This window comes from Glutamicibacter sp. FBE19, assembly GCF_015524875.1.
Classification (GTDB): domain Bacteria; phylum Actinomycetota; class Actinomycetes; order Actinomycetales; family Micrococcaceae; genus Glutamicibacter; species Glutamicibacter halophytocola.
Window position 1 is genome coordinate 226152 of the sequence record NZ_JACKQN010000003.1, and the last position, 114171, is coordinate 340322.

The window sequence follows — 114171 nt, forward strand, 5'->3', positions numbered from 1 at the left end:
GCAATCAAACGATACAAAGGCGAATCCCAATTCGCGCCAGGGCAAACCAACACGGCAGGGCGACTGATCTGCGGGGCAAAGAAACGCGGACAACGTCACGGCCAAGGCGAACCCTGCCAAGCACCACCCGTCCACGGCGGAACCCGCTGCGGCAAACACGGCGGCAAATCACCCAAAGCACAAGACGCAGCAACCGGACGAGCAATGGAAGCAGAAGCCGTGGAAATCCTAGGACGCATCGACCCCGACGGCATCAACCGCCACCCCGTCGAACACCTCCTCAACCTCATCAACCAAAAAGCCGCAGAAGTCGCATGGCTCCGGTCCTTGGTGAGAGACCTCGACGAAGAGGACTTGTTCTTCGGTGAAACGAAACACGAGTACGGCGAGGAAAAAGGCGAACCAACCGACCTCAAAACCTATGAGGCCGGTATCAACATCAAATGGCAAGCCTTACGCCAAGCCGAAGAACAACTGGCGAAATGGGCAGCAATGGCGGCCAGGGCAGGTGTGGAAGAACGGCGTGTGCGCCTTGAACAGGAAAAGGGTCAGCTCGTCGTCACCGCCATCCAACAAATCCTCGACGGCCTCAACCTCACCCCAGCACAAGCCAAACTCGTACCCCAAATCGTTCCCACCGCACTACGCCAACTCACCCAGGAACAACAATGACCACCCAAACCCACCAACACACCGACGTGTTCACCCAACTCACAGAACACATGGACATCCCACTCCCATGCGAAGGAGAAGGCCACCCACAAGGCCACTACGGACACCAAGCAGGCGCACCAGCCGCCTACTCAATGCACTGGGAATGCCCCAAATGCCACCACACCGAGTCCTACCTCATGTGCGAAGGCCGGTACAGGACATTGCGCGCCTTCCTCGAATACGGGGAAACCCTCCTCAACTGCGATCACCAAGTGAAAGCCTCCGAAGCACTCGTCAGGGTCGTGAAGCTATGAGCACCCCACAGATCATCGCATTCACCGCCGGAGTAGCAGTCCTCATATTCATGGCTTACTGGACCGCCACCGCACGCTGCAGGTGGTTCGGGCACGCCTGGTACAGGACAAGCGCATGGTCACGCACGTACAAATGCCAGCACTGCGGAACCACGCGGAAGGCACAGCAATGACCGCCACCACCACCCACCTAGACCCGAGTGCTATGGACAGCAGCAGTGACGAAAATCGACTAGACCACACCGTCTGCGGATGCAACCCAAACCGGGCACTCTGCGGAACCGACGTCACCAACGAACCATGGATCGAATACGCCGGCCCCACACCAGACGACTGCATCGTCTGCACACACCTCGAATTCAAACCCTGCCAAAACTGCGGAGAGTAAACACCATGAGCGAACCAACCATCAACAACATCAACATCTACGGTCTGGAAGTGCCCATGATCATCCCAGAAGGGCACATGGTCACCGGGGCAGTCGTACTCCTCACCACCGCGGGCATGGACGAACACGGCACCCGTGACGGGTTCTTGTGCGGCAACAGCGAAATGCCTCACGTTCAACTGGTAGGAATGCTCCGCACCGCCAGCCTAGAGGCAGAAGAAGAAGCACTGGGGTACGGGGCATCATGCGCATGCGAGGACTGCAACGATGACTAGCCTAATCGTCCTCGCGCTCGGGGTCTTCGGCGCTGGGTTCATCGTCGGAGCGTTGCTCGTGCACTGGGCATGCAAGCCCGTCCAGTACGAACACGCAACGTTCGAACGCGAACGAACATGGGAACTCCCGCCAGATCCAACCCCACTGAACCCGCCCGAAAACTTCGACTTCACAATAGTAGAAGTTGGTAAACCCGATTACAAAGGCAGTGAGAATGACTGCCGTTGACACCCTCACTCACCCGGAACACACCACTACCAGCGAAGACAACCTCTCCCATCGGTTCTGCCGTGGACAAGCGCAAGCCTGGCTAGAAGGCGAACCAGCCACCGCCCGCTGCGGCAAAACCAAACACGACTGGGAACCAGCAACCGGCGACGACATGCTCTGCATCATCTGCTGGCACTACTGGAAAACCCAACAATGCGCACACTGCCAAAAGGACAACACGTGAACATCACCGCCAAAGAACTCAAACCCGGAGATCGCCTCATCGTCAGAGGAATACCAAGCATCGTCCAGCAATCAGGACCTGCCATCTCCGATCCCGGCCTGATCATCATCAGCTGGCGAGACGCAAAAGGGGAACTTCACCACGGGTGCGCAGGATCCGACGCACCAATCACCATACAGGAGGGGCAGTGATGATTGCGCTAATCGTATGGGCCGGCATCCTCACCTACCTCGCCATTGGCTGGATGGCAGTCACCCCAAAATTAGCTGTAGTGCGGCTAATGGCAATGAGTGAGCACGAAGCCGACCGAGACCGCTCATGGGTACTAGGCACCAGCGTCGTTCTCGGAATCATATGGCCAGCCTGCTTCGCGTACATCCTTGCATCAAACACCTACGACAAGAGCATCGAAGAAGAACAAATGCTCAAACAGGTGCGCCGTGAAGTCGAAGAACAGAAGCGAGAAGCAAGACGACGCACAGAGCTAGAACTCGAAGCGTTCGACCGAGCAATGAAGGAACCAAAATGAAGCGACTTATTCCAGCACTGGCAATCATCGGATTAGCTCTCACCGGGTGTGCTAGCGGAAACACCGACGCCGATACTGGCGAGCAATCATCGCTATATGAACGGAACATCGTCCTGGAAGATGGGCGCGAGGTTACTTGCATCGTATACGCCATAGGCTACAAAGGCGGCCTGTCCTGCGACTGGGACAAGGCGCGGTAACCATGCCTATCAAAGTTGAAGCGCGCCGCCTATCCGGCATCGACCAAGGCAAAACCATAAGCATGTTCTGCCGAGAAACCCGACGATCCATCACCACCGAAATACTCGCTATAGAACAATGGCCCGACGTAACCCGCATCTGGGTACCAACAGACCTCGACCAAGACCCCTACGACCTTGACCCCACCCAACTAGTCCTAATCACCGGACGAAACAAATAGAATCAGAGAATGATACCGGCGGAACCATTCACATGTACTGTGCCTACAAATAACGCAGTAAAGCACACAGAAATAAACTGCATCGGCAGAGCTCCGGACAACTACGAATATTTAGGAACTGTGGCCGACTGGTTCATCGTGATATTGACGGTCATCCTGGCCCTTGTGGCCGGTTACGCTGCATTCAAAGCTCATCAGACGCTAAAGCAAATGCGCGATGAAGCCGACGAAGCCCGTGAATCGGACAGAAACATGCGGACAATCGATGCCTTTGATAAGTACACCCAAGCGCTAATTAGCCTCTGTGACAAGTTCCCAAATGAAAGCAACGCCGACTTCTCAGCATGGCATCGCAGCAAGGCCCAGTATTTTCCGTACCTAAGAATTTCTGATCAAGAACTAGCTGGAGTAGTGAAACAGATCGATGATTTGATCGGAGGCCTTTTCGAGGCTCACACTATGGCAAATTCGATCAAAAAGCCGAAGATCTTTGAGTATAAGCATCTTGGCAAAGAGGCTCAGGTGGTCATGGATCACTTACCTGACTGTGCGCTGGAGATTACCAGTGTTCTGGCAGCTTGGCACCTCGGGGACGCGTCCGACGAATTCACTGCCATAGAGATGGAACAATTATCGCTTCGTCTAGATGAACTGCTGAGCGACCCAATTGGATATAGCGAGGAAATCGATTGACCTGCATTATTTGTGAGTATCAAACCCCGGCGGGCATTTACTTGTGTGGGAAGCATGTTCGGATGCTTCGTGAGCTTCTTCTGCGAGTGCCGGATACGTTGAAAACGGCTGGGCAGACGTTGGCAAACTTGGGTGTACGTCCTAGTAACGGTTCATCGGGCACCGGGGAGCCGCCGGCGCCGATAAACCTGAACATGGAAGAGCGCCTGGGCGAGTACGTGAAGCGCCTGGTGGAGCTCGGGCACTGGGCCAACGAAGAGCTGGAACCCAATAAGCTGCGCATCTTCACAACCCCAACCAAGGCGGCCGAGTACCTGCACGCTGTCACCACCCAGTTGATCAAACGTGAAGACGCAGGCGACTTGTACTGGGAACTGACCAGTTTGGAACGCGCGGTCATATCCGCGGCCGACATTCCACGCTCAAAGCGACCTTTGGGGGAGTGCGGGGCGCTGGACTTCACCGAAGACGGCGCAGTAACCCGATGCGACGGCATTATTGAGGGTCACGAGACATCGACGGTCGGACGGTGCAAGACCTGCAAACGGGAACACGACACCGCGGACCGGATCCGCAACCGCATCACCGAAGCCTGGCACGTGCGGGCACCACTACGGCAAATCGTCAACGCACTCAAAGAGGCCGGCTACCCCGTCAGCTACAACACCGCCAAATCATGGGCAAGACGCGGAAAACTCGCACCAACATGCGACATCGCCACACGACAGGAGGGGCACACGCCAGCCGAAGTCCTCAAAGTCATACAAGAAACAACCAGCCTGACAGGACATATAGCCAGTTAGACTAGACAAAACCGGGTTTTGCACCTATCGTAGATATCAAGATGGGTTTTCTCCACGTAGACACCCATCCCGCGCGTGAGAGTGGGACCCATTCCTACTGCGTGGAACAGCTGAGAGCGAGTCGCATCCTGACCTGTGCGAGCTAGAGGCGAAGACCGGCTAAAGTCCCACAACCACCGCACAATTTCATAGCCCCCAGGAACACGAGCCTGGGGGAGCGCTTTAGTGTAGAGGCCGAGCACACCGTGATTATCGGGGACGCATGTTCGAATCATGCAAGCGCACGCAATCCCGACAAGGATGCAGAATGAATGATCCCTAGGAGGTCAATCATCTCTGACCCAGCAGAACTGGGCCCGGTCACGCATATAGCGGCGAGACGGTGACCACCGCCGAGAGGCGCAGGACAACACATTGCATCAAACCGGTTCGCTCGACACGACGGCCTCTGTTGCAACGGCTACCCGGTGCCGAACTGAAACCGGGAACAACTGGATGTAGGCCAATTGGCAGGCCGCCTGATTTGGGATCAGGAGAATGTAGGTTCGAGTCCTATCATCCGGACGACTTGCAAGTGATGGATTGCCGGATGCGTGCACGTATCACCCGTCGCAAAGAACGGGAAAAGCAACCACGTTGCAAGCTATCGAGTCCTAAACAAAAACGCATGGACTGGTTCGAGGGTGTCACCGTATGGCTGGCTAACTCGGCGTGCAGGTATCCGAAAGGGTAGCCGCCTTGCGTGTGCTCGTGCCTGAGAGTCTGACTCAACAGCACGGGCACACTGCGGCACTGTAGCTCAAAGGTAGAGCGCCCGTCTCATAAGCGGGAGACTGAGTTTCGAGTACTCACGTTGCCACGGATTGCGGGTAGGAAGTAGGCCTCTGGGGCAGCCTACTCGCATCCCTTACCCTCGACCCGGGGAGTTCCCGTAAAGGCGCGTCCCGGGCGGGGTTTGCAAGGATATTTGACCGAACGGCAAGGTGCTGGCCTGCAAAGCCATGCTTACCGGGTTCGACTCCCGGAATAACCTCTTAGTCTCTGTTGGTGTAATGGCAGCACCCCAGATTTTGGATCTGGTAGCCGAGGTTCGACCCCTCGACGGAGAGCTCAGCGACGATACAGACTGGACACCCGTACCGTCGCTACGGGGTGGCTGAACAAGGTAGGTTGCACGCCCATCCAACAGCCACCCCATCACAAGCCCGGTGGCGGTAGATCTGACAACGCACAAGGATCCACGGAACAAGGAACCGCTTTGTATGGGAAACACTCCCACACGGTCACAGCATCCGGAAAACCACCAACTGACACCGCCACCAACAAACCTACGCAGGCATAGAAGAATCTTCGTCTTCCAGATCTTCGAAGTTCCACGACTGAATAACCTGCTCAGGATGAATCCTAAACTCAGGCTCCCAGTCGCGGCTCATACGGACAGTGGGATCCTTTGTAGCGGTGGTCAATACATTAAAAGCGGGTTCAGAAGTAATTGTCGCAACAGGAATAATCGTCACAACAATCGTTGAATCCAGCTCTGCCCAAACTCGACGATTAGGCCTAGCCACGTTCTCTTTCAGAGTTTTGACCCGCTGCCCAACCTGAAGAATGAACTCACCGCCGTCCTCGTCTCGCATATGAACTCGGGCAGGTCGTTTTCCGGGCGCGAGCGCACTGTATTGGCCGGCGGTCGACGTGTAGACATTTTCAGAATGCTCACTGTCGAGGTTATAAACATAGAAATCCATTCGGTAATTCTATGTCAGGCATCGTCTGAGTAGATGTTCTTCTTAGCAGTAACTAGATCTCCCATGGTTTCGGAACAACGCCATCTTCCATCTTTTGCATGCGAGCGAGAGTCTTTTCCCAATTCTCCTTGCCCCCGTAGTGAGGTACTGGGATCCAGACGATACGAAGTTCGGTAGCCATCTCTAGCGCGAGTTCTTCAGCTGCACGGGTGCCTAAGAGCTTTTCTCTTTGTCCTGGCAACGTCACCCAGTACTCAGCCTTGCTGTCTCGGTACGCCCAACGCCAAGAGAGCTGTCCGCGCCGTGCCAATTCGTCCAACATTTCACCAACATGCATTTGTCGGTGAATCACATACGGCTTTTTCAAAGTTCGCACGAACGTCAAGAATTCACTCCTAACTACGCCCCAATAAAGTTATTGCCCCGACGCTGCGCTAACAGCTCGGGGCATTCGTATTCGTCGGGAAGGACGAACACATGACTAATCGTATCGCATACAAAACACCGACAGAATCCTTCAACGCACGCACCGTCCGCCAGGGCGAATGCCTACTATGGGCCGGCGCCGTCAAAGAAACCGGGTACGGGGCAATGTGGGACGGCGAACGAGTCGTTCGGCCACACCGGTGGATCTACGAACAAGCTAACGGACCTATCCCAGAAGGCGCGGACATCGACCATGTCTGCGGAAATCGAGTCTGTTGCGAAATCAGCCACCTGCGCGTAACAACACGCAAGCAGAACATGGAAAACCTGACCCACGTCAATGCGAACAGCTCAACCGGAGTGCGAGGCGTGCACAAGAACACCAAGGGCGGAAAGCCCTGGCGTGTACGCGTGAAACACAACTACGTGGAATACAACGGCGGATACTACGACAGCCTCGAAGAAGCCGAAACCGCAGCCATCGAGTTGCGCAACAAGCTATTCACGCACAACGACGCTGATCGAAAGGCGGCATAGAACGGAGGGCCATTGGATGCATTCGAATTCGCGGCCCGACACTTCGACCCGCCAAAAGCCAAATGGGATACCCCAGGGGAGCTGGCAAAGGCGCTAGACCCCCGCACCCAGCAGACCAAAGCCATGGACGTTATCGACGAAGCGCTGGTCTGGGCGTGGAACACTCCTGACGCGCGACTCATGATCGCTATGAGTCCCCAGATGGGCAAGTCTCAGCGTGCCGTACGCCGGTACGCAACGTGGGCGCTCATGCAAAAGCCAGACACGCGCATCACGATCTGTTCCTACAACAGTGACACCGCGCGACGCTGGGGCCGCACCATCCGTGACGACATCCAAGAACACGGTGACGAACTCGGGTTGAAGATCCGCAACGACGTTGCATCCCAATCCGAGTGGATCCTCGAAGGCCACGAGGGTGGAGTGTTTACTGCCGGTGTTGGCGCGTCTCTTACTGGCCGCCCGTCCGAACTGATGATCGTAGATGATCCGGTCAAAGGCCGTGAAGATGCTGACTCGGAACGCTACCAGGAACGTAACTGGGACTGGTGGCGTGAAGTCGCAATGACCCGCCTCGCCCCAGGCGCACCAGTGATCTTGATTCAGACACGCTGGTCAGTAGATGACCTCGCCGGTAAAGCCCTGAAAAAGGAGAACGGCGGTGAGGACTGGCGAGTAGTCAGCATCCCCGCACAAGCCGACCACCGCCCCGAACTTGGTGAAACCGACCCTCTAGGCCGTGAGCCTGGCGAGTGGATGGAAACCACCCGAGGCATGACCGAAGCCCAGTGGGAACGCCGTAAACGCGACACCGGGCCACGCTCATGGGCCGCCCTGTATCAGCAGAAGCCAACCCCAGACGAAGGCGGAATCTTCCCCAGAGAATGGGCAACCTACGAAGAGCCACTGTGGATCACGAAAGACGACGGATCATGCTGGGTGCCCGGCATGGAACGTACTGACCACGAGCTCATCATTTCTGGTGATCTTACGTTCTCAGATTCCAAGAACTCCGACTACGTGGCGTTGCAGGTCTGGTTGCGAGTTAATCACCAAGCGTTCTTGCTTGATCAGGTTCGCCGGCGCATGAACTTCAATGACACATGCGCAGCGATCCTTGCTTTGCGCGCGAAGTGGCCTCAAGCTTTAGCGACGCTCATTGAGAACAAGGCGAACGGGCCGGCTGTTATCAACGCGCTGCAGCAACAGATCAACGGGTTGATCCCGGTAGAACCTCAAGGTTCTAAGTCTGCGCGTGCTTCGGCTGTGTCGCCGTTGGCGTTCTCGAAGGACATTATCCTCCCAACCGCGGAACTACTCCCGAACGTGGAGGAACTGCGCGAGGAACTGGTGAACTTCCCGTCAAAGCACGACGACACGGTTGATGCACTGTCCCAGGCGATCAACTACCTGCTGTTGCACAAGCTGGAAGATGCGCCGCATGTGGTTCAACCCGATATCTACGACGACTACGAAAACCAAGGATGGGCGATCAGCCCGTACTAACTAGGAGGCGGTATGGCGAATATTTTGGACCGCATCCTAGGCCGTGAAACCGCAGAGATGCGTGCGGCCCGCGCTGACATCCAGTACAAGGCCGAACGGCTGAAAGAGTCGTTCGGGCAGCTGCAGTTAGCGTTGGAAGATCGTGGCTGGGAAAAGCTGGCCATGGATGCCCACGCCCAGTTCTCCCGGGAGGGCTTGCGCAAAGCTGCTGAGTTGTCGCGCATCATGTTCATCGCCAACCCGCTGATCAAGCGTGGCTTGAACGTCCGGGCCGCTTATGTGCATGGTCAGGATGTGGGCATTACTGCCCGTGCTGACGGCAAGGAAAGCACGCAGGACGTGAACGCGGTTGTACAGGCGTTCTTGGATGACGATTCGAACCGTTCCAACCTGACTGGCTCGCAGGCGCGGATCCGGTTGGAGAACGCGCTCGGCACTGACGGCAACGTGTTCATCACCTTGTTCACTGATCCGATGAATGGCCGTGTGCAAGCACGCACGCTCCCGTTTGATGAGATCGCGGACAAGATCAGCAAGGCAGGCGACCGAGGCACCACGCATTACTACTTGCGTAAGTGGACTGAAGACACCGTCGAAAAGGCTGAGCTGTACCCGGATATTCGTTACCGGCCGCAGATCCGTTCCCGGTCCGTGAAGATCGACGAAGAGACCCTGCCGGTCAACTGGGATTCCCCGGTCTACCATCTGCACGACAACGGCCTGGACGGCTGGAAGTTCGGCATCGGCGACGCGTACGCATCCTTGCCGTGGGCGCGGGCTTACAAAGAATTCTTGGAAGACTGGGCGTTGCTGATCAAGGCCTTGTCGAAGATCGCTTTCGTTGCTTCAAAGGATACGAAGACTCCAGCGTCTCAGCAGTCGCGCAACAGCCTAGCGAACTTGGCGAATGCGCCTGCAGGGTCGACCGCTGAGATGAATGGTAGCCAGAAGCTTGAAGCGATGCCGAAGAGTGGCGCCACCATCGACTCAGAGTCAGGCCGACCGCTGCTCTCCATCCTCGCAGCAGGCATGGGCCTGCCAGTCACCACCCTATCCGCGGATCCCGGGCAGACTGGTGCACGTGCTGTCGCTGAAACTCTGAACCAGCCAACCCGGTTGGAGTTCGAGCTACGGCAGAAGCTGTGGTCGGAAATGTACCGGGCAGTGCTCGGCTACGTCATCGACCAAGCTGTCATTGCACCCCGCGGCCCGTTGAAGGGCACCGTGGCGCGTGAGGATGACCGGATGGTTGTCACGTTACGTGGTGGCGATGATCGGACACTGGATATTGTTTGGCCTGATCTGAACGAGATCCCGATTGAGACGCTCATGGAAGCGATCAGCAAGGCGAACGAGCTCGGTGTTATCCCACCACTGGTCCTCCTGGAACAGGCCTTGCGGGCTCTCGGCATTCGTGATGTGGACGAGATCATCGACTCAGTCAAGGACGATGAAGGGAACTTCATTGATCCGGAACGTGAGTTCGGGCAGCGCGCAGTGAACCTGTACCGGAACGGTCAACTCAGTGGCGACCCGCTGAACAGTGAAGACGATGCCTAAAGGCGAGCGCGGCGGGTGGGCTAAACAGTCTGCCCGTCGTGGATTGCGCAGGAAATCCAAACAGTTGGCCCTCGATGAAAGTTACGCTCAACGGCTCGGGGAAACTCTCCGTGGGATCTACGCGTCAGGACAGCGTAGATCAGCCACGGCATCATCGGAGGCCATCAACAAGCTGGAATCCAACTACGGAACTTCAGAGTAGGCGGTGTTGATCGGTGGCAGTCACGAAGGAAACGCTCCGGCTCGCCGCCGACGTACGCAAACAACTGCGCCAGCTCACCGACAAGCATGCCGTCGCACTCGTGCAGGCCTGGGTGGAAGCATGGGACACCATCTCCCCGCTGTTCGCCGAAGCCATCGCCGAACTCGTCGCAGCGGGGGACAACGTGCCCCGCGCAGTCGTCGCCCGTAACGCGAAGCTCATCGCAGCAATGCAACAAGTAGAAGCAACCCTGGACGAACTGATCCCGTTCGTGGACGGCACGATCACCAACGACCTGCTCACCGCAGTCATGGACGCTGCCACAGCACACCAAGCCATCGTCAACTCTCAACTCCCGGCCCCGCAAACAGGTGTCGCGATCAACTTGAATGCGCCGGCGCCGGAAGCACTCACCGCTATTGTCACCCGTTCTACTGAGCGGATTCATTCGGCAACGAAGCCGCTCGCGCCGTGGGTTGTGCGGCAGATGAAGAACGAGCTCATCCGTGGCATTGTCGTTGGGGATAATCCGCGGACTGTGGGGCGGAAGATTCTGAAGAGCGTCGAGGGGAACTTCAACGGTGGGCTTGCCCGGGCGATGACGATAGCTCGCACGGAGATGCTGGACGCGCATCGGCGTGGGTCTCAGGCCGCTGCAGGGGCGAATACTGATCTGCTGACTGGGTGGCTGTGGCAATGCACGCTTGATCGGCGCACATGCCCATCTTGCCTTGCCAAGCACGGCACGCTTCACCCCGTGGATGAGTTCGGCCCCATTGACCACCAGAACGGACGATGCGCCCGCGTAGACAAAACGAAGTCATGGAAAGAGCTCGGCTTCGACATCGAGGAACCAAAGGACGATTTCCCTGACGCGCGTAAATGGTTCGACAGCCTCACCGACGATTCACAACTCGCCGTCATGGGCCCAACTCGGCTGCAACTGCTGAATGACGGCAAGATCCAGTGGGACGACCTGTCAACACTGCGCAAGAGCGACGGATGGCGGGACTCCCAAGTTGTCACCCCAGTCAAAACGCTACTCACCATCGCCGACTAGGTCCCGTCGCTCTCCGACGGTTTGTAATCCAACGCGCCGCACCAACGGCAGACCAACAAGAGCGAAGCCCCGGTCAGCCGAAGGTACGCCTGCCTGGGCATCCACGAATGCTCAGGGCACGCTCCTGGTTCGCCCGGTAAGTCGTTCGAATCATCCTGGCTCATTGATTCTCGCCATCAACTGAACCGTAAAGGTCTGCAGCGACGAAGCGAGACCCAACGCGTCTTCGAGCAATTCGTCGATTCTGGCTGGGGTGATAAGTGGCCATATATCAAATTCGGCACGACCAATTTGCTTGTCTAACTTTCGATGTCGACGTAGTGACAAAGCGGCGGTCCCATCTGTGCGGAACACCCAATCGCCATGGATGAACAGATTACGCCAGGTCCAAAGCTCATGGATCTCGTCGCATAGGCGCTGGAAGGCGTCGGAGTCATCACATGGTCTCAGGGCCTCATCGAGTTGTTGACCGCTCCGCGACCAGCCACCGTTGGGAAGCAACTGGTGGCGGGAGTGAACGAGTATGTGTTCCGCTGCGAGGTTTTCTAGCTCGCCGAATGCTAAGACGAGCCTGCCAAGGGGCAGTGCGAAATTGTCGGGAAACCGATTGAAGGAACTATCCATTTTTCAATTGTAGGAGGCCGCTGTGCCAACACAGATTACGGAGGCGGCTAAGGTCGCGTCCCGTGGGCCGGGGAAAATCCTGCTCACTCTCATTACTCCCGGGCAGGGTTCTTCCGGCTACTACAGCGAGGAAGTCCTCGCTAAAGCAGCCGAGGAGAAAGCATTCCCCCGCGGAACCATGGGCATGGTCAACCATGACACCGAAATGGAACGCGCCGACCGCCCTGAAGGTGATTTGCGCAACCTGATCTGGGTGACCTTGGAAGATGCGTACGTTGACGCCAATGGTGATCTGGTAGCTGAGACCCGGGTCTTGTCCGCTTGGCGCGATTTCGTGGAGGAAACCCACGAGTTCATCGGCGCATCAATCAGCGCTTCCGCTGCAGTGCGCGACACCAAGGAAGGTCGCATCGTTGAGCGTCTTATCCCCAGCCCTTTCAACAGGGTTGACGCGGTAACCGTAGCAGGTCGTGGCGGTCAGGTATCCGAAATCTTGGAAGCCGCACGGGTCATCGAATCACGATCCATCATCGCCAACGAGGTCACCGCGGATGACATCGAGGTCTACATCAGCCACGCAGTGCAGCAGGCGCACGCTGACCGTGAAAACGACGTGTGGGCGTGGCTTGAAAACTACGACGACACCTACGCCTACTTCCGCAAGGAGCGTACAAGTTTCCGGCAGTCGTACACCCGCGACGGTGTGAACGTCACCCTCAACGGTGAACCAGAAGCCGTACTGCGCCGAACCGAATACGACCCCGTCGGCACAACCACCACGGCAGAGTCGATCCAACTCACCGCACCAACCACAACGAACAAGCTTCCCGCACCTGCGGGGCAAGAATCCTCGCCAAAACTGGCCGAGGCCAACCAAATCCCTAACAAGGAGACCACCATGGCAGAAATTGCCGAAGAGCGACTGCAGTTGCTCGAAGAGTCCCACGGCCAGTTGCAGGCAATCAAAGCCCGCGAAGCCGACAAGGACAACACCATCGCCGAACTGAACGAGAACCTGGCGAAGGCCCGCGCGTTCAACCGTGCACAGGAGTTCGCCAAGACCATCGTCACCGGCGCCAACTCGGAACTTTCCGAGAGCGTTGTGGCTCGCATCGTCACCGCATCGGTGCACGAATCCGACCTGCCACTGACCGAGGCACTGCAGCTCGACACCGATGCACTCACCGAAACCGTGAACAAGGCCCGCGAAGCCGAGGAAACCTACCTCGCCCAGCTCGCCAAGGAAAACGGCCTCGGCCAAGTCCGCGGCGTAGGCGAAACCAAGTCCACCGATGTTACCGAGTCCTCGGACGCTGACATCGCCAACGAACTGAAGGGACTGTAACCGTGGCTAAGAACCAGCGTTACGAGAACGCACTTCAAATCACCGTCACTGCACCCTACGCAGTGACTTCCGGCTCCCCGGTACGCGTCGGCTCCATCTGCGGTGTAGCACTCATCGACGCAGCCGCCGGCGAACGCGTCACCATCTGGCTGGACGGCTCCTGGGACCTGCAGGTTACCGGCGCCACCACCGAAGGCGCACCCGTCTACATCACCAGTGCAGGTGCGTTGAACGTGACCGCCACTGGCAACTACCTTTTCGGCATCGCACTCGGTGCCAAGGCCGCCGCCGCAGGCCCCGTAGAAGTAGCCCCAATCGGCTACACCACTCAGACCGCCGTCGGCGCGTAAGGAGACACCGTGAACATCAACATCCAAGAGATGCTGGCGCAGGAAGCATTCCGCACCGCGCCACACCTGAAGAACCGCATCCTCGAAGCGGTACGACTCTTCAAGGCAGGCGTAGACGGCACTGACCCGTTTGCCTTCGCCCGCATGAAGGAAGCAATGTCCACCTCGGACTTCCCACAGTTGCTGGGCGCAGGCTTCCAGATCAGCGCACGCGACACCTACGAGGCAACTGTCCCAGAGTGGCAGGCCATCGCACCGGTACGCCGCGTGAACGACTTCCGTCCTGCCAAGGACATCGACCTGTTCGGCGGCCGTGAAGCCTTCGACCAGGTGAAGGAAGGCGAGGAGTACAAGGGCCGCTCCATCGGCGAAGACGCTTTCGAGTTCTCCGTGCTCAAGTACGGCAACACCTTCGGTCTGACCTGGGAGATGCGGAAGAACAACCAGTTCCACCAGCTGCTCGACTTCCCGGGCCGTCTCGGCTCGGCTGCACGCCAGACCGAAGACGAACAGGTATTCAAGCAGTTCATCGCTGACGGTGGCCCAGTAGCATCGTTCTTCGCTGCTCAGGGCACCATCCCATCGACCGCGCTGTCCCACGACGCACTGGTCGCCGCCTACAAGCAGGTAGTCGCCCGCAAGACCAAGGACAAGAAGCTGATCCGCCTCGGCGGAAAGCCTCTGAACCTGATCGTGCCAACCGCGCTGGCAATGGAAGCGGAGGAGTTCGTCAACGAAGACAAGATCGTCGTCGGCTCCGTCGCCCAGAAGAACCCGCTCAAGGGCAAGTTCAACGTCATCGCGTCGGAAACCGCTGCAGAGCTGAACGGCACCAACGGCGACACCGCCTGGTACATCCTTCCTGCAAAGGAATCGAAGTACGCGTCGGTCGCAAAGGTCACCATGGCTGGCGAGGAAACCCTCGACATCCGTGTCCGCCGTGATCAGGGCGAGCGTGTCGGCGGCGGCGCAATCGGTCTGGAAGACGGTTCGTACAAGGACGACACCATCGACTACCGCGGCCGACTGGTCACCGGTGGCGCGACCCTGAACGGCCTGGGCGTTTACGCGTCCAAGGGCGCTTAGCTTCACTCGCAGCTTTGAGGGGCATCACCACGGTGGTGCCCCTCAGCTGTACCCAAACACTTTTTTGAGGGGGCAACATGGAACCTGCCGATCAGCAAAAACAGGTGGGCCAAGTCCGCGCCCTCATCGCAGACCTTGACACCGAAAACCCGATCTTCACAGACGACCAGATCACAACGTATCTGGAACTGAACGACTGGGACACCGGGTACAAGCAAGGCGTATACAGGGCTGCCGCTGACGCACTCGACGCTATCGCAACCAGCGAAGTTCTCGTGTCAAAGAAGATCCGCACCCAAGACCTCAGCACCGACGGCCCAGCAGTTGCCGCCGAACTCCGCAAACAAGCCGCAGCATTGCGCGACAAAGCTGACGACGAAGACGCGAAAGCTGACTCGTTCTTCCAGATCATCCCTTTCGGCGGATCCTGCGGCGCCGAGGGCGAAGAGTACCGGTGGTAACCAATGCCACTACCTAACGCAAAAATCATCCCGCCTGGCTGGTCGGAACATCACCGACCCGTCGCAGCAGGAGGCATGACCGCTGACTGCATCATCGACCGCGTGGCCGATGGGCCCGCACCATTCCCACTCCCGGAAGACTGGACCGGCCGCGAACGAATCTGGGCGGGCAAGACTCGCATCCAGGAACTGAAACGGGAATCTACGGCGCTACCTACCGAGCAGCCCACAGAGTCACGCCAGTACCTAATCCAGCTTCCGTACCTTGCCGAAAACCCGCTACCCCAGCTTCACGTGGGGGAGCGAGGCGACATCGTCACCAGCAACGGCACCGAATACACGCTCAAGCAACGCATGACCGGATCCGAACTTTGGACCCACGACTACATCGCATGGGAAAACCAAACCCAACAAAATCCGTAGGCGGTACACATGAGTTTTGACGCATCAGAACTGCGGTCTCTAGCGGCGGATCTCGGAACCGTGCCTAAGATCGCGGGCCAACTCGCGAAAGTCGCGGTGAAGAAAACCGCGAAGGATATCGAAGCTACCGCGAAAACCCTTTCACCTGTGGATACCGGGAACCTTCGATCCAGCGTCAAGGCAAGCGACCTGCGGGGTGTCTCCCAGGACTCTCCATCCGCTGAAGTACGCGCATCAGCAAACTACGCCACCTACGTCGAACTCGGCACGTCACGCATGGCAGCCCAACCATTCATGGGGCCGGCAGCGGACAAACACATGCCGGCCTTCGAGCAGGCCATGGCGCAACTCGCAGCAAAAGCCATAGGTGGGTAAATGGACGCGACACAACTGAATGCTGAGCTCATGGCCACCCTGAAAGCGATACCGGCTTTGGGTGGCCGTATTTACGACGGGTACGTGCCCGAGAAGCTCCCAACTGACGGCGCAGGGTACATCCTCCCTTACGTGCTTCTTCTCTCCGGAATTACAGCGGACTTACCCCAAGAACGTGACCTCACCGGACTGGCAGACACCACCGTGCACGACTGGGCACCACAAACCAACTGCGTCGGTCCCACACCCGCACACTCGCGAACGTGTGCCCAATACGTCGCACAGGCACTCACCAATACCCGAATAGGGAACCACTGGCTCAAACCCGACGCTGACGCGTTCCGGGTCGCAACGCCACTCATAGACAACCAGGTCACCCCAGCCCGGTTTTACCTGCCGCTTTCTTGGCGGCTCAACACCAACTAAAGGAGGCCCACCGTGGCAACCCCCAAACAGGTCACTGAGCCAGCCACCGCGCCGGCCAACACCGTAACTGAACCAAAAAGATTAGACCCCCGAAAAAAGGTCTACGTCTTCGACAGCCGAACCGGCCGAAAGTACGACGCGCCGGTACCAGAAACACACCTGAAAATCTTCCCGCACCTGCGAGAAGTTCCATCCAAGCAAGAAGGGAAGTAATCGAACATGGCCGTAAAGATGCTCACTGACGCAAACCGCCACAGCGTATTCGTCACAGACCTCGCCGACTATCACGCGCCAAAGGTCAGCGAATTGACAGGCGTGGGCGCGATCGTGCTGTCATGCAACGTCACCGCAGCCAACTACCAGCTCGGCTCCACCGGCGATGACGCAATCAACGATCCAGCCTTGTGCGCGTCGTCCAACTCGACTGTACCCGGGCGCACCAACTACGAAGCGTCCATGGACTTCTACCGTTGGAAGGAAACCGTGGACGACATTCCATGGGCAACCTTTAGCGATAAGGGCATCCATGGCTACATCGTGTCCCGGATCGGTCAGCATCCGGATGGCACCAAGGCTCATGAGCACCCTTTCACCGCAGGCGATGAGGTGCAGGTATACGAGGTCATCACTGGAACACCGCAGATCATGTCTCCTGCTGATGCCGGTTACGAGAAGTTCAAGATGAACTTCTCCGTGCAGGACAACGTCGACGAACGTGCCGTAGTCTCCGCAACCGTCTAACCAATTAGCCAGTCCGGGCTGGAGTGCTTGACTCCCACACCAGCCCGGACTCTAAACCCATCGCGGAGTCACCCCCATCCTTTAGGAGTCAACCGTGTCTGAAAACATTGAACCAACCGCTGAGCTAGACCTCGACTCGTGGCTCGCCACCGGCGAACGCAACACCCATAATGTCAACCTCTACGCACGCATGGATCTCATTGCTGAAGTTGAAGCACTCGAATCGCAACGCGTTGCCACCCCAGAAGTGTCCGACATGGACAAGCCGCTTGGCGGGGAAGAAAACCCCAACGCAGAACTCGACGCGCAGATCAACGACTTATGGGCCCGCATCGACGAGTCCAAGCGAGTCTTCCGTGTCACTGCCCTTACCAAGCAGGAAACCGACGCGATCCGCGAGACTGTCCTGAAGGAATCCTCCGACAAGATCGACGAAGCCGCTGCACTGGGACGCGCAGAAGCGAAGAAGACCTGCAAGCGCATGGAAATCACCGTCCCTGCAGACATCAACGCCTACGTTCGCATCGGCGTCAAAGAGTTCAGCGACAAGGTCATCAACCACGAGACCACGCTCCGCATGATTGCCGACGCAACCAAGATCAAGGTCGGCGACGGATGGAAGCAACTCACCCTGGATCAGACTCGCACCCTGTACGAGAAGCTTGGCGAATCCCAGATAGGTCTGCTCGCTGATGCCGCGTACAAGGCGAACAACGAGACCCCGGAGGTCACCGTCCCAAAATCGTAGCGGCCATGGCAACACGGCGATGGGGGCACCTCGTAACCTGGGCTAAAACAGCCCGGTCGTGGAGGATCCCTGTCACCGTGTTGCTTGGCTTCCGTGAAGATACTGGCCGATGGCTAGAGCAAGATCGTGTGCTGGCGTTGGCCCTGCAGCAGTACGAAGACAGCATCCACTCCTGCGGTGTCCCATCATCGGTAGGTTTCGGTGATGACAATGACGGTCGCGTCGAGTGGAAAGAAACGATCTGCCACGCGTGCGAAGCCAGAGAAGCCGCGCTCAACGACAACAAAAACAACCAATACCCGGGACAACTTTTCTACCCGGTGTGGGATGCGGAATAGTCACGGTTTAATAAAGCCGATCAATAATTTTTGTGCTGGGTGTTATGGTTTTTTCATGTCACTCAAAATTCACAAAACACCTTCCATTCAGTATGTACAAAATGAGGGTTCCGCATTCCAGGTCACCGGCATGGTTCTTGCCGGAATCGGGCTGATAGGCGGACTTGTAATCTTGATTGCGTCCGGCTCAGCCGTGTTACTCGGCCTGGTCCCAATCGGATTATTAGTTGCAATGACCGGCTATCTGAAGCAAATATCCGCAGCGACGACCGCCTCGTACATTCTGGCTTCGAATCATCAAGTCGTGGATGAGGAAACTCCCACGCAATAAAGTAACGGCCCACAAGTTAGCCCGTTAGCACCCTAAACAGAGGGGTGCTAGCGGGTTTTCTTATGCCCGAAAACTCTAATTGAATAGGCGGTCCCATTGTGGCTGAGCGTGATGTCGTAGTCCGGATCCGGGCTGAAATTGGCGCTTTCAAACGCGACATGGCCGCCGCCGCCAATGCCGCCAAGAAAACCGCCGAACAGACCGAAGCCGCCGGTAAGCAGTCGGAATCAGCAATCGGACGTCTCGCGCAAACCGCCCAAACTCACGATAAAGCGTGGAACCAAGTCTCTACGGGCATGGTTGCCAGTGGAGCAGCCATAGTCGGTGCATTAGCTCTATCGACTAAAGCTGCGATGGATTGGGAGTCAGCTTGGGCTGGCGTAACCAAAACCGTCGACGGATCCCCACAGCAAATGGCACAGCTTGAGGGTGAGCTCCGCAATCTCGCACGCACCCTCCCGTCCACGCACACCGAAATCGCAGCCGTCGCTGAAGCTGCCGGCCAGCTCGGCGTAGCACGCAAGGACGTCTCCGGCTTCACAAAAACCATGATCGACCTGGGGGAGTCCACCAACCTCACAGCAGAAGACGCGGCAACCAACATTGCCCAGATCAGTAACGTCATGGGCACCATGGAACGCGAAGGATCCAAAGGCGTCGAACGATTCGGTTCAGCTCTGGTCGCGTTGGGCAACGACGGTGCAAGCACCGAATCCGACATCCTGTCGATGGCCCAGCGTATTGCTGGTGCCGGAGCAACTCTGGGCGCATCCGAGGCAGACGTGCTCGCACTCTCCAACACGCTCGCTTCCATGGGCGTTCGGGCCGAACTTGGCGGCGGTGTCACCACACGTGTCCTGCTGAAGATGCGATCGGCAGTTGACGAAGGCGGAGACAGCCTCGCTTCGTTCGCTGAAATCGCTGGTGTCTCAGCAGACGAGTTCGCAACGAAGTTCCGTGAAGCCCCAGTCGAAGCCTTGGACATGGTTTCCAAGGGCATCTACGGTGTGAACGAAGCCGGCGGAAACGTCACCCAGACCCTGAAAGACCTGGGCATCAAGGGCACCGAGGAAACTCAGGTCATGCTCGCCCTCGCCAACTCCGGCGACCTGCTCACAGATTCGTTGAACTTGGGTGCAGAAGCCTGGGCTAACAACACGGCCCTCGTTGAAGAAGCCAACAAGCGGTACGAGACCGCGGAGTCCAAGGTCAAGATCGCATGGAATAACATCAAGGACGCAGCCATCGACGCTGGCGCCGTGATCCTCCCAGCAGTGTCCGGTATCGCCGGAGTTGTTGCTGATCTTGCTGGTGGTTTCGCTGATCTGCCTGACCCGGTGAAGACTGCACTCACGGTACTTGGCGGGGTAGGCGGAGTCGGATTGCTGGCAACCGGCGGAATGATGAAGCTTGTCAGCGCCCTGGGCGACACCATCCCGAAGATGCAAGCACTCGGCATCGACACACCAAGAGCCACAAAGGCCGTTGGGCTGCTAGGCAAATCATTGGGTGCGGTTACGGCCGTGGGTGCTGGGTTCCTCATCGGCAAGACGGTCATCGAGGGCATAAACGATGCTGTGCGCTCCGGCAAGCCAGATGTTGAAGCATACTTCAACTTGATCGCCACCGGCGGTAACGTCAAGGACGTACTGAACCTCGGCGAAAGCGACGGATGGTCAGGATCCATCTTCAAGGACTCAGGCGAAGCCGCTAAAGAGTACTACGACACTCTCACCGTTGAGTCTGGGAATGCCAAGCGAGCGATTGAGCAACTGGCAAATACAGACGGCCTGACAGGACTAACGGGCTGGTTCTCGAAGAACCTTTCGTTTGGTGACGTGCGTGGCGCCACCGAAGATGCCCTGCAGCTCCAAGAGGCCATGCGTGGCATTGCCCGTGCGTTCGACATGGGCGAATCAGAACTCGGTATTGATGCGCTCAAGGGCCTGCAATCGGAACTTGAGCTCACCGATTCCAACGTCGCGACTTTGATCAACAGCACTCCTGAATTGAAGTCAGCTCTCACGAATCTGGCTACCGAGAACGGTATCCAGATTGACCCGAACAATGAGCTCGGGTTGGTTGACCTCGCACTGGGCCGCATCCAAACCGCGGCACCAGGTGCTGCTGAAGGTTTGTCTGGTGTCGACGGTGCACTCGGTGACACTGCAGTCTCTGCAGAGGATGCCGCCAAGGCTGTTGACGACTTCTATCAGGCAATGGTCAATGCCGGAATGGTCGTGCTCAACGAGCGCGAAGCACTCCGGGGAATGCAGGAATCATTTGATGCCGCTACTGCTTCGATAGAAGAGAACGGCCGGACTCTCGACATCACCACCGAAAAGGGCCGCGCCAATCAGGCGGCGCTTGACGGTATCGCTTCGTCAACCCTGGCCGCCATGGAAGCGCAAAGGGAAGCAGGAGCCACCGCAGGAGAACTAGGGGAAACCATCTCCACCGGCCGCGAAGCGTTCATAACCAACGCAGAAGCAATGGGCATGAGCAGTGAAAAGGCCGCGGCTTTGGCTGATTCGCTGAACCTGATTCCTGGTGCCGTGTACATCAATTTTGATTCGAACACGGATGATATCGGGGCCAAGCTCATTGAGATTCACGAGCTCGTCCAGGCAACCCCTGACGGCAGAATCCAGATCGATGAGAACAGCCCGCAAGTTATCGCTGCTCTTGAAGAGATGGGCTACAAGGTCACCACCTTGCCTGACGGTCGGATCGAAGTCACCGACAACGGGACTGCCGCGGTAACTGGCAAGAAGGCTGATGCGGTAGCGAACAAGTACCGCGAAGCCCTGATCAAGGCCCAGGCTACTAACACTGGTGCGACTGAGAGCGCTTTGGATGCAGCCGCAGCTGCACGAGTTGCGACGATTACCGCGAACCCTATCGTTGGCGGCGCAATTGCTGCTTTGGATGCAGCTGCTCGTGACCGGTACTCGACCATTCATACACGTGTGGTGGTTAGCGGTTCTCAGACTTCGACCGGCCGTGGTGGCCGTGGAGGCCTGACTACTGGCGGTTACACCGGTGGCCTCGTTGGTCGTTTGATCAATGGTGCGGCTGGTGGCGGTCTTGTGCCGGGGCAGATCCCGTTGAATTCACAGGGCGACAACGTTCTTGCAATGGTCAATGGTAAGCCGTTTGGTTTGCGTTCCGGCGAGATGGTTGTCAATGAGAAGGCCACACGCGAGAACCTTCCGTTGTTGCAAGCGATCAACGGTGGCGCGACTATCCAGCTTCCAGGATTTGCTTCTGGCGGACGTGTAGGCGCTGCACAGTCGAAGGTCGACCGGTTGCAACGTCAGTATTCGCGCATGTCAAGCTCGAAGGCTAACCGGAATCGCAAGCTGGATCTGAAGGATGATCTGGATGCTGCGAAGAAGGAGTTGGCCGCGGCGAAGGCTTCCGCGAAAGCTGCGGAGAAGTCGGCTAAGGAAGCCCAGAAAAAAGCAGCTGAGGCCCGCAAGGAAGAACGCGAACGTCAGGGTCGCCTGTCCGAGGCTCGTTTCGATTTGCGTCGTGATTTGAAGCGTGGCGAGATCACAGACAGCCTCACTTCAGGCTCTGGCATGAGTGTTGTTGACCGGTTGTTTGAGCAGTCAAATAACAAGGACTTGTCCCGTGGCAAGCGATCCAGCCTGCGCGCAACTGCGTACGGCGTGGAGTCGCAACTGCTGTCGTTGGAGAAGCGTTCTGAGTCGCTGAAAACCAAGCTGGAAAAAGCAACCGAGGCCCGTGACCGACTGCTAGAAGTCAGCAAGTCGGTAGCTTCCGGCCTTCGTGGCGAATACTCGCTAGGTGGTGTTCTTTCCAATCTGCTTTCGGGCGAGCAGAAGGGGCCACTGGCCGCTAGTTCGTTCGTGAAGTCAGCTCAGGGCAAGGCCGCTCAGATCAAGCGCTTCGGTGTGATGCTCGGGAAGCTCCGCAAAAAGGGCTACAACGACGCGATCATTCAGGAAATCGCTGACCTTGGCACTACTGAGGGAACGCAGGTTGGCAACGCGTTGCTTGGGGCTACTGGCAAGGAACGCGACCAGCTCAACAATGCATACAAGTCCATGGATTACTGGTCCGGACAAGCTGGTGTTGAAGTCACCCGATCCATGGAGCGGGGTGGAATTGACGCTGCGGAGGGTCTGGTTCGTGGCTTGGAAGGCAAGACCGAGGATGTTGAGGATGCTTTCTACAAGCTCGGCAAGAGCGCAGAGAAAGCATTCCGTAAGTCCTTGGACATGCACTCGCCATCCAAGACCATGGCAATCGGCGGCGTTGATTCCGTTGACGGCGTGATTGTCGGCGCTGAGAGCAAACGTCAGCAACTGATCAACACGTACGCCTCACTGGGCGACGACGTCGCGTCAGCCTACCAGCCAGCGCTAGCGTACACTGTTCCATCCTCGGTCGAGGTGTCACGGTATGCGCAAGCACAGGCTGCGCCTGCCAGCGTTTCACCGGAGGCTATTGCCTTAGCCGTCCAGGCTGGCATGGCTGGCTGGCAACCAATCGTGAACATCGACGGTCGCCAGTTCTACGGAACGATGCAGCAAGTCAATCAGCAATACGGTAATCGCCGATAAACATGGAAGTGGTCCACTCTACGGGGTGGGCCACTTCTGTTTCTAAGGAGTCCCATGAGCAACGCACTATCTGCCCCTGTCAATAGCACCCGCATGATTGTCCGAATTGAGGGGACTGGTGGTGGTACGAAGCAGACCCACTACATCTACGTTCCTCAGGTGGGGTACGTGGAATACAACCGCTACCTCGAATATCAAAAAGGTGTCGATCTTCGTGTTGGAAAAGTCAATTTTCCAGAATCGAATAAGAACTAGGCGGTCCAATGATTTATCTAGGAACCCTAGGGCGCATGGTCGGGATCAAATGCCCTGCATCCCAGCAGGTCAGCTTTGAAGAACGGTACTCCACCGAAACAACGTTGGAGGGGCGGGTCAAAGCGCAAGCGCGTCCCGTTGGTCGTCGCGTCTGGCAAGGCTCGCTGTCTGAAGCGAGCACACCAGCAGACCATGCAAAACTGCTTGCGTTCATTCAGGGTGCATGGGGTGCCGGGCCGTTCGTTTTCGTTTCCGCTGACGCGCCGCTAGTCAACATGCTCACCCCAGCAGATTCCCTGTGCCAAGACCCATTTCCGGGCGCTACGAATATCTATCCAGGCGGGCCCGTGCAGTTGGATGACGGTTCGTGGGCTTCAGCATCTTGGGCTTCAGACGGCACGGGTTCGGTGAACTTCAATTACCAGATGTCCCCGGTAACACCCGGGCAGGTCATTACAGGTTCGGCGTGGGTGAAGGGTTTGGGCGCATCGGCGCGCATCTACTTCTATGACGCTAACGGGAACTTCCTGACCGTCACTGGCCCGGTATCTACTGGCACGGCCTTGTCATACACCCGAGCGGTGATTACTGCGACCGTGCCCACAGGGGCCGTTGGCGCTCGCGTGGGTGTCACCTCGTCGGTTGGAGCGACACGTCCAGCATTGACGTGGACTAGCACTGTCCAGCCTTGGGGTGTAGGTGAAGGGTGCGTAAGCGCTGTGGTTCACGCGGCATCCAAGGATCTGACTCTCGCAACTCTGGGTTCCGTGTATTCGAGCTTGAGTTTTACCGTTACGGAGGTGGGCTAATTGCAGGCTGGCGTTCTAAATCAAGGCGCAGTTGACGCGACGAACCTTTGCCTAAATCCTAGTTTTGAAATCGACACTTCAGGGTGGGCTCCAAACGGGGCTACTTTGATCCGTTCATCGGAATGGTCGAAGCATGGCGGGTCATCAGCAAAGCTATCCACAACCAGTGGCGGCGGTTTGGGTGATATCCGGCTTGTAAGCAGCGCCTCAGTTCACCCTTCCGGGATTGTTGCTGGGAAGACTTACACTGTCACCGCGTACATACGGATTCCGTCAGCTCACACTACAGCCAGCGATGCGAGTAATTCGCGACAGCGTCGAATACTGTTTTTTTACTCGCTGAATGGTTCGTCGTTCACTATGGACTTTGGGCCTCAAGCTCCCAACGTTGCGGGTGAGCATCGCCTATCGCATACGTTTACGGTTCCTTCCGGGGCGACTGGTTCTGTTATCGCTGTAGGCTGCGCAGGCAGTTCTACAGACCCTAATTTCGTAACCTATGTCGATTCGGTCCTGATTCAAGAGGGATCTGTATCCGCACCATATTTTGACGGGTCAACTGCTGGCACGCCACTATATAACTTCGAATGGTCTGGAACGTCTCATAGTTCTTCGTCCATTCGCCGGCTAGTGTCAAACACGGATGTACTCGCTCTAAAGTCACGCGTCCTTGTGAATGGCGTTCAGCGCGACGTTTTGTCCTGGTCTGTTGACCGGGACGTAACCAACGATCTACCTGAGCAAGTTGTTGGTGGTGCCGGTATCTCTCAAGCCACGGGCACGATTCGATGGGCATCAAAGGACGTTGAATCAGGCGCGCTCAACCCTTGGAACCCATCGACAGGGTGGATACCCATGGATGGCGACAAGGTCGAGATCTATGCAGGCGACCGCTCCACCGAGTGGAAGCAGTTCACTGGGGTCATCGACACTACTAGCGGCGACATCGGTGGCGGGATTGAATCTCGAATTATCGACAACATCGACAAGCTCTCCGCAGTTGTTGATATCCCCGCGTTGATGACTGGAATGCCCCCGCTAACTGAAGGTGGAGCATGGCGACGCTGCGGCATGTCATCGAGGTTCACGCAGAACACCGCGCTACGTACGGCGGGTTTCCATTCCACACCGGCACCCGAGTGGGATTGCGTTCTAGATGTTCCGATGCAGGGCTCTACGTGGCCACTGCGCGGGACACTGGTCTCGGGCACTAAGCGTTCTGACACGGCTTCTGCACCACCTGCTTATGGTTCGATCTGGGGTTCGGCAATTGGCGACTGGACGGCAAACTACACGCCATCTGTAGCGCGGCCATCTACCACTCCTGTGCAGATCACGTTGATGCGCACTGATGCCCACGCGGATTTCGGGATTGTCCGGGTTGAATACGGTTCATCCGCTAAATCCGTTGCGTTGCAACTATCGTCCGTGAACTCAGCACAAGCACTGGTCAACGGGACAGTCGTTGCGACCGTGGCCTGCACTGGAAACGCCATCGCAACCGTTCTCTACAAGAACGGTACGGTCACGATCAAGACCTCTGCAGGTGCAACTCAGACCGTGAGCGCACCAACCGGGGCCACCGGAAACGTCACACAGATCGTCACCGCTGGCGGCGTGAATGCCCGATGCGCGGGCATGCAGGTATCCCACCCTACGGACACCGGCAAGGAATTCACATCACTGAGCTTTGTGCCATCGGCGTACATTGCGACCGGGCAAATGCACACAGGCAACCTTGTGCTGCCCGCAGTGCCCGGCGTGCCAGCCCGAGAAATCCTCGAAGATATCGGTGCGGCGACTCTGCGCCCGCTGTGGATTGACGAGTATGGGAAAGCTGTTATCACAGGATCAGACACCTTGTACACGAAGTTCTCTGTCCAGACCGTGACGACCCTCGATGATATTCGAGAACTGTCATGGGAGCGGAACCTCCTGTCTGTCAGGTCGGAGATCCGAACCAAGTATCTGAAACCTACCGTGAACTCGCGCACCACACCCTCAGTTGAGGCATGGTCGCAAAATGAATCGGTAGTGCTTCAATCAGGCGAATCGCAAGAGGTCGTCATCGAGCCAGGGGCAGACGAAGACTGGATCATGCCAGATGCAGGGTTCGAAGTCCTGGGCACGGGCGGAATCACGAACATCAACAAGGGTGCAACATCCGTGACCGCTGGCGTACTCACCGATGGGGCAACGGAATCTTGGGCTACCCAAACAGTCCCACCAGCACTAACAGTCACGGTCACCCAAGAAGCAGCAAACCGTTTCGTCGTAAAGCACGTGGCCGGAACACTGCCAGCAGGAAACCAAGTAGAGCTTCGCACCGTCTCCGAGAACTTCGTTGGCACGACAGCACTATGGCCGTACTGGTGGGGCAAGCAAATGCCACGACTCACCGCCTACGCCGTAGTGCGCTGGGACGAAGCACTGCGAACACCAACTGTGGCTGGAACTCGCGGGCCAGTCCTCGAACTGGACTGCGGGCCTTGGCTGAGCAGCGGCGGAACGGATACGACCGCTATTGATGCGCTGTCGTCGTTCGTTGCTACGCAGGTCACTAACCCGCAACCAACAATCAAGGAAATGCGTGTTGGGTATGATCCGCGCCGCCAATTGGGAGACGTAATCACTGTTTCATCGCCGAACTTCATGGGTGTTGAACTTCGGTGCTTGATCGTCGGCATCAGCAACAGCGGAGGCAGTAGCGGTTATGAGCAGTCGCTGACGGTTCGCGTTATCAGCGCAACCACCACTTACACCACCTATCAACAGTTCGTGAACGCATGGGGCAACTCAGCGACTTACTCGAACTTCCTAGCGGCATGGGACTCCATTTCAACCTATGCCGACTTCAACCAGAATCCACTAAGGGGTACAGCTTGACCTATCTTTTCACCAGCCCCGACAATATCCCATTTCCGAAGCTGGATAGCAAGATCGCTGATCTGTCTAACTCTGAGACCCTTCAGAAATTGCTTGAACAGGTAGCGGGAAGCGTTCAAACTGCTCTCACTGGCCGGGATAACGCGACTCCACGTATTCGGGGAAGCGTTGACGGGATGAACCTCGACAACCTCGTAGGGCTTGCCTGGTTCGGGTGGCACAACATCACATCAACCGGTGGCGCAACGCCTCTGCCGGCGAACTTCAATAATCGTGGAAGCTTCTACGTCTCGGGCAACGATCAGTTCAATACGGTCCAGTTTCTTACCGGTCGAGAAGCGAACACAACTTGGCAGCGAACATGTATTGACCCGAATACGACACCTAAGGTGTGGAGCGCATGGCGTTCCAACTTGGGAGCAAACGGGTCAGCTAACGGGCGCGATCTCAATGCAATGTTCAAGCCGATTGATTTTGGGGTTTGGGATGTTGACGCGACTGGCGGGGCAATCGGGCTACCTTCCACGTTCCCTTCTGGTAAAGCTACGTTAGAAATTGTCGGTAACACTCCCTATACTGTGGTTCAACGCCTTACCTGGCGCGAACAAAACATCACATGGCAGCGAACCGGCAAAAACACCGGTGCCGCCATCCCTGAATGGAGTGAGTGGACCATCTCTGCTGCACCAGCTGTCTCCCTGCGAACCAATCTCGGCATGATTGGCGACTCGCTTGTGGCATCACATAATCTCGTGCCGTCACTCACCGCCGCGCTGCCCGGTGTTTATTGCTACTCCCGGGGTTGGAACGGCGAGACCACTGACGGTCTGGCGTTGCGTCTTGGGGCCAATGAGATAATGTGGACTGTCGCAGGTGGAGTCATTCCAGCATCGGGAGCGGTGACCGTGACGACAGCGCAAACACTTGAAGTCATGACTTCCGATACCTACTACACTGGCAGGCTTGCCGGGATTCCTGGTCGTATCAACAAGACCTCCGCAGGGTTCTCGTTCGTTCGAGATGACGCAGGCACCGCAGTAACCGTGAGCACGAAACTGAAGTTGGACCCGACGTGGACAGCCACCACACTGCTGCACATGGTCGGCATCCTTGCCGGACGCAACGACGTGACACTCGGCGCTGAAGGCATTGAAGGTTCCATCCCAGCTCACGTAGTAGCCAACACCCGTCGAATTGTAGAAAGCCTGCTTCCCCTGAAGAAGCTATTCTTCTTGCTGGGGACCATCAACAGGACTACCGAACCACGCGGTTCGGCTGGCTACGAAGCTGTCGTGGAAATCAACCGCCTCTTGGCAGAGCTTTACCCTGGCCAGTTCATCGACTTGCGCGGGTACCTTGTGCATCAGGCGATCTACGATCTGGGCATCACCCCAACATCAGCAGACTTGGCGAACATGGCTAACGACTGCCCGCCACCGTCAGTGATGGTAGACGACACCCACTACACGGACGCAGCAGCAACAGCAATCGTTAACAACTTGATTGCCCCATGGCTGATTGGCAGCGGTTACTACGATCAAGCTGCATAGCAAAGAACCCCAGACTGTTTTCAGTCTGGGGTTCTGACCTAGCCCCAGAGCCGGTCGGTTGCCACATTCAAGAGTTCACGCCAGTGCAGGTCGCGGACTTCCAAAGAATCAATGATGTGATGGTCAAACCCGGTTGGCACGAAGCGCGGCGAAATCATCCCATCGTCATCACCTGACAGATGGCTATTGATATCGAAGTACCCGTACCCGAGTTCATCGCACGCCAACCGCAGGGTGTCATTGAACTTACCTGCCAATTGAGTACGGAAGATGTCCGATGCGTAAGTGTTCTTCAGCTTCGCCACCACATCGTCGCGTTTCAGAGCATCTTCGGTGCTGTCTGTAAATCGTTCTGTAACGATCCGGGTGATGTACTTGATCGCTTTATCGCGGTCATAGCAAAGAGTTGGGAGATTTATACCCTTGATGATGATCCGCGACGCTGGCATTTCAAGGGTTTCAATGTAGCTGAGGTAGGAAGCTACGAAGTAATCAATGAGCTCTCCAACAGGGCGGGTGTCGCCTTGGACGTACTGGCGAAACGGCACACCAAGTTCGATATCCACCTGGCCAAGATTGAGCACCAAGAAATCGGGCTTTGCGTTGCCTATCCACTTCGGGATATCCGACCCAACATTCAATGTGGAAGTCAGTTTCCCCACTCCCGTTACGGTCGCTCCATGAATCACTTTGTTGTAGCACGTAACGCCTCGAAGGGATTTGTTGATTGTCCGGAGTTGGTTAGTGATACCGAAATACTCCGTATGAGAATCACCGACGACGAGGAACTTCATGTGCGACCTGCTCTAACTGGGTTGAGAGTGAGATGCATGAGTGCATCCTCAAAAGTTTATCAAAACGGTGCAACTTTAGTGTTCTACCGCCGTGACCAGATCCAATTCTAGGAGGTGGGCCCATTGCCCACACACGTTTACCAGCCGTTGAGGAACCCACCCACGTGGTGGGACAGACTCCTCGTGCATCCGCTCGACACTATAGTGGCCTCGATTGCTTTCGGATTCGGATTGCTCGTCGCCATATCAGTGGCCTCAACAACGTTCTCACCGTCCAAAAGCATGGACCAGATGCCCCTTGTGGTGGTCGTTCTAGTTGCAGTATTCCTGACGGCCGGCGGAGCGATATCACTCGTCGGACTGAACTGGTCTGGCGACGAGGTATCAAAGGGTTGGGCCTTGGAGCGTTTCGGCTGGCTACTGAGCCTCGGCGGATTCGCCGTCTTCGCAATCAGCGTTTCTTGGCACTATCCAGGGAGCGTGTTCTCCTGGGGGATGCCACTGGCACTGTCTATCGGATGCCTTCTCCGCTTCGTTTCCCTTGTGCTGATCGAACGATCCACACGGAAGATCATCACTGAAACGGAGAACGACACACAATGAGCCCAGAAGCGATCATCACTGGCATCGTCACAATCCTCGTTGCCGTTCTCGGCGGTGGTTTCTGGCAGTACCGACAGTCCCGCAAAGAAGCGCCAGTGAAGAAGAAAGACGCGGATCTCGCCGCCGCTAAAACTGCCCAGCAAATGGCGTTGGACATCGCAGATGATCTCCGTGAAGACGTAGCCAGGTTTCGCGAAGAACTCAACACTGAACGAGAAGAGCGGAACAAGCTCTCCGGACGTGTCGACTCATTGGAGACCCATATTCGCGAACAGGACAAAACAATCCGCCGACTGCGCGACGCAATCCGACTCTTCACCGCAGCGTGGGACGACCTGACTCATCGATGGGACTTCTACCGCAAGTCCGACCATCCGCCTGCACGGCCAAACATCAACATCGACTAAGCCACCAGCGACCTGGTGGCTTTTTTCATACCCAAAATCAGCAAGGAGTCACCAGTGAAAGAACAACTGGTCACGCACAGCGACAAAATCTATGACGGGGTCAACCGGTGCACCTCAATCACGGTCCACGAGACAGCGAACAAGGCGGCCGGCGCTGACGCACAAGCACACGCAGACCTGCAGTCCAGCGGGGGAGCACGCCAAGCATCCTGGCACGTCCAAGTCGATGACACCGAAGCGATCCGATCCTACCCAGACACGGCCCAGTGCTGGCACGCCGGCGCCGATGAGGGCAACCGTAATTCGCTGGCCGTCGAAATTTGCGTCAACGCAGACGGCGACTACGACGAAGCGTTCATACGCGCAGCCGGTGTCGTTCGTGACTGGCGGATCCAACACAAGCTCGCGCGCTCTCAGGTGAAGCAACACCACGCCTGGACCGGCAAAGACTGCCCAGCGCAAATGCGTCTCGCCGACCGGTGGGAAGAATTCCTTGACCTGACCGAACCGAACCAGAAAGAAGAAAAACCAGTGGCACAAATGGTGTCCCCATTCGAGGGGCGACTCACCCAGAACCACGCAGACCGCGGCGGGTATCCCGGGCACAAGGGAATGGACATTGCCCCGCCAAAGCCGGGACAGGTTGGTAGGCCGATCTATGCGGCATTCGATGGAACGATCCGCAGGATCTCAAGGGGCATCCGACCAGGCAACCGAATGGCTACATGGGCTAGCGGACGCACCGGAGGCGGGTTGCTGATCTCCAACCCTGATGGTGAGGGTAACGGATACAACCACATGCGCGTGCTTGACCACTGGAAGGTGGGGGACAAGGTCAAGCGTGGCGATCTGCTCGGCCACAACAACCGCTCCGGACATCAGACCGCACCGCACCTTCACTTTGAACTGTGGGCGGACTGGCGCAACTCTAATTCGGATTACGATCCGCAGCTCGCGTTCAAGAAATTCGGTGTGGAGCCTGGTTCGGCGCCACGGATTGAAGTCCTGCCGGTTGGCAACGTCACCCCGGCGAAGCCGAAACCATCTGCCAAGCCGAAACCCAAGCCTGCAAAGTCCGGCAACAGCAAAGCTGACAACGAGGCCATCCAACGCGCGCTCACAAAGATGGGCCTCTACAAGGGTGACATCGACGGAGTGAACGGCAGCATGCAGAAAGCCGCGGTCAAGGCCTACCAGAAGGCGCACGGGCTCAAACCGGACGGTCACTGGGGCCCGGTCACCCAAGCCAAGTTCGAACAGGTCAAAGCAGTCCAGCGAGCCCTGCGCAATGAGGGATACACCAAGCAGACCGTAGACGGCTACGACGGCGACCAAACCACCGCAAACACCCGCGACTACCAACGCCGAGTAGGGCTCGTCCCAGACGGCGTCGCAGGACCCAAAACCCGCAAGAAACTAGGAGTATAACCGTGTCTAACTGGACCCAACTCATCCCCGCCCGAATCCGAACCACCCTATACGTCGGCTTCGGCGTACTGTCCCTCGCGCAGTCATCCGTTCTCGCCTACAGCGCGGCCGTGCAGACGCCAGCACCCATCTGGGCGGTCGGCGCCGGCGCCGTGCTCGGCGTCATCGGTGCAGCGTTCGGATTCGTGGCTGCAGGCAACACCGACGTGACGGCAAACAAGACTGTCGCAGTGAAGCTTGATGCGTCAGCAGTCAACGCACGAATCGATGACGTGGCGGCCGAATACGAAGGCAAGCACGTAGCCGAATAGCATCCGCCGATCATTTTCGTCAAGAGGTGAAAATGATCAACCCCAAAGTTTCCGGGTAGCTCCCGGGAGTAGCGCAACGGCTACTGGACCGTTGCAAAGCTGGGCACCCGGGACGCGTACGTTAGCCGGGTGCCTGGCATCTAACACTTCAACTTCTAGCCGCTAGGAGAACCGTGCACTGCACCTACGCTGCGGCCCTCAACACCACGGGCTTACAAGACCAACCCACGATCACATCCCGCGCAATGGCCGCGCAACTCGCAGACTACGGACACCTAGTCAGCAAAAGCACCATCAACAACCACCGAAACCAAACATGCCGATGCGGCAACAAAACTCCGACCACGCCCGAACAAGATGAAAAACAGGCCACAAATTCAGCAATAGGCAATAACGTACCGACTTCTGAACATAAACCAGCCGCAGCGCCTAACGTTCAAGAAGTTGTGCAACAGTCCGGGACAAGCGAAAGCGCTGACGCTTACACCATCACCTCAGAAAAAGCCTGGGGCTACAACGACTTCTGCGAGTTCATCCGCGCCAAAGGCCAAGACCCAGAAAAAGTCACCTTCAACTGGGGCGTGACAACCAACCCTTCCGGTGGATTCTGGAACAAAATCAACAACGTCCGATTCAAAAGCGCCGCGGAAGCCGGGGACCCAGCTTGGCCCGTAATCCAGCAAGCACAACCGGTCACAGTCAAAATCCCGCAGCCCGCGCCAGCACCGTACCGCCCGCATAAACTAGCGCTCAAATCCGCTGACCACCAAATCGGATACAGGCGACTAGCCGACGGCACACTAGACCCATTCCACGACCAACGAGCCATGGACATCTTCGTCATGGTCTGCGCCGAATACCAACCGGACAAGATCCAGATCCTAGGCGACTTCCTCGATATGCCATCCCAATCACGCTGGGCACAAGAGGCTGGATTCGCACTAACCACACAAAAAGCTTTCGACACCGCCCACGCATGGCTAGCTCAACTCCGAGCAGTCGCACCTAACGCGGACATCATCATCGTCGAGGGGAACCACGACAAACGCATGCAAAACTTCGTTGAAACCAACGCACTCGCAGCGTTTGGACTACGACGCGCCAACATGCCCGAATCATGGCCGACAATGTCCGTCCCGTACCTGCTGCGCCTCGACGAGCTCGACATCACCTATGTTGACGCATACCCTGCAGCGACCGACTGGGACAACGACACCACACGAAACATCCACGGAACCCGAGCCAACAGCAAGGGCTCCACCACATCTCAGTACATCCACGAACTGCCGCACCTCAACACCTGGGCAGGACACACTCATAGGGCAGAGATCACCCACCATCAGGTCATGGGCCCACGCGGAGAACCAATCCGCTCATACTCCGCCAACCCAGGGTGCATGTGCCGAGTAGACGGGGCGGTCCCATCCGTGAATGGTGCCATCGGCGCCAACGGATCGCCGGCGAAAGTAGTCGAGCAGTGGCAGCAGGGGATCGGATTCGCGTACTACGACGAAACTGAGTCATGGCCATTCGTGTACCGGATCATCGACGGGCGAACCATAATCGATGGCAAGCAATACGCAGCGTAAGTGATAGTAATGATTCGTATTACTATCACTTACTGAGAACCGCCCCACCTTCAGACGAGGGTGGGGCGGCTTTTTTGCTTTAGATCGTAGATTCTATTGGAACCACTTCGCCGCGGTTTGAACCATGCAGGATATCGTGAGGATCGAGCAACCTGTCGCAAGTGTTTATTGCGTGGGCTATGGCGCTGTACTTCCACCCCCGCACTCGGAAGGTCCGTGCGAATGTCCCGTTGACTGTGCGGTAGAAGTCGAGAATGGTCTGTCGCGGAGGTTCTGTCGGCACTACTTCAAGATTCTTGTTGGGTAGCGAGATGTAGATGAAAAGCAGTTCATCGTTTGTGGGATCAACCAACGCCACCAGCGCGGTGTCGTTCTGGGTCGCGACGAGTCCCATGGCTTCAGTGAGTAGTTCTTGTGGTTGTGAGACAACGATCGGCATTCCTTCTTCCCACGAATGTTCGCGTAGAAAGCTTCGCCCGCTTCTGGTTCCGATGAACTCTGAGACTCGGGTTGCTGTGGTCGATCGTGCATAGCGTCCTGGCATTGTGTCCTACATTTCTTGCTCGATAATTGGGCAATTTTGCGAGTAGGTTGAGGTCAAAGTTCTATTGGTTGTTTTTTCCTCATACGCGGGTGGCCAATGCTGCCCCTAATGCCGCGAACTTCAACCATATGCGTACCTTCCCTAGAAGTCGATAGGCCAGCCTTCTTTGTTCCAAGAGAATGAAAATTCATCGTGCTCGGTGGCCGATAGAATCGATCCGTGCAATTTACTCCTGACCCTCAGCTGCTGCGGTCATATGATCCCTATGCGCGGCCTTTCCTGGAGATCCAGGTCGAAGGCGGCGCCGTGGCTGGCACGGCGGTCGCGTGGTGCGGGGATATGGTCCAGGTGACGTACCCGCTGATCGCGTACAGGAGCGGACCGGCTCAGCACTGGTTTACTTCGTGGGTGCCCAAGTGGCGGTGCCGAAAAATCAGAAGCACTGACGCGCCCTACCATTTGGAATTCGTTTCGCCGCAGTGGCTACATGAGCAAGACGAGACAATCGAATATAGGCCGATGGATCCGGAATGGACGCTGCAAACAACTAGCGTTCTCTATGACCGAGTGCGCTTGATGAAGAAACCTAAACGTTTCGAGGACCGGGACGGTCTCGGCTAGAATTCGCCTTATGGATCAATATGGAAACCTCGGCCCCTACCAAGACCCGCGAGTGCGCCAATGGTGGGACGAACTGGAAGTGGAAAACCCCAGCGGCGAAAGCGCTGAATAGCAGGGCCAATAAAACGTAAGCTTACGTTTTCTCTGAGCCAATCCCAGAAAAATCCTGAACACGTAAGAAACACGTAAGCACCCCAATCTATCCGCTAGATCTAGTGGGAAACACGCACGTTTACACCGTGAATGTCATCGGTTCGATCCCGGTAGGGCCCACCAAGCAAAAAAATCCTCGATCCATCCGGATCGAGGATTTTTTCGTGCATGCCCGGCTTATCCGACACGCTGCAAGCTCGATAGTGGACGCCCAGCGCTCAATTCGACTGTTTGCGCAGCCGTACTGTTGTTGTGGTGCCCATGATTCCTGCTTCGTAGGAAATCTCGCCATCTTTGAACGTGAATTTCTTGGTGTCGTCACCCGAGGCCAAGATCGCGCTGTCTGTGGCTTTGCGATCGCGTTTCGAGGTCCACGAGTAGGAACCTGTTGATGTCCCCAATGTTTTGAAAGTTCCAACCCAATAAAGCGACGAGGTATCCCCATTATTCGTGACCCAATTAATGGTGATGGAATCTTCGTCGATCGTCGCGGCCTGGTACGCGTTGGGGTCCAGTGAATTCGTCTGCTTCCAATTTCCAGCCAAATCTGCAGTTTCGGTAGCGCGGCTCTGTGCGGCAGTGGGCAATGCCGCTGATTCCAGAGGAGTCTGGGACCGAGCCTGCGCACCGCAAGCGGGTAGCGCAATGCATAGCGCCAGTGATATGAATGCGAGTGATTTCTTCATGGGCCCAGCTTGGCTCACGGGTCGGAAAATTTAGCGATCGCTGAAGCGTTGCGTCTTTCAGCCCCCAGCCTTGATCGCAGCACGGCGAATATTCACATGCTGCGATAGTGACGCTCGGCACTCTTTTGTGGAATTACCTTGTTCAATTTGCCAAGTCAGTCCCGGGTGTACTAAATTATTTTTTGTTGCAGAAGACGGATGAAGGAGCGAAAATTCCTTGTTTGAAACTGCAGGAGGGCCTTTAGCTCAGCTGGTAGAGCGTCACGTTTACACCGTGAATGTCATCGGTTCGATCCCGGTAGGGCCCACCAACAAGATAACCGCTTCAAAACTCCTGACCGGAGTGCTTGAAGCGGTTTTTCTGTATCCAAGGTTCGTCGAATCGGCATCGGCGAGTGCCAGCAAACGAACAAAAATGTTGTCTAGGCTTTGCATGCCGCTCGGGCCAGGCATCAACTAAATATGCGATACTTGCCGCTTGCGTTTTCACCTCTTCCAATCCGCCAGAGAGAACGCCGCTTCAAGGGCGTCAGGGTTGCAGCTGGCGTTGATTGTACAACGGCCCGATAAACGCGGTATTTCATTGCCGCGGCAAATCTCGGCTCTCCTTTCGGCAAGTGATCGTTTTCCCCTTCTCCAAATACGCTGACTTTCACGAGCACAAGCCCGCATTTTTGTTACGCTGGGCCCACTTGCTGCAGGAGGCGCCATGGAAGGTTCAGCATCAGCCATCGACCTTGGACTGTCGTTGCGCACGCAAACCGATGCGAATCGCAGGGAGTCCCTGAAGATCATCTATCTAGCCGAGCAACCCATGCTCTCCACTGCCGAGCCCGGAGAACTTTCACGGCAAACGACTTCTCATCAGTTAGAGGCGCTGGGGAAAACAGGACTCTTCATCAATACCCCAGAAGGCCCTCAGCAGGTTTTTGCAGTGAACACCGAGGGGTTTGCGGCCGTTCGTTCGTATTTGGACGGTGTTTGGCCGGAGCAGTTCTCTGACCTCAAGCCGTTGACCGAATCCGGAAAGTGGAAAGCCATGGCAGGGACAGGCGGCGAATTAGGTGCAGTCCTTGACACCCCTTGCCAAAATAGAAAGGACACAAGCAGCTTGCGCAGAAGGAAGAACGGGAGAATCCGATGAATCGGGGCACCGCGCACGGGATCGTGAAGAAATATCACCAAGCATGGACCACCGGAGACATCGATACGGCCATGAGCTGCGTTTCCAAGGACATCATCTGCCGTGCCCCCGGAATGGATCTGAAAGGGATCAACGCCTACCGGGACTTCATCGGCGGCTTCGCGCCAATGCTGACCGGCATCGGTGAGATCGCGGAATTCGCCGAGGGCGATCGGGTGGCGCTGTTCTACTACCCGCAGACCGCCGTCACTGCCACGACCCCGGCCGCGGAGTATTTCACCGTCGAAGACGGTTTGATCGTGCACAGCGTGCTGATTTTTGACCGCATGTCCTACCGGCCGACCGGGCAGGCCTGAACAAGTGAATGCCATGACTCCCCAGCAATCTCAGGTCGTTGCGCGCCTGAGGTCGATGCTTGCAGCCGAGCCCGCGGCGCGGGAGGTCTCGATGTTCGGCGGCAGGTCCCTGATGGTCAACGAGAAAATGCTCGTCAGCGTCCACAAAGACGGGGGACTGCTCGTGCGAGTCGAATGCGGGCAGCATGAGGAGGTGCTGGGCTGGCCAGGGGCCTCCCAAGCAGAAATGGGGCGCGGCCGCATCATGGGCCAGGGCTGGATCCAGGTTGCCGCTGAAGCCATCGTCACTGATGACCAGCTCGCTATTTGGATTCGTGCCGCCATGGACCACAACTGCAAGGCCACCGGTGCAGACCAATAAGTGGAAGGCGGCGCGCTCCTGCAGAGCCCTGGCTCAACGCCTGCGGCGGACCATCCGCAACAGGGCGAAATCCTGGAAGAAGGCCGAAGCGAAGCGCCAGCCAACGGCAGGTTTACGGGTGTGCCGTGGGAAAATGGAAGCATGAGTGCACCTGACGAAAACCTCTGGCTCGCCAATCTGCGGGCCAACCCCGACCATTCCCAGAACTTTGCGCAGCGCTGGCGGAATCTGGCCGCCGAAGGCAAGGACATCTTCGGTGAAGCGCGCACCATCGATGCGATGGCCGAACGCGGCAGCAGGATCCTGGATGCCGGCTGCGGCACCGGACGCATCGGCGGATGGCTCTCCGAGCAGGGGCACCAGGTGGTCGGGATCGACCTCGACGCGCACTTGATCGACGTCGCCCGCGAAGACTATCCGCTGGCGCAGTGGCAGGTCGGGAATCTCGCCTCATTCACCGTGGACGACGGTGCAGGGCATCTTCGTGAATTCGACCTGATCGTCTCGGCCGGCAATGTCGTGACGTTCTTGTCCGAGGCTGAACGCCTGCCGGCCCTGCAGAAAATGCGGGAGCATCTGGCTGCCGATGGCCGCCTGGTCATCGGATTCGGTGCCGGGCGCGGCTACGCATTCGAGGAATTCACCGCCGATGCGGTACGCGCAGGGCTGGCGGTTCAGCAGCGCTACTCGACCTGGACACTGCGCGAACCAGGCGAGGACTTCCTGGTGGCAGTCCTGGGCCGGGCCTAGGGGCGCAGGACCCAACGGACCGGCGAGCGCATGGCCTATCCGCCGGCCGAGGCCGGCGCCGGTTCGGCGAATAGATTCCAGCCAATGCGCAGGCGCTGGCCAGCTGGCTCGAGTACTCAACCGGTAGTGTCGAGATTGTACGACGTTGGACCAACCGCGTGAGGAGTACATCTGATGGGTTTGCTAGACAAGTTCAAGAACAAGTCCCAGGAAGCTGCGGGCAAGGCCAAGGAAGCCGCGGGCGATGCCGCCGGCAACGAGGAGCTGCAAGCCGAGGGTATCAAGGACCAAGCGGCAGCGGAGGCCAAGCAGGCTGGTGAAGCAGTCAAGGACGCCGCCAAGGATGCCCGCGATAACTTGGGCAGGTAGAAGCAGTGACCTGATGGCACCCGCGAGAGCGGGTGCCATTGGCGTCTTTGGCGGCGATCCGCGAGCCGCAGGGGTAGTCGGCAAAGAGCCCAAAGCCATTGTTGGACATCTACTATGCGCTAGTGACTAGGTGTGACAGCATGAAAACTGTGTAACGAAGCCGAGTACCCAGGAGTTGTAATGGCTGCACCCACCGAAGCAAGCATGAAAGAAATCCGCGAGCTGATCGCGGTGGACACCACGAGCCGCGACAGCAATTTGCCGCTGATCGAAAGTGTTGCCGGAAAACTTCGAGCGCACGGTGTGGAGTCCACGCTGATTCACAATGAAGAGCGCACCAAGGCCAACCTGCTGGCGACCATTCCTGCGAGCGATGGCGGCCGCACTGGCGGCATTGTGCTCTCGGGGCACACCGACGTGGTCCCGGTCGACGGGCAGGACTGGAGCAGCGAGCCATTTGATGCCCAGGTACGAGGCGACAAGCTGTACGGCCGTGGAACCTGCGATATGAAGGGCTATCTGGGCGTGATCCTGGCCAAGCTCGATCAGCTGACCAGCGCCCAGCTCTTCGAACCAATCCACCTGGCGCTGTCCTACGACGAGGAGGTCGGTTGTGTCGGTGCGGTGAGTTTGGTGGACAAGATCGTGGACGACGGATTGGCACCCCGCGGATGCTTTGTCGGGGAGCCGTCGAGCATGCGGGCGATTCGCGGACACAAGTCGATGAATGTGTTCCGCGTGCAGTTCAACGGAGTCGCCGCGCACTCGTCGCTGCCCTCCGAGGGCGTGAACGCGATTTCCTATGCGCTGCGCTTTGCCGGCTTTGTCGAGGAAGTGTCCCAGGAGCTGCGTACCAGCGGGCCGCAGGATGCAGCATTCATCGAGCCGCCCACCACCATGAACGTGAACAAGTTTGATGCCGGCATCGCAGTGAACACCATTCCTTCGCAAGCGGTGGTGTTCTTCGAGTACCGTTCATTGGCTGTGGTGGATCGCGAGCAGCTCACGGCCCGCTTCCGCGATGAGGCAGCCAAGCTCGAAGCCCAGATGCGCGTCAAGAATCCGTCGTGCTCGGTCAGCTTCGAGCAGCAGGCTGGTGCTCCCGGCCTGGATACCGAGCCGGGCGAGGAAATTGTCGCGCTAGCGGCAGCCTGCGGGGCGATCGCCACCGATGAGAAGGTAACCTATGGTACCGAAGCGGGCTTGTTCTCGGCCGCGGGCATTCCGACCGTCGTATGCGGCCCTGGGGACATCGCCCAGGCACACGCGCCGGATGAATACATCTTGCTCGACCAGATCGCCGAGTGCGAGAACTTCATTGACTCGCTGATCGCGCAGCTGAGCCGATGAGTGCGGCTAGTCCAGCCACCGCGCGACAGATCGCGATGGCCCGCAAGGCGGTCATTTCCAGCTCCATTGGCGCTGCCCTGGAATGGTTCGACATCATTGTTTATGCCACCTTTGCCACCACCATTGCCAAGGTTTTCTATCCCGAGTCGGATCCGACCTTCGCACTGATCCTCACCTTCGCAACCTTTGCAATTTCCTACGTGATCCGCCCGCTGGGCGGGATGGTGCTGGGAAGCTATGCGGATCGCAAGGGACGGAAGAAGGCGCTCACCCTCACCCTCGGGCTGATGATGGTGGGCACCTTGATCATGGCCGTGGCTCCTCCCTACGCGTCGGTCGGCGTGGCAGGCGCGTTGATCATCCTGCTTTCCCGCCTGATTCAGGGATTCTCTGCCGGTGGCGAATTCGGAACCTCGACCGCATTCCTGATCGAAACGGCTCCGCATAAAAAGGCCTACTACTCTTCGTGGCAGGTGGCCAGCCAAGGCGCTTCGATGATGCTCGCCTCCGGGTTCGGATATTTCCTCACTACTGGCCTGAGTCCACAGGACCTGGAAGCGTGGGGCTGGCGTGTGCCATTTTTCGTGGGCCTGCTGATTGGTCCGGTGGGGCTGTACATCAGGGCCCGGCTGGAAGAGACCGAGGAATTCACATCCGTGGTGAAAGAAAAGTTCCCGCTGGGGACCCTCTTCAAAGTGCACTACGGGCGGCTGCTGGCCGGATCTGCGGTCATTGGTGTCGCCACGATCTCTGTCTATTTGATCCTGTTCATGCCAACCTTCGCCGTGAATAACCTGGGCATTCCGGGTGACGCGGCTTTCTTGGGCGGCATCGCAGCTGGCGTCATCACGCTGTGCGGGGTGCCGCTTGTCGGGCATCTGGCAGACCGCGTTGGGCCTGCAAAGGTGATGACCTATGCGGCAGCAGCTGCATTCGTGCTTGCCTATCCTTTGTTCAAGCTGATGACCTCCACACCCACAGTCGGGGTCATGGTGGTGGTGATTGCGCTGCTTGGCGTCATCATGTCCTTCTACTTCGGACCGCTTCCTGCGCTGCTCTCGGGACTGTTTCCAGCGGCTATCCGTGGTTCCGGATTGTCAGTTGCCTACAACGTGGGCGTGACCTTGCTCGGGGGCATTGCTCCGCTGGTGCTGACCTGGTTGCTCAAGGTGACGGGTTCGCTGGATGCGCCAAGTATCTACTACATGGCCATCGCCGTGATTTCGCTGGTCGGCTTGTTCTTCGTCCGTCGGCGCTACGCTCAGCGCTAGCGTCCGTTGAACGCGCACGTGGCCGCCAGCTCTTGTGAGTTGGCGGCCACGAGTCTATGCAATGTGCTGGTCTAAAGCGCGACGAGCAGTACTGCAGTCCAATGGCAGAGGAACGCGATGATTGTGCAGGCATGGAATAGTTCGTGGAATCCGAAGACTGTCGGCAAGGGGTTGGGCCGTTTGGTGGCATAAAAAACGGCTCCAATCGTATATGCGAGCCCGCCGGCAAGGATCAGGATCATGGTTGCCGGATTTGCCGCCCAAAATGCTGGCAGCTGCATGAGCGCGCCCCACCCGAGCAGGATGTAGAGACCCACGCCGACCCAGCGCGGTGCCGTGGGCCAGATAGTTTTGATGGCAATCCCGGCTATTGCTCCAGCCCAGATGATGGATAGGACGATTATTGCCTGTTTGCCCGGGAGTGTCAGCGCAGCAACCGGTGTGTAGGTGCCGGCGATGAGCAGGAAAATGTTGGCGTGATCCGCTCGGCGGAAAAGACCCATGACCTTGTCGGTCCAATTTCCGCGGTGGTAGAGCGCGGAGGTGCCAAAGAGCAGGATGGAGCATATCGCGAAGATTGCGCTGGTCCATTCGGCAAGGCGCCCATCGGCCAGGACGATGAGCACCAGATTCATGATGATGATTCCCGGAGTTGACCATGCATGAATCAATCCGCGCCAGCGCGTTCGTTCGGTGCCGATGGACAAGAATTTTTTCGGAGCTCGAATGTCTGCGGTGGGGATCATGGGATCAATGGCCACGGGAGTCCTTAACGTAGTGCTCGGGGAGTGATCCCCAGTCTTCGAAGTCTACGGCAGAATGCTAGGTTCCCACTGTGCCTGACGCAGGATGCCAAGCAAGAAGAAACCCGTCCAGTTCACTGGGCGGGTTTCTTGAATGGCGAAAGGGACAAGTGTAAAAATGGCCGACTAGGCGCGCTTCTTGGTGATGAATCCCCAAACGACCAAGACAATCAATGCGCCGCCGATGGCCAGGATCCAGCTCCAAAGTGAGAAGAACCCGCTCATTCCCTTGTCAAAGATGAGGCTGCCAATCCAGCCGCCGAGCAATGCGCCGACGACCCCTAGCAGCAAGGTTGCGATCCATCCGCCACCTTGCTTGCCTGGCAGGATTGCTTTTGCGATAGCGCCAGCAATCAGGCCCAAAACTATCCATCCAATGAATCCCATGATTCGCTCCAATGGTCAGAATCTCTAGTGATCGGGTTTGACCACTTAATCCAGACATTACATTGCTTTGAGCTGGGGTTCTATAGAGGGCCTGTTGATTCTCGGGCTTTTCTCAACATAGATTCAAGTTTAACTTGAAGGTTCGTGATGTTTCCGCTTGCAAATGATGTTTGATCTGTGGTTTTCAAGAAGCCGAGGTTCGAGTCTTGTGAAATGGTTGACATGGGTCACCGTCGCTCATACGCTTGTTAAATCAGATTTTATCCAATCAAACAATCCTTAAGTCTGATATTAGGTTTGCGCACGACGGAGTGAATACATGAGTGAACTGGTCCCAGCCATCATCGTTATGGGTGTTTCGGGCAGCGGCAAGACGACTATCGGCCAGATGCTGGCAGATGAGCTGAATCGTCAGTTCGTCGACGGCGATAGCCTGCACCCCGAATCCAATAAGCAGAAAATGGCCGCAGGCGAAGCATTGGACGATCAGGACCGCGAACCATGGTTGCGTGTCATTGGCCAGAAGCTTGCTGAAGGAACCAACCAGGGAGAACCGTTGGTGATTGCGTGCTCCGCCCTGAAGCGCAGCTACCGCGATCTGATTCGCTCCTTGGAACCGTCAACCATTTTTGTGCACCTGGCAGGTGTGCCCACTGTTATTCGCGATCGAATGAACGCACGCTCCCACGAGTACATGCCTTCCTCGCTGCTGGACAGCCAATTGGCAACCCTGGAGCTGCCCACCGCTGATGAAGCGGTACTCACCGCTGACATTTCCAATTCCCCTGAGGACATCGTGCGTCAACTTGTAATTGACCTCGGAGTAGCGCACCTCGCATAAGCCACCTGCCAGCAACTGGCATGAACAACCATTGATCAAGGACGACAATGACAACTGAGCTCGAAATGAACTGGACGCTGGGTACGCCCGGTCTCCTCGGACTCGCGGTAGCGGCGGTCGCCGTGCTGCTGGTCCTAATTATCCGCTTCCGGGTCCACGCTTTTGTGGCTCTGGTTCTCACCAGCTTGCTGACGGCAATTGCCGCAGGCATTCCTGCGGCATCGGTGATCACCACTTTGACCAGCGGCTTCGGCTCAACGCTTGCGAGCGTCGCCTTGCTCGTGGGTCTTGGTGCGATGCTCGGCCGAATGCTGGAAACCAGCGGTGGCGCCGAGGTGATGACCAACTGGCTGATCTCCAAGTTCGGTGAAAAGCGTGCTCCGCTGGCGCTGTCCGTGGCATCGCTGCTCTTCGGTTTCCCGATCTTCTTCGACGCTGGCCTCGTGGTCATGCTTCCAATCATCTTCACCGTGGCACGCCGCCTGGGTGGATCTGTTCTGTACTACGCAATTCCAGCGGCAACTGCATTCTCTGTGATGCACATCTTCGTTCCACCACATCCAGGCCCAGTGGCGGCTTCGGGTCTGCTTGAAGCGAATGTTGGCCTGGTCCTCGTTCTTGGCCTCGTTGTCGCCATCCCGACGTGGTTCTTCTCCGGCCACCTGTTTGGCAAGTTCGTTGGCAAGAAATTCAACATCCCAGTACCAGACATCCTGGATGCAGCACTGGGCAACGGCACTGGCAAGGATGACTTCAAGTCCTCTCCATCGGTAGGAACTGTCTTCAGCCTGCTGCTTCTGCCGCTGATCTTGATCTTCATGAACACCGGGCTGAACATGCTCGGCAGCGCCGGCATCGTTGATGCAGAAGCATCATGGGTTACCTGGCTTCGCCTGTTTGGCGAGACCCCGGTGGCGCTGCTGATTACTGTGTTGCTCGGAATGTTCCTGCTCGGCTTCCGCAAGGGCAAGGACAAGACCTTGGTTGAGACCGTCGTTGACTCGGCTCTCGGCCCGGTATGCTCGATCATCTTGATCACCGGAGCCGGCGGCATGTTCGGTGGAGTGCTTCGTGCCAGCGGCATCGGCAATGCTATCGCGGATTCGCTGCAGTCGGTGGGTATGCCGCTGATCATCGCGGGCTTCCTGATCGCAGCCATCGTGCGTTTGGCACAGGGCTCGGCCACCGTGGCATTGACCACCGCGGCTGCCATCGTTCAGCCGGCAATTTTGGCTGATAGCTCCTTGACTGCTTTCCAGGTGGCCACCATGGTTCTGGCGTTGGCCGCCGGTTCGGTGTTCGCTGGCCATGTGAATGACTCCGGCTTCTGGCTGGTGTCCCGCTTCCTGCAGATGGACGTATCGACGACTTTGCGGGTGTGGACCGTCGGGCAGGCTTTGGTTTCGGTTATCGGCTTCGCCTTCGTGATGGTGCTCTACGGCATTGCGACTGCGCTTGCCTAGCAAGCTGCCTCTCTAGCGAAAAAATCCGCCGGCCCAACGAATATTCGTTGGGCCGGCGGATTTTTCAGTTGTCCTGAAAGCGAGAATCAGTGCGCTGATCTAGCGAGCATCCTTGGCTGGGTCGACAAACAGGCGCGGCTGGCCTTCCCAGAGGCTGCAAATCTCGTTGTGGGTGCGGCGCATGATGCTTTCCATGTTCTTGCGGGCACCGGCCGAATCGGAGTTGGAGATGGCATCGGCTACCGATTGGTGCCAGAGCAGCGCCTCTTCGTGCGGGCGCTCCGGCATCAGGCCAAGTTCGGTTCGACCGCGCAGGATCGCGCCAATGGGCGTGGAGAGATTCGCGAACATCTCGTTGCCTGAAGCGGCAAGCACCAGGGCATGGAAGCGAATGTCCAGTTCCAGGAATCGGCGAAGGTCGCCTTGGCGTCCATAGTGATTCATTTGAGCGGAGATCATCATCAGCTCCTTGCGCATGGCTTCCGGTGCGACCTCGGCGGCCAGTTCAGCGGCCATGGGCTCGACGGAAATGCGAAGCTCGGTCAGGGAGCGCAGCTGCGTCCCTTTTTGATCGCCGGCCAGGCGCCAGCGAATGACGTGATCGTCGTAGGGGTTCCAGCTTTCCGCCCCCAGAACCCGAATGCCCACGCGCTTGGTGCTGGTCACCAGGCCGCACTGCGCGAGCACGCGAACCGCTTCGCGAATCACCGAACGGGAGACCTGGAGCTTCTGCTCAAGATCCGCGGCAAGAATAATCGAGCCGCGCGGGATTTGTCCGCTGACGATGCGGGAGCCGAGATGCTCAACCACATGAGCGTGCAGACTAGTTGCCATAGGGATAGTTTAGCTAACGGCTAGGGACAAATAGGGTTGCGCCCACCGAATACCCAGAATAAATATGTTTTAACTTTGGTAGTCCTCTGGGAAACAGGGTGCTGTGCCTAGTAGGATGGGAAGGTCACGTGGTCGTGATTCAGGGGCCATGGTTTATGGTCTCTGTTAACGGCACACCTCCCCGTAATTGATGGAGACTTATTTTTATGCCTGCACAGATTGGTGTCACAGGTCTGGCCGTGATGGGCGCAAACCTCGCCCGCAACTTCGCCCGCAACGGATACACTGTCGCCCTGCACAACCGCTCGGTCGGAAAGACCGACGCACTGCTTGAGGCGCATGGCGATGAAGGCGACTTCATCCGCACCGAAAGCCTCGAAGAGCTGGTCGCGAATCTTGAAACCCCGCGCCGCGTTCTGATTATGGTCAAGGCTGGCGGTCCGGTGGATTCCGTCATCGACCAGCTGGTTCCGCTGCTTGATGAAGGTGACATCGTCATTGACGCAGGCAACTCGCACTACACCGACACCCGTCGCCGTGAAGCAGCCCTGAACGAAAAGGGCCTCCACTTCGTTGGCGTTGGCGTTTCCGGTGGCGAAGAGGGCGCACTGCTGGGCCCATCGATCATGCCAGGTGGCTCGGCCGAGTCCTACAAGGCGCTGGGCCCGATGCTGGAAAAGATTTCCGCCAAGGCCGACGACGGTGCCCCTTGCTGCGCATGGATTTCCACCGACGGTGCGGGCCACTTCGTGAAGATGGTCCACAACGGCATTGAATACGCCGACATGCAGGTTATCGGCGAGGCCTACGACCTGCTGCGCAGCGCTGCAGGCATCGAGCCAGCCGCACAGGCCGAAATCTTCAGCGAGTGGAACAAGGGGGAGCTTTCCAGCTTCCTGATTGAAATCACCGCTGAGGTTCTGGGCCACACCGACGCTGCCACCGGCAAGCCGCTGATCGACGTAATCCAGGACTCCGCGGGCCAGAAGGGCACCGGACGCTGGACCGTGCAGTCCGGCCTGGACATGGGCTCGCCGGTTTCGGCCATCGCCGAATCGGTATTCGCTCGCTCGCTGTCCTCCCAGCGTGACATCCGCGCTGTGGGCCAGAAGGTGCTCGCCGCGGACACCACCGAGGTCACCCTGCCAGAGAACTTCGTCGAAGACGTGCGCCAGGCACTGTTCGCATCGAAGCTGGTTTCCTACGCACAGGGCCTCGACATGCTCACCTCAGCTGCCGGTGAATACAACTGGGAGCTGAAGCTGGACGAGATCGCTGGCTTGTGGCGTGAAGGCTGCATCATCCGCGCGGCCCTGCTCAAGGACATCACTGCTGCTTACTCGGCGGACGAAAAGCCAGTCAACCTTCTGTTCGCTCCTGCCTTTGCAGAGGCAATCGCCAAGGCAGTTCCTGCATGGCGCCGTGTAGTCTCCGTGGCAGTTCAGCTTGGCATTCCGGCGCCAGTCTTCTCCTCGTCGCTGGCTTACTACGATGGCCTGCGTCGCGACCGCCTGCCAGCAGCATTGACCCAGGGTCTGCGTGACTTCTTCGGTGCGCACACCTACCGCCGCACTGACAAGGAAGGCACCTTCCACACTCTGTGGAGCGGTGACCGTTCCGAGATTGCTGCAGAGGATACTCACTAGAGTTTTCACAGCCTAAACCGGCCTTCTTTCTAAGGAATTACTTAGAAAGGGGGCCGGTTTTTCTTAATAGGATCAGCGTCACAAAGGAAAGTTTTCCCCCGGAAACATCCAACAAAATCTTGCTTGAATTCCCGTTCATGGAAAACACCTATGTATATCGATAACTGCTGACAGGTAGCGTCTATATAAATTTTTCCATGACGAATTCTCCTCAATCACAAAATACGCGAACCCAGCAATTAGCCCACGAAAAAGCGGCCAAGAGTAAAAAGCCATCACGCCGAACGGTACTCATCGGGTCGCTGGCGGTACTCGCCTCAGCAGGTGGCGGTGCAGGATGGGCGCTGGATCGATTTGTTATCGAGCATGTTGAGCAAACCGGTGTCACCAGTGCAGCCGCAACATCTGCGACGACCGCTTCCGAGACTGCGGCAAGTGTCACTGATACCAGCTACACCTCGAATCTTGCCAAGATCAATATCACCAAAACCGTCAAGGGCAGTGGCAGTAATCAAGTGACCTACTTTGCAGCCGACCTCAAGCTTCAACAAGGAACCGTGCTGGCTTCTGCCTTTGCCAAGGACAGCTTTGGCGAGAACATCACTGAGACCACCAGCGCCATCGCAGAGAACAACTCAGCAGTATTTGCCATCAACGGCGACTACTACGGATTCCGGGACACGGGCATTGTCATTCGCAACGGCGTGGCCTACAGAGATAAAGGCGCCCGTGAAGGACTGGCGTTCTACAAGGATGGCAGCGCCAAGGTTTACGACGAAACCACTACCAACGCAGACACGCTGGTCTCCGAGGGCGTCTGGCAAACTCTGTCTTTCGGCCCTGCTGTCGTCAAGAACTCGAAACAAGTTGACGGCATTGACCAGGTCGAGGTTGATACCAACTTCGGCAACCACTCGATCCAGGGTCAACAACCACGAACTGCCGTTGGCATCATTGATGAGAAGCATTTCGTTTTCGTCGTTGTCGATGGTCGTTCGGAAGGCTATAGCGTCGGGGTGACGATGCCGGAACTGGCCCAAATCATGCTGGATCTGGGGTGCGAAACTGCTTACAACATTGACGGCGGCGGATCTTCGACCATGTTCTTCAACGGGCAACTGGTTAACAATCCTCTGGGCCGTAATCAAGAGCGAGGCACCTCTGACATTCTCTTTATCGCGGGGCAGGGGGAGATGCAATGATTCTCCTGATCCCAGCATATGAACCCGACGAAAAGCTCAACCAGCTCATTGAGTCGCTAAAACTGCAGAGCAACGAAACGATCCTGGTCCTTGTTGACGATGGCAGCGGAGCAGAATCGGAGGAAATTTTCACCTACGCCCAGCGCCAAGGAGCGGTCCTCATCCAGCATCCGGTCAACATGGGAAAAGGGGCCGCGCTAAAGACCGGTTTCAGCTTCATCGCCGAAAACTTCCCTGGGCATGATGTTGTGACGGCTGACTGCGACGGCCAGCATGCTGCCGAGGATATTTACGCTGTGGCAAGGCAGGTGGGCAGCAAAAAGGGCATCGTTCTTGGCGAACGTGAATTCTCCGGGAAAATACCCCTGCGCAGCCGATTGGGGAACAAGGTCACCACATTGTTCTTCGCGCTATCCACCGGTACGTGGCTCAACGACACCCAAACTGGACTGCGTGGATTCCCAGCAGAAGTACTTGAATGGCTGGGAAGCGTGGACGGCGAGCGCTATGAATACGAATTGAACATGCTCCTTGAAGCGCGCAGGAAGAATATCGCTCTTGAATCGGTCAAGATACAGACCATCTACCTCAACGACAATGAGAGTTCACACTTCAGGCCCATCAGGGATTCGATACGGATTTATGCGCCACTGCTGAAGTTCTCTGCATCTTCGCTGGCAGGGTTCGTGGTGGATACTCTTCTGCTAATGGTGTTCACGGCGATATTCAATAACTTGTTGCCGGCAGTGGTCTTGGCGCGACTCGGAAGCGCAGCGGTGAACTATTGGATCAATCGACAATTGGTGTTCGCCGAAGGCCGTTCGTTGCCGATGCGGTCAACTGTGGCTCGGTACGCGCTGCTGGCACTGGTGCTGCTGGCATTGAATTATGAGTTGCTGACACTGCTCTCAACTGCTGGAATCCCTCTGCTGTTCGCAAAGATTGTCACGGAGATTGTCTTGTTCCTGGCGAGCTTCTCAATCCAAAAGCGGTTTTTGTTTCGACAGCGACGTCAGCGGGAGGTGCCAATTCAAAATTCACAAGCGGGGCATTTGGTGAATACAGAATCGCCACAGACAGGTATTGAAAGATAGTCATATACCCTTCATCGAACAGTAATAAATTACTGCCAATCCTTTTTTGAATTAAGAAAGAATGCTCATGAAACGCTCATTTAAAGCCAAGGCACTAAGTTCAGTGGCCGCTTTATCGCTTGCACTGGCAATGACCGGCTGTGCGAGTAGCGGCAGCGGAACCACGGTCTCAGACGTCATCAATGCAACCAGCAGTGCCAGTAGCGCAGCCACAGTCGCCGAAAGCACTAGCTCGGCGAGTGGTGATTCTTCGGTTTCGGCAACGGACGTTTCGGAAGACACCCACTTTGACGAGGACGATCTGCAGTGGGATGCCGATACGGAAACGACAGTAGACCTCGCCGATGGAAGCACGAAGGCCTCGGGGACCGGCTCAGACGGTGTCTCCGTGGACGGGGATACCGTCACCATTAGCGCTGCGGGCACCTACCGGCTATCTGGTTCGCTCAGCGACGGCAAGGTGGTGGTTGCGGCAGGCAAGGAAGACGTGGTCCGAATTATTCTGGACAATGCCTCGATCAGCAGCTCGACCGGTTCGGCAATCCAGGTTGATGAGTCCAATGAGACGCTCCTTTACCTTGAAGATGGCACGAGCAACTCCGTATCGGATGCCAGTACCTATGCAGATACCGCCGAGGATGCTGCGAATGCAGCGATCTACTCGATGGCGGACCTGACTATTGCTGGTCAGGGTTCCTTGGATGTCAAGGGAAATTACCAAGACGGCATTGTGAGCAAAGACGGGCTGGTGCTCGCTTCGGGCCAACTGACAGTTACGTCGGCAGATGATGGAATCAAGGGCAAGGACTACGTCGCGCTGCTTGGCGGACACGTCGATATTACCGCCACTGGGGATGGCATCAAATCAACGAATGACACAGATGCTGACCGGGGCTGGCTCCATCAGTATGGCGGCCAGCTGAACGTTTCGGCCGGTGACGACGGCATCAAGGCCGAGCAGATTTTGACGCTCAGCGGGGGAGCTGCCACGGTCGCCAAATCAAATGAGGGGCTGGAAGCGCCAACTATCAATCTGACCGGCGCAACGGTGAACGTGACTGCCAGTGACGACGGCGTCAACGCAACTGCCGGCAGCTCCGAGAATGCTGCTCAGGGTGGTGGCGGGGCAATGGATGCCGCACAGGACGCCCACCTGAATATTTCTGGCGGCAAAGTCACCATCTCTGCCGAAGGCGACGGGCTGGATTCTAATGGTGACATCTCAATTACCGGTGGCACTACTGTAGTCAATGGCCCAACCAATGGCGGTAACGGGGCACTGGACTCGACTGGCGATATCTCGGTCGACGGGGGTGTGCTGTTTGCCGCGGGTAGCGATGGCATGGCAGAAGGCCTAGGCGAGACCTCAAAGCAGTCCGGTGTCCAGGCTTCCTTGGGAACGACCGTTGATGCAGGCGTCGCCATTCACATTGTAGATTCCAGTGGCAGCGTGGTTGCCAGCTTTGTGGCTTCAAAGGCAACAGCCAACGTGGTGTATTCCAGCTCTGAGATCGTAGACGGGGACACCTACAGCATCTACACCGGAGGAACGGCCGATGTCGACGCGGGTCTGGGGACCGGCAGCATCAGGGATGCGACGAAGGTGGCAACTGCGACCGCTGGAGAATTCGAGTCCGGAATGGGCGGCGGCATGGGTGGCCAGGGTGGCGGTCCTGGCGGCCAGTAAAAACCATAACTTGCAGGGTTGGCATGGAAGCTGAACCCCGTTGGCCCAATCATGAGCTGGGGCAGCGGGGTTCAGTGCCGTTAATGGCAAAGCGCCGGGTCTATCGTTCGCAGGTGACGAGGGTCTTGGCGTCTTGCAGCAATGTGCGGGCCTGTGCCGGGGCAATGCGAACAAGCGCAAAGGCTGCAATGACGAGGCCAGTGACCGTTGAGGCGAGGCGCTGTTGGACGATTGGATCGAGACCGCTCCGGCTCGCATGAACGCCACGGTTAAATGCGGCTTCCAGTTCTTCGCGATAAGCCTGGATGACCTTGGATACATGCGAGTCGGTTGACAGCGGGGAATTGGCCGTATTAATCAGCAAGCATCCATTGCTTGTTGGCAGCGCATCTGGTTGGCTGAAAACGGAATTGAGCCCGTCCAGGTATTCGATGAGTGCATTGGACTCGACATGGTCGGCGGTCAGCGGCTGCAGGCGCGGACGGACGATTTCGTCCAGATAGCTTTGGACCGCAGCGTCAAAGAGGCCTCGTTTTGAGCCAAAGGTGTTGTAGATGCTCGAGCGGCTCAGGCCCGTGGCTGCTTCGAGTTCCGGGATGGAAGCTGCTTCGAATCCCTTGGCCCAAAACACCGATCGCGCATTCTTGACGACGGAGGAACTGTCGAACGCTAGTGTTCTTGCCATCACACACCTCTCTACTTTCGGAAACGACCATTACAGTATATATTGAAATGGACGTTACAGAATGCTTGTTCCTCTCAGACTTCCAGGAGCTCTGCCTCATGATTATCACCGCACTCGTGCTGGCCGCCGTGGCCGCTTTGATCCACGTGTACATTTTCTTCATGGAATCCTTGTGGTGGACCACCGCCAAGGTTCGCGCCACATTTGGTTCCACCGAGGCCGAGGCCGAAGCGACCAAGGAGATGGCGTTCAACCAGGGCTTCTACAACCTGTTCCTCGCGATCGCCACATTCGCCGGCATCATCTTCCACATCGCAGGGCAGCCGGCTATCGGCTCCACTCTGGTCTTCACGGGAACCGGCTCAATGCTGCTTGCAGCCTTGGTTTTGATCATCTCCAGCCCGTCAAAGGCTTCGGCAGCAATCAAGCAAGGCGTATTCCCGCTGCTCGCTGTCATCGCACTAGTCGCCGGCCTGGCACTCTAAGTTTTCAAACCCGAAAAAATTCGATTACGGAAAGGTACTCATCACCATGAGCGAAACCACCAGCACCCAGATCCATCTCGCAAGCCGCCCTACCGGATGGCCAACCAATGAAAACTTCACCGTTGAGCATGTCGAACTCGCAGAGCTGAAGGCCGGAGAAGTCCGGGTGCGCAATGAATTCATTTCCGTTGATCCATACATGCGTGGACGCATGAACGACACCCGCTCCTACGTGAAGCCATTCCAGATCGGCGAACAGATCTCCGGCGGCGCGGTAGGACGGGTCATCGCTTCGGAAGACAGCTCCCTTCCAGTGGGCACCCTGGTTCTTCACCAGCTCGGCTGGTCGGATCTGGTCCAAGCTCCAGCAGCCAGCTTCAAGGAAATCCCCGACCTGCCAGGCGTGCCCAGCTCGCTGCGCCTGCATATTCTGGGCATGACCGGTTTGACCGCCTACGTCGGCCTGAAAGCCATCGCAGGACTTGTTGAAGGCGAAACCGTATTCATCTCCGGTGCAGCCGGTGCTGTGGGCACCGCAGCCGGCCAGATCGCAAAGCTCATGGGAGCCAAGCGCGTCATCGGTTCCGCGGGCAGCGCTGAAAAGGTCGAGCTGCTGACCAGCAAGTACGGCTACGACGCGGCCTTCAACTACAAGGACGGCGACGTTCGTGGGCAGCTGGCGGCAGCCGCTCCTGAAGGAATTGACGTTTTCTTCGACAACGTGGGCGGCGACCACCTCGAAGCAGCACTGGCAGCCTTCAACGATGGCGGCCGCGCGGCCCTGTGCGGTGCCATCGCCAGCTACAACACCACCGAACCAACCCCAGGCCCAGAGAACATGGCCAACCTGATCACTCGCGGCCTGAAGCTGCAGGGCTTCACCTTGTCGAGCTACTTGAACTACGGCGAAGAATTCTCCGCGCTGATGGGTCAGTGGTTCGCTGAAGGCAAGATCGCATACGACGAAACCATTGTCGACGGCATTGAAAACACCGTTCAGGCTTTCCTGGACATGATGGGCGGCGCCAACACCGGCAAGATGCTGGTTCGCATCTAGCAGATCGAGCGCCAAATATCAGCGAAACGCGGGGCCAGCCAGAAGCATCTGGTTGGCCCCGCGCCTCGTTAACCCATGTCCTGGCAGCCGTGGCTTCTGGTTCAGGCCAGCTCGGGCAGGCGCACCATGCGCACGTCGGTGATCAGCGGGGCCGTCGGATCCTGAACCGCCTGGCCATCAAACTCGAAACCATTGCGCTTGTAGAAAGCGATGGCCCTGGGGTTTTGCTCCGCCACCCACAGCATGGCGGGCTGATCGCCGAGTACGGCATCGATCAATTGTTGGCCCGCGCCGGACCCGTGATGATCATTGAGCAGATACAGATTGTAGAGTTGACGCTCGATACCTTCGGGAACGTCGACAGCGTCTTGCGAGCACGCTGCAGCAAAGGAAAAGCCAATCAGCTCACCGTCCTCGTTGCAGGCCAGGGCAAGATGGAAGCCGGGATTCGGATCGCCGAGAATCCTTCGCCACATGCCGATTCGTTGTTGAAGATGGTCGGCATCGAAAAAGCCTTCCGGCAACAATCCGCTATAGGCCTGTTTCCAGCACGCAACATGCAGGGAAGCAAGCTCCACGGCATCCTCGAGCGCCGGTTTCCTCAGCGTGCAGCTCATTTGGCGCCGTCCGCATACTGCTTCAAGTGGATTCCGGTGAGCGTGCCGGATGCGGCCAGTGCTTCGGCGGTGCCTTCAAAAACGATCTGCCCGCCTTCATGGCCCGCGCCAGGGCCAAGGTCGATGACCCAGTCGGCATGGGCAACAACGGCGAGGTGATGCTCGATGACGATGACTGTGTTGCCTTCGTCGACCATTTCATCGAGCAAGCCCAGCAAATTCTGGACATCGGCCATATGAAGACCGGTGGTTGGTTCATCGAGCACATAGGTGCCAGATCCCTTGCCCAGGTTGATTGCCAGCTTGATCCGTTGGCGCTCGCCACCAGAGAGCGTATTCAACCGCTGTCCAAGCTTGAGATAGCCAAGGCCAACTTGGTTCAGCCTGGTCAGCATCGGCTTGGCCTTGGGGATCTTCAGCTGTTCCAGCGCCTGCTCCATGCTCAGATCCAGAACCTCGCTGATGTTGAGGCCATCCAGAGTGTAGTTCAAGACCTCAGCGGTAAAACGGGTGCCTTCGCACACCTCGCAGGGCAGGGCCACTCCAGCCATGGATACCAGATCGGTATAGGTGAAGCCGACACCCTTGCAATTCGGGCAGGCCCCTTCGGAATTTGCGCTGAATAATGCCGGCTTGACCGAGTTGGCTTTGGCAAAAGCCGCGCGAATAGGATCCATGATCCCGGTATAGGTTGCCGGGTTGGAACGCCGAGAACCACGAATGGCGCTCTGATCCACGACCGCTACGTCTTCACGCTTGGAAATTGTGGAGTGGATCAACGTGGACTTGCCTGAGCCGGCGACTCCGGTCACGGCGCACAGCACACCGGTGGGGACGTCAACATCCACATTCTTGAGGTTATGTGTCGAAGCGCCCCGGATTTCCATGGCGCCAGTCGAGGTACGGGGTTGGGAGTTGAGCGGAACCCGCGTGGAGAAGTGCTGGCCGGTCAGTGATTCACTAGCCAGTAGGCCGGGCACGTCACCGCTATAGCACAAGGTGCCACCATGCGTACCCGCACCAGGACCCAGGTCCACGACATGGTCGGCAATCCTGATGACCTCAGGCTTGTGTTCAACGACGAGGACGGTATTTCCCTTGTTCCGCAAGTTGGCCAAGAGGACGTTCATTCGCTGGATGTCATGGGGGTGCAATCCCACGGTAGGTTCGTCAAAGACATAGGTAACATCCGACAGCGCACTGCCAAGGTGCCGGATCATCTTGACGCGTTGGGCCTCGCCGCCGGATAACGTGCCTGCAGGCCGATCCAGTGAAAGATAGCCCAGCCCAAGATCGACCATCGAACTCAAGACCGCGCCCAGATTCGTGAGGAGCGGAGCAGCATCGGCAATCTGGATCCTCGCCAGTTCACCGGCTAACTCCGAAACCTGCATGGCCGCCATGTCGGCAATGCCCAAGCCGTTGATTTTTGAAGCACGGGCCTTTTCGCCCAGCCGGGAGCCATTGCAGGCAACGCACGGTGCGGTTGTGGAAATGCGATCGATCCACTCTCGGATATGAGCCTGCTTGATTTCACGGCCGGAAAGAATGTAGTTGGACTTGATGCGCGTGATCAGCCCGGAATAGCTCATGTTCGCCCCGTTTAGCTTGACCTTGCCGTCCTCGGCATAGAGCAACCGATCGAGCATCTGCTTGGACAGGTCCTTGAGCTTCACATCAAGATCGACTTGCGTGCCCGCGGTCAGGGTTTGCCACAGCCAAGCGCCCGGGGTGAAGTTCGGAGCCTTGATAGCCCCTTCATTCAGGGTCTTATCCCAATCAAGGAGCTCATCCAGATCAATGCTGGCTTCCGTGCCGAACCCCTCGCACACCGGGCAGGCGCCTTGGCCAAGGTTGAACGAATAGGCTCCCGCTCCGCCGGCGCTCGGTGACGAGTAGCGCGAGAACAACACGCGCAAGAGCGAATAGGCATCGGTCGCGGTACCTACCGTGGAGCGAGAATTAGAACCCATTCGCTCCTGGTCCACCACAATGGCCGCCGACAAGTTTTCCAGGACCTCGACATCGGGGCGCGGCATCGACGGCATGAAGTTCTGGATGAAGGAAGTGTACGTTTCGTTGATCAGCCGCTGCGACTCGGCGGCAATCGTCCCGAAGACCAGCGAGGACTTTCCGGATCCCGAAACACCGGTAAATGCGGTAATCCGGCGCTTGGGAATATCAACGTCGATGCCTTTGAGGTTATTTTCCCTCGCTTGACGGACTCGGATCATGTCATGGGCGTCGGCAGGATGCAGGTTCATAACGCCAACTTTACTAACTGGCAAGCCCGGCGGATACCCGGCTTCACCGACACCTTGATGGCCGCTGCCGCTCGGGAAGATGCTTGGCCTCCCGCTGTTTGCGCTCGCCGTCAGGGTGCGAGGATCGAAGCCTTGTGCAGATTTTGGATTTTTCCTTAATTCTGCGCCGGCAACCGGGTGGATCCTTTGCTTCATTTGTTCTGCGGCGCACACGCAATGAGCATGAAGTTCGAACATTGCGAATGAATTGCAAAGATCTTGTGGCGAATCTTCGAAAATAGGCGGTACCCTTGGAATTCCCTAGTGATTCACAAGATTTCCGGGTTGCTCTTCGCCGCATTATCATTATCGAGGCGTGTGCTACGACACATTAGTGGCATCTCGACCTGACGCATGATCCCGAACCATCAAAAGGACCTTCATGAAGCTGCTGAAATCTATTCCCTTGCTTGGCTGGGTGCTTGTCGCCATCGTCCTGGGCATCCTGCTGGGCCCGGTAATGCCGGTATGGCTGGGAAGCTTGTTCCTGACCTACAATTCGATTTTCTCGGGTTTCCTGAGCTTCGTGGTTCCGCTGATCATTTTCGGCCTCGTTGCGCCGGCCATCGCTGAACTCGGCAAAGGGGCGGGGAAGTGGCTTGGCATCACTGCGGCGATCGCCTATGGATCCACGCTGTGCGCCGGACTCCTTGCCTATTTCGTGAGCCGTTGGCTATTTACCCAGTCTCTGTCCGGCGGCGGGCTCGAAGCCATCGGCGAGGGATCGGGCTCAGGTTTCGAGCCCTTTGTCTCCGTTGCCACGAGCGCGGGGGACTCGGCGACCGAAATCGTCTTGCCACCTGCCTTGGATGTCATGACCGCACTGGTCTTGGCTTTCATCCTTGGCCTGGGCATGACCGCCTTCCGCTCGAAGGTGCTCTTCCGTGGCGTGGTTGAATTCCGCACCATCATCGAAATGGTGATTCGCCGCGTCGTTGTTCCAGCTCTGCCATTGTTCATTTTCGGCATCTTCCTGGACCTTTCAGCCAGCGGCAGCGCGATCACCGTCGTCTCGAAGTTCTTGCTCGTCGCAGTGGTGTCTTTTGCTCTGACGCTCGTCGTACTGCTGATCCAGTACTCGATTGCCGGCGCGATGAACAAGCGCAACCCACTGGCAGCATTGTGGGGCATGCGCGATGCCTACTTCACCGCTCTGGGCACCTCGTCGTCGGCAGCGACCATTCCGGTCACGCTGGCCTCGGCGAAAAAGAACGGCGTATCCGATGCCGTAGCCGGGTTCGTCATTCCACTGTGCGCCACCATCCACCTTTCGGGTTCGATGGTGAAGATTACCTGCTTCTCCATCGCGGTTCTCCTGCTCACCGGCGGCGACGTCAACTTCGGAGCCTACTTCCCGTTCATCTTGATGCTCGGCGTCATGATGATTGCCGCCCCTGGCGTTCCTGGCGGCGCGATTGCCGCCGCCGCGGGCCTGCTGGGGCAGATGCTCGGCTTCGGCGAAGTGGAAGTCGGCCTGATGTTCGCCGCCTACATTGCCCTCGATAGCTTCGGCACCGCAACCAACGTGACCGGTGATGGCGCCGTTGCGATGATCATGCAGAAACTGACCAAGGGCAAGCTCGGGGCACAGCCGCAAAGCGACGAAGATGAAATCGTTGAACTGGCTGATGGCAGCCAGAACAAAGCTCATCAGCTAGGCGAGTAGCGCTGGCAAAGCAATGGCCGATGTCCGCACCATTAGGTGCGGACATCGGCCATTACTTGTTTGCCTGCTGTGGGGCTAGATCCACATCGCTGGATCGATGTACTCTGCCGGGTCAACCGCGGGCTTGCGCTCCTCGGGAGTGCGCGGGCGATTCCGCGCAGGGATTCCGGTGACGATCGAGCCTTCTGGCGCATCCTTGACCACTACGGCATTGGCGCCGATTGCAGAATCGGCTCCAATCACGATGGGGCCGAGCACCTTGGCGCCAGCGCCGATGACAACGCGGTCGCCAATGGTCGGGTGGCGCTTGACCTTGGCCAGGGATCGGCCGCCGAGGGTGACGCCGTGGTAAATCATGACATCCTCGCCAATTTCAGCGGTCTCGCCGATGACGATGCCCATGCCGTGGTCGATGAAGAAGCGGCGGCCAATGGTGGCACCTGGGTGGATCTCGATTCCGGTGAGCGCACGGGTCGCCTGGGACAGCAAGCGCGCCGGCCACCTCAGGGACGGGTTTTGCCACATCTTGTGGGCCAGCCGATGCATCCAGATGGCGTGCAACCCTGAATACACGAAAAAGTTTTCGGTATCACTGCGCGCCGCAGGATCATGCTGTCGAGCTGTGGCCAGGTCTTCACGCAGCCGGGAGAAAAAACTCATGGAAACTACCTTAGGGGTTGCGGTTCGCTGCGCAGGAATCCGAAGACGTCACACAGCAAATCGGCACGAGCCGCACCGATTTAGGTCTCTCATTAGACCCAACGGTGGCTCGCGCCGATTTATTCTAGTTTGCCGAAACTTATTTAGCCGCGGATGTCATCAAACAGCAGGGTGGAAATGTAGCGCTCACCGAAGTCGGGAATGATCGCAACAATCTGCTTGCCTGCGTATTCTTCGCGAGCAGCAATCTGCAGTGCGCCCCACACGGCCGCACCAGCGGAGATGCCGCCGAGGATGCCTTCCTTGACGCCCAGCGCGCGGGCGGTGGCAACCGAGTCCTCGATGCTGGCATCAAGAACTTCGTCGTACAGTTCGGTGTCCAGGACCTCTGGGATGAAGTTCGCACCCAGGCCCTGGATCTTGTGCGGGCCTGGCTTGCCGCCGTTGAGGATTGGGGAATCCTTGGGCTCCACAGCAACAATCTTCAAATCCGGGTTCTTTTCCTTCAGGAAGCGTCCAGCACCGGTGATGGTGCCACCGGTACCGATGCCTGCGACGAGGACGTCGATCTTGCCTTCGGTATCGTCCCAGATTTCTGGGCCGGTGGTGTCCGAGTGGATCTGCGGGTTGGCGGTGTTGGCGAACTGCTGTGCCCAAACGGCGTTGTCAGAAGTTGCAACGATTTCCTTGGCCTTCTCCACTGCACCGCGCATGCCGTCGGCACCCGGGGTGAGCACGATCTCTGCGCCGAAGGCACGCAGCATGACTCGGCGCTCGGTGGACATGGTCTCTGGCATGGTCAGGATGACCTTGTAGCCACGGGCGGCGCCGACCATGGCAAGGGCGATACCGGTGTTGCCGGAAGTGCCTTCAACGATGGTGCCGCCTGGCTTCAGTGCACCGGACTTCTCGGCGGCGTCAACGATGGCCACACCGATGCGGTCCTTGACGGAATTGGCTGGGTTGTAGAATTCCAGCTTCACGGCGATGTTGCCGGCCAGGCCCTCATCAAGTCGGTTCAGCTTCACCAGCGGGGTGCGGCCGATAACTTCGGTGACGTTGTTGTAGATTTTGCCCATCTTCTATGCAGTCCTTACGTGACTCATTGCGGCCGCGATTGCTGGCGGCGAGTTACTTGCAGATGCCGGCTCAATAGCGCGGACACCTTGGAGGTTCATATCCAACCCTAGTAGTCGATTCGTCAAGCTAGGCTTCATTTAGCCATTGAGCGTAATATTTCCTGACCTTTGCGAGTTTCGGGTCAATAATCACGCGGCAATATCCGACATCTTGGTTCGCAGAGTAATAATCCTGGTGTATTTGCTCTGCCGGGTAGAAATCTTTGGACTCTTCTATGGTAGTGACGATCGGATTAGTGTAAAAGGACGCAAACTTGTCCTTCGCCGCAATGAATTGCTTGCGCTGCTGATCATCGAGCGGGAACATCGCCGAACGATATTGGGTGCCCACGTCGTAGCCCTGGCGATTGAGCGTAGTTGGGTCGTGAACGGTGAAGAACATGTCCAAGATGACTTCAGCGGGCACGATCTGTGGATCAAAGATGACGGCAACGCCCTCGGCGTGGCCGGTGGTGCCGGAGCAGACCTGTCGATAGTCCGGATTGCTGGTGTGCCCGCCGATGTATCCGGAGATGACAGCATGAACGCCGCGCGTGCGCTGGTAAACCGCATCCAGGCACCAGAAGCAACCGCCGGCCAGGACGAAGGTCGTCAGCTTGGTGTCTTCGAGCTGCAGTGATGGGCTGAAATGATGGGGTGATTGAAGGCTGAGAATACTCACATAGTTCATAACGATGCGGCGTTGCATTCTGTTCCAACCCTGTTGGCAACGCGTAGGGTTGTTGATATGCAGAGCAAGGCAAATAACTCGCAAGAACCGGGGAAGAAGAATCAAAACCCGGACGCTGCTGCGCTTAAGCCCGTTACCGATGAAGATGTGATGCAGTCTGAGGAATCCACTCCCTCGGCGCCAACTACTTTGGGTAATGTCCTTGAAGCAGTGGAAGAGCTTTGGCCACATTCCCTGGCCGAGGACTGGGACGCCGTAGGACTGGTAACCGGACGTACCGGCCAGCCGGTCTCGAAGGTCGTCATGGCGGTGGACCCAACGCTGGAAGTGATTGAAGATGCGATCGAGCGTGGGGCCGATCTGCTGATTACTCACCACCCGCTGCTCCTGCGTGGTGTGACCCAGGTGGCTGGCACGAGCTTCAAGGGCGAAGCTATACATCGGCTCATCGAAACCGGGACCGCATTGCTGACGGCACACACAAATGCAGATAGCGCCATCGGGGGAGTAAACGACGCGCTGGCCGATGCCTTTGGGCTTAAGGATTGCGTGCCGCTGGTCGATTCGAAGGACGGCCTGCCTGAAGAAGGCTTGGGCCGCGTGGGCTTCTTGGAGAAGCCGATGAAGCTCGAGGATTTCGCGGAACGTGTTTACACGGTGCTGCCGGCTGTGGCCGGGGGTGTGCGTGTTGCCGGAGACCGTACCGGGATTATTCGAAAAGTCGCGCTCTGCGGCGGCGCCGGCGATTCGCTCTTTGACGCAGTGCGTTCACACCAGGCCGACGTATACGTCACCGCAGATTTGCGCCACCACCCGGCGAGCGAAGCACGCGAAGCAGCCAATGGCGGGTTCCCGTACCTCATCGATGTATCGCACTTTGCCTCCGAGTGGGTGTGGCTCTCGGCGGGAGCCCGCGCCCTGGGGAACGTGCTCAATGATCTGGGGCATGCGGTGGAGATTGAAATTTCACAGGTCAATAGCGATCCATGGGACTTTGTCCTGACTCCATAGCTGGGCATAAAAGCGGACAACTTGATTCTCTGGCTGCTCCTCATGAGCAACGGCTTGAGATCGCCGCGAGCAATGCTTCTGGATACCCTCCTGGATTCACTTCCGGGAGGGTTTCTTTGCGCTCGATGGGTTCGCGGTTAAGGGATCCCAGTTCATTACTTGAAAGTCATAGCTTCTATAACCTTTCTGCAACGATTTGAATATTGATGCGTAAACCGTCGAAACCTTGTGATTAGCTGGAAGCCTACGATTGACTTTCTATGGGGGAAAATTGAACGAGGCAGGATCCGATTTTGGGCGTGCTGCTATGGGAGGATTTCAGGGCTTCTGCCCGGAATGCGGAGCGGTAAGTACCATTTTTGACAGTGAATCACAGGCGGAAGACTTCGAATACTCGCATCGTTCAAAGCATGAGAACGATTAGCCTGGTTTGACTGACCGGCATTGCGTGCTAGACGCCAAGGCATCGGCAGATCAACCCCTGGTTGACTGCCCGGCGATAGCGATCGATTGGTTGTATCGGTCGCAGCACTAATGCCGTGGCATCATTAGCCACTAGACGGACTACTTGGTTGGGCAGGGACATGCTGCATCATTTGGAAATCTGGGTCGACGATTTAGCAACTAGTACGGCATCGCTGGGCTGGCTGCTGACGCGACTTGGCTATCGCATCCAATCACAATGGGACAACGGCATAAGCTATCAGCACGGCAGCCATTACATCGTTTTGGAATCAGGGCCGGATGTCCTGCATGAACTTCATGATCGGCGCTTGCCGGGGTTGAACCACTTGGCTTTTAGCCTGCCGAGCGCACAACTGGTTGAAACCGTTGCATCTGATGCCCTGAACCATGGATTCACCATGATGTTTGCGGATAAGCATCCGCATGCCGGCGGCCCCGATCACTACGCGGCCTATTTAGAGGATCAAGCCGGCTTCGAAGTGGAACTAGTCGCAGCACCGGCCCCAGGGGAAAACTAGAAGGCCTAGCGGAATCTCCCGGAAACGGCCAGAGTCTGCTGGGCTATTTGGCGGTGGTGAATTGGTGGTCCTCGGGCAGCAAGATGTTCAGCGCTCGTCCCTTCTTGTCCTCAACGAGGGACGCCTCCCACCTGGATCTGATCAGCTGGACCAGCTCATCGGCAGTCGCCGGCTCGGTCTCTTGCTGAACCAGGAACCGGGCAACTTCGCCGCGGGTGTGCTTGGCAAAATGGGAAACGACTTTCGGCACGCCGTTGCGCAACTGGAAAACATTGATCGCAACGCTGTTTCCGTTACTTGGCTTGTAGGCTGCGGCATAAGTGCTGGAGCGGGCATCAATGACCAGCTGGTCTGCAGCGGCTTCATCCAGAATCGCGGCGAGCCGCTTTTTCCACCAGCTGGCGAGCTTGCCCAGGGGCTCCAATTTCACGGACATGGACAGCCGATATGGGGGAATGCGGTCGGCAAAGCGCACCGCACCCCATAGCGCGGAAATCACGACGATGCTCTGATCAGCGCGCCGTTGAGCTTCAGGGCTGAGCGTCGAATAGCCCAGCGCTTCAAAGAGCACGCCGGAATAAATGTCGTGGGCCTTAGCGGCTGGTTCTATGTGCAAATTGATATTGCGGGCGACTTCGTTCGCCAAGGAAGCGCCAACACCCAAGACGTCCATGGCATCCGCCCGGCCAGAGACCTCTGCCAAGGCTCCGAGCACTTGATGGCGATCATCGCTCAGTTCAGGAAACGAGAGGTCGGCAAGGTCGAACGGGGAACCTTCAGCATGAGCGGTTTTACCTTCTGAAGGTGGCAACAAAATAAGCACGCCTTCCAGCTTATCCGAGGACAGCGAGGATTCCCGGTTGATGAATAAGGGCACGACCTGACCCTTTGGCCAGGCGGCATTTGGCTTCGCCTGTGTCGAAGGGCTCGCAGCTGCTGTTAGCTGGGGCGAACTGCCGGGGCTAGAATGGTTAACGAATGGGATGGCTAGACGGTCGCGTGGCAAGTTATTGCCCCGAGGAACGTCCGGGCTCCACAGAACAGGGTGGTGGGTAACGCCCACTCGGGGCAACCCGCAGGCTAGTGCCACAGAAAATAGACCGCCAGGCTTCCTGGTAAGGGTGAAACGGTGGTGTAAGAGACCACCAGCGTTCCGGGTGACCGGAATGGCTCGGTAAACCCCACTCGGAGCAAGGTCAGACAGACTGCGTTATGAGGGCTGTTCGTCCCATGCAGTCGGGTGGACCGCTAGAGGCTGCCGGCAACGGCAGTCGTAGATAGATGACCGTCCCGCTTCGGCGCGACAAAACCCGGCGTATCGGCCATCCCATTCATCCCCTCCAGCCTTTCTGGTGAGAAGTTTCACAGTGACTCGTGCCCTGAATTTTTCTGCGCCGTTTAGAATGGAAGGCGTACTTAGTACTTGCGAGGATGATCCTGTAGACCTCGTACCACCGCAAAAGCAATGGTGCTTCCCACGGTGCCAACCGACTTTATGGATCTGCGAGTCGGCTGAATTGGAAGGATTTTCTGTGACCCAGCAGTCTGTCGTTGCCCAGCAAGAATGGAGCGGGCGCGAAGAGCTCGCCGAGGCCATGATTCCACTGATCGGACGCCTGTACCGCAAGAACAATGTGGTGCCCTCCGTATATGGCCGCAAGCTGATCAACCAGTCCGCCATCGACATCATCAAGGCGCACCGCGTAGTACGCCGCATTGATGGCGAAGAGCTAAGCCTGAAGGCAACCAAAGCAATCCTCGACGAGATCGAGACGCTGAATGTTGGATCGGTATCCGTTGACCTTGGCCGTTTGAACAAGAAGTTCAAGGAATCCGGCTCTGTTGACCTGAACGCATTCCTGAGCAACGAACTTGGCGACAAAGTTGGCCAGTCGGGTGCTACTGATGCAGAACCAAAGGACGTCGTCCTCTACGGCTTTGGCCGCATTGGCCGCCTGCTCGCCCGCATCCTCATCGAACGCGGCGGCTACGGCCTGCGCCTTCGCGCCATCGTGGTCCGCAAGGGCTCGGACGATGACATCGTCAAGCGCGCTTCGCTGCTGCGCCGCGACTCGGTCCACGGCCGCTTCGAAGGCTCGATCACCGTCGATGAGGAGAACAACACCATCCTTGCCAACGGCACCCTGATCAAGGTCATCTACTCGAATGACCCGACCACCGTCGACTACACCGCGCACGGCATCGACAATGCCATCGTCGTCGACAACACCGGCCGCTGGCGCGATGAAGCCGGCCTGTCCCAGCACCTGCAGGCCAAGGGCGTTGCCCGCGTTCTGCTGACCGCACCGGGCAAGGGCGACTTGAAGAACATCGTTCACGGCATCAACGATTCCTGGATCACCGCCGAGGACAAGATCGTTACCGCTGCCTCGTGCACCACCAACGCGATCACCCCAGTGCTCAAGGCGCTGAACGACAAGTTCGGCGTGAGCCACGGACACGTCGAGACCGTTCACTCGTTCACCAACGACCAGAACCTGATCGACAACTTCCACAAGGGCGAACGCCGCGGCCGCGCCGCTGCGCTGAACATGGTGATCACCGAAACCGGTGCTGCCAAGGCCGTGGCCAAGGCCCTGCCAGAGTTCGAAGGCAAGTTGACCGGCAACGCCATCCGCGTACCAACCCCGGATGTCTCCATGGCCATCTTGAACCTGAACCTGGAGAGCGAAACCACCAAGGAAGAGCTGAACGCCTACCTTCGCGAGACTTCGCTGACCTCGAACCTGCACAAGCAGATCGACTACATCGACTCTCCCGAGGTGGTTTCCACCGACTTCGTCGGCTCGCGCCGTGCCGGCATCGTCGACGGCCTGGCTACCATCGTCTCGGGCAAGAACGCTGTCGTCTACGTTTGGTACGACAACGAGTTCGGCTACTCCTGCCAGGTGGTCCGCGTGATCGAAACGATCGCCGGCACCCATCCGGTAGCAGTTCCAGCCCTGAAGGCTGAAGCAGTCACCGCCTAAGGCCGTATCGCCATAACCTCGGGACCATGCCCGCGCACAGTGCGCAGGTGCATGGTCCCGAGGTCTTTTAACCGGCTATGGCTTCCTCGCGGCAAGATTCCGCCGGCACTGCGAAGAGCTCCTGGCTGTTACGCTCTGTACCAGGGACCATGGCGGAAGGCAGGCAGATGGAACGCGAAAGGCTCTTATCGGCCCGGATGGCCAGCCAATTGTTATCCGCGCCTGCCAGATCCACCCTGGAAGCCGCCGGGCACCTGATGGCTGCCCAGTCGCAAGACTTTATTGCTGGCCGCTATGCACTGGCCCAGCGCGCTGATCCGATGCCAAGCAGGGCACAGGTCGACCAGCTTTTTAATGACGGCCTGCTCGTGCGCTCATGGACCATGCGTGGAACCCTGCATTGCTGCTTGCCCCAAGACGCGCAATGGCTGGTGCAACTGGCCAAGGAACGCACCTTGCGCTCAGCTGCTGCCAGGCATCGAGAATTGCAGATTGATCCTGCGGCCATTGAACAAGCAGCCCGGATCATCCACTCCTATCTGGCGGAAGCCGGAGCGGCCAGCAGGACCGCGATTTTTGAGCAGCTGGAGCAACAAGGAATCGGCACGCGCAATCAGCGTGGCACGCACTTGCTGCTCGCATTGGTGCTGCACGGCTTGATTTGCCTCGGCCCGATTCCAGAAGGCGCCAAGCTGGCAGCCCAGGACTTCGTGCTCGCAGAGCAATGGATCAGCAAGCATCATGTTCCCGATAGCCCGATGCAGGAATTGCTGTTGCGCTACCTGGGTTCCCATGCTCCTGCGACCTTGCGTGATGCCGCCTGGTATGCCGGGCAAACGCTGACAACCATTCGCGCGGCGGCCGCAGAACTGGGTCGGGAACTGGTCAGCGTGGGAAAGAACGAGCGCGGCGAGGACTTTTTCGTGGTCCAGGGCTCAGCAGCCCATCAAGCTTGCGAATCATCAGGCGCCCCGCAACTTCCCACTCGCTTGCTCGGACCCTTTGACGAGTACTATCTCTCCTGGGCCGATCGCAGCCTGGTGGCCGATGAATCGATGCAGAAGCAGATCACGCCAGGGAAGAATGGAATGTTCAACGCCTTCTGGCTTGAACAAGGCAGGGCCCGTGGCCTATGGAATGCAAATATAGCGCCGACCGATGCTCTCGGTGCGGCGCTACATCAGCGGTATATCGACTTCAGGACTACTGCATAGGCAGCAGGAAGGCTAATGGCCGAAAGGATCCTCATCGGTCCCGGGCAGCCAGGTGTTCCCTGGTACGCCCCAGCCCAGCGCCTTCTTGGCTTTCTTCCAACGCTTATCCCAGCGCGGCTGCAGCTTGTCTACATACAGAAAGCCATCAAGGTGGTCGTATTCGTGCTGCATGATGCGGGCGAACCAGTCGTGGGCTTCAAAAGCGATCGGCTGGCCAAATTCATCAAAGCCCTCCACCTTGGCGTATTCGGCACGCTTGAGCGGGTAGTTCAGCCCGGGTACGGACAGGCAGCCTTCGGACTCGTCATCAACGTCAGCTGGCGCCTGTGAAACCTTGGAGAGGGTCAGCTTGGGGTTGATGATCACGCCGCGTTCAGGAGCGGAGTCCTGGTCGGCATAGACGTAGGTGAAAAGGCGTAGACCGATGCCAATCTGCGGAGCGGCCAGTCCCACGCCGTGTGCTTCGTCCATGGTCACATGCATATCTGCAACGAGCTGGCGAAGTTCGTCGTCGAACTCGGTGACTTCCACCGCGCGACGATGTAGAACAGGTTCTCCGTAAACTGTGATCTGCCGGATAGGCACGTGACCAGGTCCTTTCAAAAGTGCTTAAAGTGCTCGTCCAATAGTTTCACGCATGATCTCGCTTGTGCCACCAAAAATGGTCAGCAGGCGGGCCGCGGTGAATGACTGGGCAATGGGGTACTCCATGATGTAGCCGTAGCCACCATGGATCTGCAGGGCCTTATCGGATAGCTTTTTTGCGCTCTCACTAGCCCAAAGCTTCACTTCGGCCGCTTCATGCGCGTCCAATTCGCCGTCGTTGAACGCCAGTACTGCTTGATCAACAAAAGCCTGAGTGACATGGGACTCAGTTTTCAGATTAGCCAATTCGAACCTGGTGTTCTGGTACTGGGTCAACGCCTGTCCAAAGGTCGAGCGGTTCTTCGCATGCTCCAGGGCCTGCTCGAAGGACGCAGTGCAGATGGCGGCTGCTGCCACGGCGATAGCCAGGCGAGCCTGTGGCAACTGCTCCTTGACGTAGCGAAGCCCCTGGCCGATCTCGCCAATGCGGTCAGCATCAGATACCCGGACCTCATCAAAGAACAACTCGGCAGTATCCGAAGCGCGCAGACCCATCTTGTCCAATGGATTGCCATTGGTGTAGCCCTCAGAGCGCTCCACCATGAACAGGGAGAAGGAATCCTCGGACGCGCGACTGCTCTGGCCGTCGGTGCGGGCAAGGACCAGGGCGGCATCGCCGAAGGCTCCGTTGCCGATGAAAGTCTTCTGGCCGCTCAGCAGCCAATCTTCGCCATCTGGCACCGCCTTGGTGCGCACCGCGCGCAGATCCGACCCAGCCCCTGGCTCCGTGAAGGCGCAGGAAGTAATTGTGGAGCCATCAACCATGCGAGGCAGCCACTTGGCCTTGAGCTCCGCAGAGCCGTAGGCCAGCAGGTATGGAAGCACGAGATCGTCGTGCAAGTGGAAGGCCAACGCGACAGCCAGGTGGCCAGCACGCACAAACTCCTCGTCCATGACCACGCGGAAGCGGTAGTCATCAATGCCCATGCCGCCGAATTCCTCGGGAACCGCCAAGCCCAGCAAGCCATTCTCGCCGGCTGATTGCCATACCTCGCGAGGAATCTGGTGGTCCTTCTCCCACTGGGCGTATTTGCCAGAGACTTCACGGGTGTTGAACTCCGTAGCCAGCTCACGGAACTGTTCGTGGTCCTCTTCAAAAAGCGCGCGTTTCACAGGGGAGTACCTTTCAGTGGATAGGACGCAGGCAATCAACTCAGAGACTTGCCAAAGTACAAGTTCCATTATGGTTGTTTGCACGAATCCATGGCTAATAGAATCGCTAACCCACGTGCGCAAGTCGCCAAATAACGCCAGATGTCTCGAAAAATACGGGGTTAGACCCAAAAGCACCACGCATTCGAATACAGTTTCGAATACGGTCTGCAGGATTCTGAAATATGACTTAACCCGCGGGAAAGAGCCAACGTGCCAGCTGTGAAATCGACTCAAGCCCGCGCTCGCCGAACAGCGGAGTGATGTCAACCTGCCCAGGTGGCGGACTTGAATCACGGCGTGGCCTAAAGCCCGAACGCCGGGGGAGCTAAGAGCCTGGACAGTTTCTTTCATGTCCAGCGCGGCTAAGCGCTCACGAGTAATGACAGCGGGCATCTGGCCACTGGTACTGGCTGTAGACCTCGGAGCAACCAGAGTGATCCGGGCAGATAGCCACAACGGCTTTCGCGACTTCATTTATGCCAATGACGCAATGCGACCAACATGCGCTGTTGGGACGGCTTGGCGCTCGCCGAAGGTTGCCATGACAGTGCGCCAGCTGTATCTGTTGGTGGCGAAGCGACGGGAGCTGTTCATTCAGCGGGCCATGGGATTGCGCTGCCAAGGGTGCGCGTCGAACCGATCGGAATTACATTAGGGCCATGGAGAACATCATTATTGCTGTTCATGCGATTTCAGCCAGTCTCGTCATTCTGCTGGCGCCGGTCAATATTCTTCGTAGGCGCAAGGACATCCGCCACCGGGTGATCGGCCGCACATGGGTTATATCCATGTATTTTGTGTGCGTGAGCGGGATGTTCATCTATACCATTAGCGGGGGATTCACGATTTTCCATGCGCTGGCAATTTTTACTTTTGGAACAACAACTCTCGGAGTGGTGAATATTCGGCGGGGCAATATTCCTGGGCATGTCGGAAACATGATTGGCTCGTGGATCGGTGCCATGGTCGCCGGCGCTTTTGCTGTTTTCGCGCCCGGTCGGGTGATTCCGACTCTTTATGTCGATGAGCCGTCGTTGCTCTGGGGCGCAATCGGAATTGTCGTTGCCCTTGCAACCATGTGGGTGCTTTACGTCTTGCTGATGCTTCGGAAGGGGGAGCGGGGCCGAACCTCTGGCGGGGGCCCGGCGGCAGGGCGGGTTTGACCTGCGATTTTTGGGTGCGGTGCGATAGGCAGGGCAAGCAAAAGGCTCGATTCAAAACCGGAGTTCTGAATCGAGCCTTTTGATCTGGGGTGAGTAACGGGGTTTGAACCCGCGACCTTCTGGACCACAACCAGACGCTCTACCGACTGAGCTATACCCACCATGTTTACTTCGATACTAGTCAGAAGCTTTAGGGCTAAAAGTCGTGTATCTGGCAACGAGAAATACTATACACGCAATTGTGTGCTGAATACCAATCAGGAATGGCGGATCGGGGTGCATGTGACCAGCGGCTCAATTAATGAATTGTCCAATGGGGATTTCCCCAGGGCACATCGAATTTTTGGTTATCCGACATCGATGCAAAGTTTTTTGAATGACAGCGTTTGGACCCGGCTGCATCGTCTGGATTTTGTTGATCCGCTTCCCGCAAGGTGCCTCCGAGGCGGTAACTGCTCGTGTGTCGCCTAGGTCTATTCTCGGACGGAATCTGTTGGCGAAGGCTCGCGGAAAGCAAAGAAGGCCTGACTCGAAACCGGAGTTTCGAATCAAGCCTTCTGACCTGGGGTGAGTAACGGGGTTTGAACCCGCGACCTTCTGGACCACAACCAGACGCTCTACCGACTGAGCTATACCCACCATGTTTGCTTCGATACTAGTCAGAACGCTTTTGAGTCCTGGATCAGTATCTGGCAACGAGAAATACTATACACATAATTCTCGGCTGTATGCCAATTGGAAGCTCCTGAAGGTGCTGTGCAGTGCGTCACCTGCACCCCAGGAGCCCAATCGCGGCTGCTGCTAGCTGTTCGGGGCAATCCTGGAAGCGATCAACTGTGCTTCTTCCACGGTGGGGCCAGGTGTTGGAACCATGATGGATTCGCGGTAGTAGCGAAGTTCGTCAATGGAATCCTGGATGTCGCCCAGCGCCCTGTGGTTGCCGGTTTTCACCGGGGCTTCGAAGTGGGCAGCCGGGTACCAGCGTCGGCTGAGCTCTTTCAGTGTGGAGACGTCGATGATTCGGTAGTGCAGGTGCTCAATGACCTCTGGCATGTCCCGTGCCAGGAAGTTCTTATCGGTGCCCACCGAGTTGCCGCCGAGCAAGGCCTTCTTGGCCTCGGGCACATGCTGCTTGATGTAGTCGAGGACGATGCGCTGGGCTTCGTCCATGTTGATGCCCTGCTCAAGCTCGGGGAGCAGGCCGCTGACTGTATGCATGTTGCGCACAAAGTCGTCCATCTGGGCCAACGCCGCGGGTTCGGGCTTGATGACTACCTGGATTCCTTCATCAACGACCACCAGCTCTGAATCGGTGATCAGCACTGCTACCTCGATCAATGCGTCGTTGACCAGATCCAGGCCGGTCATCTCGCAGTCGATCCATACAATTTTTTCTGAATTACTAGCCACATGACCAATCTACACGCGCTGGCAGGCTGTGGGGCAGCGCACGGCGTGATTGCGCGCTTGGAAACAGTGTCCTGCCCGCTTTGAGAGGCGGTGCGATGCTAAAATCGTCTGAGATTCCCGGCCGTTGAATCACCTGTTCGCATGGCGAATCCCGATGCGTGGTTGGCCAAGTTTTACCAGATTTTTTGTCCGCTACAGCACGAGGTGTCAGTGTGTCAGCCAGCAACGTAGAAGCAGTGCGCTCCCAGCCCGAGGCTGGCATTAACAGGACGCTGCTCAGCGGCGTCATTGGTGCATCGCTGCTACTTTTTGGCTCATTCGGAACCGGGTGGCTCGCCAGCGTATCACCGCTTAACCGCGATCCATTTTTCATCATGCTGCGCACCGAAGCCGCCGGTGTCATCACTTGCGTCATCCTGCTGGCCATTGGATGCTGGCTGCTCTTCCGCTCGTGGTGGCGGCTTGGCCAAAAACTGCGCGACTGGGGTGAAGGATCCCTGAAGATCATTCGCCGGGCGGTCTGGCTGTGGAGCATACCGATGTTCGTCGCGCTGCCGATCATGAGCCGCGACGTCTTCGCCTATATCGGACAGGGACGTTTGGTCGACGCAGGGCAGGATCCTTACGTCGACGGGATTTCCAGCCTGAACAACTGGTTCCAGCTGGGCACCGACACCATGTGGGCCCAGGATGGCACCCCCTACGGGCCCTTGTACTTGTCCATCGAATACCTGGTGGTCAACATTGTTGGCGGTTCGACAGATGCTGCGATTCTCGCCTTCAGGGCGATCGCGTTCATCGGGGTATTGCTCTGCCTGCACTTTGTGCCGAAGCTGGCCGAACTGCATTCTGTTCCGGGAGCAAAAGCTGCGTGGATGACCGTTGCGAATCCGCTGTTCCTGGTGAATTTTGTTGCCAGCGCCCACAACGACGCGCTGATGACCGGCCTGTCCGTGTGGGCGGTTTATCTTGCGTGCAAGCGGCATGGATTCTGGGCGATTGTTGTCCTGGCTGCTTCCATTGGCGTCAAGCCCATCACCCTGGTCCTGCTGCCGTTCATCGGCCTGCTCTGGGCCGGGCCGAATGCCACGTGGCCCCGCCGCATCCTGTATTGGTTCTACTCGGGCATGATCTTCCTGGCCCTCATGACCGCTGTCGGGTGGCTCAACGGATACTGGTTCGGCTGGCTGGATGTCATGCTCAACTACACCGGGGCCGGCTTCTCGATCTTTGCCCCGCTGGGCCTGATGACCGTCGCCATTTCAAGCATCTTCCAATCCTTCGGATGGGAATCGGACGGCGTGCTATCGGTCATCAAGACCGCGGGACGGCTTATCGGCGTACTGATGGCGATCGTGCTGATGTTCCGAGGCAAATATTCCCATCTGGTGCAGCGCATGGCCATCGCGTTCTCCGCGATCGTTGTCCTCTCGCCGGTGATCCAGCCCTGGTACTTGCTGTGGCTCCTGCCGTTCTTCGCCGCCACGGGCCTGCGCGATGACTGGCAAATGCTATGGCTCCACCTGACCACGATCTTCTTCCTGGCCTATCAGGCAGCCGACCAGATCTTCGTTTGGCAGTTCCTCCAAGATTCCCTGGTGCCGCGTGTCCAGATGATTTCGTGGGGCATTTCGATTGCCTGCGCCGTCTACCTGGTCTTCTTCGATCCAAAAACCAAGACCATCTGCCCTGACCTTCTGAGCTCCACCAACTGGTTGAAGAAGCCGAAGAAGGCCTAGTGGCGGTGTTGGCAATTAACCGGATGCTCTTGGGGGAGAGCCTGCGCTCACTGGGATGGCAGGGATTTGCCGCCTCGGCGATGATCACCGTGGCTTCCTGGGGGATTGGCTGGTTCCCGCGCAACCAGCTTTCCCCGCTGGCCCGCAGCGGGTTCTTCATCGAATTCCGGACCGATGCCAGCGGCGTCATCACGTGCATTATCCTGATGGCGTTGGGCATGGTGTGGTTGACCCGAACGTGGATTGTCACCAGGCCACGCGTGCAAGGTGCCACGGGTGTCACCCATAAGGAACTGGGACGGCTGTTGGGCATGTGGGCAGCTCCGTTGATGTTCAGCTTTCCGATTCTCAGCCGCGATGTGTATTCCTATCTTGCCCAAGGGAGGATGCTGCACGCAGGCAAATCACCGTATGCCGAGGGCATCTCGGCCCTGCCGGGCTGGTTTGATGGAGGCTCCGACGGCCTCTGGGCGCAATCGCCTTCGCCATATGGCCCGTTCTTCCTGGTGCTGGCCCGCATCATCTTTTTCGCCTCCAATGGCATTCCAGAAATCGGAGTGGGGCTGTTGCGCGTTGTCGCAATGCTCGGCGTGATTGGCTGCTTTCACTTCACGGCAAAACTTGCCAATAAAATGGGCCAGAACCCGACCTGGGCCAACTGGGCCATCGTGGGCAACCCGCTGTTCCTGCTGACCATGATCGGTGGCGTTCACAATGACGCGCTGATGATTGCCGGAGTTTTCTGCGCCATGGCCTACGCCTACGATCGCCGGCCCGTGGCCTCGACTTTGGCTTTGTCGATTGCCATTTCGGTCAAGCCGATCGTATTGCTTGTTCTGCCGTTCCTTGGCTTGATTGTTCTCGGCAAGAACCCATCGAAGCGTGCCCGCTGGTCCGTGTGGGCCAAAGTACTCGTACTCACTCTCATTTGGCTGAGCATCGTTGGAGCACTGACCAACCTGTGGTTTGGCTGGCTGCCTGCGATGTTCAGCGCTGGAAGCGCTGCGTTTCCATATGCTCCGGTGGGGTTGATCGGGTGGAGTGTGAGCAACCTGGCGGGGATTCTCGGGGCAGACATCGGATTCGTCAATGGCTTGGTGGTGGCGGCGTTCCAGGCGCTGGCGCTGATCATTGTTGCGCGGCTGGCGTTGTCCAAAGACATCTCGAATCCGGTGCGATTGGCCGCCTGGTCGCTGTCGGCCGTGGTTCTTCTCGCGCCGATAATTCAGCCGTGGTACATCTTGTGGCTTATGGCATTATTCGTGATTTCCCATCGGGTGTCCTGGTCTTCGGAAAAATTGATGATCTACGTCTCCAGCCTCATTCTGGTGGCTGTATTTGTCGACCAGCTCTCCATCGAGCAATGGCACTCGGCGTGGATGATGCGCTCCTTCGCCGGAGCATTGGCGGTGCTGCTGTTTGCCGGCCTGTTCCGCTTTGATGCCAAAACCCGGCGCATTCTTGCAGGCCCGGCCGGTCCTGCCGGATCTTCACATCAAGGCAAAATGCAATAGCCAAGATCACACGCCCCAGCACAGGTTCTTCCTCGAACCGTCGGCTTAGATAGAACTATGCAAACGATGATTTGGCCTGCGGCCATAGCAGTTCTGGGTGCCGCCCTGTTTCTCGGTGCTGCGGGAGTCTTCCTGTTGGCCGTGCAATACCGGCGCCACGGCCGGCTGTCTTGGCGCCGCACCATCACCACAGCTATGGCGGCGATCTACGGGTTTGGCCTGTTCAGCTACACCATGCTGCCGTTGCCCGCGACCCGCCAAGCGGCCTGCTACAGCGGGATGGGGATCACCCAAACGGATCCCGGACATTTCCTGTATGAATTCAGGGCAGCGATCGCTGAATTGGGGCTTCGCGGATTCGCTACGAGCTTCGTGCTGTGGCAAATTTTGTTCAATATCATCTTGTTCATACCGCTGGGCATCCTGGCCGTGCGCTGGTTGCGCGGGAACGTCTTCACCGGCATGGTGCTGGGCTTTGCCGCTTCGCTGGCGATCGAGCTTACCCAGTACACCGGAATTTGGGGCCTGTACAACTGCGCCTACCGGGTAGCCGATGTCGACGACCTGATCATGAATACCGCGGGGGCGCTTCTTGGTGCCATCCTTGCGTACCTGCCCATCTTCAGTTTCCTCACCGGTCCCAAGGAAGGCGATGCACGCTATGCGGCTCCTCGCAGGGTTACCCGTGCCCGGCGGGCATTGGCCAACGTCTTTGACGCGGCCATCACCACAGGGGCCGTCTTTGCGATCACCGGTGCCCTGTCGCTGGTCGAAAGACTGGGCGGGCCAGCCACCAATGAACGCTTGATGAATTTCTGGATTCCGCTGGTGGTCGTGTTCTTCGTCTTCCTGCTTCCCAGCATGAGCCCAGGCCGGGCCTCGCTGGGACAGCGCTGCGCGTGGTTGATGGTTGCTGGCCCCGGCTCTGTCCCCGCCTCGGCGCCCCGGGCGCTGATCCGCAGCATCCTTGGATTTGGCGGAATCACTTTCCTGTTCCAAATTTCCACCAGCCTCACGGATGTCAGCCCATACCCGATTTTGAACATGCTGGTCACCGCCTATATCGCGGTGAGCGTGGTTTTCTTCCTCGCTGATTCCCATCACCGCGGGCTGGCCGGGAAGGCTACCGGAACCGGTTTTATTGATCGCCGGGCCATGTCAATCAGAGAGCATCAGCACTAATCATTAGGGGCTAAAATAGAATCTGGTGGCTTTGGACCTATGCGCTGGGGTCATCACACTCGCCTTCGACGACACATCCGAATACTGAGAAGTTAGGTCTGCCCAGCAGCATGGAAGAAAATAAGCTTGAGGTCCCGAACGAACCGCACAAGGCAGTCCTAGGCACGGCCGTCGGCGCGACGGTCCTGATCGCCATCGGCGCATTCGTGCTCTCTTTCGCCGCACTTACCGACTTGGCCGAGCGCTCGGGCATCAGCCCGCGGCTGGCCTGGATCTGGCCAATCATCATCGACGGCATGATCGTCGCCGCCACGGTGGCCATCGTCGCCTTGAACGGATTCAACCGCAAGGCCATGATCTACCCTTGGTCGCTGTTGTTCTTCGGCGCCATTGTTTCCACCGCAGCGAACTCCACGCACGCCATCTTGACCGTTGACTCGATTGAGAACGGCGTGCCCGCCCTGGTTTCGGCCCTGGTCGCCGCGATGCCGCCAATCGTCCTTTTGGCCATTACCCACTTGACCGTGCACATGTACCAGAAGAAGTCTGAAGCCGCCAAGCTCCGTGCCGATCTTGAGTACGACGAAGAGCAGGAAAATGCCCAGAAGTACGGCGTGGCCTACGACGATGGCTATAGCGCCGCGTTGAACGACGCCAAAACCGCTGAAGACGAGCGCATGGCCGAGATCGAGCAGGAACACCAGGATGCCTTGGCCCGTGCTCGCGCCGAAGGCATCGCCAGCGCACGCGCGGATGCCAAGGTCACCCCGATCAAGCAGAATGCCCAGAAGGCCAAGACCGCTGCCGAGCCGGTGGCCGAGCAGAAGAAGGCCACCGACGACAAGGCTCCGCTGTTTGACGACATGGCCAAGCGCCTGAGCCGTCCGTAGTTTCTTCCAGAATCACCCCGGCCGGCGCAACACGGAGCATGAGGACTGCAAAGCAACAAGCAATTCAGTAACGAGGAGGCAGTTATGACGGAATCCCAGCATGAGCCAAGGAACGATGAGTTCTCCGAGCACATCGAGAACTCCGTTGAACAGTACAAGTCTGTCACTGGCGAGCTGAATACCGTCATGTCTGCCATGAAGGCGAAGATCCGCAGGCTCTTTGCGCAAAGCGAAGTCCAGCCCTTGTTCATCACCGGCCGGGTCAAATCTGCGCAGTCCTTCCGTGCGAAGGCTTCGCGCCGGCTGCAGGAAACCAGCGAGAGCGCTCCGGTGCTCGAATTCCCCAACCCGCTGCGCGAAATCCACGACATGGTCGGCATTCGCATCATCGTGATGCTGCCTCATGAAATCCAGCAGGTCGCAAGCCTGATCAAATCCCACCGGGACTCCTTCGACTGCCGCAGCGATCGCGAGAAGGATATCGGTTCAGTCGAGTCGGGGACCTACGGGTACTCTTCGCGGCACCTGCTGCTCAAAACCCGCAGCGAACCAACCGTGCGGAAATTCCAGGAAGCCCTGGGAAAGCCGGTGGTTGCCAGCGGAAACTTCGTCTTTGAAGTCCAGATCCGCACGGTGCTCCAGCACGCTTGGAGCGAGATGGAACACGACATCCGCTTCAAGCATCCCGGCGAAGCCGCCTGGAACCCGCAGATTGACCGGCACTTCACCGCCACCGCGGCCATGCTTGAAACGGTTGAAGACTACTTCACCGATATCAATGAGCTGTACCACCGGCTCAACGGCTACCACGACCAGCAGGGTGCCGGAGCCGAGCCGTTATCAGGCGAAAAGATTGGTGAAATCTGGCAGACCCTGTTGCCGCACGTTGACCGCAAACGCGACGACGATTGGTCTTGGGCCTCCGAACTGCTCGATGCGCACGAAATCAACCAGACCTGGCAACTGGCGCAGTTGCTGGACGCCAACGTGGTCACCGACGTTCGCGCGGCATTGGACCACCGCTATTCGCCGGGCCCAGACCGCCTGCTGGACGACGTCCTGCTGTGGCGTTTTGGCAAGGAGCACATCGACAAGACCAGCGGAGGGGACCTTCGCCGAGAAGGTTCGCTGCGCCGCCGGTTGATTCAAATGAAGGATTACCGCTCCCAACCGGGGCAGTAGCCGGTCAAAAATGCGCGCTGGACTGTTAGTTTATGCACTTTCCGCCAGTGCCTGGGCCTTTGGCCGGTAGACTAGTTAAGTTGCCCAATTAATGGGCATAGATTTGTGCCACCGCGTGAAAGGTCCACACCATATGATTTCCGTAGCCAACCTTGAGCTACGCGTCGGCGCCCGCTTGCTGATGGACGAAGTGAACTTCCGCATCGACAAGGGCGACAAGATCGGACTGGTGGGACGCAACGGTGCCGGCAAGACGACGATGACCAAGGTCCTCGCCGGCGAGACCCAGCCAACCAGCGGAGATGTGACCCACAAGGGCTCCATTGGCTACCTGCCCCAGGATCCGAAGACCCCGGATATGGAGCAGCTGGCCCGCGACCGCATTCTCGGCGCCCGCGGCCTGGACGTTGTCCTGGGCAAGCTGGCCCAGAACCGCGATGAAATGGCCAGCGACGACCCTGCCGTGTCGGCCAAGGCCATGCGCCGCTATGACCGGCTGGAAGCAGAATTCATTGCTGCCGGCGGCTACGCCGCGGAATCTGAAGCCGCGGCGATCTGCGCCAACCTGGACTTGCCGGACCGCATTCTGGAGCAGCCGCTGCGCACCCTTTCCGGTGGCCAGCGCCGCCGTGTGGAATTGGCCCGGATTCTCTACTCGGACGCTGAAACCCTGCTGCTCGACGAGCCGACCAACCACTTGGACGTCGACTCGATCAACTGGCTGCGTGACTTCATCAAGAACTACCCGGGCGGTGTGCTGATGATCAGCCACGACACCGGCTTGATGGAAGAAACCGTCAACAAGGTCCTGAACCTTGATGCCAACCGCGGTGTTGTTGATGTCTACAACATGAACTGGAAGCGCTACAAGATCCAGCGTGAAACCGATGAGCGTGCCCGCAAGCGCGAGCGTGCCAACATTGAAAAGAAGGCCTCCGTGCTGCTGACCCAGGCAACCCGCATGAAGGCTCGTGCCTCGGGTGCCTCGGCGGCGCAGTCCATGCTCAAGCGTGTTGACCGCATGCTCTCGGGCCTGCAGGAAGAGCGCGCTTCGGACAAGGTCGCGGCCCTGCGCTTCCCGGATCCGGCGCCCTGCGGCAAGACCCCGTTGATGGCCGAAGGATTGTCCAAGGCCTATGGCTCGCTGGAGATCTTCAACGACGTGTCGCTGGCTATCGACCGTGGTTCCAAGGTCGTCATCCTGGGCCTGAACGGTGCCGGCAAGACCACCTTGCTGCGCATGCTCGCGGGCGTGGCCGAGCCCGATACCGGAAAGATCGTTCCCGGCCATGGCTTGAAGATCGGCTACTTCGCCCAGGAGCACGACACCCTGGATCCCGAGGCCACGGTGCTGGAAAATATGCGTCGCAATGCCCCGGATCACCTCAACGATGCCGATGTGCGCTCGATCCTCGGTTCGTTCCTGTTTGTTGGCGATGACGTCTCCAAGCCCGCCGGGGTGCTCTCCGGTGGCGAGAAGACCCGCCTGGCACTGGCAACTATCGTGGCATCCAGCGCCAACGTGCTGCTGCTCGATGAGCCTACCAACAACCTGGACCCGGCCTCGCGCGCGGAAGTGCTTGGCGCTTTGTCGACCTTCCCGGGCGCCGTGGTAATGGTCAGCCACGATGAAGGCGCTGTGATGTCCTTGAAGCCAGAGCGCGTCGTGATCCTGCCCGATGGCGACGAGGACTTGTTCAGCGAAGACTACCTTGAGCTCGTGTCGCTGACCTAGGCCTAGCAGCCCAACAAGAAAACTCATAGGCTTGGCCTGACACCGCTAGAAGGGGTTGTGCCAAGCCATGAGTTTATCTGGACGCCGAATGGATGTTCTCGCCGCAGGCCTTTTGCTGGCCACGCTTGCAGCCTCTGGATGCGTGCAGAAAACATCCGATGCGGTGAACGCGCAATGGAGCCTGATGGATTCCTCGGCGGTGACCTCCAAGAGCACAAGCCTTGATCTCGGGGTGATGCGCATTGCCTGCGGTTCAGGGGTGACCGGCGGGATTACTGGTGCCCAAATTGACTACGGCGAAGAAAATATCACCATCGGCATGGTGGTGGAACCGCTGACCGGCGCACCTCAAACCTGCCAGTCCAACGAAACAGTTCCCTACACGCTGGAGCTCGAAGAGCCGGTAGGGCAGCGCACGCTGATTGATGCTTCCTGCGCTGCGGCGGTTACTCCCCAGGATGAAACTGGGGGTTGCGGCCAGGAGGGCATTCGCTGGGCGCCATGAGCCCGGACTCCTAGAGCCGATTAGCGAAGATCGCTGGGTGGTTCTGGCGCCTCATCAAGCATTGCATCTTCGATGGCTTCATCGGTCAAGGAACCGTCGCGCCGGAACTTCTTCTCCGCTTTGGCCCGCACCTTGCGCACCTTGTGCACCGGTTCGTCAAAGCCCAACGCACGTGCTTCAGCCAGCTCGGCTGCGTCCTCGGCGTTCAACTTCTTCTGCTGCCTGGCGGCATACCAGAAACCGACAAAAGCGAGAACTCCGAAGGCGTACCACTGGAATTCGTAGGAGAGGTGGGGACCCTCGTCCATATCCGGCGCATCCAGCGGCTGAGGCGTGACGGACGGGGCAGGATCTTCCTGGTACATGATGCCGTAAGCGCCCTGGGCGATGCCATAGTCGACCTGCTGCGCATAATCCTCTAGCTGGATTGATGCGATCTGCCCTTCTGGGGCGCCTCGGTCCAAGCGCACTTCACCAGGCTTCAGCCGAGCGAGCACCGTCACTTCTCCCGAAGGCGGGGCCGGGATGGAGTCGGGGTGTCCGCTTTGCTCATCGCCAATCGGCAGGTAGCCGCGGTCAATGATGACAACTTCGCCCTGCGTGGTCTTGAAGGGCACCAGCACTTCGTAGCCCGGGCGTCCAGCCTTGATGCGATTCCTCACGATCAGGGTATCGCCGGGCAGGTAGCTTCCGGTGAGCTTGGCCGTCATCCAGGTTTTCTCTTCGGGAAGCTGGTTGAATTTCTCGAGAGCCTGTCTGCCTGAGACCGGGTCGGCGAAATAATTGCGGTTAACTCGTTCAATGCCAGTGAGGACCTGTTCCCTGCGGTTGGCCTGCCAGTTGCCCAGGCTCACGCAGGCTGTGGCGAAAATGGCTACCAAAATCAACCAGCCCACCCAGCGGGTGCTTGCTAGAAACCGGTACATTTACTCGGTGCCTCCAGTAGTTCCTGGCAATGGCAGGGTTTGCCGGTAGAGCAGGCGCTCTTTCAGGTACGTCTCCAGCCAGTCCAGATGCTCAGGGCAAGCCAGCCAGATTTTGCGGCGTTCGGGGGTGTGGATTTTTGGGTTGTTCCAAAGCAGCTGGTGCTCGGCACGGTTGCGGCAGCCCTTGCGCGAGCACTGGACCTCGGTGCTGGCTTGCGGCTGTCCCAGTGAACCTAATAAATCCACTAGTCCTCCTTGGGTGGGTTGCTTGGCTGATCAGCAAAGGTGCCGTCAATGACTTCAGCTTCCGTTTCCGATGGTTCTGCGGATGCCGGTGGAGCTGGCAGCTGTCCGGGTTCAGGGTCCGTGTAAAACTCGGCTGGCGGCTCGCGCTTGGTCAAATCCGCGCCGCCGTTGGCAACAACCACAGCGATATACGGCAGGATGACGGCGCCAGCGATAAATACCCAGCGAAGCCAACCGTCAAAGAAGAACGCGAGAATGAAGCAGATCATTCGGACAGTCATCGAAATCGTGTATTTGCGCACACGGCTATCGCGCTCGGAAGTATGCGATTCCCGGGCTTCAGTGATGCGGTGAACTTCAGGTTCACGCGAATCGTGATTCGTGGGTTGAGATGACATGTAGAAGACTTCGCTTTGCTGTACAGAAACTGCTTCCATTGTCTCACTTGTGGCACCGAGAGTGTAATTTCTACGCGCTGTCGAAGCGGTAAAACTGGGCAGTAACTAATAGGATTGATCACGGAGAAGCTACTTAACTAGGCAAAGTGCGTTAGTCGAGGCCTCAGTCACACGATTTGTCGTGCTCGCGCCAACGCATGAATGGAGAAATACATTGACTACGGAACCAACCACTGGCCGCAGCGTCCTCGTTACCGGCGGCAACCGCGGCATCGGCCTTGCTATTGCCCGTGCCTTCGAGGCCAACGGCGACAAGGTAGCCATCACCTACCGCAGCGGCGAGGTTCCCGCCGGCCTGCTGGGCGTTAAGGCAGATGTCACCGACAGCGCCACCATTGATGAGGCATTCAAAGAGGTCGAAGCGGCCCACGGCCCGGTTGAAGTACTGGTCGCTAACGCAGGTGTCACCAAGGACACCTTGCTGCTGCGCATGAGCGAAGACGACTTCACCTCGGTGATCGATACCAACCTCACCGGCGCCTTCCGCGTCATCAAGCGAGCCACCAAGGGCATGATGCGACTGAAGCGGGGCCGCGTTGTCCTGATTTCTTCGGTGGTTGGCCTCTACGGCTCCCCGGGGCAGATCAACTATGCCGCATCCAAGGCCGGCCTGGTAGGCATCGCCCGTTCGCTGACCCGCGAGCTTGGCTCGCGTGGCATTACGGCCAACGTGGTGGCGCCAGGCTTCATCAACACGGAGATGACCGCCGTGCTGCCTGAAGAAACCCAGAAAGACTACCTGTCTAATATCCCGGCCAACCGTTTCGCCGAGCCTGAAGAGGTTGCCAACGTGGTTCGCTGGATCGCCAGCGATGAGGCAGCCTACATTTCGGGTGCCATAATTCCTGTCGATGGCGGCCTGGGAATGGGCCACTAAAGAGCTTTCCTGCAGCGCAGAATGCTGCACGAGATTCAATTTTCCCTAAGATCCAAGGAGAACATTCAAGATGAGCGAATTTAAAGGTGCCGTAGTTACCGGTTCCTCCCGTGGCATTGGCGCGGTTACCGCGCAGCTGCTGGCTGAACAGGGCATCGGTGTTGTGGTGAATTACCGTGCCAAGGCACCGCGTGCTAACAAGATCGTTGCCGCTATCGAGGAAAAGGGCGGCAAGGCAGTAGCCGTTGGCGCCGATTTGACCACCCCGGAAGGTCCGGCGGCCTTGGTTGATGCAGCCGTGGAGAACTTCGGATCCCTGGACGTAGTTGTTCTGAATGCTTCCGGCGGCATGGAAACCTCGATGGGGGAGAACTACGCCCTGCGCCTGAATCGGGACGCCCAGGTGGCCATGCTGGAAGCAGCATTGCCAAAAATGTCTGATGGCGGACGCGTGGTCTTCGTGACCAGCCACCAGGCACACTTCATCAACGAAGTTTCCACCATGGACGCCTATGACGCGGTGGCGAAGTCCAAGCGTGCCGGTGAAGATGCACTGCGCGAAATGATCCCCCAGCTGGCCGAAAAGAACATCAGCTTTGTTGTTGTCTCCGGCGACATGATCGAGGGAACCATTACCGCTACGTTGTTGAATCGCATGGAGCCAGGTGCCATTGATGCCCGCCGCGAGGCCGCTGGCAAGCTCTACTCCGTTGAGGAATTCGGCGCCGAAGTAGCCAAGATGGTATTTGCCGACGTCGAGACCGGCTACACCGAGCTGGTCGGTGGCGCAGGAGACTTCCTGAAGCAGTCCGGCAAGTAGTCCAGGGCTGATTCGTCAGCAACAGCAAACAGCTGGTGCCTTCCTCCCGTTCAGGGAGCTGGGCACCAGCTGTTTTTGCGCGGTGATTAAAGATCAATGCCGGGCACCTTCCATGGAAGGTGCCCGGCATTGGCCAATCTGAACTGCTATGGCTTTTCGCCGCACACGATCTTGTGCCAAGGGCTGTAAGTCCAGCTCTTGGTCTCGGCGGGGAGTTTCTTTGAACCGTCGAAGGTTTCGCGGTAGCGAGTGATATCGATGGTGAAGCCCTTCTTGCCACCGGATTCGGACACGCACTTCTCGGCGGTATTGTATTTGGTCTCGGGGTCCGTCTGGTTGTACTTACCAGAGCTCTTCTGCGACACATCCCAGTACTTGGTCGACCACAGTCGAGTGTGTACGGCATCGTCTGATACCCATGCCTGCACCAGCACGCCATAAGGGGTGTTGTTCTCCCAGATCATATCGATCTGCCCTTCCCACAGGGTGGCTTCGCGACCGGCTGGATAGCGGTCGAACCAGCGGGAGTGCGGCTTATGGGTAATGTCGTCGTAGCCGGCCAGGAACCCGACGTTGTACATCATCGTGGAAATCTGCGAGAGTCCTCCACCGACTGCTTCGGCACTGAAGCCGTTCTCAACAACGCCGGAGCTGAAGTATCCGTTGGCCACGGTTATCGGGCCCAAGGTATCAAGCAGCGAGAACCGTTCTCCGGGCTTCACCACGACGCCGGTGACGCGTGCCGCGCCAGCCTTGAGGTTCTTGGTGCGCACGGTGTCCGAAGCAGGATAGGGGGTCGAGAATTCGACGATTGGTTCCTTGATGCCCAGCTTCTTTGCCTCGGCAGTGGTGAAATCCGCTTCCTTTTCAGTCATCTTGACTTCGGCAGTGCGGTTCTCGGTCGCGCTGGCGGCGAGCACCTTGGCGCCTAGGCCCTCCGTTTCCAGCGAGATGCCCTTGGTGGACGCCTGGATGGAGGGCTTTCCGCCCTTCAGGACGATCTTTGCGTCTTTCGCGGTGCTGGACAGATCTGAATTGCTGGTGGCAGCTTTATACAGCTTTTTGTCGTCAAGGGTGAGGGCAGGAGCCCCATCCTTCGGTGCGTAGGACGCAGCTGCCGCAATCGATGCCGGGGAGAGGCTGGCCTTCTTGTCCCCGGAAACAAGTTCCACGTCGCCCTTGAGCAACGACTTCACTTGATCGTCGTAGAATTTCTGCAGCGTATCCGATGAAATCTGCGGTTTGACTACTTCTGCGGGCAGCTCAATCGGGGGACCTGCAATCGACCAGTCTTCACTGAATTTTTCAATGGCAGCTTCGTTGTCCAAGACCACCCCGTCGACAGGCTTTGAAAGCTTTGCTGCACCATCGGCAAATTCGATTTTGCCTTCGGTGACCTCAGCGTTGGCCTTTTTCGCCAAAGCCTCAATCTGTTCGGACAGTTTCTGCTGATCAACATTCAACTCCGGGATGACTTCATAGTCACCAGCCAGGCGCTCGTAGAGCTTCACGGGATTGACGACATAGGAAGTCAAGTCCTTGACTGTGTCGTCGACGTTGAGGCTCAGACCTGCCTTGGCAGGGTCTACCGTGTAGTCCTCGCCATTAACCTTGACTTCAATGGGCTCCTGCGCCAAGGGCGAGACCACTCGCTCAATTTCAGCACGCGCCTCGTCACTGTTCATCGAGCCGATATTGACACCGGCAATCGTGGCGTTGGCTGGAACTTGCGAGCTGACAAAAGCAGCTGCGCCGAAGTACGCCGCGACTACGGCCACCGCACATGAACCGCCAATGATCCAAGGCTTGGCCTTGCTCTTGGGCTTCTTCTTATTGTGCGAGGGATTCGTAGACGTAGTGGGGGTACTGTCCTGAGGAGGGGTCTGCACTGGTTTTAGTGTTCTTTCGAAAAGCGTTAGGATTTAGCCGCTTGGTCGAGGTATCTACCACAGGCCATTGGGGCGTCTAGTGAAAATACTAACCGCTGGAACAACCGATAGACGCGCAGAGAGACTCTATTCACCTCAATTGTTATCGAGTTGTTGGAATCTTTTAGTTCAAGTCATCCAGTACGAGATCAGCGATCACGTCGAGTCGGCCGAAATCCAGGCGAACATCTGCCTTGTCACGCAGTGCTGGCTTGGCGTTGAAAGCGATCCCCAGGCCCGCTGCCGCCACCATGTCCAGGTCATTGGCACCGTCACCGGCAGCGATCGTCGCATTCAATGGGATCTGGTGCTCTTCGGACCAAGCGCGAAGCTTCGTCTCCTTCATCTGGCGATCAACAATTTCCCCATGAACCGTGCCGTCAAGCACTCCGTCGGTGATGCCAAGCGTGTTGGCCAAGGCATGGTCCAGGTTGAGCGTTGAGGCCAGCGGGTCGAGGATTTGCTGGAATCCACCGGAAACGACAGCAACCTTGTGGCCCGCGGCATGGAAACGGCGAACCAATGAAGGCGCGCCGTCGGAGAAGATGATGCGCTCTCCGACTTCCGCCAGAACCGAGTCCGGCAGGTCCTTGAGGGTTGCTACACGCTGGATCAGCGATTGGGCAAAATCCAGTTCACCGCGCATGGCAGCTTCGGTAACTTCAGCTACCTCTTTTTCCCGCCCGGCATGGGCTGCCAGCAATTCGATGACTTCCTGCTTGATCAGCGTGGAGTCCACATCCATGAGTAGCAGCAGTTGCGGGGCCGAAGCGACCTCTTCTGGCACTACGGCCAGGCACATATCGGCATAGGCCAGCGTTCCGGCCGTGACGTGCCGGTCAATGAATTCAGTGGCGAGCTGTTGAAGCCGATCAGGTGATCCGCCAGTGTAGTGCACCTTGGCTACCAGTCGTTCTTCGCTGGTTTTGATCGAGAGCTCCAGCCCTTGTGGAATCAGCTGTTCTGCTGCCGCCAGGTCCAGCAAAGCCAGGAACTGTTGGCGCGGGAAGGACGGGCGGGAGACAAAAACCAGTGAAGAAGCCATGCCTCCATTTTTCAATGATTCAGCAATTACGACCAAACATGACAGAGGTGAACGGCGAATAATCGGGGGAATGCGGGTGATTCAATTAGTGAAACAGCAACGAAAAGTCTAGTCTTGAATACCATGAGCGAAGTGCTAACTTTCAAAGATGTCAGCGTGGTACGCGGGCGAAAAGAACTGCTCAAGGACGTGTCCTGGGAAGTTAAAGAAGGACAGCGGTGGATTGTTATCGGCCCCAACGGTGCCGGCAAATCTACCTTGATGAATATCGCAGCCACTCGGTTGCACCCCACCCGAGGCACCGCCGATATTCTTGGCGAACGCTTGGGACGAGTATCAGTGTTTGATCTTCGTCCCCTGATTGGCTTGAGCTCGGCGTTGGTCGCCAACTCTATTCCAGCCAACGAAAAGGCATTAAACGTAGTTCTGACCGCAGCGTACGGCATGACTGGCCGCTGGCGCGAGAAGTACGAAAAACTTGATGAACGCCGTGCCTTCCGTTTGCTCCATGAATGGGGCATGTCGACGTTCATGAACCAGCCGTTCGGCAATCTTTCTGAAGGCGAGCGCAAGCGGGTGCTGATTGCCCGTGCGCTGATGACGGATCCTGAACTCCTGATCCTGGATGAGCCAGCTGCGGGCCTGGATCTTGCCGGACGAGAAGAACTCGTCGCCCAAATGGCGGAGCTGGCTGCCGATGAGGACGCTCCTGCACTTGTGTTGGTGACACACCATCTCGAAGAAGTTCCTGCCGGCTTTACCCACATCTTGATGATGCGTGATGCACAGGTGGTCGCCGCTGGCGAGATTGATTCCACGCTCACCGAAGAGAATCTGGAAAAGACCTACGGAATGAAATTGAAGCTTCGCCGTGAAGGTGGACGCTATTCGGCATTTGCTGGCGCGTAATTGAACACTCTAGAGGGGAAGCTTCTGCGTGGTTGAGTTTTGGCGTGAAGCCCTCATCTTCATTGGCGGCCTGTGGGCTGGAACGATCAACACTGTGGTCGGGTCCGGTTCCCTGGTTACGTTCCCGATTCTTGTCGCTTTGGGGACTGCGCCGGTCAACGCGGTAGTTTCTAATGCGATGGGCCTGGTCGCTGGCGGATTCTCTGGTGCCTGGGGCTATCGCAAAGAAGCAGCAAGCGTGAAGAGGACGCTGCTCAAGCTGGTTCCGGTATCCCTCATCGGCGGCCTGATCGGCTCGTTGCTGCTGCTGAACTTGCCCGAATCAGTATTCGGCGTGGTCGCGCCGGTCCTCTTGGTCTGTGCCTTGATCCTGGTGATCTTCCAGCCGAGGTTGGCCAAGTGGGCCAAAACCCGCCAGGCAGCTCGGGGCGGGACGGATCCGGATGAGGCGGACCGAACCAAGGTGCCGGCGATCCTGTATGTGCTGGTATTTGTTATCGGCATCTACGGAGGATATTTCACCGCGGCACAGGGCGTCTTGCTCATGGCGGTTTTCGGTGTCTTCCTGCAGGCTTCGCTGCAGCAGTCCAACGCGATCAAGGTGATCTTGTCGCTGATCGTGAATCTTATGGCCGCAGTGATGTACCTCATCATTGCTCCGGAACGCATCAACTGGTTGATCGTCCTTTTGATTGCCGTGGGATCTCTGATTGGCGGATTCATCGGAGCGAAAATTGGCCGGAAACTCTCTCCAGGCTGGCTCCGCGGAATTATCGTCGTCCTCGGTGTTATTGCACTGGTCAACATGCTATTGAAGTTGGTTTAACCCGGTGGCGGAAATTCTTAATCCAGAGCGGATCCTGCACGTTGAAGATCTTCAGGACTCGCGTCTTGACGAATATCTGAGGCTTTCTGAGGCGCATCTGCGGATGCGCACCGACGTGGAGAATGGTCTCTATATCGCGGAAAGCACCAAGGTTGTCCAGCGCGCGATCAATGCAGGACATGTGCCCCGCAGCTTTCTTCTTGCTGAAAAGCATCTGGGACAGCTAACCGATGAATTCAACCGCTTCCCAACAGCGCCCATTTTTATTGGTGATGACCGCCAGCTGGAAGACCTTGTTGGTTTCCACCTGCACCGAGGCGCCATGGCGGCCATGAACCGCCCAGAGCCTCTGGATCTGGACAAGGTGCTGGAAACCGGTTCCCGGATCGCCATTCTCGAAGATATTGCTGACCATACCAACTTGGGCGCGATCATCCGGTCGGCCTCAGGGCTGGGAATTGATGCTGTATTGCTGACGCCTAAGTGCGTTGATCCCTGGTATCGCCGCAGTGCACGGGTCTCCATGGGGACCGTTTTTGATCTTCCGTGGGTACGCTTGGAAAACTGGCCGGATGACATGGGCAAGCTCAAGAAACACGGCTATGACCTGCTGGCCATGGAGTTGACTGACGACGCTATTGCGCTCAACGACATCCAGATTGCTCCAGGCCAGAAAATAGCAATGATCCTGGGCAATGAAGGCAGGGGAGTAACGCAAGAAGCGCTGGCTGCCGTGGACCATACGGTCATCATTCCGATGCATCGGGAAGTGGACTCGCTCAACGTCGGCGCGGCGAGCGCCATTGCCTTCTGGCATCTGTGTTCTGCCCCACGTTGAGCCGGTTCTCCTCGGCCGTAAATGTGCGATAGGATGTAATGTCTGTGTGTTGCAGGTTCTTTAATGAACGTTGTGCTGCATGGCGAATTTCCGAGCAATTAGCTGCTGGCAAAATCCAGTGGCCATAAACAAAAAGGTGTATAGCTATGAAGGCTGATATCCATCCACAGTACGGCCCAGTTGTCTTCAACGACCTGGCATCCGGCGAAAAGATCCTGACCCGTTCGACCGCAACTTCGAACAAGACCATCGAGTGGGAAGACGGCAACACTTACCCAGTGATTGACGTTGAAATCTCGGCTGCTTCGCACCCGTTCTACACCGGTAAGCAGCGCATCATGGACACCGCTGGTCGTGTCGAGCGCTTCAACGCCCGCTTCAAGGGCTTCGGCGGCAAGAAGTAATACTTCGCCCCTCGCAAGCTTTACGCGGCGCGCTTCCAGTTTCCCTGGAAGCGCGCCGCTGCTGCTTTAACGGCACTGCACCGGCAGCTGTGGAACGAGTTCGAGGCGCAGGTGCCCGGGGATAGAATGAGAACATGATGCATCATGGTGAATACAAGGTAGTCGGTGGCAAATTAGTCGTAGTTGATCTTAAAGCAATCAACGGGACAATCACTGATGTATCACTCAACGGAGACTTCTTCCTGGAGCCGGACGAGGCACTGGAAGATCTTAACGAGGCGGTGCGGGGATTGTCGACTGACGCCAGCCATGGCACCATCCGCGATGCTGTAACCAACAACCTGCGCGAAGACGCAGTGATGTTCGGATTTGATGCGGACGCTGTCGCCCGCGTGGTGCGGCGCGCTCTCGGGCATGCAACTAAGTGGGAAGACCACGAGTGGGAAATACTCGGGCCTGAAATCATCCCCATCACTGAACAAGTGGCGCTGGATGAGGTTTTGACCCGCCAGATCGCCAAAGGCGTTCGCAAGCCGGCCATTCGCTTTTGGGACTGGAATGAAGGCGCGGTTGTCATCGGTTCCTTCCAGTCGCTCAAGAACGAAGTTGATATGGAACAGGCCGACAAGTACGGCATTCAAGTGGTTCGCCGCATCTCCGGCGGCGGTGCCATGTTCATGGAAGCAGGCAACTGCATCACCTATTCCCTGTATGCGCCTGAGTCGCTGGTCGATGGCATGAGTTTTGCCGATTCCTACCCGTTCTTGGATGCTTGGGTCATGGAGGCGCTGCAGAACATCGGTCTCAAGGCGCACTACAAGCCATTGAACGACATTGCCACAGAAGCAGGGAAAATTGGCGGCGCGGCGCAAAAGCGGTTCGCCAATGGCGCCATGCTTCATCACGTCACCATGAGCTATGACATTGACGCCCAGAAGATGACTCAGGTCTTGCGCATCGGCCGGGAGAAAATTTCAGACAAGGGGATCACCTCGGCGGTGAAGCGGGTGGATCCGTTGAAGTCGCAGACTGATCTGGAGCGCATGGAAATCATTCAGGTCATGATGGACACCTTCGCTCAGCGTACCGGTGCCAAGCAAGCACAACTTGATGACGCTACCCGCCAGGCGGCTCAAGAGCTCGCTGAAACCAAATTCGCCACCGAAGCGTGGACCCGGCGGGTGCCATAAGCCCGCAGAAGTACATTGCGGTGGGAGTTCATAAGAAATTGCTTGTGGTCACGGAAGTTTCCGAACGGTAGCCTTATCTTCGGCACCATGCAAACTTGTAATTCACCACTCTCACCGACGGCGCCGAATGAGCGCCGACATGTACAAGGAGGTCTGTTTTGGCCCTGCTAGCATTCCTGGACCGGGAGCACACAGTTGCTCCCGCAGGTTACAGCCGGTGGCTGATCCCACCCGCGGCGCTGGCCGTGCACCTGTGCATCGGCCAGGTCTACGCCACCAGCGTGTACAAGGAAGCGCTGCGCGAGCACTTCGGCACCACCCTCACCGCGATCGGCGTGGTCTTCTCCGTCGCCATCGTGATGCTGGGCCTGTCCGCAGCGGTCTTCGGCACTTGGGTGGAAAAGGTTGGCCCGCGCAAGACGATGTTCACCGCCGCGATCTGCTGGGCTGCCGGCTTCCTCGTCGCCGCACTGGGCATCAGCACCAGCCAGCTATGGCTCGTCTACCTCGGCTACGGAGTCATCGGCGGCATCGGGCTCGGTCTGGGCTACATTTCCCCGGTCTCCACTTTGATGAAGTGGTTCCCGGACCGCCCGGGCCTGGCCACCGGCATGGCCATCATGGGCTTCGGCGGCGGTGCCATGGTCGCCGCCCCGCTATCTCGCCAGCTGCTCTCCTGGTACAGCACCGGTGAGGGCACGGCCGACGGCACGGCCGTCGCAAAGCTTTTCGTCACCTTAGGCATCGTCTACTTCCTGGTCATGATGATGGGTGTGTTCACCGTTCGCGTCCCGGAGCCGGGCTGGAAGCCGCCGCACTTCGATGCGAGCAAGCTCAAAGCCAATGCGATGGTCACCGACGCGAACGTGTCGGCCGCCAATGCTATCAAGACCCCGCAGTTCTGGCTGCTCTGGGTGGTGCTGGCCTGCAACGTTACCGCAGGCATCGGAATCCTGGAGCAGGCCGCCGAAATGATCCAGGACTACTTCAATTCCAGCGGCTCGATCGGCGTCAGCGCCGTGGCGGCCGCAGGCTTTGTGGGGCTGCTCTCCGTGGCCAATATGGCTGGCAGGTTCGTCTGGTCTTCGGCCTCCGACGCCATGGGCCGCAAGCCCACCTACATGCTGTACTTGGGCGCCGGAATCGTCATCTATCTGCTGCTGGCGACCGCCGGCGGCAGCTCCACCGCGCTGTTCGTCATCCTGTGCGGCGTGACGATCTCGTTCTACGGCGGCGGCTTCGCCACCGTCCCGGCCTACCTGAAGGACCTGTTCGGCACCTATCAGGTCGGCGCGATCCACGGCCGGCTGCTCACCGCGTGGTCCACCGCCGGAATCCTCGGCCCGTTGATCGTCAACAGCATTCTGGACTCCCGGGGCGTGCCCGGCCAGCTGACCGCGGGGGACTACCGTCCGGCGCTGTTCACCATGGTCGGCATCCTAGCTGTCGGCTTCATCGCCAACCTGCTCATCCGCCCGGTTTCCCCGCGCTGGCACGAGCAGAAGGCCGAGACAAGCGCATCGAGCAGGCCGGAAGACGTCGAGCCCACCGGCGCCACGAAATAGAAGGGAAGGCCCCCAATGGAAGACTCGGCACACAATGTGGCGCAGAAGCACGCGAATTACACCCCGGCACTGGTCATCACCTGGACCATTGTCTCGGTGCCGCTGATCTACGGGCTGTTCAACGCAGCCAAGGCGGAGCTTCAGCTGTTCACAGGCTGAGCTGTCCCTTAACGCACACCGCTCCGGTTCCTGGTCTGATCCGGGCCCCGAAGCGGTGTGCCGTATTCGGAGGCTGCTCCAGGTTCGAGCGGCGGCGAGGGCGTCAAAGTTGATTCCGCATTTTCGAAGCCGCCGGCTAGTTGCCGTCCTAAAAGCCTACGGGTCTGCGCCATGCATCATGCATGGCGCCAGACCCGTTGGCTTGTGGCGCCCGCTTAGCGGCTGTTGCGGCTGAATGCCTGGGCATTCAAAGAACGCTCAAGTTCAGCACGCTCTTCCAGCAGAATTCGCTTGAGCGCGCTGGGGGCCTGCGCATTTTCCTCTAGCCAGGCAGTCGCTGCCGACAAGGCCTGGTTCTGGTCGACCGAGCCATCCAAGTCTTGATGAGCCGGGTAGAGTCCTTCGATTACTCGCGTCGAGAACTCCATGCTCATGGATTCGAAGACTGGGAGGATAGCGGCCCAGAAGCGCTCTTCGAAAGGCGCGAGCAGGGCCGCTGAACCCATGGAAAAGCCCAGGGCCGTTGCGGAAAGTGCATCGTTGGACAATTGGCCCTTTTCATCGCGAGCCATCAAGACGGTGTCGAAGGCGTTCATCTTCGCCTCGGGATCGGGGCGGGCAGCCAATGCAGTTCTCACCGCATTGAGCGCAACGCTCGTCGGGTTCTGCTTGGCGGCTTCGTGCATTGCAGCTTCAGCGGTTGCGTCGAGTTTGCCAGCAGCGGCGAGTGCAATGTAGGAATTCCAAAGCAACTGCTCATCGACCGTGACCTGGTAGGCGTTAGGCTGCTCGCCGAGGAACGCGTCAATGACTTCACCGGCAACACCGGCTCGTGCCAAACGGGTCAAGGTTCGAGCAGTCGTGGTTTGCTGATCGCTGCCCGGCTCGAACTTGCTGAGCCAGCCCGTGAGGATCCCAGCAGCGCGAGTGCGTAATTCTGCCCGCAGTTCCGGTGCGGCGTATTTGGAAATCGAGCTCACCAGCTGATCCGTGAGAACTCCAAAAACTCCAGCGTCGGTTACGGTGTGGGCGTGAGCCAGCACCGCATCGACATAACTTTGCGCATCCAAGGTTGCTGAACGAACGGCGTCCCACAGCGAAGCCCAGCAGGTAGCGCGTGGCAAGGAATCAGCCAAACCTGACAGGTTCTCCAGCAGGGTAGCGCGTGAAGCCTCATCGAATTCAATCAAGGCATAAGTTTCATCGCCGTCGTTTGGCAGGATGAGATCAGGGACGTTTCGGCCTACCAGGAAATCAAGTGCCACGGATTGGCCCACAAGTTCTACCGGCACGGTGTCGGTGCGCACCAGCTGCCCATCGCGAAGTTCATAGGCACCGACGGTCAGGACATGGGGTCGAACGATCGGTTGGCCGGTCACCGGATCCGAGCCGAACTGATTGAGTTGAGCGTGGGTAATGACGCCTTGGCTATCGGTCTTGAGGTCAACCTTCAGCTTGGGGACACCGCTGGTTTTCAACCATGCATCGGCCCATTGGCGCATATCCCGGCCGCTGGCAGTTTCCAAAGCCTGCAAGAAGTCTTCCAGCGAGGTATTCGAGTAGGCGTGCTTGCGGAAGTAGGAGCGCGCCGCGTCGCGGAACGCGTCTGCGCCCACAAAGGCCGCGAGCTGCTTGAGCACGCTAGCGCCCTTGGCATAGGTAATGCCATCGAAGTTCTGGTCCGCCGCCAGCAGGTCGGGGATATCGGCAACAATGGGGTGCGTGGTGGGCATCTGGTCGGCGACGTAGGCCCAGGCCTTGCGCCGGGCCGCGAAGGTCGTCCACGCGGTGGTGAAGTCGGTGGCCACGTCGTTGGCCAGGGTGCCGATGTAGTCGGCGAAGGACTCCTTGAGCCACAAGTCGTCCCACCATTTCATGGTGACCAGGTCGCCGAACCACATATGCGCCATTTCGTGCATGATGGTGTTGCTGCGCTGCTCGTACTGGCCCTCGGTGGCGTGCGAGGTAAATACGTAGCGTTCGGTGAAGGTCACCAATCCCGGATTTTCCATGGCGCCGAGATTGTATTCGGGAACGAAGGCCGAATCGTATTTGCCCCATGGATAGGGGTAGTCGAAAAGCTCGTGGAAATATCTCAGCCCGCGGCTGGTCAGCTCCAAAATCTCCTGGCCGTCAAAGTGCTCGGCCAGCGAGGCGCGACAGGTCGCCGCCAATTCAATAACAAGCTCTTCACCGTCTGGCAGTTCTTGGACATGCTCGCCACGCTCCACATGGTACGGGCCGGCAAGGACCGCGGTGATGTAGCTGGAGATTGGCGGGGTGGGGGAGCAAGCGACGGTTTTTGTGCCGTCATCGTGGAAGACTTCGTCCACGATCGGCTGATTGCTGGCCAGGTGCCAGCCTGCGGGGCCAGTGAGGGTGAAGCGGAAGCTGGTTTTCAAGTCAGGCTGTTCAAAGCAGGCGAAAACACGGCGGGCCTCGGATGGCTCGAATTGCGTATAAAGATAGGTCTCGCCGTCTTGCGGATCAACGAAGCGGTGCAGGCCTTCGCCGGAGCGCGAGTAGAGCGCTCGACCGGTGACCTTGACGGTGTTTGGCACGTCCGTGCGCAGGTTATCGAGATAGATGCGTGAGTCCAGTACGGCCATCGACAGGTCAATGGCGGTGCCGTTGACCAGAACTTCCTCCACGGATTCGTGGATGAAGTCGATGAAGGTTTCAGGGCGCAAGGATGAAAAGTTTAGCGTCGTCGTCGAGGCATAGCTGGCGGCCGATGGCTCGGGGGCGTTGCCGAGGTCCAGTTGCACTTCCGCGAAGTGCCAGGTGATGTTTTCAGCGCGCCAAGCCGCTTCATCGCGTCTCAGGTTTTCATTTGGTGCATAGCGTTCTAGAGTGTCCACCATTCCAGCTTAGCTGTGAAATAAATGTTTGAGACCTTGGGTGGCCATTTAATTCCTGTTCTCCTGGCGCTCCCCGCGACGAGCCTGCGCGGTTCTTGCCGGCGGAGGCCAGAATGGACGCGCATCCGCTGTTCTCCATCCTGGCCAGGTATGCTACCGAGCGCAGAAGGCAGGTGGGCTGAATACGCTGATCCTCCCGTCGCCCCTTGATGGGCTGGCGGGCATCGGCGCTAAGGCGTTTTTCCTTGGCGGGGCATTCTGACCTAGGGTTAAAGCGACACCCCGCACTCTTGAGCATCGGAGAAAGCCTATGGACACCTTTATCAAGGGCCCTTCCAAGCGCGACGTCGCCGGCATGAAGGCAGCCTTCGGCGCCATTGGGGAATCCGAGGTGATTTCGGTCCTGTACAAAACCGAGCGCTTTGGAAACTTCCTGGTTACCGGAGCAGCGCACACCACCGTCCTGGACGACGTGATGGTGGGAGGGCTGAACGCCGCCGCTGCTAAAAAGAAGGCCAAGGCCAGCGACGGCTCCGAGGTGATGCAACGGCAACCGGATAAAGATGTACGAGCATTCCCGGCGCAGTTCGATGGGGAATTCTCGCCCCAGGACATCGAAGTTGCGCAGCTCTCCCATGGCGATCTGGTGGTTGCTTCCTTTAGCCAGGAACCGTACGGGGACTTCGTGATCACAGGGGTCGTCACAGAAGCAGAAAACGATCGCTCGTACCTCATGGTTGGCCCGTGGATCTTGCAGACCGCACAGGGCAATGCCCCGCGCCTGTTGAGCATTCAGCTGGTTGCCGGCAATGGAACCCACGTCGCGCCCGTGCCTACTCGCCGCGGCTTGGTGGAAGTTGACGGATTGGCCTAGCGGTCAGCGGAGCGCAAGGCCTCGCCCAGGATCCTTCCCGCCTGGTCAAAAGCACCCGGATTCGGCCCAGAATAGTTCAGCCGCAGATATTGGCCAGACTCTTCGGCGGGGAACCAGCTCGCACAGGGAGCGATGGCGAGTTTGCGGGCCTCGCATTCGCGTTCCAACCGGCGCAGGTCGGTCCCATCGGGCAGTTGCACCCAAAGGTTCAACCCGCCTGGTGGAACCAGTTGCAAATGGGCTTCGGGAACATGCCGGGCGAGCGACTCGATGAGCAGGTCGCGCCGGCCAGCCAACTGCTGACGCAGGGATCTAAGGTGTGTTCGCCATGCTGGCTGGCTGACCACGTCTAATGCCACCGCTTGCAGTGGTCCGCTGACATACATTGATTGCGCTTGATGATCTGCCAGGATCCTGTCCCTGGCCGGGCCGCGGGCGATCAGTCCTGCGACGCGCACCGCCGGGGACACGCTCTTGGTCAGCGAACGCAAGTAGACGACATGCCCGTTATCTTCTCGGGCCGCCAAGGGGGATGAATCGCTGCTGATTCCAAAATCCTTGGCCCAGTCATCTTCGACCAGGAAAGCACCGCGTGCTTTCAGGATTTCAAGAACTCGTTCCGAAACTTCTGGACTCCACTGGGCTCCGGTGGGGTTGGCGAAGTTCGGATGCGCATAAAAAGCCCGGGCGCCTGTGCGTTCGAAGGCGCGATCCAGTTCTCGCGTATCTGGACCTTGCGGGCCCGCCGGGATGGGGATCAGCGTAACGCCCACTTGTGCAGCCGCGAGAATAGCACCCCAATAAGTTGGCGACTCGATCAGCATTGGATGCCCCTCGCCAACCAGAGCTCGGAAAATTGACCCCAATCCGCTCTGGCTTCCGGGCAATATGATGACGTCCCTGGCGCTGGGGGAGCTGAGCCCGGGAAGCATCTGTTCGGCCAGTTCAGCAGCGAACCATGATTGAAGTTCTGGCAGCCCGGCAGCTTCGGTCCTTTGCAGGACCGACTCGCTGCGAGCGGCCCGTGCAAAGGCTGATTTCACCAATCTTTCCGGCAACAGTTCCCGGTCCGGGTACCCCGACTGCAGGGCTATGAAGTCGTTGGGCAGGGTGCGTTGGCTGGGGTGGACCTCGGGAAGCTTTTGCCGGGGAGTGCCCAGAGCCGCCGTCTGCCAGCCGTAGTCGTATGGTCGCGCCGTGGGCATACCGCGAACAAAAGTTCCGATGCCCGGGCGGGACTCGATCAATCCTTGGGCGATTAATGCCCGCAAGGCTTTTTGCACCGTAACTGGACTGAGCGAATGTTCAGCAACCAGCTGTCGAGTGGATGGCAGCTGGGTTCCGGCGGGAGCTTGGGAGATCCATTTGCGCAGTATCAAAACCAAGTTTTCACTGCTACTGTTAATCATGAATCATGATAGTACCGCTACTCATCCAAAGCATCAACCGCTATTCAACTCCCAGGCAGGTCTGCTTTGGGGCCTGCTTGGCGTTTGTGCCTTTTCATTGACGGTTCCAGTCACCCGCATCGCCGTGTCCAACGAGGGCATGGATCCGCTTTTTATCGGCGCGGGGCGCGCGGTTATTGCGGCACTCGTAGCCGCTGTTGCCCTCGGGGCCACCAAGCAAATACGTCCAAGTACCAGACAATGGATTCGACTGTCCGTGGTGTCGTGCGGCGTGGTGGCAGGATTTCCGCTGCTCACCTCATTCGCCATGGCTACCGTTCCAGCCAGCCACGGCGCTGTGGTCACTGCGATTCTTCCAGCGGCCACGGCCGTGGCGGCTGTTATCCGCACCAAGGAACGAGCCCGTGCTTCGTTTTGGTGCGCCGCTGCCCTTGGTGCATTGGCAGCGGTGTTCTTTGCTGTAATTAGCGGTGGGGGACTATCGGGCATTCAAGTGGCGGATCTGTTGCTCTTTGCCGCAGTGGTTGTCTGTGCTGCTGGATATGCAGAAGGAGGCCTGCTGGCACGGGAAATGGGCTCCTGGCAGACCATATCCTGGGCATTGGTCCTGGCCTTTCCGCTGATGCTGGTACTGAGCGTGGTGAGCATTAATTATCAGGTGCCTACCGGTGGCATAGCTGCTTGGGGATCCTTCGCCTACTTGGGCCTAGTCAGCATGTTCTTGGGTTTTGTGGCCTGGTATCGCGGCTTAGCTATCGGTCCGATGTCCCGTGTTAGCCAGGTGCAGTTGGCCCAACCCGTGCTGACACTAGGGTGGGCGGCATTGCTTTTGGGTGAGCATATCGGCTGGAGCACAGTAGCAGGGGGATGCGCCGTGATTTTATGCGCCTTGTTTGCCATACGTTCCAGAACCTCAACTTCGCGTCCCATGGAAAGGACCATCAGGTCGCATTCAATGAACTAGTCGAAGTTCTCTGGCACGATGAAATGAACCGAAACTGAAAGAGGTGCCCGTGAAGACCTTTACTGGCTTGAGCGCATTCCCGCTCACTCCCTTGGCGGACGACAAAGTGGACGAATCCGCGTTTTCTGGATTGGTCCGACGGCTATCTTCGGCTGGGGTGGATTCGATTACTGCGCTCGGCTCCACCGGTTCCTATATGTACTTGGATCGGGCCGAACGAGCAAGGGTCGCTCAATTGGCAGTGGCGAATGCTGCGGGTGTGCCAGTGGTTATTGGTGTTGGCGCGATGCGCACTTCTCACGTAGTGGAGCACATTGATGATGCGGCGGCAGCAGGTGCCGATGGCGTCCTGCTAGCACCCGTTGGCTATCAAAGGCTGGGAGAATCCGAAGTTCTGGACCTTTATCGGACGGCCACTGAACACAGCAGCCTGCCGGTGATTGTCTATGACAATCCTGGAACAACGCACTTTGCCTTCAGCAACGATCTGTACGCGCGGATTGCCAGTCTGCCTGGGATTGCGTCGATCAAGATCCCCGGGGTTCCCGACCACGCAGGCAGGGCCAAGAAGCATGTCGATGCGATTCGCAGCATTTTGCCTGAGCATGTGGGCATCGGTGTTTCCGGGGATGCCTTCGGTGCTGCAGGACTCGTCGCCGGATGCGATGCCTGGTACACGGCGGTTGGCGGAACGATTCCCGGTCCGATGCTGGATATCACCCGTGCAGTTCAAGCCGGTGATCACCACGAGGCATTGGAAATTTCCCGGCGCCTCGAACCATTGTGGTCTTTATTCACCGAATTCGGCGGAAGCCTGCGAATCAGTGCAGCCATCGCTGAGCACTTCGGATTGGCAGCACCTGGCTGCCTGCCGTTGCCAATTCATGGCCTGAGCTCGAAGCAGCGCCAGGTATTGATCGGCGTATTGAATGAAGTCGGGCTTGACGAGACGGCCGGGCAGCAGTTCACAAGAGATAATTCCTGATGCTCTAAGTTTGCTCTGACATGATGTTTTACTGGATTTCGCGACTTATGAAGGGATGTCGGGACGCTGGTGTAAAAGCGGGCCTGCTCGTAGCATGAATGCAACTGGGGTAAGCGAAGTTTAGAGCCAGAAGGCGGCAACTATGGGCAGCATCAAGAGGTTTGATCATATCGGCATTACGGTGGCGAACCTTGAGGAAGTCACAAATTTTTTTGTTGAGCTCGGCCTGAAAATCGATGGGCGGGTGGACGGCATCGAAGGCGAATTTCTGGAAACCGTCAGTGGCGTCCCTGACTCGCGCACCAGCATCGTGATGCTGAAGGCGCCCGGGAGCGATGTGGGAATCGAGTTATCCAGCTTTGAAAAACCCGACCATGGTCCTGGGCAGCCGCAAGCGATGGCAAACGAACTGGGGCTTCGATCATTGGCTTTTGAAATTGATGACTTGCAGGCAACAGTGGCCAAATTGGAGAACCAAGGCTACGGGCTAATCGGCGGAATCGGCGAATATGAAGGCCTCTGGGCCATGGCATACGTGCGAGGGCCTGAAGGACTGATTATCGCTCTCGCCCAACGCCTGTAGAACGCCGTTGGCTAAAAGTAGGCGTCCGATTTCAAATGATTGAAATCGGACGCCACCTTGTCTGGTTTAAGCCGAAGCCTTCTTCAACGATTTTTCGCTGATTGGCGCGTTGTCGCTTGCACGCAGCTTGCGGAAGTACTCCATGGCCTCGTCCTGGCGTTCTGCTTCGGTGCCATTAGAGATATCGGCACGCAGATGATCCTGGGTATAGCCGAAAGCGTCAACGAGATTCTGGGCGTGGGGTCGCAATCGAGCGAGCAGGCGGTTGAGGTAACCGGGCAGTGTCCGCGCACGCTGCATCGAAAGGTGCCCATTGGCCAGGAACCAGCCAAGATCTTCTTCAATAAGGCTCAGCGTGAAAACATCGCGAAGCCACGTGAGCACTTCGGATGTTGCCGGGTCTGCGACCTTTTCCAGCGCCGCGGTAAATGCTTCCCAGCGAAGCAGCTGACCGTGGTCCCGCGCCGCAGAAATCAGCAGCTCCTGATTTTCATTGAAGGCCTGTGCAGCCTTGACTGGATTCTTGCCTGCTGCCCGCAGGGCATTGGCCACTTCGGCAACCTTGGCATTGATCCGATCGGTGAGCAGCGCACGTTGGTTGTCTGGATCCTTGAAGAAATTGGCGCTCTTTCGTTCATCGGAAACATCAGCCAAGGCTTGTCCAACGCTGCGCAAGCCTGAACGGTGCAAGGCAGTATTTCCAACCTGCTTGGCTGCATAGAGAGCCATGGCACCGGTATCCAGCTTGCGGAATTCCGCTGCGTAATCGGTGAGCAGGCGCTTGCCCACTAGCTGCAGCAAAACGTTGTTGTCGCCTTCGAAGGTTACGTAGACGTCGAGGTCCTGGTAGAGCTGGGTGAAGCGGTTCTTGGCGATGAAGCCGGAACCGCCACAGGCCTCGCGGCACTCCTGGAGGGTATCCAGTGCGTCCCAGGTGCTCAATGGTTTCAAGGCGGCAGCGAGGGTTTCCAGATCCTGGCGGTCTTCGTCGCTGTCGGCCCGTCCGGAGAAGACGGCATCGAACTTGTCCAGAAGTCCGTCGTGGGCGAAGGAGGATGCGTAGGTTCGAGCCAGCCGGGTGATCAGGCGGCGCTGGTGGCGCTGGTAGTCCAGCAGCGTGGTCTCTTCGGTATCCGAGGTGGAATTGAACTGGCGGCGCTGATTGCCGTAGGTCACGGCGATCTGCAGGCCAATCTTCGAAGCACTGGTGGCGGCACCGTCAAGGGAGACGCGTCCTTGAACGAGTGTGCCAAGCATGGTGAAGAAGCGGCGGCCTGGAGAAGAAATGGGGGAGCTATAGCTGCCATCGGCAGTGACGTTTCCGTAGCGGTTGAGCAGGTTGGTGCGTGGCACGCGGACATTGGTGAAGTGCAGGCGGCCGTTGTCGATCCCGTTCAGCCCGCCCTTGAGGCCGTCGTCCTCTCCGCCGATGCCTGGCAGGAAGTTTCCCTCGTCATCACGGATTGGAACGTAGAAACAATGAACGCCGTGATTGACGCCCTTGGTGATCAGCTGGGCAAAGACCGTGGCTGCCTTGCCGTGCAATGCGGCGTTGCCCAAATAGTCCTTCCACGCCGCCTTAAATGGGGTGTGGATGACGAATTCTTCGGACTCTTCGTCGTAGGTCGCGGTAGTCGCCACCGAGGCAACATCTGAGCCGTGGCCGATTTCGGTCATGGCGAAAGCCCCCGGGGTCTTCAGGCTCATGGCATCGGGCAACCACTTGGCATGGTGCTCTTCGGTGCCAAGGTGAAGAATGGCACCGGCGAAGAGGCCCCATTGGACGCCGGCCTTGATCTGCAGGGATGGGTCCGCGGCAACGAGCTCCTCAAAGGAAGCGATGGAGCCTCCATGGTCATCGTAACCACCGAATTTTACCGGGAAGGCGCGCTGAACTGCTTCTTCTTCCACTAGGAGGCTGAGTTGGCCCAAGACGCGGTCGCGATGTTCGTCCATGCCCAGCAGCGGATCTCGCTGGAGTTCAGGGCGAGCGGCTCGAGCCCGCGAGGCCTTGCGAATTTCTGCATAGGGGCCAAGCAGCTGTTCTGCCAGGTCGGTGACGTTGATGCGGTTCTCGCTCATAACGTTCCTTTCATTCTTTGGTGAGTCGGAGCTTGATGCTTTGTTGTTCATGGGTTTTTTGTGCCGGAAGTCGAAGCAATGCCATAGGCCAGCCAGTTGGTCAGTTCGCGGGCCATGGTTTCGATGCTCGGCTTCGAGTCCGAGTCCGGTTCGCGGAGCCACTGTTCTCCTGCGGCTCGGACCATGCCTAGGGCAGCGCGTGGCCAATAGCCCAGGGCGGCGGCTGTTGCTTTTTGGTCGTAGAGCTTCAGCAAGCGATCACTGATCATTTCAGAGGCTTCATCGAAAAAATCGTTCAGGGCACCTGCGGACATGTCATCTGCCGAGCGTGGTGCACTGGTCACAAAGTAATAGAGGTTCGGGCTGTTGGCAGCCAGTTCAAGATAGGCCGTAACCATGGCATGCATGGAACTCAGTTCCTGATCCTTCGCCAGCGCCGCGGCGATGACCCGTTCGCGGAAGTCGTTGATGACGTTGGCGCTCAGGGCTTGGCGCAGCCCTTCCTTGTCGCCGAAGTATCGGTAATAAACGGGTTTGGATGTTTTCGCGAGGCTGGCGATGTCCTCCATCGATGCCTGCGGCCCGAGCTTGTGCACAGCCTTGCGTGCCAGCTTGAGCAGTTCTTCATGGCGGGCGGTCCGATGCGCGTGCCAGCGCGATGCTCGACCGTCAGTTTCACCGTTTATTGCTTCCGTGATCTTGTTCACGTTACTCACAGTATCATGTACTCTTGGTTACAGTAATAGGAGTCACAACAATCCATGGAGGAGTTTTTGAACATGGCCCAACAGTCAGTGCGCAATGCCGTGATAATCGGTGGAAACCGCATCCCCTTTGCTCGTTCCAATACCGCCTACGTCAATGCGTCGAACCAAGACATGTTCACCGCCGCTCTCGAAGGGCTCGTGGCCCGCTACGGCTTGCAAGGCCAGCGCATGGGCGCGGTCAGCGGTGGCGCAGTGCTCAAGCACTCCAAGGACTTCAACCTCATTCGTGAATCGGTCCTCGGCTCTTCGCTGGATCCGGCAACTCCCGCCTACGATGTGCAGATGGCCTGCGCCACCGGAATGGAAGCCATCGGCTCGCTGGCCAACAAGATCAAGCTTGGACAGCTCGAGTCGGCTATTGGCGGTGGCGTCGATACGACTTCGGATGCGCCGATTGCCGTTTCTGAATCACTGCGTGGAATTTTGCTCGAATTGGCTCGTGCACGTACGACGAAGGCCAAGCTATCAGCGCTTGCAAAGATCCGCCCATCGCACCTGGCGCCCTCGGCGCCAGGCACCGGAGAGCCACGCACGGGACTGTCCATGGGCGATCATCAGGCGCTGACCACCAAGGCCTGGAAAATTACCCGCGAAGCACAAGATGAATTGGCCATGGCCAGCCACGCAAATCTTGCCGCTGCTTATGACCGTGGTTTCTTCAATGACCTCATAACCCCCTTTAACGGCCTGTCCAAGGACAATAACTTGCGCGCCGATTCGACCTTGGAAAAGCTGGGCAAGCTCAAGCCGGCCTTCGGCAAGAATCTTGGCGACGAAGCAACCATGACCGCAGGCAACTCGACCCCGCTGACCGACGGCGCTTCGGTGGTGCTCTTGGGGAGCGAGGAATATGCTCGCAGCCACGACCTTCCGATGCTGGCCAACTTTGTTGATTTCGAGGCAGCCGCGGTGGACTTTGTCCACGGTGCTGAAGGATTGCTGATGGCACCGGCCTATGCGACCGCCCGAATGCTCGAACGCAATAATCTCACCCTGCAGGATTTTGACTTCTACGAGATCCATGAGGCCTTTGCCGGGACAGTACTCTCGACCCTCAAAGCATGGGAAAATGAGGAATTCTGCCGTGAGAAGCTGGGTCTGCAGGCACCGCTGGGAGCCATCGACCGGAGCAAGCTGAACGTCAACGGGTCCTCGTTGGCCGCGGGCCACCCATTCGCCGCCACCGGTGGACGCATCATCGCCAGCACCGCGAAGATGCTGCACGAAAAGGGTTCAGGACGCGCATTGATTTCTGTCTGTGCCGCAGGTGGACAGGGTGTCGTGGCAATTTTGGAGGCACGCAGCTAATGGCAGACAAGTACATGGAACTCGTGAACACCGGGGCAACAAAGAAGCTGGCCAAGCTCTTGGGCCTGCCCAGGCCACCACGCTTGCGCCGCTACACTCCAGATAGCCCGCTGCTGCCGGGGCCAGTTCTTGTGCTCGGTGCATCGGCACGAGCCCAGGAACTCAGCGACATCCTGGTTTCTTGGGGGCTGGATGTCCGCCGGCATGATGCTGGCGAGGCCAAACTCGGTGGCATCCTCCTGCTGCTTGAAGAGCTGGATCATCCGCAGTCGCTCTCGCCAATCATGCTCAGTGCTGGTCGCGCCCTGCGCCAACTGCTCCCTGGCGCGCGCGTTGTTTCCATATCGCGTCCAGCCACGGCAGAAGACGACCCGGCCCTGGCTGCAGTACGCCAGGGAATCGACGGAGCTATCCGTTCTCTTGGACGCGAAATGCGCGGTGGATCCACCACCAATGGCATCGTGCTCGAAGAGTCGACTTCTGCGGTCAGCCCCAGTGCCTTGGCAGCCCTGCGTTTCTTTTTCTCCGGTCGCAGTGCCTACATCGACGGCCAGTTCCTGACGGTGCGCACTGATGACGGCGCACTGCCAGAAGACTTCAACCGGCCATTGGCGGGCAAAGTCGCAGTGGTCACTGGTGCAGCTCGGGGCATTGGCGCAGCTATCGCCCGCACCTTGGCCCGCGACGGCGCGCAGGTGGTCGTCGTAGACATGCCGCAAGCTGGCGACTCATTGGCAAAGGTGGCCAATACCATTGGAGCGACCACTCTCCAGCTGGATGTTACCGCGCCAGATGCGGCCCAGCAGATCATGGATCATGCGATCGGACGCCACGGCTCGCTGGACATCGTGGTTCATAACGCCGGGATCACCCGCGACAAGTTGCTGGCCAACATGGACGCCGGCCGCTGGGATTCCGTCATTGCCGTGAACATCGCCTCCCAGTTGCGCATGAACGAAGCCTTCCTGGCGGCAAAGCTGCCGAACCTGCGTGTCGTGTCGCTGGCCTCCACCTCTGGCATTGCAGGCAATCGCGGCCAGACAAACTACGCTGCGTCCAAGGGCGGCGTGATCGGCATGGTGCGCTCAAGCGCCAAGCTGTTTGCCGAAAATGGCGGATCAATCGCGGCCGTTGCTCCAGGGTTCATTGAAACCGACATGACGGCAAAGATTCCTGTCGGCACTCGCACTGTGGCGCGCTTGGTCCTTCCGTCACTGATGCAGGGTGGTTTGCCTGAAGACGTGGCCGAAGCTATCAGCTTCCTCGGCTCGGACGCGGCCGCCGGTCTTAACGGGCAAGTGCTCCGCGTGTGCGGACAATCGCTGGTTGGTGCCTGAATGGGCGCGCAGATCGTTTCCGAGATCCCCTCCATGGCCTCGGTTTTTGCCAAAGCCGCAAAAACTCTCGGACGCAAACCCAAGGATCCGGTGTTGCCGCAAACAGTACTGGTCTTCCAGGGCGCTCACGCTGACCCGGAGAAGCTCAACGAGTACCGCAGGGCAGTGGGAGCGCCGATGAACGCCGTGCTGCCCAGCCTTTATGTACATTCCTTGGCTTTCCCATTGGCCATGTCCCTGATGCTGCATGATGACTTCCCATTGCCACTTCTGGGCATGATTCACTTGAGCAATCACGTCGATGTCGCTGCGCCCCTGGGCGAAGGTGAAGCCTTCGATGTCGAGGTGCACAGCGAAAATCTGCGTGCCCACTCAAAAGGGGCAACGTGCGATCTGGTAATCCGGATCGTAGCCGACGGCAAGGATCGAATGCTCCTGCGCAGTACCTTCCTTGCCAAAGGCGTAAAACTGTCCGGCGAGAAGCCAAGCCGCAGTGAGCGCACTGCCTTTGACATGCCGGTTCGTACTGCCCACTGGAAACTTGACGCTGGCACTGGCCGGCGGTGGGCGAAAGTCGCCGGTGACTACAACCCGATCCATTTGTCGGCGTTGAGCGCCAAAGTCCTGGGGATGCCCGGAGCCATTGCACACGGTATCTACATGGCAGCACGAGCGCTGTCTGGTATTGAACCCGGCCGGGGGTCCTATTCATGGAACATCGAGTTCAAGACCCCAGTAGTCCTACCGGCCGCCGTTGATTTGGCTTTTGAGCCAACTGATCATGGCTACCGCGTGAACGCGTGGCATGCGCGCAAGGGCAAGCCGCATTTCGAGCTGGAACTCTCTGTCGCCGGTTCCTAATCGGCAAGCTTCTGGTCTTCAATCAGCAACGATTGAAGACCAGAGCTTTTAATCAGCTTTGAACTTCAGACTGGGCAATTCGGTAACTGGCCAGCGTCGCCACTGCGGCACGCTCCCAGGTGAATAGCCCGGAATGTTCAAGGGCGCCATGACCGGCTGTTGTCACCGCATCAGGATTCTGGGCCAGCTCAACAAGTTTCTGGGCCCACAGGGAAGCGTCCGCTTCAGGCATAAGCCAACCCGATTTTCCGTCGTTCACCGCGTAGGCGAGCCCGCCAACGGCATTGGCCAGGACCGGTGTCCCGCAAGCTTGTGCTTCGGCGGCCACCAGCCCAAAGGTTTCGGAAAGCGACGGAACGGCGACAATGTCAGCATTGGCAAAAACCAGGGCCAGTTTGGCCGGTTCCAAGGGATCATAGAATCGCACAACATCGCCCAGGTTCTGTTCGTTGGCCATTGATTTCAGGTCGTAGTCCGCGGACCCAGAAGATGCGCCAAAAAGCGATGCGGTGATCCGCAAATCGGGATGGCTGCGGCGTGCCGCGCCCATGGCATTAAGCAATAAGTGCGCGCCTTTGAGCGGTTGCATGCGGCCCGCGTAGACCAGGTGCAGGTCATCTTCGCCCAGCGGGCGGCGCAACTTGTCCTGATTAGGGTGGAAAATCCGGTGATTGACCCCGGGCAGCACCACATCCAATTTGGTGGATTCGACCTGGTAGAAGCGCGCGAGCTGCTTGGCTTCAACCGGCGTGTTGGCAATGATTCGGGCACATTCCAACAGCAATTGTTTCTCGGCCTGTTTACGATTGCCCGGCTCGGGGATGCCCGACTCATGCTCTTTCGCCGAAGCCGAGGTGTGCATCGAAACGAGCAGCGGAACGGACCAAAGCTCTGCGAGTTCGAGTCCGGCCATTCCCGAGAGCCAATAATGGGCGTGAATGATGTCGAACTTCAGCCCCTGAAGATGTGCGGATACTGCAAGGACGGCTGGGCCAATGATTTCAGGAAGCTGTTCCTTGGACAATGATTGATTTGCAGCCACCTGAACTTCGTGCATCCAAACGCCTTCGCCAACCTGAAGGGATTGGGATTCAGCCGCGGTGCGAGTAATCATGTGCACTTCATGGCCCAGGGCGCCCAGCGCAAAGGACAAGTTCTGGATGTAGACATTCATGCCGCCGGCATCACCTGAACCCGGTTGCTGCATGGGCGAAGTGTGCAGGGAAAGCATGGCAATGCGCATGTTGATGGCTCCAGGAAAATTCGGGGGAGACGGGCTGCTGTGGCTGAACGCCCAGAGTTGATGCTATCAAGAAGCGAGGTCCAGCATTTTCAAGTTTGCAGCTGTCCAGCGCTCCACCATTGATGCCCCGCCGTGTGCATCCCCTTCACAGATCTGCAACTCAGAACCTGGCCATGACCGGTGGAGATTCCAAGCAGTTGCCGCAGGACTGGAAACGTCGTTCCTTCCATGGATGAATATTGCAGGAAGATGATTGATGCGCTCGACCTGATCCAGAATTGGCGGTTGGCAGAATCCGGAGTGAGACCAGAAATGCGTGGTTAGGCGGGTCATGGCGTGGCGGAATTCTTTCTCCTTCCAGCGTGGATCGCGAAGGACCCGTTCGCTGCCGAGAGAAATATGGGTATCTTCCCAAAGGGCCCATTCGATCGATGCGGCATCTCGAAGATCGGAAACAGGGGAGGAAAGCATCTGTGCGTAGGCCTCGACCAAAGACATTTCACCTGATTCATAACCAGGGATGTGCGTCCGGGCAAATTTTGACAACCGGTCCCAAGCCTCGGGAAAGATGGCCCCGACTGTTTCAGTTATCCACTGGACTTCTTCGCGACTTGTCGTAGTGACGGCAAAGAGAACGAGGCCGATCACCCTGCTTGGGTGCGCCTGGGCGTAGGCCAGCGCCAATGTTGATCCCCAGGACACCCCATTCAAAATCCACTTGTCGATTCCTCGATCGATTCTCAAGGCCTCGATATCCTCGATCAGTTTCTGGGTCGTGAATTGATCTGCAGGGATATTGAGATCGGCAGCCGATGGTGTCGAGCGCCCACAACCGCGTTGCTCGAACCCGATAAGGCGGGTGCGAGCCAGATCCCAGCGATGCCGGTAACCTGAATTCCCCAGGGTCCCACCGGGACCGCCATGAAGGTGCAAGGCCGGGACGCCTTGGGGAAGGCCTGATTCCTCCCAGAACAGACAATGTCCATCACTGACGGGAAGAAATCCATGCTCGCCGGGGCTATTGAGGTGTCCTGAGGAATCCATAGCTGTACCTTATGCGAGGAAGAGTGAAGCGGAGGGAATCTGCGTCGAGCGCATAAAAAGAAATTCCCGGTTGACCTAAGTCAACCGGGAATTTCACCTGTGCGCGAAAGGGGACTTGAACCCCTACCCTCTTGCGAGGACTAGCACCTCAAGCTAGCGCGTCTACCTATTCCGCCACCCGCGCAGGTTACTCGTTGTTCGCGTTGTTATCGCTGGCAACGAAGTAAAACTTTACCATCCCTTTCGAGTGAATTCCAATCGGGCGGTTCTCGGCCTCGATGCCGAAAAACCCCGTAAATTCGCGGTAAATTCAGGGTTGAGTAGTGATTTAAGGGAAAAAATCCCTCAATCAGTGGCAAGGGTCACATGAAACTTGTGTGATTGTCCTAGTGAAGCGCGGGTTTGGCCGGCACTCACACTTGATTTTCGCTGTCAATCCTTCGGATGAATTCTTCTGCGCCGAGTACTTCATTGAAGATTTGTCCCTTGGGTTCTAGCGCTTTGCCAGAGGCCAATTCGGGAAGCTGAACCGGGGTGAAACCCAATTGGCGAACCAATGATGCGACCAATGCGGCATCTTGGGGACTGTCAGCCGCGATTCCCAAGGCGCGCCGGGCCGCGGATTTGGAGGCTCGATCCGCATCGAGGTCCCAGTGGCTGATGTGGTTCAAGGCCTTGGCCACGCGGGATTGGCTGAAGTGTTCAGCGATCGCCTCTGAACTTGAAAGGCCTCGATCAATGGCACTTTGCAGCCAGTGCGGCAGCGGTTCGTCGTTCCACCGGTTTGTTGCGTCGATCAGCAGCGAACCCGCCAGCGATTCGCTGTCGATGTCGTCCAAGTCTTCCTGCGGAACCATCAGAGCTACTAGCTGTACGTCTTTGGCGATGTCGATGGCGTCCATGGCGATGGCCTGTGGCGCATACTGTGCCAAATGGTATTTCATGAGCCTCGCTGGCCTGGAGCCTGCAATCGTCACGTGAATGCCGCCGGAGGCTGCCGCTCTGGCCAGTGCGGTTCCGGCACGGCCTGCCCCGAGAATGCCGATTTTGTCGATGCTCATGAAACCAGCTTAAACGCCGAGGCCGCCCGCTTCTGCGCAAACTGCACAGATGCTGGCGGCCTCGAACCAACTAGCCAAGTTCTATCCGGCCCATAGGGGGGAGAGAGCCTTGTAGAGCTGCTGTATGCCAAGAATGATGAAGAGGATTGCGGTAATGGCCAGGGCGGTGTTGGTGTGCCAGCGGTTGGCCCACTGCTTCGGGATTCGCTTGCCGTTGAGCAGGCCCAGCAAGGTGACTGCAAGGAACGGCATGAACAGCGCGCCGAGCACACCGTAGGCCAGGATCAGCGCGATTGGCTTGTCCAGCAGGAACAGCACCATTGGCGGGAAGGTCAGCCATAGGACATAGAACTTGAAGTATTTGCCGCCGGTCAAGGTGTCCGGGTGGTTGGCAGGCTTCTTGCGCATGTGGCCCCAGAAGTCTGCGAACATCAGCGAAACACCGTTCCATACGCCGATGATCGAGGAGAAGGAAGCTGCCCAGAAACCGATCAGGAAGCCGTTGCCGACCACCACGCCGTATTCCGCCTTGAGCACATCGCCCAGTTCCAGCAGTCCCTTGTCGCCACCGGAGATGGACACGCCGGCGGCACGGACTACCTCGGCGCCGACGATCAGCATGGCGATCACGAAGATGCCGGTCATGACATAGGCCATGGAATTATCGATGCGCATAACCCGCATCCACTTGGGGGTGTACCAGCCCTTTTCGCGCAGCCAGTAGCCGTAGGCTGCCAGGGTGATGGTGCCGCCCACGCCGCCCGCCAAGGCCAGGGTGTAGATCACGCCGCCCTTGGGGATCATCGGGATCAGGCCCTTGAGCATTTCTGGGACATTGGGCACTGCGATCACTGCCAGGCCCACCACGGTGATGAACATGATGCCCACTAGCACCGCAGTGACCTTTTCGAAGAAGTGGTAGCGGCCGAACCAGACCATGACAAAGCCCAAAAGGCCCATGATGATGGCCCAGATCTTCAGGTCCACGCCAGGGATCAATGCTGCTAGGGGCAATGCCGCCGAACTCATTGCCGTCGCACCGTAGACGAAGCCCCAGATGATGATGTAGGGGCCAAAGTACCAAGTGGTCCACTTGCCCAGGGACTTCCAGCCTTCGAAGATCGTCTGGCCTGTGGCAAGGGTATAGCGGCCGGCGCCTTCAACGAGGACGATTTTCAAGATGACGCCCAAGATGACTGCCCAGAGCAGGGCATAGCCATATTGGCTGCCGGCTACGAGGGTTGCGACCATATCTGCGGCGCCAACGCCCGTAGCGGCGACAACCAATCCGGGGCCGATAATTTTCCAGCGCGGTGGCCCGCCGGACTCTAGGCCGGCATCGGGTGCCTGGGTGCTTTCACTCATGAGGTCATTCCTTTGTCACAGTGCGGTTCGCTGAGGCCTTCATCGTCGGTGATGAGGGCCACAAGCGTGCGAGATCGTAATCAATAATGGTAGTGATTCAGATTACTTGCAATCTGAGTTGGAAGTACTAACACTTTCTTAGGACAACGAGCCGGCGCCGAAGCTTGGTGCCTGGAAAATTGCTAGAATTGCCTAGTTATCGCGGGCCGAGCGCCCAAATTCAAACACCAAGGATGGTGCCGTGCGGCTTTTGATCGTCGAGGACGACCAGGCAGTTGCGGATGCGCTCATTGATGCTGTTAGCGCTGCTGGCCATGAGGCCACGCACGCTGGCAGGGGATCCGATGCCTTGCTGCGCCACCATGACGCCGAGTTGATCTTGTTGGATCTTGGCCTGCCGGACATGGACGGGTTGGAAGTCCTTCGCAAGCTCAGGCAAGTGAGCGACGTGCCAGTGGTCATCCTGAGCGCCAGGAACGATGAACGCAGTGTGGTTCGCGGTCTGCGCCAAGGTGCTGACGACTATCTGGTGAAGCCCATCGGGCTCACCGTCTTGCTGGCTAGGATTGATGCCGTAGCACGCCGGTCCAACGTGAACTCCGGGGCAGACAGAAACCAGATCAGCGCCGGATCCCTGGTGATTAATCTGGATAAGCATGAAGCGGTTCTGGCGGGGAAGGCTCTTGCCCTGACCGCCAAGGAATTTCAACTGCTCACTTTGCTTGCCCGGCATGCAGGATCCGTGGTGACCCGTGAACAGATCCTCGATCAACTATGGGGCGATGCTTTCCTTGCAGTGTCCCGTTCGCTCGACGTGCACCTGACCGGACTTCGCTCGAAGCTTGCCCGCTCCGGGATGATCGTCAACGTTCGCGGTGTCGGATATCGCCTTGAGGCTCCGTCGTCGTGAGAGTCCGGGTCTTGGGGGTGCTTGGCTCCTCGCTGCTGGTGATCGTCGTTCTCGTCAGCACGGTTCTGATGCAGGGGGTCAGCCGTGATGCCGCAGCTGAGATTCTCTCGAACCGGCTCTCGGCACTGAATCGATTCGTCCAGCTCGCGTCGCATGTCGCGAGCGATGATGACTTGGAAATGCTTCAAATCGAGATGGATACGTATTCCGGCCTCTATGACGAAGGGCTGCTGATAATTGCCGACGGACACCAGCTAGTTTCCGGGAACATCAGTGCACAAGACCCTGATGTGGCCGATACGCTGCGTGCAGCCGCGCTAAACCTTGAACGCACGGACATTCCTGCGGTGAACCCATTTCTTGACTCCGGGGCCTTAATTGCGCGTCCGTTCGGGAATACTGGCCAGGTGCTGGGATCGGTCACCATGAAAGTGAATCTGGAACCAGCGCGCATGAAGGTTCTTCAAGCATCGAGCATGGTCATTCTCGCGACCCTCACCGTCGGCGCTGTCTTCCTGTTATTGGCTAACCGGTTGGCAACCTGGGTTTTGCGCCCCTTGCATCGCCTCGATGACTCAGTTCAGTTGCTGACTCAAACGCAGCGTCCCATCCCGCTCGTTGAGCAGGGCCCGCCGGAACTGCGCGCGTTGTCGCGCTCGGTCAGCTCCATGGCCCACACCATGGCGACAAGTCTTCAACAGCAACAAGAGCTCATTGCAGAAACCTCCCATCAACTGCGCAATCCTGTGGCCGCGTTGAGGCTCCGGGTGGACTTGTTGAAAATGAGGCTTCCCGATCGGGCGAGCGCGGAAGGGTTGCGTTCAGTTGAAAATGAGCTGGCACGAGTGGAAATGCTATTGGACGGAGTTTTGCGCTTGGCTAGTGCAGAGCACCGTTTAACCGAGCAAAACTCGGAGGAAGGCGTTGCTGATTCATCTGCTGGGAAAGAATCCATAAATGTTCTGCAGGTCCTCGCAGAAGAGTTTGAGCGCCAGTCGGCTACCGCACAGGCAGCAGGAAATACATTGATTCTGGAAGGAGCGGCGGAATCAACACAAGACGTGTCGGTTTGGTGCAATCTCTTCGACCTGCAGCAGATGGTTGCGGAGCTTCTGGAAAATGCGATCAAATATGCGCCAGCCACTAAAATCACGTTGTCCGTAAAAAGTTCTCCGACAATGGTTGAAGTCATGATCTGCGATCAAGGCCCAGGGATGAACAAGACTGAAATCGGACGTGCGGGAGAACGTTTTTGGCGAGCGGAAAGCGTCCGAGGCACTGCGGGCACGGGACTGGGATTGGCGATCGTTGATCGGCTGGCACGGGCAAACTCAGGCCAGCTGCTCGTGACGGCTAACCCACAGGCCGGGCTCGCGTCCATTATCAGATTGCCCCGCGCCCCATCACTCACGGAGAAGAGCGATGACTGAGAAAAATCCACCCGAGCGCCGCATGATCCTCAAATTCCTGATGGCTGCCCCCGTGGTCCTGTCGATGCCTGTCCTGAGCGCATGCAGCAGACGCGCCACGGAACCCCGTCTTGACATTGCTTCAGGTGAAGAAGGCGGAATGTACTTCGAGTTTGCGCAACTGCTTTCCTCGGCCTTGGTCAACGAACGAATTGCCGAGCAGTCAAGCGCCCTGAAAACCCAGGCAAGTGCGCAGAATCTTGAACTGCTTGTCCAAGGCGGCGCCCATTTGGCCTTAGCCCTTGCCGATACTGTCGCTGAATTTCGTTCAGAAGACAAGGACCACAGTGGCATACAGGCGTTGGGGAGGGTCTACCAGAATTATTTTCATTGCATTGTCCGAGCCGGCAGCGGCATCCGATCCCTCGCCGATTTCCCTGGCCGCATTATCGGCACGGGCGCGGCCGGTTCGGGAACCTGGGTTACAGGACAGCGGATACTGCAGGTTGCTGGACTCAATGAGCATAGCCAGCCGCCGGAGGAACGCAAACTTGGGTACACGGCAGGGCTTCACGCGCTCAGCCAGGGCCGCATTGATGCGCTCTTCCTATTTGGCGGGATGCCGGTAAAGCCCCTGGCCGAGCTGGCCCAAAATCTGGACTTGAATCTCTTGGATATCTCCAAGGTGCTGCCTCAACTGCGCGATGCCTAT

At 57.9% G+C, this 114171-nt stretch carries 114 protein-coding genes, 8 tRNA genes and 1 other RNA gene (2 of these 123 running past the window's edge); 88 read left to right on the plus strand and 35 right to left on the minus strand.

The window, feature by feature from the left end:
• From H6F58_RS06935 to H6F58_RS06990, 12 genes are all read left to right on the plus strand, one after another.
• On the plus strand, positions 1-672 hold the 3' portion of the coding sequence (locus H6F58_RS06935) for a hypothetical protein (RefSeq protein ID WP_195181439.1). 36 nt of this gene lie to the left of the window's left edge; 672 of the gene's 708 nt are visible here — the last part of the coding sequence; its start codon lies beyond the left edge, outside the window; the stop codon is at positions 670-672.
• A gap of 689 nt (positions 673-1361) precedes the next feature.
• Complete coding sequence (locus H6F58_RS06940) at positions 1362-1631, plus strand: hypothetical protein (protein ID WP_195181440.1); 270 nt, start codon at positions 1362-1364, stop codon at positions 1629-1631.
• 215 nt (positions 1632-1846) lie between these two features.
• Positions 1847-2086 carry a hypothetical protein gene (locus H6F58_RS06945; protein WP_195181441.1) on the plus strand — a complete coding sequence of 80 codons (240 nt, stop codon included), beginning with the start codon at positions 1847-1849 and terminating at the stop codon, positions 2084-2086.
• A complete protein-coding gene (locus H6F58_RS06950; protein WP_195181442.1) occupies positions 2083-2277 on the plus strand; it encodes a hypothetical protein in 195 nt (64 codons plus the stop codon). The genes H6F58_RS06945 and H6F58_RS06950 overlap by 4 nt, the downstream gene beginning before the upstream one ends.
• Positions 2277-2615, plus strand: a complete 339-nt coding sequence (locus H6F58_RS06955) for a hypothetical protein (protein WP_195181443.1) — start codon at positions 2277-2279, stop codon at positions 2613-2615. Before H6F58_RS06950 ends, H6F58_RS06955 begins: the two co-directional genes overlap by 1 nt.
• Positions 2612-2815: a hypothetical protein gene (locus tag H6F58_RS06960; protein ID WP_195181444.1), complete on the plus strand. Its 204-nt coding sequence runs from the start codon at positions 2612-2614 to the stop codon at positions 2813-2815. The genes H6F58_RS06955 and H6F58_RS06960 overlap by 4 nt, the downstream gene beginning before the upstream one ends.
• 341 nt (positions 2816-3156) lie before the next feature.
• A complete protein-coding gene (locus tag H6F58_RS06965; RefSeq protein ID WP_195181445.1) occupies positions 3157-3729 on the plus strand; it encodes a hypothetical protein in 573 nt (190 codons plus the stop codon).
• Positions 3730-3857: 128 nt separating this feature from the next.
• Positions 3858-4532: a hypothetical protein gene (locus H6F58_RS06970; RefSeq protein ID WP_195181446.1), complete on the plus strand. Its 675-nt coding sequence runs from the start codon at positions 3858-3860 to the stop codon at positions 4530-4532.
• Between the two features lie 491 nt (positions 4533-5023).
• Positions 5024-5096, plus strand: a tRNA-Pro gene (locus tag H6F58_RS06975).
• A 224-nt stretch (positions 5097-5320) separates the two neighbouring features.
• Positions 5321-5391 (plus strand) — tRNA-Met (locus H6F58_RS06980).
• Between the two features lie 101 nt (positions 5392-5492).
• Positions 5493-5566 (plus strand) — tRNA-Cys (locus H6F58_RS06985).
• Between the two features lie 4 nt (positions 5567-5570).
• A tRNA-Gln gene (locus H6F58_RS06990) sits at positions 5571-5641 on the plus strand.
• A gap of 219 nt (positions 5642-5860) precedes the next feature.
• Here the strand turns inward: H6F58_RS06990 and H6F58_RS06995 are convergent.
• Together H6F58_RS06995 and H6F58_RS07000 are read right to left on the minus strand one after the other, a co-directional pair.
• Positions 5861-6280, minus strand: coding sequence for a hypothetical protein (locus H6F58_RS06995; RefSeq protein WP_195181447.1), 420 nt, complete (start codon positions 6278-6280; stop codon positions 5861-5863).
• 52 nt (positions 6281-6332) lie between these two features.
• The gene (locus H6F58_RS07000) at positions 6333-6602 is read right to left on the minus strand and encodes a hypothetical protein (protein ID WP_206693524.1); all 270 of its coding nucleotides are present in this window, start codon (positions 6600-6602) and stop codon (positions 6333-6335) included.
• 155 nt (positions 6603-6757) lie between these two features.
• Between H6F58_RS07000 and H6F58_RS07005 the strand changes: the two genes are divergently transcribed.
• From H6F58_RS07005 to H6F58_RS07020, 4 genes are all read left to right on the plus strand, one after another.
• The gene (locus tag H6F58_RS07005) at positions 6758-7243 is read left to right on the plus strand and encodes an HNH endonuclease (RefSeq protein ID WP_195181449.1); all 486 of its coding nucleotides are present in this window, start codon (positions 6758-6760) and stop codon (positions 7241-7243) included.
• Positions 7244-7255: 12 nt separating this feature from the next.
• Positions 7256-8749, plus strand: a complete 1494-nt coding sequence (terL, locus tag H6F58_RS07010; RefSeq protein WP_195181450.1) for a phage terminase large subunit — start codon at positions 7256-7258, stop codon at positions 8747-8749.
• A gap of 12 nt (positions 8750-8761) precedes the next feature.
• Positions 8762-10309: a hypothetical protein gene (locus tag H6F58_RS07015; protein ID WP_195181451.1), complete on the plus strand. Its 1548-nt coding sequence runs from the start codon at positions 8762-8764 to the stop codon at positions 10307-10309.
• A gap of 215 nt (positions 10310-10524) precedes the next feature.
• Positions 10525-11571, plus strand: coding sequence for a phage minor head protein (locus H6F58_RS07020; RefSeq protein WP_195181452.1), 1047 nt, complete (start codon positions 10525-10527; stop codon positions 11569-11571).
• A gap of 150 nt (positions 11572-11721) precedes the next feature.
• Here the strand turns inward: H6F58_RS07020 and H6F58_RS07025 are convergent, their stop codons facing one another.
• Positions 11722-12195 (minus strand): hypothetical protein, encoded by a 474-nt coding sequence (locus H6F58_RS07025; RefSeq protein WP_195181453.1) that lies wholly within the window; start codon positions 12193-12195, stop codon positions 11722-11724.
• Positions 12196-12217: 22 nt separating this feature from the next.
• Between H6F58_RS07025 and H6F58_RS07030 the strand changes: the two genes are divergently transcribed.
• From H6F58_RS07030 to H6F58_RS07110, 17 genes are all read left to right on the plus strand, one after another.
• Positions 12218-13540 carry a hypothetical protein gene (locus tag H6F58_RS07030; RefSeq protein ID WP_195181454.1) on the plus strand — a complete coding sequence of 441 codons (1323 nt, stop codon included), beginning with the start codon at positions 12218-12220 and terminating at the stop codon, positions 13538-13540.
• A gap of 2 nt (positions 13541-13542) precedes the next feature.
• Positions 13543-13890: a DUF2190 family protein gene (locus H6F58_RS07035; protein ID WP_195181455.1), complete on the plus strand. Its 348-nt coding sequence runs from the start codon at positions 13543-13545 to the stop codon at positions 13888-13890.
• A 9-nt stretch (positions 13891-13899) separates the two neighbouring features.
• Positions 13900-14976 carry a hypothetical protein gene (locus H6F58_RS07040; protein WP_195181456.1) on the plus strand — a complete coding sequence of 359 codons (1077 nt, stop codon included), beginning with the start codon at positions 13900-13902 and terminating at the stop codon, positions 14974-14976.
• 77 nt (positions 14977-15053) lie between these two features.
• Positions 15054-15437 (plus strand): hypothetical protein, encoded by a 384-nt coding sequence (locus tag H6F58_RS07045; protein WP_195181457.1) that lies wholly within the window; start codon positions 15054-15056, stop codon positions 15435-15437.
• 3 nt (positions 15438-15440) lie between these two features.
• Positions 15441-15860 (plus strand): DUF6093 family protein, encoded by a 420-nt coding sequence (locus tag H6F58_RS07050; RefSeq protein ID WP_280521028.1) that lies wholly within the window; start codon positions 15441-15443, stop codon positions 15858-15860.
• A gap of 9 nt (positions 15861-15869) precedes the next feature.
• Entirely contained in the window at positions 15870-16235 is a 366-nt protein-coding gene (locus H6F58_RS07055; protein ID WP_195181459.1) for an HK97-gp10 family putative phage morphogenesis protein, read from the plus strand.
• Entirely contained in the window at positions 16236-16661 is a 426-nt protein-coding gene (locus H6F58_RS07060) for a hypothetical protein (RefSeq protein ID WP_195181460.1), read from the plus strand. It abuts the gene before it with no gap.
• Between the two features lie 12 nt (positions 16662-16673).
• Complete coding sequence (locus H6F58_RS07065) at positions 16674-16874, plus strand: hypothetical protein (protein ID WP_195181461.1); 201 nt, start codon at positions 16674-16676, stop codon at positions 16872-16874.
• 6 nt (positions 16875-16880) lie between these two features.
• Entirely contained in the window at positions 16881-17402 is a 522-nt protein-coding gene (locus tag H6F58_RS07070) for a hypothetical protein (protein ID WP_195181462.1), read from the plus strand.
• A gap of 94 nt (positions 17403-17496) precedes the next feature.
• Positions 17497-18150, plus strand: a complete 654-nt coding sequence (locus H6F58_RS07075; RefSeq protein ID WP_195181463.1) for a hypothetical protein — start codon at positions 17497-17499, stop codon at positions 18148-18150.
• Between the two features lie 77 nt (positions 18151-18227).
• A complete protein-coding gene (locus tag H6F58_RS07080) occupies positions 18228-18488 on the plus strand; it encodes a hypothetical protein (RefSeq protein WP_195181464.1) in 261 nt (86 codons plus the stop codon).
• A gap of 55 nt (positions 18489-18543) precedes the next feature.
• Positions 18544-18819 (plus strand): hypothetical protein, encoded by a 276-nt coding sequence (locus H6F58_RS07085; protein ID WP_195181465.1) that lies wholly within the window; start codon positions 18544-18546, stop codon positions 18817-18819.
• Between the two features lie 98 nt (positions 18820-18917).
• Entirely contained in the window at positions 18918-23411 is a 4494-nt protein-coding gene (locus tag H6F58_RS07090) for a phage tail tape measure protein (RefSeq protein ID WP_195181466.1), read from the plus strand.
• Between the two features lie 54 nt (positions 23412-23465).
• The gene (locus H6F58_RS07095; protein ID WP_195181467.1) at positions 23466-23666 is read left to right on the plus strand and encodes a hypothetical protein; all 201 of its coding nucleotides are present in this window, start codon (positions 23466-23468) and stop codon (positions 23664-23666) included.
• Positions 23667-23701: 35 nt separating this feature from the next.
• Positions 23702-24475, plus strand: a complete 774-nt coding sequence (locus tag H6F58_RS07100) for a hypothetical protein (protein ID WP_195181468.1) — start codon at positions 23702-23704, stop codon at positions 24473-24475.
• Between the two features lie 855 nt (positions 24476-25330).
• Positions 25331-27361, plus strand: coding sequence for a hypothetical protein (locus H6F58_RS07105; RefSeq protein WP_195181469.1), 2031 nt, complete (start codon positions 25331-25333; stop codon positions 27359-27361).
• Positions 27358-28911 (plus strand): hypothetical protein, encoded by a 1554-nt coding sequence (locus H6F58_RS07110; protein ID WP_195181470.1) that lies wholly within the window; start codon positions 27358-27360, stop codon positions 28909-28911. The genes H6F58_RS07105 and H6F58_RS07110 overlap by 4 nt, the downstream gene beginning before the upstream one ends.
• A 38-nt stretch (positions 28912-28949) precedes the next feature.
• Here the strand turns inward: H6F58_RS07110 and H6F58_RS07115 are convergent, their stop codons facing one another.
• On the minus strand, positions 28950-29705 hold the full coding sequence (locus H6F58_RS07115) for a hypothetical protein (protein WP_195181471.1): 756 nt from the start codon (positions 29703-29705) through the stop codon (positions 28950-28952).
• 123 nt (positions 29706-29828) lie between these two features.
• On the opposite strand from H6F58_RS07115, the gene H6F58_RS07120 reads away from it, so the two are divergent.
• The 5 genes from H6F58_RS07120 to H6F58_RS07140 all read left to right on the plus strand — a co-directional run bounded on the left by H6F58_RS07120 (position 29829) and on the right by H6F58_RS07140 (position 34043).
• On the plus strand, positions 29829-30308 hold the full coding sequence (locus H6F58_RS07120; RefSeq protein WP_195181472.1) for a hypothetical protein: 480 nt from the start codon (positions 29829-29831) through the stop codon (positions 30306-30308).
• Complete coding sequence (locus H6F58_RS07125; RefSeq protein WP_195181473.1) at positions 30305-30715, plus strand: hypothetical protein; 411 nt, start codon at positions 30305-30307, stop codon at positions 30713-30715. The genes H6F58_RS07120 and H6F58_RS07125 overlap by 4 nt, the downstream gene beginning before the upstream one ends.
• 54 nt (positions 30716-30769) lie before the next feature.
• Positions 30770-32143: a peptidoglycan-binding protein gene (locus tag H6F58_RS07130; protein ID WP_195181474.1), complete on the plus strand. Its 1374-nt coding sequence runs from the start codon at positions 30770-30772 to the stop codon at positions 32141-32143.
• Between the two features lie 2 nt (positions 32144-32145).
• Positions 32146-32454, plus strand: coding sequence for a hypothetical protein (locus H6F58_RS07135; RefSeq protein WP_195181475.1), 309 nt, complete (start codon positions 32146-32148; stop codon positions 32452-32454).
• A gap of 173 nt (positions 32455-32627) precedes the next feature.
• Positions 32628-34043: a hypothetical protein gene (locus H6F58_RS07140; protein ID WP_195181476.1), complete on the plus strand. Its 1416-nt coding sequence runs from the start codon at positions 32628-32630 to the stop codon at positions 34041-34043.
• A 79-nt stretch (positions 34044-34122) separates the two neighbouring features.
• Here the strand turns inward: H6F58_RS07140 and H6F58_RS07145 are convergent, their stop codons facing one another.
• Positions 34123-34482, minus strand: coding sequence for a hypothetical protein (locus H6F58_RS07145; protein ID WP_195181477.1), 360 nt, complete (start codon positions 34480-34482; stop codon positions 34123-34125).
• A 324-nt stretch (positions 34483-34806) separates the two neighbouring features.
• On the opposite strand from H6F58_RS07145, the gene H6F58_RS07150 reads away from it, so the two are divergent.
• Complete coding sequence (locus H6F58_RS07150) at positions 34807-35208, plus strand: hypothetical protein (protein WP_195181478.1); 402 nt, start codon at positions 34807-34809, stop codon at positions 35206-35208.
• Between the two features lie 371 nt (positions 35209-35579).
• On the opposite strand, the gene H6F58_RS07155 is transcribed toward H6F58_RS07150, so the two are convergent.
• Positions 35580-36047 (minus strand): hypothetical protein, encoded by a 468-nt coding sequence (locus H6F58_RS07155; RefSeq protein ID WP_195181479.1) that lies wholly within the window; start codon positions 36045-36047, stop codon positions 35580-35582.
• 235 nt (positions 36048-36282) lie between these two features.
• Here H6F58_RS07155 and H6F58_RS07160 point away from each other — a divergent pair.
• The 8 genes from H6F58_RS07160 (at position 36283) to H6F58_RS07195 (ending at position 41648) form a co-directional block, all read left to right on the plus strand.
• Positions 36283-36358, plus strand: a tRNA-Val gene (locus H6F58_RS07160).
• A 398-nt stretch (positions 36359-36756) separates the two neighbouring features.
• Positions 36757-37191 (plus strand): ArsR family transcriptional regulator, encoded by a 435-nt coding sequence (locus H6F58_RS07165; RefSeq protein ID WP_195181480.1) that lies wholly within the window; start codon positions 36757-36759, stop codon positions 37189-37191.
• Positions 37188-37547: a nuclear transport factor 2 family protein gene (locus H6F58_RS07170; RefSeq protein WP_195181481.1), complete on the plus strand. Its 360-nt coding sequence runs from the start codon at positions 37188-37190 to the stop codon at positions 37545-37547. Before H6F58_RS07165 ends, H6F58_RS07170 begins: the two co-directional genes overlap by 4 nt.
• 13 nt (positions 37548-37560) lie before the next feature.
• Positions 37561-37908, plus strand: a complete 348-nt coding sequence (locus H6F58_RS07175; RefSeq protein ID WP_146275061.1) for a TfoX/Sxy family protein — start codon at positions 37561-37563, stop codon at positions 37906-37908.
• A gap of 141 nt (positions 37909-38049) precedes the next feature.
• A complete protein-coding gene (locus H6F58_RS07180; protein WP_195181482.1) occupies positions 38050-38658 on the plus strand; it encodes a class I SAM-dependent methyltransferase in 609 nt (202 codons plus the stop codon).
• A gap of 174 nt (positions 38659-38832) precedes the next feature.
• The gene (locus H6F58_RS07185; RefSeq protein WP_146275063.1) at positions 38833-39027 is read left to right on the plus strand and encodes a CsbD family protein; all 195 of its coding nucleotides are present in this window, start codon (positions 38833-38835) and stop codon (positions 39025-39027) included.
• A 180-nt stretch (positions 39028-39207) separates the two neighbouring features.
• Complete coding sequence (gene argE / locus H6F58_RS07190) at positions 39208-40377, plus strand: acetylornithine deacetylase (protein ID WP_244652404.1); 1170 nt, start codon at positions 39208-39210, stop codon at positions 40375-40377.
• Positions 40374-41648: an MFS transporter gene (locus H6F58_RS07195; protein WP_171919075.1), complete on the plus strand. Its 1275-nt coding sequence runs from the start codon at positions 40374-40376 to the stop codon at positions 41646-41648. The genes argE and H6F58_RS07195 overlap by 4 nt, the downstream gene beginning before the upstream one ends.
• Before the next feature lie 71 nt (positions 41649-41719).
• Here H6F58_RS07195 and H6F58_RS07200 read toward each other — a convergent pair whose 3' ends face one another.
• Positions 41720-42409: a hemolysin III family protein gene (locus H6F58_RS07200; RefSeq protein ID WP_257746297.1), complete on the minus strand. Its 690-nt coding sequence runs from the start codon at positions 42407-42409 to the stop codon at positions 41720-41722.
• 168 nt (positions 42410-42577) lie between these two features.
• Entirely contained in the window at positions 42578-42838 is a 261-nt protein-coding gene (locus H6F58_RS07205; protein WP_060701523.1) for a GlsB/YeaQ/YmgE family stress response membrane protein, read from the minus strand.
• A 319-nt stretch (positions 42839-43157) separates the two neighbouring features.
• Between H6F58_RS07205 and H6F58_RS07210 the strand changes: the two genes are divergently transcribed.
• Both H6F58_RS07210 and H6F58_RS07215 read left to right on the plus strand, forming a co-directional pair.
• Positions 43158-43679 (plus strand): gluconokinase, encoded by a 522-nt coding sequence (locus H6F58_RS07210; RefSeq protein ID WP_195181483.1) that lies wholly within the window; start codon positions 43158-43160, stop codon positions 43677-43679.
• A gap of 47 nt (positions 43680-43726) precedes the next feature.
• Entirely contained in the window at positions 43727-45142 is a 1416-nt protein-coding gene (locus H6F58_RS07215) for a GntP family permease (RefSeq protein ID WP_195181484.1), read from the plus strand.
• A 99-nt stretch (positions 45143-45241) separates the two neighbouring features.
• On the opposite strand, the gene H6F58_RS07220 is transcribed toward H6F58_RS07215, so the two are convergent.
• Complete coding sequence (locus H6F58_RS07220) at positions 45242-45976, minus strand: FCD domain-containing protein (protein WP_060701526.1); 735 nt, start codon at positions 45974-45976, stop codon at positions 45242-45244.
• A 206-nt stretch (positions 45977-46182) separates the two neighbouring features.
• Between H6F58_RS07220 and gndA the strand changes: the two genes are divergently transcribed.
• The 4 genes from gndA (at position 46183) to H6F58_RS07240 (ending at position 51605) form a co-directional block, all read left to right on the plus strand.
• Complete coding sequence (gene gndA / locus H6F58_RS07225; protein ID WP_060701527.1) at positions 46183-47622, plus strand: NADP-dependent phosphogluconate dehydrogenase; 1440 nt, start codon at positions 46183-46185, stop codon at positions 47620-47622.
• A gap of 197 nt (positions 47623-47819) precedes the next feature.
• Positions 47820-48824 (plus strand): phosphodiester glycosidase family protein, encoded by a 1005-nt coding sequence (locus H6F58_RS07230; RefSeq protein ID WP_146275068.1) that lies wholly within the window; start codon positions 47820-47822, stop codon positions 48822-48824.
• Positions 48821-49918, plus strand: a complete 1098-nt coding sequence (locus H6F58_RS07235; RefSeq protein ID WP_146275069.1) for a bifunctional glycosyltransferase family 2/GtrA family protein — start codon at positions 48821-48823, stop codon at positions 49916-49918. The genes H6F58_RS07230 and H6F58_RS07235 overlap by 4 nt, the downstream gene beginning before the upstream one ends.
• A 103-nt stretch (positions 49919-50021) precedes the next feature.
• Positions 50022-51605, plus strand: a complete 1584-nt coding sequence (locus tag H6F58_RS07240) for a carbohydrate-binding domain-containing protein (RefSeq protein ID WP_348536382.1) — start codon at positions 50022-50024, stop codon at positions 51603-51605.
• Between the two features lie 100 nt (positions 51606-51705).
• Here H6F58_RS07240 and H6F58_RS07245 read toward each other — a convergent pair whose 3' ends face one another.
• Positions 51706-52290 (minus strand): TetR/AcrR family transcriptional regulator, encoded by a 585-nt coding sequence (locus tag H6F58_RS07245; protein ID WP_146275071.1) that lies wholly within the window; start codon positions 52288-52290, stop codon positions 51706-51708.
• A 98-nt stretch (positions 52291-52388) separates the two neighbouring features.
• Between H6F58_RS07245 and H6F58_RS07250 the strand changes: the two genes are divergently transcribed.
• Together H6F58_RS07250 and H6F58_RS07255 are read left to right on the plus strand one after the other, a co-directional pair.
• Positions 52389-52775, plus strand: coding sequence for a DUF1304 domain-containing protein (locus H6F58_RS07250; RefSeq protein ID WP_060703376.1), 387 nt, complete (start codon positions 52389-52391; stop codon positions 52773-52775).
• A gap of 46 nt (positions 52776-52821) precedes the next feature.
• Entirely contained in the window at positions 52822-53832 is a 1011-nt protein-coding gene (locus tag H6F58_RS07255; RefSeq protein WP_146275072.1) for an NADP-dependent oxidoreductase, read from the plus strand.
• 101 nt (positions 53833-53933) lie between these two features.
• On the opposite strand, the gene H6F58_RS07260 is transcribed toward H6F58_RS07255, so the two are convergent.
• Entirely contained in the window at positions 53934-54449 is a 516-nt protein-coding gene (locus H6F58_RS07260; RefSeq protein ID WP_195181486.1) for a GNAT family N-acetyltransferase, read from the minus strand.
• On the minus strand, positions 54446-56713 hold the full coding sequence (locus tag H6F58_RS07265; RefSeq protein ID WP_195181487.1) for an excinuclease ABC subunit UvrA: 2268 nt from the start codon (positions 56711-56713) through the stop codon (positions 54446-54448). The genes H6F58_RS07260 and H6F58_RS07265 overlap by 4 nt, the downstream gene beginning before the upstream one ends.
• A gap of 421 nt (positions 56714-57134) precedes the next feature.
• Here H6F58_RS07265 and H6F58_RS07270 point away from each other — a divergent pair, with 421 nt between their 5' ends.
• Positions 57135-58418, plus strand: a complete 1284-nt coding sequence (locus H6F58_RS07270) for a dicarboxylate/amino acid:cation symporter (protein ID WP_146275074.1) — start codon at positions 57135-57137, stop codon at positions 58416-58418.
• 75 nt (positions 58419-58493) lie between these two features.
• Here H6F58_RS07270 and epsC read toward each other — a convergent pair whose 3' ends face one another.
• From epsC to msrA, 3 genes are all read right to left on the minus strand, one after another.
• The gene (gene epsC, locus H6F58_RS07275; protein WP_060701534.1) at positions 58494-59078 is read right to left on the minus strand and encodes a serine O-acetyltransferase EpsC; all 585 of its coding nucleotides are present in this window, start codon (positions 59076-59078) and stop codon (positions 58494-58496) included.
• Between the two features lie 143 nt (positions 59079-59221).
• Entirely contained in the window at positions 59222-60157 is a 936-nt protein-coding gene (gene cysK, locus H6F58_RS07280) for a cysteine synthase A (protein WP_060701535.1), read from the minus strand.
• 127 nt (positions 60158-60284) lie between these two features.
• Positions 60285-60812, minus strand: a complete 528-nt coding sequence (gene msrA, locus H6F58_RS07285; RefSeq protein ID WP_146278139.1) for a peptide-methionine (S)-S-oxide reductase MsrA — start codon at positions 60810-60812, stop codon at positions 60285-60287.
• 225 nt (positions 60813-61037) lie between these two features.
• On the opposite strand from msrA, the gene H6F58_RS07290 reads away from it, so the two are divergent.
• Together H6F58_RS07290 and H6F58_RS07295 are read left to right on the plus strand one after the other, a co-directional pair.
• Complete coding sequence (locus H6F58_RS07290) at positions 61038-61898, plus strand: Nif3-like dinuclear metal center hexameric protein (protein WP_244652450.1); 861 nt, start codon at positions 61038-61040, stop codon at positions 61896-61898.
• A gap of 584 nt (positions 61899-62482) precedes the next feature.
• On the plus strand, positions 62483-62881 hold the full coding sequence (locus H6F58_RS07295; protein WP_146275076.1) for a VOC family protein: 399 nt from the start codon (positions 62483-62485) through the stop codon (positions 62879-62881).
• Positions 62882-62924: 43 nt separating this feature from the next.
• Here the strand turns inward: H6F58_RS07295 and H6F58_RS07300 are convergent, their stop codons facing one another.
• Positions 62925-63758 carry a peroxide stress protein YaaA gene (locus tag H6F58_RS07300; RefSeq protein ID WP_195181488.1) on the minus strand — a complete coding sequence of 278 codons (834 nt, stop codon included), beginning with the start codon at positions 63756-63758 and terminating at the stop codon, positions 62925-62927.
• 102 nt (positions 63759-63860) lie between these two features.
• Here H6F58_RS07300 and rnpB point away from each other — a divergent pair.
• From rnpB to H6F58_RS07315, 3 genes are all read left to right on the plus strand, one after another.
• Positions 63861-64215, plus strand: an RNA gene (gene rnpB, locus H6F58_RS07305) — RNase P RNA component class A.
• 198 nt (positions 64216-64413) lie between these two features.
• Positions 64414-65871, plus strand: a complete 1458-nt coding sequence (locus H6F58_RS07310; protein ID WP_075972451.1) for a glyceraldehyde-3-phosphate dehydrogenase — start codon at positions 64414-64416, stop codon at positions 65869-65871.
• 167 nt (positions 65872-66038) lie between these two features.
• Entirely contained in the window at positions 66039-67085 is a 1047-nt protein-coding gene (locus H6F58_RS07315; RefSeq protein WP_195181489.1) for a winged helix DNA-binding domain-containing protein, read from the plus strand.
• Positions 67086-67097: 12 nt separating this feature from the next.
• Here the strand turns inward: H6F58_RS07315 and def are convergent, their stop codons facing one another.
• Positions 67098-67670, minus strand: a complete 573-nt coding sequence (gene def, locus H6F58_RS07320; protein WP_060701538.1) for a peptide deformylase — start codon at positions 67668-67670, stop codon at positions 67098-67100.
• Positions 67671-67694: 24 nt separating this feature from the next.
• On the minus strand, positions 67695-68843 hold the full coding sequence (locus tag H6F58_RS07325) for an acyl-CoA dehydrogenase family protein (protein ID WP_195181490.1): 1149 nt from the start codon (positions 68841-68843) through the stop codon (positions 67695-67697).
• Positions 68844-69544: 701 nt separating this feature from the next.
• Between H6F58_RS07325 and H6F58_RS07330 the strand changes: the two genes are divergently transcribed.
• Positions 69545-70048, plus strand: a complete 504-nt coding sequence (locus tag H6F58_RS07330) for a DUF2306 domain-containing protein (protein ID WP_146275079.1) — start codon at positions 69545-69547, stop codon at positions 70046-70048.
• An 85-nt stretch (positions 70049-70133) separates the two neighbouring features.
• Here the strand turns inward: H6F58_RS07330 and H6F58_RS07335 are convergent.
• The 3 genes from H6F58_RS07335 to orn form a co-directional block, all read right to left on the minus strand.
• Positions 70134-70209: transfer RNA gene (locus H6F58_RS07335), tRNA-His, on the minus strand.
• Positions 70210-70611: 402 nt separating this feature from the next.
• Positions 70612-70687: transfer RNA gene (locus H6F58_RS07340), tRNA-His, on the minus strand.
• Between the two features lie 162 nt (positions 70688-70849).
• Positions 70850-71458, minus strand: a complete 609-nt coding sequence (gene orn, locus H6F58_RS07345) for an oligoribonuclease (protein WP_195181491.1) — start codon at positions 71456-71458, stop codon at positions 70850-70852.
• A 212-nt stretch (positions 71459-71670) separates the two neighbouring features.
• Between orn and mptB (H6F58_RS07350) the strand changes: the two genes are divergently transcribed.
• The 7 genes from mptB (H6F58_RS07350) (at position 71671) to H6F58_RS07380 (ending at position 80205) form a co-directional block, all read left to right on the plus strand.
• Positions 71671-73197: a polyprenol phosphomannose-dependent alpha 1,6 mannosyltransferase MptB gene (mptB, locus tag H6F58_RS07350; RefSeq protein ID WP_060701542.1), complete on the plus strand. Its 1527-nt coding sequence runs from the start codon at positions 71671-71673 to the stop codon at positions 73195-73197.
• Positions 73197-74711, plus strand: a complete 1515-nt coding sequence (mptB, locus tag H6F58_RS07355; RefSeq protein WP_195181492.1) for a polyprenol phosphomannose-dependent alpha 1,6 mannosyltransferase MptB — start codon at positions 73197-73199, stop codon at positions 74709-74711. Before mptB (H6F58_RS07350) ends, mptB (H6F58_RS07355) begins: the two co-directional genes overlap by 1 nt.
• Positions 74712-74768: 57 nt before the next feature.
• Positions 74769-75893 carry a VanZ family protein gene (locus H6F58_RS07360; RefSeq protein WP_195181493.1) on the plus strand — a complete coding sequence of 375 codons (1125 nt, stop codon included), beginning with the start codon at positions 74769-74771 and terminating at the stop codon, positions 75891-75893.
• A gap of 110 nt (positions 75894-76003) precedes the next feature.
• On the plus strand, positions 76004-76783 hold the full coding sequence (locus tag H6F58_RS07365; protein ID WP_171920162.1) for a DUF2637 domain-containing protein: 780 nt from the start codon (positions 76004-76006) through the stop codon (positions 76781-76783).
• A gap of 84 nt (positions 76784-76867) precedes the next feature.
• Positions 76868-77965: a (p)ppGpp synthetase gene (locus H6F58_RS07370; RefSeq protein ID WP_146275083.1), complete on the plus strand. Its 1098-nt coding sequence runs from the start codon at positions 76868-76870 to the stop codon at positions 77963-77965.
• A gap of 133 nt (positions 77966-78098) precedes the next feature.
• The gene (locus tag H6F58_RS07375) at positions 78099-79700 is read left to right on the plus strand and encodes an ABC-F family ATP-binding cassette domain-containing protein (RefSeq protein ID WP_146275084.1); all 1602 of its coding nucleotides are present in this window, start codon (positions 78099-78101) and stop codon (positions 79698-79700) included.
• A 67-nt stretch (positions 79701-79767) separates the two neighbouring features.
• Complete coding sequence (locus H6F58_RS07380; RefSeq protein WP_195181494.1) at positions 79768-80205, plus strand: hypothetical protein; 438 nt, start codon at positions 79768-79770, stop codon at positions 80203-80205.
• 20 nt (positions 80206-80225) lie between these two features.
• Here the strand turns inward: H6F58_RS07380 and H6F58_RS07385 are convergent, their stop codons facing one another.
• The 3 genes from H6F58_RS07385 to H6F58_RS07395 are packed head-to-tail and all read right to left on the minus strand — an operon-like array spanning position 80226 to position 81775.
• Positions 80226-81131, minus strand: a complete 906-nt coding sequence (locus H6F58_RS07385) for an SURF1 family protein (RefSeq protein ID WP_171919737.1) — start codon at positions 81129-81131, stop codon at positions 80226-80228.
• The gene (locus tag H6F58_RS07390; protein ID WP_060701550.1) at positions 81132-81377 is read right to left on the minus strand and encodes a hypothetical protein; all 246 of its coding nucleotides are present in this window, start codon (positions 81375-81377) and stop codon (positions 81132-81134) included.
• On the minus strand, positions 81377-81775 hold the full coding sequence (locus H6F58_RS07395) for a DUF3099 domain-containing protein (protein ID WP_171919738.1): 399 nt from the start codon (positions 81773-81775) through the stop codon (positions 81377-81379). The genes H6F58_RS07390 and H6F58_RS07395 overlap by 1 nt, the downstream gene beginning before the upstream one ends.
• Positions 81776-81989: 214 nt before the next feature.
• Between H6F58_RS07395 and H6F58_RS07400 the strand changes: the two genes are divergently transcribed.
• Positions 81990-82712 carry a beta-ketoacyl-ACP reductase gene (locus H6F58_RS07400; protein ID WP_171919739.1) on the plus strand — a complete coding sequence of 241 codons (723 nt, stop codon included), beginning with the start codon at positions 81990-81992 and terminating at the stop codon, positions 82710-82712.
• 70 nt (positions 82713-82782) lie between these two features.
• Positions 82783-83532, plus strand: a complete 750-nt coding sequence (locus H6F58_RS07405; RefSeq protein WP_060701553.1) for an SDR family oxidoreductase — start codon at positions 82783-82785, stop codon at positions 83530-83532.
• Positions 83533-83678: 146 nt separating this feature from the next.
• Here the strand turns inward: H6F58_RS07405 and H6F58_RS07410 are convergent, their stop codons facing one another.
• Both H6F58_RS07410 and serB read right to left on the minus strand, forming a co-directional pair.
• Positions 83679-85421 carry a VanW family protein gene (locus H6F58_RS07410; RefSeq protein ID WP_171919740.1) on the minus strand — a complete coding sequence of 581 codons (1743 nt, stop codon included), beginning with the start codon at positions 85419-85421 and terminating at the stop codon, positions 83679-83681.
• 163 nt (positions 85422-85584) lie between these two features.
• Complete coding sequence (gene serB, locus H6F58_RS07415; RefSeq protein WP_171919741.1) at positions 85585-86505, minus strand: phosphoserine phosphatase SerB; 921 nt, start codon at positions 86503-86505, stop codon at positions 85585-85587.
• Between the two features lie 123 nt (positions 86506-86628).
• On the opposite strand from serB, the gene H6F58_RS07420 reads away from it, so the two are divergent.
• The 7 genes from H6F58_RS07420 to H6F58_RS07450 all read left to right on the plus strand — a co-directional run bounded on the left by H6F58_RS07420 (position 86629) and on the right by H6F58_RS07450 (position 92396).
• Positions 86629-87414, plus strand: a complete 786-nt coding sequence (locus H6F58_RS07420) for an ABC transporter ATP-binding protein (RefSeq protein WP_195181495.1) — start codon at positions 86629-86631, stop codon at positions 87412-87414.
• Between the two features lie 28 nt (positions 87415-87442).
• Positions 87443-88240 carry a sulfite exporter TauE/SafE family protein gene (locus H6F58_RS07425; protein ID WP_195181496.1) on the plus strand — a complete coding sequence of 266 codons (798 nt, stop codon included), beginning with the start codon at positions 87443-87445 and terminating at the stop codon, positions 88238-88240.
• Between the two features lie 4 nt (positions 88241-88244).
• Entirely contained in the window at positions 88245-89078 is an 834-nt protein-coding gene (locus H6F58_RS07430) for an RNA methyltransferase (RefSeq protein ID WP_146275092.1), read from the plus strand.
• Positions 89079-89224: 146 nt separating this feature from the next.
• Positions 89225-89482 (plus strand): type B 50S ribosomal protein L31, encoded by a 258-nt coding sequence (locus tag H6F58_RS07435; protein WP_047119068.1) that lies wholly within the window; start codon positions 89225-89227, stop codon positions 89480-89482.
• A gap of 134 nt (positions 89483-89616) precedes the next feature.
• The gene (locus H6F58_RS07440) at positions 89617-90672 is read left to right on the plus strand and encodes a biotin/lipoate A/B protein ligase family protein (RefSeq protein WP_195181497.1); all 1056 of its coding nucleotides are present in this window, start codon (positions 89617-89619) and stop codon (positions 90670-90672) included.
• A gap of 158 nt (positions 90673-90830) precedes the next feature.
• Positions 90831-92237, plus strand: a complete 1407-nt coding sequence (locus H6F58_RS07445; RefSeq protein ID WP_195181498.1) for an OFA family MFS transporter — start codon at positions 90831-90833, stop codon at positions 92235-92237.
• Positions 92238-92252: 15 nt separating this feature from the next.
• The gene (locus H6F58_RS07450) at positions 92253-92396 is read left to right on the plus strand and encodes a hypothetical protein (RefSeq protein ID WP_195181570.1); all 144 of its coding nucleotides are present in this window, start codon (positions 92253-92255) and stop codon (positions 92394-92396) included.
• 215 nt (positions 92397-92611) lie between these two features.
• On the opposite strand, the gene pepN is transcribed toward H6F58_RS07450, so the two are convergent.
• Positions 92612-95257, minus strand: a complete 2646-nt coding sequence (gene pepN, locus H6F58_RS07455; protein WP_195181568.1) for an aminopeptidase N — start codon at positions 95255-95257, stop codon at positions 92612-92614.
• Between the two features lie 310 nt (positions 95258-95567).
• Here pepN and H6F58_RS07460 point away from each other — a divergent pair, with 310 nt between their 5' ends.
• Entirely contained in the window at positions 95568-96131 is a 564-nt protein-coding gene (locus H6F58_RS07460) for a hypothetical protein (RefSeq protein WP_146275094.1), read from the plus strand.
• Here H6F58_RS07460 and H6F58_RS07465 read toward each other — a convergent pair.
• Positions 96128-97540 carry a PLP-dependent aminotransferase family protein gene (locus H6F58_RS07465; protein WP_195181499.1) on the minus strand — a complete coding sequence of 471 codons (1413 nt, stop codon included), beginning with the start codon at positions 97538-97540 and terminating at the stop codon, positions 96128-96130. The two genes, H6F58_RS07460 and H6F58_RS07465, sit on opposite strands and share 4 nt — an antisense overlap.
• Between H6F58_RS07465 and H6F58_RS07470 the strand changes: the two genes are divergently transcribed.
• The 3 genes from H6F58_RS07470 to H6F58_RS07480 all read left to right on the plus strand — a co-directional run bounded on the left by H6F58_RS07470 (position 97539) and on the right by H6F58_RS07480 (position 100072).
• Positions 97539-98504: a DMT family transporter gene (locus H6F58_RS07470; protein ID WP_195181500.1), complete on the plus strand. Its 966-nt coding sequence runs from the start codon at positions 97539-97541 to the stop codon at positions 98502-98504. The two genes, H6F58_RS07465 and H6F58_RS07470, sit on opposite strands and share 2 nt — an antisense overlap.
• Positions 98505-98553: 49 nt before the next feature.
• Positions 98554-99489 (plus strand): dihydrodipicolinate synthase family protein, encoded by a 936-nt coding sequence (locus H6F58_RS07475; protein ID WP_146275097.1) that lies wholly within the window; start codon positions 98554-98556, stop codon positions 99487-99489.
• A 142-nt stretch (positions 99490-99631) separates the two neighbouring features.
• A complete protein-coding gene (locus H6F58_RS07480; protein ID WP_146275098.1) occupies positions 99632-100072 on the plus strand; it encodes a VOC family protein in 441 nt (146 codons plus the stop codon).
• A gap of 66 nt (positions 100073-100138) precedes the next feature.
• Here H6F58_RS07480 and H6F58_RS07485 read toward each other — a convergent pair whose 3' ends face one another.
• Positions 100139-102154 (minus strand): acyl-CoA dehydrogenase, encoded by a 2016-nt coding sequence (locus H6F58_RS07485; RefSeq protein ID WP_195181501.1) that lies wholly within the window; start codon positions 102152-102154, stop codon positions 100139-100141.
• 47 nt (positions 102155-102201) lie between these two features.
• Complete coding sequence (locus tag H6F58_RS07490) at positions 102202-102861, minus strand: TetR/AcrR family transcriptional regulator (protein WP_060701571.1); 660 nt, start codon at positions 102859-102861, stop codon at positions 102202-102204.
• Between the two features lie 72 nt (positions 102862-102933).
• On the opposite strand from H6F58_RS07490, the gene H6F58_RS07495 reads away from it, so the two are divergent.
• Genes H6F58_RS07495 through H6F58_RS07505 form a run of 3 tightly spaced genes read left to right on the plus strand, consistent with a single transcriptional unit; the run spans position 102934 to position 106427 of the window.
• Complete coding sequence (locus tag H6F58_RS07495) at positions 102934-104229, plus strand: acetyl-CoA C-acetyltransferase (protein WP_171919233.1); 1296 nt, start codon at positions 102934-102936, stop codon at positions 104227-104229.
• Positions 104229-105566 carry a 3-oxoacyl-ACP reductase gene (locus tag H6F58_RS07500; protein WP_195181502.1) on the plus strand — a complete coding sequence of 446 codons (1338 nt, stop codon included), beginning with the start codon at positions 104229-104231 and terminating at the stop codon, positions 105564-105566. The genes H6F58_RS07495 and H6F58_RS07500 overlap by 1 nt, the downstream gene beginning before the upstream one ends.
• Positions 105567-106427 carry a MaoC/PaaZ C-terminal domain-containing protein gene (locus H6F58_RS07505; protein ID WP_195181503.1) on the plus strand — a complete coding sequence of 287 codons (861 nt, stop codon included), beginning with the start codon at positions 105567-105569 and terminating at the stop codon, positions 106425-106427.
• A 52-nt stretch (positions 106428-106479) separates the two neighbouring features.
• On the opposite strand, the gene H6F58_RS07510 is transcribed toward H6F58_RS07505, so the two are convergent.
• The 5 genes from H6F58_RS07510 to H6F58_RS07530 form a co-directional block, all read right to left on the minus strand.
• The gene (locus H6F58_RS07510) at positions 106480-107634 is read right to left on the minus strand and encodes a glycosyltransferase (RefSeq protein ID WP_206693530.1); all 1155 of its coding nucleotides are present in this window, start codon (positions 107632-107634) and stop codon (positions 106480-106482) included.
• Between the two features lie 102 nt (positions 107635-107736).
• Positions 107737-108714, minus strand: coding sequence for an alpha/beta fold hydrolase (locus H6F58_RS07515; RefSeq protein ID WP_146275104.1), 978 nt, complete (start codon positions 108712-108714; stop codon positions 107737-107739).
• Positions 108715-108814: 100 nt separating this feature from the next.
• Positions 108815-108898: transfer RNA gene (locus tag H6F58_RS07520), tRNA-Leu, on the minus strand.
• Positions 108899-109127: 229 nt separating this feature from the next.
• Complete coding sequence (locus H6F58_RS07525; RefSeq protein ID WP_195181505.1) at positions 109128-109775, minus strand: NAD(P)-binding domain-containing protein; 648 nt, start codon at positions 109773-109775, stop codon at positions 109128-109130.
• 81 nt (positions 109776-109856) lie between these two features.
• Positions 109857-111140 (minus strand): Nramp family divalent metal transporter, encoded by a 1284-nt coding sequence (locus H6F58_RS07530; protein ID WP_195181506.1) that lies wholly within the window; start codon positions 111138-111140, stop codon positions 109857-109859.
• A gap of 241 nt (positions 111141-111381) precedes the next feature.
• Between H6F58_RS07530 and H6F58_RS07535 the strand changes: the two genes are divergently transcribed.
• The 3 genes in view from H6F58_RS07535 to H6F58_RS07545 are tightly spaced (at most 17 nt apart) and all read left to right on the plus strand, a layout consistent with a single transcriptional unit that may run on beyond the window.
• A complete protein-coding gene (locus H6F58_RS07535; protein ID WP_195181507.1) occupies positions 111382-112050 on the plus strand; it encodes a response regulator transcription factor in 669 nt (222 codons plus the stop codon).
• Between the two features lie 17 nt (positions 112051-112067).
• Positions 112068-113480 carry a HAMP domain-containing sensor histidine kinase gene (locus H6F58_RS07540; protein ID WP_348536385.1) on the plus strand — a complete coding sequence of 471 codons (1413 nt, stop codon included), beginning with the start codon at positions 112068-112070 and terminating at the stop codon, positions 113478-113480.
• Positions 113473-114171, plus strand: the 5' portion of a protein-coding gene (locus H6F58_RS07545) for a TAXI family TRAP transporter solute-binding subunit (protein WP_195181509.1). 276 nt of this gene lie beyond the right edge of the window; 699 of the gene's 975 nt are visible here — the first part of the coding sequence; it begins with the start codon at positions 113473-113475; the stop codon falls past the right edge of the window. The genes H6F58_RS07540 and H6F58_RS07545 overlap by 8 nt, the downstream gene beginning before the upstream one ends.

Excerpts from the sequence above, each read along its gene's own strand:
- H6F58_RS07450 (WP_195181570.1), top strand. The coding sequence starts at position 92,253 with ATGGAAGACTCGGCACACAATGTGGCGCAGAAGCACGCGAATTACACC.
- H6F58_RS06940 (WP_195181440.1), top strand. The coding sequence starts at position 1,362 with ATGAGCGAACCAACCATCAACAACATCAACATCTACGGTCTGGAAGTG.
- H6F58_RS07105 (WP_195181469.1), top strand. The coding sequence starts at position 25,331 with ATGGATGGCGACAAGGTCGAGATCTATGCAGGCGACCGCTCCACCGAG.
- H6F58_RS07230 (WP_146275068.1), top strand. The coding sequence starts at position 47,820 with ATGACGAATTCTCCTCAATCACAAAATACGCGAACCCAGCAATTAGCC.
- H6F58_RS07505 (WP_195181503.1), top strand. The coding sequence starts at position 105,567 with ATGGGCGCGCAGATCGTTTCCGAGATCCCCTCCATGGCCTCGGTTTTT.
- H6F58_RS07465 (WP_195181499.1), bottom strand. The coding sequence starts at position 97,540 with ATGATTAACAGTAGCAGTGAAAACTTGGTTTTGATACTGCGCAAATGG.
- H6F58_RS07270 (WP_146275074.1), top strand. The coding sequence starts at position 57,135 with ATGAAGCTGCTGAAATCTATTCCCTTGCTTGGCTGGGTGCTTGTCGCC.
- H6F58_RS07470 (WP_195181500.1), top strand. The coding sequence starts at position 97,539 with ATGAATCATGATAGTACCGCTACTCATCCAAAGCATCAACCGCTATTC.
- H6F58_RS07125 (WP_195181473.1), top strand. The coding sequence starts at position 30,305 with ATGAGCCCAGAAGCGATCATCACTGGCATCGTCACAATCCTCGTTGCC.
- H6F58_RS07405 (WP_060701553.1), top strand. The coding sequence starts at position 82,783 with ATGAGCGAATTTAAAGGTGCCGTAGTTACCGGTTCCTCCCGTGGCATT.
- H6F58_RS06945 (WP_195181441.1), top strand. The coding sequence starts at position 1,847 with ATGACTGCCGTTGACACCCTCACTCACCCGGAACACACCACTACCAGC.
- H6F58_RS07170 (WP_195181481.1), top strand. The coding sequence starts at position 37,188 with ATGAATCGGGGCACCGCGCACGGGATCGTGAAGAAATATCACCAAGCA.
- H6F58_RS07380 (WP_195181494.1), top strand. The coding sequence starts at position 79,768 with ATGAGTTTATCTGGACGCCGAATGGATGTTCTCGCCGCAGGCCTTTTG.
- H6F58_RS07220 (WP_060701526.1), bottom strand. The coding sequence starts at position 45,976 with ATGGCAACTAGTCTGCACGCTCATGTGGTTGAGCATCTCGGCTCCCGC.
- H6F58_RS07295 (WP_146275076.1), top strand. The coding sequence starts at position 62,483 with ATGCTGCATCATTTGGAAATCTGGGTCGACGATTTAGCAACTAGTACG.
- H6F58_RS07000 (WP_206693524.1), bottom strand. The coding sequence starts at position 6,602 with ATGTTGGACGAATTGGCACGGCGCGGACAGCTCTCTTGGCGTTGGGCG.
- H6F58_RS07375 (WP_146275084.1), top strand. The coding sequence starts at position 78,099 with ATGATTTCCGTAGCCAACCTTGAGCTACGCGTCGGCGCCCGCTTGCTG.
- H6F58_RS07385 (WP_171919737.1), bottom strand. The coding sequence starts at position 81,131 with ATGTACCGGTTTCTAGCAAGCACCCGCTGGGTGGGCTGGTTGATTTTG.
- H6F58_RS07175 (WP_146275061.1), top strand. The coding sequence starts at position 37,561 with ATGACTCCCCAGCAATCTCAGGTCGTTGCGCGCCTGAGGTCGATGCTT.
- H6F58_RS07495 (WP_171919233.1), top strand. The coding sequence starts at position 102,934 with ATGGCCCAACAGTCAGTGCGCAATGCCGTGATAATCGGTGGAAACCGC.
- H6F58_RS07370 (WP_146275083.1), top strand. The coding sequence starts at position 76,868 with ATGACGGAATCCCAGCATGAGCCAAGGAACGATGAGTTCTCCGAGCAC.
- epsC (WP_060701534.1), bottom strand. The coding sequence starts at position 59,078 with ATGAGTTTTTTCTCCCGGCTGCGTGAAGACCTGGCCACAGCTCGACAG.
- cysK (WP_060701535.1), bottom strand. The coding sequence starts at position 60,157 with ATGGGCAAAATCTACAACAACGTCACCGAAGTTATCGGCCGCACCCCG.
- H6F58_RS07115 (WP_195181471.1), bottom strand. The coding sequence starts at position 29,705 with ATGAAGTTCCTCGTCGTCGGTGATTCTCATACGGAGTATTTCGGTATC.
- H6F58_RS07525 (WP_195181505.1), bottom strand. The coding sequence starts at position 109,775 with ATGAGCATCGACAAAATCGGCATTCTCGGGGCAGGCCGTGCCGGAACC.
- H6F58_RS07330 (WP_146275079.1), top strand. The coding sequence starts at position 69,545 with ATGGAGAACATCATTATTGCTGTTCATGCGATTTCAGCCAGTCTCGTC.
- H6F58_RS07070 (WP_195181462.1), top strand. The coding sequence starts at position 16,881 with ATGGCCGTAAAGATGCTCACTGACGCAAACCGCCACAGCGTATTCGTC.
- H6F58_RS07360 (WP_195181493.1), top strand. The coding sequence starts at position 74,769 with ATGCAAACGATGATTTGGCCTGCGGCCATAGCAGTTCTGGGTGCCGCC.
- H6F58_RS07195 (WP_171919075.1), top strand. The coding sequence starts at position 40,374 with ATGAGTGCGGCTAGTCCAGCCACCGCGCGACAGATCGCGATGGCCCGC.
- H6F58_RS07255 (WP_146275072.1), top strand. The coding sequence starts at position 52,822 with ATGAGCGAAACCACCAGCACCCAGATCCATCTCGCAAGCCGCCCTACC.
- H6F58_RS07440 (WP_195181497.1), top strand. The coding sequence starts at position 89,617 with ATGATGCATCATGGTGAATACAAGGTAGTCGGTGGCAAATTAGTCGTA.
- H6F58_RS07015 (WP_195181451.1), top strand. The coding sequence starts at position 8,762 with ATGGCGAATATTTTGGACCGCATCCTAGGCCGTGAAACCGCAGAGATG.
- H6F58_RS07210 (WP_195181483.1), top strand. The coding sequence starts at position 43,158 with ATGAGTGAACTGGTCCCAGCCATCATCGTTATGGGTGTTTCGGGCAGC.
- H6F58_RS07085 (WP_195181465.1), top strand. The coding sequence starts at position 18,544 with ATGTCACTCAAAATTCACAAAACACCTTCCATTCAGTATGTACAAAAT.
- H6F58_RS07045 (WP_195181457.1), top strand. The coding sequence starts at position 15,054 with ATGGAACCTGCCGATCAGCAAAAACAGGTGGGCCAAGTCCGCGCCCTC.
- H6F58_RS07250 (WP_060703376.1), top strand. The coding sequence starts at position 52,389 with ATGATTATCACCGCACTCGTGCTGGCCGCCGTGGCCGCTTTGATCCAC.
- H6F58_RS07205 (WP_060701523.1), bottom strand. The coding sequence starts at position 42,838 with ATGGGATTCATTGGATGGATAGTTTTGGGCCTGATTGCTGGCGCTATC.
- H6F58_RS07060 (WP_195181460.1), top strand. The coding sequence starts at position 16,236 with ATGGACGCGACACAACTGAATGCTGAGCTCATGGCCACCCTGAAAGCG.
- H6F58_RS07500 (WP_195181502.1), top strand. The coding sequence starts at position 104,229 with ATGGCAGACAAGTACATGGAACTCGTGAACACCGGGGCAACAAAGAAG.
- H6F58_RS07005 (WP_195181449.1), top strand. The coding sequence starts at position 6,758 with ATGACTAATCGTATCGCATACAAAACACCGACAGAATCCTTCAACGCA.
- H6F58_RS07235 (WP_146275069.1), top strand. The coding sequence starts at position 48,821 with ATGATTCTCCTGATCCCAGCATATGAACCCGACGAAAAGCTCAACCAG.
- H6F58_RS06995 (WP_195181447.1), bottom strand. The coding sequence starts at position 6,280 with ATGGATTTCTATGTTTATAACCTCGACAGTGAGCATTCTGAAAATGTC.
- argE (WP_244652404.1), top strand. The coding sequence starts at position 39,208 with ATGGCTGCACCCACCGAAGCAAGCATGAAAGAAATCCGCGAGCTGATC.
- H6F58_RS07365 (WP_171920162.1), top strand. The coding sequence starts at position 76,004 with ATGGAAGAAAATAAGCTTGAGGTCCCGAACGAACCGCACAAGGCAGTC.
- H6F58_RS07290 (WP_244652450.1), top strand. The coding sequence starts at position 61,038 with ATGCAGTCTGAGGAATCCACTCCCTCGGCGCCAACTACTTTGGGTAAT.
- H6F58_RS07215 (WP_195181484.1), top strand. The coding sequence starts at position 43,727 with ATGACAACTGAGCTCGAAATGAACTGGACGCTGGGTACGCCCGGTCTC.
- gndA (WP_060701527.1), top strand. The coding sequence starts at position 46,183 with ATGCCTGCACAGATTGGTGTCACAGGTCTGGCCGTGATGGGCGCAAAC.
- H6F58_RS07180 (WP_195181482.1), top strand. The coding sequence starts at position 38,050 with ATGAGTGCACCTGACGAAAACCTCTGGCTCGCCAATCTGCGGGCCAAC.
- H6F58_RS07055 (WP_195181459.1), top strand. The coding sequence starts at position 15,870 with ATGAGTTTTGACGCATCAGAACTGCGGTCTCTAGCGGCGGATCTCGGA.
- H6F58_RS06960 (WP_195181444.1), top strand. The coding sequence starts at position 2,612 with ATGAAGCGACTTATTCCAGCACTGGCAATCATCGGATTAGCTCTCACC.
- H6F58_RS07165 (WP_195181480.1), top strand. The coding sequence starts at position 36,757 with ATGGAAGGTTCAGCATCAGCCATCGACCTTGGACTGTCGTTGCGCACG.
- H6F58_RS07185 (WP_146275063.1), top strand. The coding sequence starts at position 38,833 with ATGGGTTTGCTAGACAAGTTCAAGAACAAGTCCCAGGAAGCTGCGGGC.
- H6F58_RS07420 (WP_195181495.1), top strand. The coding sequence starts at position 86,629 with ATGAGCGAAGTGCTAACTTTCAAAGATGTCAGCGTGGTACGCGGGCGA.
- H6F58_RS07155 (WP_195181479.1), bottom strand. The coding sequence starts at position 36,047 with ATGAAGAAATCACTCGCATTCATATCACTGGCGCTATGCATTGCGCTA.
- H6F58_RS06955 (WP_195181443.1), top strand. The coding sequence starts at position 2,277 with ATGATTGCGCTAATCGTATGGGCCGGCATCCTCACCTACCTCGCCATT.
- H6F58_RS07435 (WP_047119068.1), top strand. The coding sequence starts at position 89,225 with ATGAAGGCTGATATCCATCCACAGTACGGCCCAGTTGTCTTCAACGAC.
- H6F58_RS07100 (WP_195181468.1), top strand. The coding sequence starts at position 23,702 with ATGGTCGGGATCAAATGCCCTGCATCCCAGCAGGTCAGCTTTGAAGAA.
- H6F58_RS07510 (WP_206693530.1), bottom strand. The coding sequence starts at position 107,634 with ATGCAGCAACCGGGTTCAGGTGATGCCGGCGGCATGAATGTCTACATC.
- H6F58_RS07050 (WP_280521028.1), top strand. The coding sequence starts at position 15,441 with ATGCCACTACCTAACGCAAAAATCATCCCGCCTGGCTGGTCGGAACAT.
- H6F58_RS07485 (WP_195181501.1), bottom strand. The coding sequence starts at position 102,154 with ATGAGCGAGAACCGCATCAACGTCACCGACCTGGCAGAACAGCTGCTT.
- H6F58_RS07095 (WP_195181467.1), top strand. The coding sequence starts at position 23,466 with ATGAGCAACGCACTATCTGCCCCTGTCAATAGCACCCGCATGATTGTC.
- serB (WP_171919741.1), bottom strand. The coding sequence starts at position 86,505 with ATGGCTTCTTCACTGGTTTTTGTCTCCCGCCCGTCCTTCCCGCGCCAA.
- H6F58_RS07265 (WP_195181487.1), bottom strand. The coding sequence starts at position 56,713 with ATGAACCTGCATCCTGCCGACGCCCATGACATGATCCGAGTCCGTCAA.
- H6F58_RS07515 (WP_146275104.1), bottom strand. The coding sequence starts at position 108,714 with ATGGATTCCTCAGGACACCTCAATAGCCCCGGCGAGCATGGATTTCTT.
- H6F58_RS07315 (WP_195181489.1), top strand. The coding sequence starts at position 66,039 with ATGGAACGCGAAAGGCTCTTATCGGCCCGGATGGCCAGCCAATTGTTA.
- H6F58_RS07025 (WP_195181453.1), bottom strand. The coding sequence starts at position 12,195 with ATGGATAGTTCCTTCAATCGGTTTCCCGACAATTTCGCACTGCCCCTT.
- H6F58_RS07460 (WP_146275094.1), top strand. The coding sequence starts at position 95,568 with ATGGACACCTTTATCAAGGGCCCTTCCAAGCGCGACGTCGCCGGCATG.
- H6F58_RS07145 (WP_195181477.1), bottom strand. The coding sequence starts at position 34,482 with ATGCCGATCGTTGTCTCACAACCACAAGAACTACTCACTGAAGCCATG.
- H6F58_RS07395 (WP_171919738.1), bottom strand. The coding sequence starts at position 81,775 with ATGTCATCTCAACCCACGAATCACGATTCGCGTGAACCTGAAGTTCAC.
- H6F58_RS07480 (WP_146275098.1), top strand. The coding sequence starts at position 99,632 with ATGGGCAGCATCAAGAGGTTTGATCATATCGGCATTACGGTGGCGAAC.
- H6F58_RS07260 (WP_195181486.1), bottom strand. The coding sequence starts at position 54,449 with ATGAGCTGCACGCTGAGGAAACCGGCGCTCGAGGATGCCGTGGAGCTT.
- H6F58_RS07245 (WP_146275071.1), bottom strand. The coding sequence starts at position 52,290 with ATGGCAAGAACACTAGCGTTCGACAGTTCCTCCGTCGTCAAGAATGCG.
- H6F58_RS07530 (WP_195181506.1), bottom strand. The coding sequence starts at position 111,140 with ATGAGTGAAAGCACCCAGGCACCCGATGCCGGCCTAGAGTCCGGCGGG.